The 115,343-nt window shown below is 59.2% G+C and carries 101 protein-coding genes and 1 tRNA gene (1 of these 102 running past the window's edge); 43 read left to right on the top strand and 59 right to left on the bottom strand.

The annotated features are described in order from the left end of the window. The 6 genes from H8K11_04265 to H8K11_04240 all read left to right on the top strand — a co-directional run. A protein-coding gene (locus H8K11_04265) for an MmgE/PrpD family protein (protein ID MCS6262949.1) crosses the window boundary here: on the top strand, window positions 1–981 show its 3' portion. It extends 426 nt beyond the left edge of the window; only the last 981 of its 1,407 coding nucleotides appear in the window; its start codon lies beyond the left edge, outside the window; the stop codon is at window positions 979–981. Next, window positions 974–1,915 carry an isocitrate lyase/phosphoenolpyruvate mutase family protein gene (locus tag H8K11_04260; GenBank protein ID MCS6262948.1) on the top strand — a complete coding sequence of 314 codons (942 nt, stop codon included), beginning with the start codon at window positions 974–976 and terminating at the stop codon, window positions 1,913–1,915. Before H8K11_04265 ends, H8K11_04260 begins: the two co-directional genes overlap by 8 nt. Beyond that, window positions 1,857–3,035 carry a citrate synthase gene (locus tag H8K11_04255; protein ID MCS6262947.1) on the top strand — a complete coding sequence of 393 codons (1,179 nt, stop codon included), beginning with the start codon at window positions 1,857–1,859 and terminating at the stop codon, window positions 3,033–3,035. The genes H8K11_04260 and H8K11_04255 overlap by 59 nt, the downstream gene beginning before the upstream one ends. Next, complete coding sequence (locus H8K11_04250) at window positions 3,010–4,731, top strand: acyl--CoA ligase (GenBank protein MCS6262946.1); 1,722 nt, start codon at window positions 3,010–3,012, stop codon at window positions 4,729–4,731. Before H8K11_04255 ends, H8K11_04250 begins: the two co-directional genes overlap by 26 nt. A 21-nt stretch (window positions 4,732–4,752) precedes the next feature. Beyond that, a complete protein-coding gene (locus tag H8K11_04245) occupies window positions 4,753–6,663 on the top strand; it encodes an acyl-CoA dehydrogenase family protein (GenBank protein ID MCS6262945.1) in 1,911 nt (636 codons plus the stop codon). Between the two features lie 116 nt (window positions 6,664–6,779). After that, window positions 6,780–6,950 carry a hypothetical protein gene (locus H8K11_04240; protein MCS6262944.1) on the top strand — a complete coding sequence of 57 codons (171 nt, stop codon included), beginning with the start codon at window positions 6,780–6,782 and terminating at the stop codon, window positions 6,948–6,950. Window positions 6,951–7,051: 101 nt separating this feature from the next. Here the strand turns inward: H8K11_04240 and H8K11_04235 are convergent, their stop codons facing one another. Further along, window positions 7,052–7,978 carry a mechanosensitive ion channel family protein gene (locus H8K11_04235; protein MCS6262943.1) on the bottom strand — a complete coding sequence of 309 codons (927 nt, stop codon included), beginning with the start codon at window positions 7,976–7,978 and terminating at the stop codon, window positions 7,052–7,054. Window positions 7,979–8,404: 426 nt separating this feature from the next. Here H8K11_04235 and H8K11_04230 point away from each other — a divergent pair. Further along, window positions 8,405–8,480 (top strand) — tRNA-Met (locus tag H8K11_04230). An 88-nt stretch (window positions 8,481–8,568) separates the two neighbouring features. Here H8K11_04230 and H8K11_04225 read toward each other — a convergent pair. The 7 genes from H8K11_04225 to lexA all read right to left on the bottom strand — a co-directional run bounded on the left by H8K11_04225 (window position 8,569) and on the right by lexA (window position 21,389). Further along, a complete protein-coding gene (locus H8K11_04225; GenBank protein ID MCS6262942.1) occupies window positions 8,569–13,287 on the bottom strand; it encodes a cadherin domain-containing protein in 4,719 nt (1,572 codons plus the stop codon). Between the two features lie 348 nt (window positions 13,288–13,635). Continuing rightward, window positions 13,636–15,774 (bottom strand): HlyD family efflux transporter periplasmic adaptor subunit, encoded by a 2,139-nt coding sequence (locus H8K11_04220; protein MCS6262941.1) that lies wholly within the window; start codon window positions 15,772–15,774, stop codon window positions 13,636–13,638. Between the two features lie 3 nt (window positions 15,775–15,777). Then, window positions 15,778–17,142 (bottom strand): HlyD family efflux transporter periplasmic adaptor subunit, encoded by a 1,365-nt coding sequence (locus H8K11_04215; protein ID MCS6262940.1) that lies wholly within the window; start codon window positions 17,140–17,142, stop codon window positions 15,778–15,780. 4 nt (window positions 17,143–17,146) lie between these two features. Then, the gene (locus H8K11_04210) at window positions 17,147–17,932 is read right to left on the bottom strand and encodes an efflux RND transporter periplasmic adaptor subunit (protein MCS6262939.1); all 786 of its coding nucleotides are present in this window, start codon (window positions 17,930–17,932) and stop codon (window positions 17,147–17,149) included. After that, window positions 17,910–19,445: a TolC family protein gene (locus H8K11_04205; GenBank protein ID MCS6262938.1), complete on the bottom strand. Its 1,536-nt coding sequence runs from the start codon at window positions 19,443–19,445 to the stop codon at window positions 17,910–17,912. The genes H8K11_04210 and H8K11_04205 overlap by 23 nt, the downstream gene beginning before the upstream one ends. Before the next feature lie 1,126 nt (window positions 19,446–20,571). Next, complete coding sequence (locus tag H8K11_04200; GenBank protein ID MCS6262937.1) at window positions 20,572–20,823, bottom strand: hypothetical protein; 252 nt, start codon at window positions 20,821–20,823, stop codon at window positions 20,572–20,574. 14 nt (window positions 20,824–20,837) lie between these two features. Next, window positions 20,838–21,389 carry a repressor LexA gene (gene lexA / locus H8K11_04195; protein ID MCS6262936.1) on the bottom strand — a complete coding sequence of 184 codons (552 nt, stop codon included), beginning with the start codon at window positions 21,387–21,389 and terminating at the stop codon, window positions 20,838–20,840. 512 nt (window positions 21,390–21,901) lie between these two features. On the opposite strand from lexA, the gene H8K11_04190 reads away from it, so the two are divergent. After that, on the top strand, window positions 21,902–22,621 hold the full coding sequence (locus H8K11_04190) for a hypothetical protein (protein ID MCS6262935.1): 720 nt from the start codon (window positions 21,902–21,904) through the stop codon (window positions 22,619–22,621). A gap of 10 nt (window positions 22,622–22,631) precedes the next feature. Then, window positions 22,632–23,381 (top strand): complement resistance protein TraT, encoded by a 750-nt coding sequence (locus tag H8K11_04185; GenBank protein ID MCS6262934.1) that lies wholly within the window; start codon window positions 22,632–22,634, stop codon window positions 23,379–23,381. A 220-nt stretch (window positions 23,382–23,601) separates the two neighbouring features. On the opposite strand, the gene H8K11_04180 is transcribed toward H8K11_04185, so the two are convergent. The 9 genes from H8K11_04180 to H8K11_04140 all read right to left on the bottom strand — a co-directional run bounded on the left by H8K11_04180 (window position 23,602) and on the right by H8K11_04140 (window position 31,420). Continuing rightward, window positions 23,602–24,696, bottom strand: a complete 1,095-nt coding sequence (locus H8K11_04180) for an ABC transporter ATP-binding protein (GenBank protein MCS6262933.1) — start codon at window positions 24,694–24,696, stop codon at window positions 23,602–23,604. After that, on the bottom strand, window positions 24,681–25,355 hold the full coding sequence (modB, locus tag H8K11_04175; protein MCS6262932.1) for a molybdate ABC transporter permease subunit: 675 nt from the start codon (window positions 25,353–25,355) through the stop codon (window positions 24,681–24,683). Before modB ends, H8K11_04180 begins: the two co-directional genes overlap by 16 nt. A 78-nt stretch (window positions 25,356–25,433) precedes the next feature. Then, window positions 25,434–25,637, bottom strand: coding sequence for a TOBE domain-containing protein (locus H8K11_04170; protein ID MCS6262931.1), 204 nt, complete (start codon window positions 25,635–25,637; stop codon window positions 25,434–25,436). Beyond that, the gene (locus tag H8K11_04165; GenBank protein ID MCS6262930.1) at window positions 25,634–26,032 is read right to left on the bottom strand and encodes a hypothetical protein; all 399 of its coding nucleotides are present in this window, start codon (window positions 26,030–26,032) and stop codon (window positions 25,634–25,636) included. Before H8K11_04165 ends, H8K11_04170 begins: the two co-directional genes overlap by 4 nt. Further along, window positions 26,010–26,768: a molybdate ABC transporter substrate-binding protein gene (modA, locus tag H8K11_04160; GenBank protein MCS6262929.1), complete on the bottom strand. Its 759-nt coding sequence runs from the start codon at window positions 26,766–26,768 to the stop codon at window positions 26,010–26,012. Before modA (H8K11_04160) ends, H8K11_04165 begins: the two co-directional genes overlap by 23 nt. 12 nt (window positions 26,769–26,780) lie before the next feature. Continuing rightward, on the bottom strand, window positions 26,781–28,511 hold the full coding sequence (locus H8K11_04155; protein MCS6262928.1) for a hypothetical protein: 1,731 nt from the start codon (window positions 28,509–28,511) through the stop codon (window positions 26,781–26,783). A 66-nt stretch (window positions 28,512–28,577) separates the two neighbouring features. Continuing rightward, window positions 28,578–29,219, bottom strand: coding sequence for a hypothetical protein (locus H8K11_04150; protein MCS6262927.1), 642 nt, complete (start codon window positions 29,217–29,219; stop codon window positions 28,578–28,580). A gap of 123 nt (window positions 29,220–29,342) precedes the next feature. Further along, the gene (modA, locus tag H8K11_04145) at window positions 29,343–30,173 is read right to left on the bottom strand and encodes a molybdate ABC transporter substrate-binding protein (protein MCS6262926.1); all 831 of its coding nucleotides are present in this window, start codon (window positions 30,171–30,173) and stop codon (window positions 29,343–29,345) included. Between the two features lie 47 nt (window positions 30,174–30,220). Continuing rightward, window positions 30,221–31,420, bottom strand: coding sequence for a helix-turn-helix domain-containing protein (locus tag H8K11_04140; protein MCS6262925.1), 1,200 nt, complete (start codon window positions 31,418–31,420; stop codon window positions 30,221–30,223). Window positions 31,421–31,644: 224 nt separating this feature from the next. Here H8K11_04140 and H8K11_04135 point away from each other — a divergent pair, with 224 nt between their 5' ends. From H8K11_04135 to H8K11_04100, 8 genes are all read left to right on the top strand, one after another. After that, window positions 31,645–33,285: a hypothetical protein gene (locus H8K11_04135; GenBank protein MCS6262924.1), complete on the top strand. Its 1,641-nt coding sequence runs from the start codon at window positions 31,645–31,647 to the stop codon at window positions 33,283–33,285. A 36-nt stretch (window positions 33,286–33,321) separates the two neighbouring features. After that, the gene (gene modA, locus H8K11_04130; GenBank protein ID MCS6262923.1) at window positions 33,322–34,146 is read left to right on the top strand and encodes a molybdate ABC transporter substrate-binding protein; all 825 of its coding nucleotides are present in this window, start codon (window positions 33,322–33,324) and stop codon (window positions 34,144–34,146) included. Continuing rightward, window positions 34,143–34,874 (top strand): hypothetical protein, encoded by a 732-nt coding sequence (locus H8K11_04125; protein ID MCS6262922.1) that lies wholly within the window; start codon window positions 34,143–34,145, stop codon window positions 34,872–34,874. The genes modA (H8K11_04130) and H8K11_04125 overlap by 4 nt, the downstream gene beginning before the upstream one ends. A 31-nt stretch (window positions 34,875–34,905) precedes the next feature. Further along, window positions 34,906–35,226: a DUF2325 domain-containing protein gene (locus H8K11_04120; protein MCS6262921.1), complete on the top strand. Its 321-nt coding sequence runs from the start codon at window positions 34,906–34,908 to the stop codon at window positions 35,224–35,226. Between the two features lie 24 nt (window positions 35,227–35,250). Beyond that, entirely contained in the window at window positions 35,251–36,276 is a 1,026-nt protein-coding gene (locus tag H8K11_04115) for a sulfate ABC transporter substrate-binding protein (protein MCS6262920.1), read from the top strand. Window positions 36,277–36,498: 222 nt separating this feature from the next. Further along, on the top strand, window positions 36,499–38,085 hold the full coding sequence (locus H8K11_04110; GenBank protein ID MCS6262919.1) for a HAMP domain-containing protein: 1,587 nt from the start codon (window positions 36,499–36,501) through the stop codon (window positions 38,083–38,085). A gap of 19 nt (window positions 38,086–38,104) precedes the next feature. Next, window positions 38,105–39,448: a sigma-54-dependent Fis family transcriptional regulator gene (locus H8K11_04105; protein MCS6262918.1), complete on the top strand. Its 1,344-nt coding sequence runs from the start codon at window positions 38,105–38,107 to the stop codon at window positions 39,446–39,448. Between the two features lie 14 nt (window positions 39,449–39,462). After that, entirely contained in the window at window positions 39,463–40,065 is a 603-nt protein-coding gene (locus H8K11_04100) for a pyridoxamine 5'-phosphate oxidase family protein (GenBank protein MCS6262917.1), read from the top strand. A gap of 38 nt (window positions 40,066–40,103) precedes the next feature. Here H8K11_04100 and H8K11_04095 read toward each other — a convergent pair whose 3' ends face one another. Then, a complete protein-coding gene (locus H8K11_04095) occupies window positions 40,104–42,503 on the bottom strand; it encodes an RNA-binding transcriptional accessory protein (GenBank protein MCS6262916.1) in 2,400 nt (799 codons plus the stop codon). 323 nt (window positions 42,504–42,826) lie between these two features. On the opposite strand from H8K11_04095, the gene H8K11_04090 reads away from it, so the two are divergent. The 4 genes from H8K11_04090 to H8K11_04075 all read left to right on the top strand — a co-directional run bounded on the left by H8K11_04090 (window position 42,827) and on the right by H8K11_04075 (window position 52,837). Beyond that, window positions 42,827–44,710 (top strand): potassium transporter Kup, encoded by a 1,884-nt coding sequence (locus H8K11_04090; GenBank protein ID MCS6262915.1) that lies wholly within the window; start codon window positions 42,827–42,829, stop codon window positions 44,708–44,710. A gap of 420 nt (window positions 44,711–45,130) precedes the next feature. Continuing rightward, a complete protein-coding gene (locus H8K11_04085) occupies window positions 45,131–47,116 on the top strand; it encodes a DUF4071 domain-containing protein (GenBank protein MCS6262914.1) in 1,986 nt (661 codons plus the stop codon). Between the two features lie 4 nt (window positions 47,117–47,120). Continuing rightward, the gene (locus H8K11_04080; protein MCS6262913.1) at window positions 47,121–51,581 is read left to right on the top strand and encodes a toll/interleukin-1 receptor domain-containing protein; all 4,461 of its coding nucleotides are present in this window, start codon (window positions 47,121–47,123) and stop codon (window positions 51,579–51,581) included. 116 nt (window positions 51,582–51,697) lie between these two features. Next, entirely contained in the window at window positions 51,698–52,837 is a 1,140-nt protein-coding gene (locus H8K11_04075) for a patatin-like phospholipase family protein (GenBank protein ID MCS6262912.1), read from the top strand. A gap of 69 nt (window positions 52,838–52,906) precedes the next feature. On the opposite strand, the gene trmL is transcribed toward H8K11_04075, so the two are convergent. The 3 genes from trmL to ychF form a co-directional block, all read right to left on the bottom strand. Continuing rightward, window positions 52,907–53,371: a tRNA (uridine(34)/cytosine(34)/5-carboxymethylaminomethyluridine(34)-2'-O)-methyltransferase TrmL gene (trmL, locus tag H8K11_04070; protein ID MCS6262911.1), complete on the bottom strand. Its 465-nt coding sequence runs from the start codon at window positions 53,369–53,371 to the stop codon at window positions 52,907–52,909. Window positions 53,372–53,499: 128 nt separating this feature from the next. After that, window positions 53,500–53,955, bottom strand: coding sequence for a bacterioferritin (locus H8K11_04065; GenBank protein ID MCS6262910.1), 456 nt, complete (start codon window positions 53,953–53,955; stop codon window positions 53,500–53,502). 58 nt (window positions 53,956–54,013) lie between these two features. Continuing rightward, complete coding sequence (ychF, locus tag H8K11_04060; protein MCS6262909.1) at window positions 54,014–55,105, bottom strand: redox-regulated ATPase YchF; 1,092 nt, start codon at window positions 55,103–55,105, stop codon at window positions 54,014–54,016. Window positions 55,106–55,361: 256 nt separating this feature from the next. Between ychF and H8K11_04055 the strand changes: the two genes are divergently transcribed. Continuing rightward, window positions 55,362–56,069, top strand: a complete 708-nt coding sequence (locus tag H8K11_04055) for a carbonic anhydrase (protein ID MCS6262908.1) — start codon at window positions 55,362–55,364, stop codon at window positions 56,067–56,069. Between the two features lie 73 nt (window positions 56,070–56,142). Here the strand turns inward: H8K11_04055 and H8K11_04050 are convergent, their stop codons facing one another. The 3 genes from H8K11_04050 to galE all read right to left on the bottom strand — a co-directional run bounded on the left by H8K11_04050 (window position 56,143) and on the right by galE (window position 60,180). Beyond that, window positions 56,143–57,216 (bottom strand): family 20 glycosylhydrolase, encoded by a 1,074-nt coding sequence (locus tag H8K11_04050; GenBank protein MCS6262907.1) that lies wholly within the window; start codon window positions 57,214–57,216, stop codon window positions 56,143–56,145. Window positions 57,217–57,847: 631 nt separating this feature from the next. Then, entirely contained in the window at window positions 57,848–59,053 is a 1,206-nt protein-coding gene (locus H8K11_04045; GenBank protein MCS6262906.1) for a hypothetical protein, read from the bottom strand. 107 nt (window positions 59,054–59,160) lie between these two features. Beyond that, entirely contained in the window at window positions 59,161–60,180 is a 1,020-nt protein-coding gene (galE, locus tag H8K11_04040; GenBank protein MCS6262905.1) for a UDP-glucose 4-epimerase GalE, read from the bottom strand. A gap of 198 nt (window positions 60,181–60,378) precedes the next feature. Here galE and H8K11_04035 point away from each other — a divergent pair, with 198 nt between their 5' ends. The 3 genes from H8K11_04035 (at window position 60,379) to H8K11_04025 (ending at window position 61,964) form a co-directional block, all read left to right on the top strand. Further along, window positions 60,379–61,239, top strand: coding sequence for a DnaJ domain-containing protein (locus tag H8K11_04035; GenBank protein MCS6262904.1), 861 nt, complete (start codon window positions 60,379–60,381; stop codon window positions 61,237–61,239). Between the two features lie 69 nt (window positions 61,240–61,308). Continuing rightward, window positions 61,309–61,551 (top strand): AbrB/MazE/SpoVT family DNA-binding domain-containing protein, encoded by a 243-nt coding sequence (locus H8K11_04030; GenBank protein ID MCS6262903.1) that lies wholly within the window; start codon window positions 61,309–61,311, stop codon window positions 61,549–61,551. Then, complete coding sequence (locus H8K11_04025; protein ID MCS6262902.1) at window positions 61,548–61,964, top strand: putative toxin-antitoxin system toxin component, PIN family; 417 nt, start codon at window positions 61,548–61,550, stop codon at window positions 61,962–61,964. Before H8K11_04030 ends, H8K11_04025 begins: the two co-directional genes overlap by 4 nt. A 113-nt stretch (window positions 61,965–62,077) precedes the next feature. On the opposite strand, the gene H8K11_04020 is transcribed toward H8K11_04025, so the two are convergent. Next, window positions 62,078–63,088, bottom strand: coding sequence for an RDD family protein (locus H8K11_04020; protein MCS6262901.1), 1,011 nt, complete (start codon window positions 63,086–63,088; stop codon window positions 62,078–62,080). A 226-nt stretch (window positions 63,089–63,314) separates the two neighbouring features. Between H8K11_04020 and H8K11_04015 the strand changes: the two genes are divergently transcribed. Both H8K11_04015 and H8K11_04010 read left to right on the top strand, forming a co-directional pair. Next, entirely contained in the window at window positions 63,315–64,877 is a 1,563-nt protein-coding gene (locus H8K11_04015; GenBank protein MCS6262900.1) for an AAA family ATPase, read from the top strand. Between the two features lie 302 nt (window positions 64,878–65,179). Next, window positions 65,180–66,928: a tetratricopeptide repeat protein gene (locus tag H8K11_04010; protein MCS6262899.1), complete on the top strand. Its 1,749-nt coding sequence runs from the start codon at window positions 65,180–65,182 to the stop codon at window positions 66,926–66,928. Window positions 66,929–67,010: 82 nt separating this feature from the next. Here the strand turns inward: H8K11_04010 and H8K11_04005 are convergent, their stop codons facing one another. The 7 genes from H8K11_04005 to H8K11_03975 all read right to left on the bottom strand — a co-directional run bounded on the left by H8K11_04005 (window position 67,011) and on the right by H8K11_03975 (window position 73,310). After that, complete coding sequence (locus tag H8K11_04005; GenBank protein ID MCS6262898.1) at window positions 67,011–67,964, bottom strand: hypothetical protein; 954 nt, start codon at window positions 67,962–67,964, stop codon at window positions 67,011–67,013. Between the two features lie 51 nt (window positions 67,965–68,015). Then, window positions 68,016–69,281 (bottom strand): 6-phosphofructokinase, encoded by a 1,266-nt coding sequence (locus H8K11_04000; GenBank protein ID MCS6262897.1) that lies wholly within the window; start codon window positions 69,279–69,281, stop codon window positions 68,016–68,018. A gap of 260 nt (window positions 69,282–69,541) precedes the next feature. Next, window positions 69,542–70,075, bottom strand: coding sequence for a peptidylprolyl isomerase (locus H8K11_03995; GenBank protein ID MCS6262896.1), 534 nt, complete (start codon window positions 70,073–70,075; stop codon window positions 69,542–69,544). A gap of 56 nt (window positions 70,076–70,131) precedes the next feature. Then, window positions 70,132–71,484 (bottom strand): DEAD/DEAH box helicase, encoded by a 1,353-nt coding sequence (locus H8K11_03990; GenBank protein MCS6262895.1) that lies wholly within the window; start codon window positions 71,482–71,484, stop codon window positions 70,132–70,134. Between the two features lie 148 nt (window positions 71,485–71,632). Further along, window positions 71,633–71,932: an RNA-binding protein gene (locus H8K11_03985; GenBank protein ID MCS6262894.1), complete on the bottom strand. Its 300-nt coding sequence runs from the start codon at window positions 71,930–71,932 to the stop codon at window positions 71,633–71,635. Between the two features lie 275 nt (window positions 71,933–72,207). Then, on the bottom strand, window positions 72,208–72,936 hold the full coding sequence (locus tag H8K11_03980; GenBank protein MCS6262893.1) for a hypothetical protein: 729 nt from the start codon (window positions 72,934–72,936) through the stop codon (window positions 72,208–72,210). 128 nt (window positions 72,937–73,064) lie between these two features. Further along, entirely contained in the window at window positions 73,065–73,310 is a 246-nt protein-coding gene (locus H8K11_03975) for a hypothetical protein (GenBank protein MCS6262892.1), read from the bottom strand. Between the two features lie 200 nt (window positions 73,311–73,510). On the opposite strand from H8K11_03975, the gene H8K11_03970 reads away from it, so the two are divergent. Both H8K11_03970 and H8K11_03965 read left to right on the top strand, forming a co-directional pair. Further along, the gene (locus H8K11_03970) at window positions 73,511–73,948 is read left to right on the top strand and encodes a DUF5069 domain-containing protein (protein ID MCS6262891.1); all 438 of its coding nucleotides are present in this window, start codon (window positions 73,511–73,513) and stop codon (window positions 73,946–73,948) included. Further along, on the top strand, window positions 73,900–75,540 hold the full coding sequence (locus tag H8K11_03965; protein MCS6262890.1) for a M28 family peptidase: 1,641 nt from the start codon (window positions 73,900–73,902) through the stop codon (window positions 75,538–75,540). The genes H8K11_03970 and H8K11_03965 overlap by 49 nt, the downstream gene beginning before the upstream one ends. A gap of 85 nt (window positions 75,541–75,625) precedes the next feature. Here the strand turns inward: H8K11_03965 and H8K11_03960 are convergent, their stop codons facing one another. The 6 genes from H8K11_03960 to H8K11_03935 form a co-directional block, all read right to left on the bottom strand. Beyond that, window positions 75,626–77,791 (bottom strand): amylo-alpha-1,6-glucosidase, encoded by a 2,166-nt coding sequence (locus tag H8K11_03960; GenBank protein ID MCS6262889.1) that lies wholly within the window; start codon window positions 77,789–77,791, stop codon window positions 75,626–75,628. A 151-nt stretch (window positions 77,792–77,942) separates the two neighbouring features. After that, entirely contained in the window at window positions 77,943–79,283 is a 1,341-nt protein-coding gene (locus H8K11_03955; GenBank protein ID MCS6262888.1) for an MFS transporter, read from the bottom strand. 55 nt (window positions 79,284–79,338) lie between these two features. Further along, entirely contained in the window at window positions 79,339–80,337 is a 999-nt protein-coding gene (locus H8K11_03950; protein ID MCS6262887.1) for a BON domain-containing protein, read from the bottom strand. A 238-nt stretch (window positions 80,338–80,575) separates the two neighbouring features. After that, window positions 80,576–81,856, bottom strand: a complete 1,281-nt coding sequence (locus H8K11_03945; protein MCS6262886.1) for an MFS transporter — start codon at window positions 81,854–81,856, stop codon at window positions 80,576–80,578. A 33-nt stretch (window positions 81,857–81,889) separates the two neighbouring features. Then, complete coding sequence (locus tag H8K11_03940) at window positions 81,890–82,963, bottom strand: glycosyltransferase family 4 protein (GenBank protein MCS6262885.1); 1,074 nt, start codon at window positions 82,961–82,963, stop codon at window positions 81,890–81,892. Between the two features lie 780 nt (window positions 82,964–83,743). After that, window positions 83,744–84,115 carry a hypothetical protein gene (locus H8K11_03935; protein ID MCS6262884.1) on the bottom strand — a complete coding sequence of 124 codons (372 nt, stop codon included), beginning with the start codon at window positions 84,113–84,115 and terminating at the stop codon, window positions 83,744–83,746. Window positions 84,116–84,220: 105 nt separating this feature from the next. On the opposite strand from H8K11_03935, the gene H8K11_03930 reads away from it, so the two are divergent. The 8 genes from H8K11_03930 (at window position 84,221) to H8K11_03895 (ending at window position 91,332) form a co-directional block, all read left to right on the top strand. Continuing rightward, the gene (locus H8K11_03930; protein ID MCS6262883.1) at window positions 84,221–85,771 is read left to right on the top strand and encodes a TolC family protein; all 1,551 of its coding nucleotides are present in this window, start codon (window positions 84,221–84,223) and stop codon (window positions 85,769–85,771) included. Window positions 85,772–85,778: 7 nt separating this feature from the next. Then, window positions 85,779–86,462, top strand: coding sequence for a hypothetical protein (locus tag H8K11_03925; GenBank protein ID MCS6262882.1), 684 nt, complete (start codon window positions 85,779–85,781; stop codon window positions 86,460–86,462). Window positions 86,463–86,552: 90 nt separating this feature from the next. Next, window positions 86,553–87,572: a ribonuclease Z gene (locus H8K11_03920; GenBank protein ID MCS6262881.1), complete on the top strand. Its 1,020-nt coding sequence runs from the start codon at window positions 86,553–86,555 to the stop codon at window positions 87,570–87,572. A gap of 12 nt (window positions 87,573–87,584) precedes the next feature. After that, the gene (locus H8K11_03915) at window positions 87,585–87,923 is read left to right on the top strand and encodes a DUF3147 domain-containing protein (GenBank protein ID MCS6262880.1); all 339 of its coding nucleotides are present in this window, start codon (window positions 87,585–87,587) and stop codon (window positions 87,921–87,923) included. Window positions 87,924–88,004: 81 nt separating this feature from the next. Continuing rightward, the gene (locus H8K11_03910; GenBank protein MCS6262879.1) at window positions 88,005–88,400 is read left to right on the top strand and encodes a nucleotidyltransferase domain-containing protein; all 396 of its coding nucleotides are present in this window, start codon (window positions 88,005–88,007) and stop codon (window positions 88,398–88,400) included. After that, window positions 88,393–88,806, top strand: a complete 414-nt coding sequence (locus tag H8K11_03905) for a DUF86 domain-containing protein (protein ID MCS6262878.1) — start codon at window positions 88,393–88,395, stop codon at window positions 88,804–88,806. Before H8K11_03910 ends, H8K11_03905 begins: the two co-directional genes overlap by 8 nt. 646 nt (window positions 88,807–89,452) lie before the next feature. Then, window positions 89,453–90,889: a tyrosinase family protein gene (locus H8K11_03900; GenBank protein MCS6262877.1), complete on the top strand. Its 1,437-nt coding sequence runs from the start codon at window positions 89,453–89,455 to the stop codon at window positions 90,887–90,889. 2 nt (window positions 90,890–90,891) lie between these two features. Further along, window positions 90,892–91,332 carry a hypothetical protein gene (locus tag H8K11_03895; protein MCS6262876.1) on the top strand — a complete coding sequence of 147 codons (441 nt, stop codon included), beginning with the start codon at window positions 90,892–90,894 and terminating at the stop codon, window positions 91,330–91,332. 338 nt (window positions 91,333–91,670) lie between these two features. Here H8K11_03895 and H8K11_03890 read toward each other — a convergent pair whose 3' ends face one another. Together H8K11_03890 and H8K11_03885 are read right to left on the bottom strand one after the other, a co-directional pair. Further along, window positions 91,671–91,997, bottom strand: coding sequence for a type II toxin-antitoxin system PemK/MazF family toxin (locus H8K11_03890; protein ID MCS6262875.1), 327 nt, complete (start codon window positions 91,995–91,997; stop codon window positions 91,671–91,673). Then, window positions 91,994–92,215 (bottom strand): antitoxin MazE family protein, encoded by a 222-nt coding sequence (locus tag H8K11_03885; protein ID MCS6262874.1) that lies wholly within the window; start codon window positions 92,213–92,215, stop codon window positions 91,994–91,996. The genes H8K11_03890 and H8K11_03885 overlap by 4 nt, the downstream gene beginning before the upstream one ends. A 175-nt stretch (window positions 92,216–92,390) precedes the next feature. Here H8K11_03885 and H8K11_03880 point away from each other — a divergent pair, with 175 nt between their 5' ends. Beyond that, a complete protein-coding gene (locus tag H8K11_03880) occupies window positions 92,391–92,804 on the top strand; it encodes a DUF86 domain-containing protein (GenBank protein ID MCS6262873.1) in 414 nt (137 codons plus the stop codon). A 24-nt stretch (window positions 92,805–92,828) separates the two neighbouring features. Here H8K11_03880 and H8K11_03875 read toward each other — a convergent pair whose 3' ends face one another. The 8 genes from H8K11_03875 to H8K11_03840 all read right to left on the bottom strand — a co-directional run bounded on the left by H8K11_03875 (window position 92,829) and on the right by H8K11_03840 (window position 100,163). Beyond that, window positions 92,829–94,121, bottom strand: a complete 1,293-nt coding sequence (locus H8K11_03875; GenBank protein ID MCS6262872.1) for a hypothetical protein — start codon at window positions 94,119–94,121, stop codon at window positions 92,829–92,831. Between the two features lie 155 nt (window positions 94,122–94,276). Further along, on the bottom strand, window positions 94,277–94,507 hold the full coding sequence (locus tag H8K11_03870; GenBank protein ID MCS6262871.1) for a hypothetical protein: 231 nt from the start codon (window positions 94,505–94,507) through the stop codon (window positions 94,277–94,279). 291 nt (window positions 94,508–94,798) lie between these two features. Further along, a complete protein-coding gene (locus H8K11_03865; protein MCS6262870.1) occupies window positions 94,799–95,299 on the bottom strand; it encodes a hypothetical protein in 501 nt (166 codons plus the stop codon). Between the two features lie 279 nt (window positions 95,300–95,578). Further along, window positions 95,579–96,529 carry a restriction endonuclease gene (locus H8K11_03860; protein MCS6262869.1) on the bottom strand — a complete coding sequence of 317 codons (951 nt, stop codon included), beginning with the start codon at window positions 96,527–96,529 and terminating at the stop codon, window positions 95,579–95,581. A 63-nt stretch (window positions 96,530–96,592) separates the two neighbouring features. Then, window positions 96,593–96,832 carry a hypothetical protein gene (locus tag H8K11_03855; protein ID MCS6262868.1) on the bottom strand — a complete coding sequence of 80 codons (240 nt, stop codon included), beginning with the start codon at window positions 96,830–96,832 and terminating at the stop codon, window positions 96,593–96,595. A gap of 21 nt (window positions 96,833–96,853) precedes the next feature. After that, window positions 96,854–97,720 (bottom strand): hypothetical protein, encoded by an 867-nt coding sequence (locus H8K11_03850; protein ID MCS6262867.1) that lies wholly within the window; start codon window positions 97,718–97,720, stop codon window positions 96,854–96,856. A 616-nt stretch (window positions 97,721–98,336) separates the two neighbouring features. Next, entirely contained in the window at window positions 98,337–99,332 is a 996-nt protein-coding gene (locus H8K11_03845; GenBank protein MCS6262866.1) for a WYL domain-containing protein, read from the bottom strand. Window positions 99,333–99,371: 39 nt separating this feature from the next. Beyond that, window positions 99,372–100,163 carry an arylamine N-acetyltransferase gene (locus tag H8K11_03840; GenBank protein MCS6262865.1) on the bottom strand — a complete coding sequence of 264 codons (792 nt, stop codon included), beginning with the start codon at window positions 100,161–100,163 and terminating at the stop codon, window positions 99,372–99,374. A gap of 109 nt (window positions 100,164–100,272) precedes the next feature. Between H8K11_03840 and uvrA the strand changes: the two genes are divergently transcribed. Then, window positions 100,273–103,092, top strand: a complete 2,820-nt coding sequence (gene uvrA / locus H8K11_03835; GenBank protein MCS6262864.1) for an excinuclease ABC subunit UvrA — start codon at window positions 100,273–100,275, stop codon at window positions 103,090–103,092. An 89-nt stretch (window positions 103,093–103,181) separates the two neighbouring features. On the opposite strand, the gene H8K11_03830 is transcribed toward uvrA, so the two are convergent. From H8K11_03830 to H8K11_03805, 6 genes are all read right to left on the bottom strand, one after another. After that, complete coding sequence (locus H8K11_03830; GenBank protein MCS6262863.1) at window positions 103,182–103,742, bottom strand: YqgE/AlgH family protein; 561 nt, start codon at window positions 103,740–103,742, stop codon at window positions 103,182–103,184. A gap of 64 nt (window positions 103,743–103,806) precedes the next feature. Next, entirely contained in the window at window positions 103,807–104,598 is a 792-nt protein-coding gene (locus tag H8K11_03825) for an acyltransferase (protein MCS6262862.1), read from the bottom strand. 84 nt (window positions 104,599–104,682) lie between these two features. Next, a complete protein-coding gene (locus H8K11_03820) occupies window positions 104,683–105,039 on the bottom strand; it encodes a metal-binding protein SmbP (GenBank protein MCS6262861.1) in 357 nt (118 codons plus the stop codon). Between the two features lie 80 nt (window positions 105,040–105,119). Continuing rightward, on the bottom strand, window positions 105,120–106,013 hold the full coding sequence (locus H8K11_03815) for a sulfurtransferase (GenBank protein MCS6262860.1): 894 nt from the start codon (window positions 106,011–106,013) through the stop codon (window positions 105,120–105,122). 30 nt (window positions 106,014–106,043) lie between these two features. Then, window positions 106,044–107,318 (bottom strand): hypothetical protein, encoded by a 1,275-nt coding sequence (locus H8K11_03810; GenBank protein ID MCS6262859.1) that lies wholly within the window; start codon window positions 107,316–107,318, stop codon window positions 106,044–106,046. After that, a complete protein-coding gene (locus H8K11_03805; GenBank protein ID MCS6262858.1) occupies window positions 107,315–108,259 on the bottom strand; it encodes a histone deacetylase in 945 nt (314 codons plus the stop codon). The genes H8K11_03810 and H8K11_03805 overlap by 4 nt, the downstream gene beginning before the upstream one ends. A 160-nt stretch (window positions 108,260–108,419) precedes the next feature. Here H8K11_03805 and H8K11_03800 point away from each other — a divergent pair, with 160 nt between their 5' ends. Beyond that, the gene (locus H8K11_03800; GenBank protein MCS6262857.1) at window positions 108,420–108,737 is read left to right on the top strand and encodes a tetratricopeptide repeat protein; all 318 of its coding nucleotides are present in this window, start codon (window positions 108,420–108,422) and stop codon (window positions 108,735–108,737) included. Between the two features lie 76 nt (window positions 108,738–108,813). Here H8K11_03800 and H8K11_03795 read toward each other — a convergent pair whose 3' ends face one another. Beyond that, complete coding sequence (locus H8K11_03795; GenBank protein ID MCS6262856.1) at window positions 108,814–109,143, bottom strand: hypothetical protein; 330 nt, start codon at window positions 109,141–109,143, stop codon at window positions 108,814–108,816. Between the two features lie 152 nt (window positions 109,144–109,295). Between H8K11_03795 and H8K11_03790 the strand changes: the two genes are divergently transcribed. Then, on the top strand, window positions 109,296–111,113 hold the full coding sequence (locus tag H8K11_03790) for a M3 family oligoendopeptidase (GenBank protein MCS6262855.1): 1,818 nt from the start codon (window positions 109,296–109,298) through the stop codon (window positions 111,111–111,113). A 270-nt stretch (window positions 111,114–111,383) separates the two neighbouring features. On the opposite strand, the gene H8K11_03785 is transcribed toward H8K11_03790, so the two are convergent. The 3 genes from H8K11_03785 to H8K11_03775 form a co-directional block, all read right to left on the bottom strand. Further along, the gene (locus H8K11_03785; protein MCS6262854.1) at window positions 111,384–111,629 is read right to left on the bottom strand and encodes a DUF2934 domain-containing protein; all 246 of its coding nucleotides are present in this window, start codon (window positions 111,627–111,629) and stop codon (window positions 111,384–111,386) included. 132 nt (window positions 111,630–111,761) lie between these two features. Beyond that, window positions 111,762–112,202, bottom strand: coding sequence for a response regulator (locus tag H8K11_03780; protein ID MCS6262853.1), 441 nt, complete (start codon window positions 112,200–112,202; stop codon window positions 111,762–111,764). A gap of 385 nt (window positions 112,203–112,587) precedes the next feature. Beyond that, window positions 112,588–112,851, bottom strand: a complete 264-nt coding sequence (locus H8K11_03775; protein MCS6262852.1) for a hypothetical protein — start codon at window positions 112,849–112,851, stop codon at window positions 112,588–112,590. A 399-nt stretch (window positions 112,852–113,250) separates the two neighbouring features. Here H8K11_03775 and H8K11_03770 point away from each other — a divergent pair, with 399 nt between their 5' ends. Both H8K11_03770 and H8K11_03765 read left to right on the top strand, forming a co-directional pair. Beyond that, window positions 113,251–113,676 (top strand): CBS domain-containing protein, encoded by a 426-nt coding sequence (locus H8K11_03770; protein ID MCS6262851.1) that lies wholly within the window; start codon window positions 113,251–113,253, stop codon window positions 113,674–113,676. Window positions 113,677–113,703: 27 nt separating this feature from the next. Next, window positions 113,704–114,066, top strand: coding sequence for a DUF488 family protein (locus H8K11_03765; GenBank protein MCS6262850.1), 363 nt, complete (start codon window positions 113,704–113,706; stop codon window positions 114,064–114,066). Window positions 114,067–114,393: 327 nt separating this feature from the next. Here H8K11_03765 and H8K11_03760 read toward each other — a convergent pair whose 3' ends face one another. Continuing rightward, on the bottom strand, window positions 114,394–115,053 hold the full coding sequence (locus tag H8K11_03760) for a CHASE3 domain-containing protein (GenBank protein ID MCS6262849.1): 660 nt from the start codon (window positions 115,051–115,053) through the stop codon (window positions 114,394–114,396). Window positions 115,054–115,343: the final 290 nt, after the last annotated feature.

The raw sequence follows: 115,343 nt of genomic DNA, 5'->3' as shown, positions 1-115,343 counted from the left end.
TTACGCTCCCGTGGATGGGACCATGTGACCTATGGATCGATCTCCTCCGCGCTCGGCGCAGCCAAAACACTGAAACTCACGGAGGCGCAGACCACGCAGGCCATCAACCTGGCCGCCGTGGCGAACGTGGCGCTCCGGCAAACCAGAGTCGGTGAAATGTCCATGTGGAAAGCCTGTGCGTTCTCGAATGCCGCACGCAACGGCCTGTTCGCGGCCATCCTGGCCCAACGAGGCATGACCGGCCCCGCCCCCATCTTTGAAGGCGAAAAGGGCTTCATGAAGCTGGTGTCCGGACCATTCGAGCTGTCGAGATTAGGCGGAGAGCGGGCTTCCGACGACAGGCCGGCCTCGTTCAAGATTCTCGATTCCTACATCAAACATTTCCCGGTGGAATACCACGCCCAGACTGCAGTCGAAGCGGCGCTGGCCCTGCGAGCGGAGGTGATCAAGGCGGAGGGGGCCGATGCAGTCCAGCGTCTGAGCGAGATTGAAATCGGCAGTTACGATGTCGCGATCGAAATCATCGGACGCGATCCGGAGAAATGGCACCCGACGACGCGCGAAACGGCCGATCACAGCTTCCCCTATTGCGTCGCGGTGGCGTTGCTGGATGGTCGCATGACCGTGCATTCATTCGACTCTGACCGGCTGCGAGATCCAGCGCTGCACGAGCTCATGAAAAAGGTGCGTGTCGTCCCGCAGCCGGAATTCGCGGGCCTCTATCCTGGATCCATGCCGACCCGCCTCACGCTGAGGACGACGACGGGAACAGTCTACATGAAGCAGGTGGACGTCCCCCTGGGCCATCCCGGCAATCCCATGTCGGACCAGGATGTGGAGGACAAACTACGCCGGCTCGCATCGAGACGAATCGGTCGTGCGCAGGTCGAGAAGCTCATCGGTTTCGTGTGGGCATTGGAACGAGAGAAAGACATCGCCACACTGATGCCTCTGTTGAGGGTGCCCCATCGTGATGCGTAACCACGCCACTCCGTCAAAAGCACAACGCCTGCGTGAGCTGCTGGCCGGCAGGACCGTGGCCATCCCCGGCGCCTGTAATGCCCTGACGGCCATGCAGATCGAGCACGCCGGATTCGAGATCGTGTATGTGTCGGGAGCCGCAATCTCGGCGGCCCATGGCATGCCCGATATCGGATTGATCAGCTTGACGGACATGACGAGGGAAGCGTCGGCCATTGCCCGGTCGGTGGCACTTCCCACCATCGTCGATGCGGACACCGGCTATGGGCCGCCTTCGGTTGTGCGGGAGGCCGTTCAGGAATTTGAGCGGGCCGGATTGGCCGGCATGCAGATCGAAGATCAGGAAGAGGCGAAAAAATGCGGCCATCTGTCGGGGAAGCGACTGATTCCAACGGCTGACATGGTTGCCAAAATCACCGCAGCCGTAGAGGCGAAATGCGATCGGGATTTCGTCCTTGTGGCGCGCACGGACGCACGGACGGTCGATGGGCTGCAGGCTGCCATTCAGCGAGGCGTTGCCTATGCCAACGCAGGCGCCGACGCGCTCTTCCCCGAGGCCCTGCTCTCCGCGGACGAATTCCACACCTTTGCGTTGGAAATGAATCGGGCAGGCGTCCACGTGCCCTTGATCGCCAACATGACGGAGTTCGGCAAGACACCTTACTTGAGCGTGGACGAATTCGAGACGTTGGGGTATCGCGGCGTGTTATTTCCCGTCAGCACGCTCCGGGTCGCAGCCCTTGCTGTTGAGAAGCTGCTGCGAGAACTCAGATTCTTCGGCTCTCAACGGGCTTGGCTCGACCACATGATGACGCGACAGGAGCTCTATAGTCTGCTTCGATACGAGCATGGGCAGGACCAGACAGGGAGGCCCTATGAACCAGGTGATACAAGAACAGCCGGGAACGAAAACCGCGGAGCGGCCCCTCTATAGCCCCGGACTTGAGGGGGTGATCGCGGGAGAATCGGCCCTCTGTCAGGTGGATGAAGGAGAGGCAGGACTTCGTTATCGAGGGTATGCCATCGGCGATCTGGCGGAATGGAGCCGCTTCGAAGAAGTCGCCTATTTGCTGTTGATCGGTCATCTCCCCAGCCGGAACGAACTGGATAGTTTTTCCACACGGCTGAGAGGCCATCGAGTCCTGCCTGAGCCGGTGCAACGTTTTGTAGACCGCCTGCAGCCGGGCCTGCACCCGATGGACGTACTGCGAACCGGCATTTCCCTGCTGGGACTCAGCGATCCCGACGCGCAGGATGGATCGCATGAGGCCAATCTCCGCAAATCCATGCGGCTGCTGAGCCAGATCCCGCTGCTGATCGCGCAGAGTTATCGAGTCATGGCCGGAACAGTCCCGCAGAGATCGGACGAGAGTCGAGATTTTGCGCAGCACCTGCTGCACCTGGTGGCAGGCCACAAGGACGGTGAAAGCAGCGCGGCCATGGCCCAAGCGCTGAACGTGTCGCTCATCCTGTACGCGGAGCATGAGTTTAACGCCTCCACATTTGCCGCTCGCGTCACCGCCTCGACCCTCACCGATCTGCATGGCGCGATCACGGCGGCCGTGGCCACCTTAAAAGGCCCGCTCCATGGAGGCGCCAACGAAGCGGTGGCGTCGATGCTCATCGAAATCGGCAGCCCTGAGCGAGCCGAGACCTGGGTGCGAGAGGCGCTCGCGCAGAAGCGGCGAGTCATGGGATTCGGGCATCGCGTGCTTCGGCAAGGCGACGCACGATCAGCCATCATCCAGCGCCACGCCGAACGGCTCAGCCACCTCTGCGGCGACCACAGCTGGTACGACATCGCCTCCACCCTCCACCGCATCATGCGGGAGGAAAAAGGACTCCATCCCAATCTCGATTTCTATACGGCCGTGGCCTACCTGTTGATGGGCATCCCGCGCGAATTGTCCACACCGTTGTTCGTCTGTTCCCGCATCACCGGCTGGTGCGCACATATAATGGAGCAGCAGGAACATAACCGGCTGATCAGACCACGAGCCCTCTACACAGGGCCGGCACCGAGGACCTATGAGCCTCTTGACCGACGTTCATGACCGGATCGAACAGGCCCGCGAGGCGCCGGGATGTGCCTCGGAACTCCACTGGACCTCGTTCGCCGAGTTCTTCCGATCGCGCCTGTACGACCCGCGACTCGTCACCAGGAATTTTCTGACCTATTGCGACGACGAGCGGAACCTGCGCCGAACCTACAGTTATGCGGAATTCGGCACGATCGTCGAACAGATGGCGGAGATGTTTCATGCGAAGTTCGGCCTGACCCGCGGCGACCGGATCGCCACCGTGCTGTTCAACCATGATCTGACGGCGCTGATCTACTTCGCAGCTTGGACGTTGGGAGTCGCCGTCGTGCCGATCAATGTCGAAGAAACCGCCGAGAAGAAGCGGTATATCCTCGAACATTCGGAGGCCTCGGTCGCCCTCTGCTGGCAGGATGTCTACGAGGAGCTCAAAGCGCTTCAGTCCATGCTGCCGGCCTTGCGCGAAGTGGTCGCCCTGGGGGACGGTGGCATCCTTGACGGGAAGGAGACCAGGGGAAAGAGCCGAAAAAACAGCCACGCCGTTGGAGCCCGCTTTACCCCGGCCACCTCCCGACTCGACGATCCTGCCTTGGTCATTTACACATCGGGGACAACCGGGCCGCCGAAAGGCGTGATCTTGACGGTTGCCAATCTTCTAATCGATGCGGATGCCATCGCCGACCGGCATGGGTTCGGTCTCACCGACCGTGTGATGTGCGTCCTGCCCATCCATCATGTCAACGGCATCGTCGTCACTCTGATGACTCCGTTTTATTGTAAGGGAAGCGTCGTGTTGAACCGGAAGTTCAAGACCGGCAGCTTCTGGCGACGGCTCCACGAAGAACAGGTGACCAGCGTCAGCGTCGTCCCCACATTACTTGAGTTTCTTCTGGATGCCGACGAAGACCTCGCCGCCTATCGCCTGGATCGCTTCGGTGGTGTGCTCTGCGGCGCAGGACCGCTGCTGAAGGACACGGCCCAGCGCTTCGAAGATCGTTTTGGATTCCCGATTCGCCATGGATACGGTCTGTCTGAAACAACCTGCTATTCCTGTTTTTTGCCGAACGACCTGACGCAAGCGCAACATCGCCATTGGCTCACGGATTTTGATTTCCCCTCGATCGGAACGGCTCTGCGTCACAACGAGATGGCCATTCTCGACGAGTCCGGGAAGGCGGTGGCTGAGCAGGCACGAGGGGAGATCTGCATCCGGGGACGCACAATCTGCGCCGGCTATTTCAAACGGGACGAGGCCAACGAAGCCGCCTTCCAATGGGGTTGGTTCCGTTCAGGCGACGAAGGCTTTTACATCGCCGACGACCGGGGACGCCCGTTCTTTTTCATTTCAGGCCGTTTGAAAGAACTCATCGTTCGCGGCGGCGTCAATATTTCCCCGTTGGAAATCGACGACGTGTTGAAGGGACACCCGGCCGTGCAGTTCGCCATGGCCCTCCCCTTCGAGAATCGCTACTACGGCGAGGAGATCGCCGCCTATATCGTGCCGAAAGACCCGGCATCGCCCCCGACGGAGGCCGACATCCTCTCCCATTGCCGCGGGCGCTTGCCGTTTTCTAAACAGCCGAAAGTGCTGGTGATGGGTACGGAGGTGCCCTACACCTCCACCGGGAAACCCAAGCGTTTGGAATTGAAATCCCGCTTGGCGGGCCCCCTGGCCCAATATCGTGACAGACAATTCAAAGAATCCGGTTGACCGGATCGGGTGAGGTACCAGATGAGCACCCTTTTTACAGGTTTCGAACGGATCGAAGAAGCCCGCGAGCGATTCACCGGAAAAAGTTTCCTGGCCGGTCTCTATGACGGCCGGCCGGACTTCAACCTCCTGCTGACACCTCCCGAACCGCCGGAAGAGAAGGCCGCCGGCGAGGCCTTCTGCAAACAGGTCGAACACTTTCTGCTCCACGAGGTCGACCCGGAGGAAATCGAACGCGAGGCCAAAATTCCCGAACGTGTCATCCAGGGACTGTTCAAGATCGGGGCCTTCGGTATGAAGATTCCCAAAGAATATGGCGGGCTGGGCTTGTCCTATACGAACTACGGCCGCGTCCTGACCCTGATCTCCGGATGGAGCAACATTCTGGCGCTGACGGTCGCGGTGCCGCAGTCCATCGGCATCGCTATGCCGATCCTCCTCTTCGGGAACGCAGACCAGAAGAACAAATATCTCCCGCTCGTCGCGAAGGAGGCCATTTCAGCCTTTGCCCTCACCGAACCGATGACCGGCTCGGATGCGGCCAACGTGCGAACCGAAGCGGTGCTGGATTCCTCCGGCACCCATTTCCTGGTCAACGGCGAAAAACTCTGGTGTACGAATGGGCCGATTGCCCGGTACCTCACGCTCGTCGCTCGCGTGCCGGCTCTTCGGGTGGAGTGCGAGGGAACGGTCGAATGGATTCCGGCTCCACAGGGGCAGCGGGCGGACGATCACGTCCACACGGCCTTTATTTTGGACATGGCGACACCAGGTGTGCTGGTGCGCCAACGCTGTCAGTTTGAAGGCTGTCGCGGGATTGAGAACGCCCATATCGCCTTGAAGAATGTGCGGGTGCCGATCGAACAGGTGATCGGCGACATCGGTAAGGGATTGAAGTATGCCCTGACGATTCTGAACGTGGGGCGGGGCATCAGCATTCCCGCCATCTGCCTGGGCATGGCCAAACAGGCCTGGCAGCCGACTCTGGATCGAGCCAATAGCAGGGTCACGTTTCAGAAGCCCTTGGCAGAACGACAAACGCAGCAGATCCGGATCGGGGAGATGGCGGGCCACCTGTTCGCCATGGAGGCGCTGGCGCTGCTCGTCTGGCGTCTGGCCGATCAACACCGCTACGACATTCGCATCGAAGCCGCAGTCGCCAAGATCTTCTGCTCGGAACATACGATCCGGTTCATCCGCGACGCGCAGACGATTTTCGGAGGGATGGGGTACGAAACCGCCGACTCCAAGCACGCCCGTGGTGAAGCTGCCTTCGGCATCGAACAACTCGTTCGCGATGCGGAGATGTATCGAATCGGCGAAGGCGCCACCGATATCTTGCGCCCCTTCGTAGTTCGCGAAGGTTTGAGCCCTCATCTGGATCACGCCAAACGCTTCTATGCGGATGGTCTTTCCATACTCGAACAAGCCCGGCAGGCGTTGAAGCTCATGCGCTTCTACCTGCCCTGGTACCTGCGACAATGGCGCAAAGGGCCGTTGCCGGATCGACGGGAACTCGCACACCTCCAAGTACGGCCCGCGGCTCTCTATGTGGAACGAACCAGCCGGCGGCTGGCGCGAGCAATTTTCTACGCCTTGCTACGATTCCAGGCCTCATTTAAGGACGAACAGCGCCTGCAGAATACAATCGAATCCGTCGGTGAAGATCTCCTTGCCATGCTCGCCACGGTGCTCTATGCCGAACGACAGACCAGGCTCGACGGACATACCAGCGTGTGGGAATTGGCCGAGGCGTTCTGTGCTGCGGCGAAACAGCGAATGGAACAACGGTTGAGAGAGTTCCGGCATCACCGGGACACCATTGTCGCGACCACCGGGCGGCAAGCCCTCAAAGGGTACTATCCGACGCTGTCGGAGGGGATCATTCGCCGGCGCTTGGAGGACTATCGTCGTAACCAGCACATGACATGAGCGAAGACCACGCATCGCCCGGTGAGTTCGAGGGACGTCACTCAGCAGCCGGCAGGCCGAATCGAGACAGAGTACGGTCGGTACGGCTTTCGTAGTATTCAGCCGTGAGGTGCTACATGATTACGATCATTGGTCTCGTCACAATTGTGACACTTATTTGGTTGTTGGCCTGGGCCATGGGATTAGAGAGTGACTCGGAACGGAGAAAACTAATCTCCGCCTCGTCTGCCGCGGCCCTCACTCACAGCGACATCGTACCTGAGCGGCAGACTCGTCGGGCGGCCTAACAGCGGCCGGTCACCGGTTTCCAGAACGACCATGGAGACGCCTGGTTCATGCTTCCGGTAAGAACGGCCACCGGACTCCAGCGGACTGTTTTCACATTCTGCTAAACCTTCTGAAGTCCCAGGCCTGCGACCACTTCAACCTTGAACGGAGCACTTGCCGCTCCCATGCACAGAGTCTGATGCGGGAACGGAATCTCGATACCCTGCGCGTCGAACGCCTTCTTGAGCCGTCGCCGGTATTCACGTCCGACCTTCCACTGTTCGAGCGGCTTCGTCTTGATACGCGCGCGAATCGTCACGGCACTATCGGCAAAATTCTCAACACCCACCACTTCGATCGGCTCGATCATCAGCGAGCCAAGTTCCTGGTCATGGCGCAATTCTTCACCGACCGCCTGCATCACCGCCACCACCCGATCGGTGTCCTCCCGGTACGCCACGCCCATGTCCAACACAAAGGCCGACCAGTCCTTGCTCATATTCGACAGGGTATTGATGCCGCCGTTGGGAAACACGTGGACCACGCCGGAAAAGTCCCGCAAGGAAATCGTTCTGAACGTGATGGTCTCAACCTGTCCACCGGTCCCATTGATCACCGCCACATCTCCCAACCGGATGTGATCCTCCAGAATGATGAAAAATCCACTGATCAAGTCCCGCACCAAATTTTGCGCGCCGAACCCCACCGCCAAGCCGAGAATCCCCGCGCCGGCCAGAATCGGCGCGATGTCCAATCCCACGACCTGCAACGATTCGATGATGACGACCGCCCAAATCGCTGTGAGTGCGATGGTCCTAAGGATCCCCGTGAGCGTCGCGGCGCGTTTTTGAGCCGTTCCGGACTGTTGATCCTTGGCGTCACTCGTGAGAAGCATCACCCGTTCCAGTTGTTGCAACCCCAAACGGGCAAATCGAATCGCGATATACCCAATCACGAACACCAGCCCGACCCGCAACACGGCGATGCCTACGGTTGTGGAAATACTCAGGAGCCAGGGAAGGGCAGTCTGCAGAGACACTCCGGTCAACATATCGATCTCCCTTGTGTGAAGACGTCCGGCGTTTCAACTTGCGAGGGTGAGGATATTACTCCCCGCCCCCACAGGCCAGAAGCTGCCGCAACAGCTTGGGCACCGATGGAATCGTGACGCCCGACATGAATGGCTACGTGGGCTCCGTCAGTCGTGGAGCACGCCTGCCAGTCTAGCGACATCACGCCCTTCCTGCCACTCTATCCATGGCCAACCTCATAGGATACGGATGAGACGGGAACGGCATGAGCCAATCATAACGAGGGCTGAATCCCCGGCTCCCCGGAGCTCACGGGATCCCGCCAACCGCCGGCGGAGGAGCTCGTCTGGTCGAGAAAGAATTTCGTGCATCAGTCGGTAGACACTTCAACTCTTCTTCGGCTATTATTGCGGTTCACTTTGACCGGTCACGCATCCTCCAGTGGCGGTGTAGCTCAGTTGGTAGAGCAGCGGACTCATAAGCCGCGGGTCACCCGTTCAATCCGGGTCACCGCCACCAAATTTCTTTCGCCCCGCAATCAGACAAAAGTGCCCCAGGGCCATGGCCCAATTCGCGATGGAGCGTTGAATCCGATGTGTGGGGTGCGTCAGGTTGAAGAGGCGGACGAGGGGTTGGTAGACGGGCCTTGCGACGGAGAAGACGTTGGCGTCAAGAGCCGTGGGTGAAGGTGTTGACCCAGGCCAGGCCCTTCTGTCGACAAGGTAGGAATGGTTGCGCAGCAACCGGCCAGGAGCCTTCCTTTGCGAACCGCCCACAGCACAAATCCCACAGAGAGAGTCGTCCCCGTCAACGCAGTCACCTGAGCCATCAACGACTGCGGCTCTCGGTCCACAGCGACCGCCTCCCGCAGCGACAAGATCATTTCATCCAATTTATTCAGTACCAATTCACTCGCCGAGGGCTGTGGCCCAGAATCGCCATCCCTGCCCGCCTCGATCGCATCCGTGGATGAGATCGGGGATGAATTCCGGGGCTCCCTGTCATCCGACTGAACAGATCGTGACGCGACTGGCGGCTCGTCCTCATGATGAACATCGCCTGAATGGGGCGCGACGCGCGGCGGCATGCTGCCGGCATAGGGGCTCATCGTCCCGGCGAGATCAGTCCCATTCATGGACACCGCATTCACCGGCTCCTGTTGCGTTGTGAAGGACCGTGGTTCGTCATGAGGCTGAGCGGATGTGCCCGCCTGGACCGAAGGCATCGGAATGAGAGAGGGAGGAAGCGCCGGGCCGGAGGGGCGCGCCTCCGCCCCATCCGTAACCCTCACCTGAATGGTTTGCATCGCCGTGCCGCCCTGGCTGTCGGTGACACGGACCTGCACGATATACACATTGTCGCCATTGGCGTCAGCGGCCGCTTCAAAATCAGGAGGGGCAACGAAACTCAGCGCACCGGTCGAGGCGTCGATCGTAAACTGCGCCTGATCCGTTCCGCCGCTGATGGAGTAGGTCAAGGCCTGCACAGGGAGATCCACATCGGCGCCGGTTACGACCGTAATGCCGGTCACATGTTCCGCAACATTGATCGAGGCGGTCGCCGTTCCTCCATTGCTGATGATGGTCGGCGCATCGTTCACTGGGGTGATCGTCAGCGTCATTGTGGTCGTGCCCACCGAACCTCCCGCCCCGTCGCTCACCGTAAACGTAAAGCGATCGCTCAACGTTTCCGATCCATCGTGACGATAGACCAGGCGGTTGGCCGCGAGATCAGCCTGCGTAAAAGTCGCCAGCGCCACCCCCGGCCTGGTCGTCAACTCCAGACGACCATGGGCAGGACCGGTCCCGACAGAGAATCTGATCTGGGCGGCAGAGTTGTCCACGTCCACCGCCGCAAGCTCTGCGCTCGTAATCGTGTCGGTGCCCCCTTCGGCCAAGCTGCTCCCGCTGTTGGCGGTGATTACCGGCCGATCATTGACGGCGGTGACATTGACCGTGAGCGTATTGGGCGTCGAGTCGTACAGATTGGTGCTGTCGCGCACCGAGAAGGTCACGCGGGCATAGCCGGTCCCGTTGGCGTCGGCCGCCGGGGTAAAGACCAGCTGGCCCGCCGCGAGGTCCGCCGTCGTGATCACCTGGCCCGCCGTCACCGCCGTGCCCGAGAGGGTCAGGGTCCCGGCCGTCGGCAGCGTGTCGATCCGCACCGCACTCAGCGCACCGCCGGCATCCACATCGCTGAACCCGAAATTCGCCGCCGTGAGGACGTGCGACGTATCTTCGGTGATCGTGACGGTCGCATTGGTCCCGGTGGGGGCCTCGTTCACGTTCGTCAGGTTGATCGTGAACGTCTCGTCGTAGGTCAGGCCGCCCCGATCGGTCACCCGGACGGTCACGGCATGGCTCGTCGCCGCTTCGTAGTTCAGCAAGGTACTGTTGGCGACCGTGAGGGCGCCGGTCGTCCGGTTGATTGCAAACCGCCCCCCCGCCGTATTGGTCAAGCTGTAACTCTTCGTGTCACCGGCGTCGGGGTCGCTCCCGGTCACCGTGCCCACCACGGTCCCATTGGCCGCGTGCTCCGCTACTGTGTTCGCCGACAGACTCAGGTCCGTCGGCCGATCATTGACGGCGGTGACATTGACCGTGAGCGTATTGGGCGTCGAGTCGTACAGATTGGTGCTGTCGCGCACCGAGAAGGTCACGCGGGCATAGCCGGTCCCGTTGGCGTCGGCCGCCGGGGTAAAGACCAGCTGGCCCGCCGCGAGGTCCGCCGTCGTGATCACCTGGCCCGCCGTCACCGCCGTGCCCGAGAGGGTCAGGGTCCCGGCCGTCGGCAGCGTGTCGATCCGCACCGCACTCAGCGCACCGCCGGCATCCACATCGCTGAACCCGAAATTCGCCGCCGTGAGGACGTGCGACGTATCTTCGGTGATCGTGACGGTCGCATTGGTCCCGGTGGGGGCCTCGTTCACGTTCGTCAGGTTGATCGTGAACGTCTCGTCGTAGGTCAGGCCGCCCCGATCGGTCACCCGGACGGTCACGGCATGGCTCGTCGCCGCTTCGTAGTTCAGCAAGGTACTGTTGGCGACCGTGAGGGCGCCGGTCGTCCGGTTGATTGCAAACCGCCCCCCCGCCGTATTGGTCAAGCTGTAGCTCTTCGTGTCACCGGCGTCAGGGTCGCTCCCGGTCACCGTGCCCACCACGGTCCCGTTGGCCGCGTGCTCCGCTACTGTGTTCGCCGACAGACTCAGGTCCGTCGGCCTCTCGTTCACAGCAGTCACGGTCACGCTGATGGCCTGAGAGTCCACGCCGCCGCTTCCGTCGGACACTTGGACGGTCACATCGTAGGTGTTGTTACCGCCGCTATCGGTCGGCGCCTCGTAGTTCGGGGCGGACACAAACGACAAGGCACCAGTGCTACTGTTGATCGCAAACTTGGCGGCATCGGCCCCTCCGACAATCGAGTAGGCCAGGGTTTGCCTCGTATCGGCATCGGAGGCAGTGACCCTGGTGACCGCCGTGGCATTCTCCGCAATATTGATGAGGGCTGTGGCCCCCCCGCCATTGCTGGTGATCCTGGGCGCCGCTTCATTGACATCCGTCACGTTGATGGTAAAGGTCTCGTCATGGGTGAGCCCGCCGCTGTCCGTCACTCGCACCGTCAGGTTGTGGCTGGTGGCGCTCTCGTAATTGAGGAGCGATCGGTTGGCGACGGTGATCTGGCCCGTGCTGCCGTTGATCGCAAAGCGGCCGCCGGCGTTGTCGGTCAGGGAGTACGTCCTGGTGTCGCCGGTATCCACATCGCTGCCGCTCACGGTGCCGACGACGGTGCCATTGGCCGCATTCTCCGCCACCGTGTTCGCCGACAAGGCCAGGTCTGTCGGTGCCTCATTGACGTTTGCCACTGTCACGGCGATGGCTTGGGTATCCGTGCCGCCCTGGCCGTCAGACACCTGCACCGTGACGTCGTACACGTTATTCCCGCCGCTGTCCGCCGGGGCTTCATAGCTGGGCGCCGAGACGAAACTCAGCTGGCCCGTGCTGTTGTTGATGGTGAATCGATCTGCGTCTGCTCCGCCGGCGATCGAATAGCCTAGGGTATGCCCTGCATCAACGTCGGAAGCCGTGACGGTCGTGACGACCGTGCTGTTCTCCCCGACCGTGACCGACGCCGTCGTTCCACCGCCGTTGCTGCTGATCGTCGGTGCACTGTTCGCGGCGCCGGTGTCATAGCTGACCTGCACGTTATCGACGTACAGGCAATCGCCCCCGCCCACCCCGGTGACGAGAAATTGGATCGTCGTACTCGCGGAGGCATAACCGGAAATGTCGAGCTTGACGGTGCCGCTTCCGGCATTCGACTTAGGGGAGAAGACGCCGTCGGTGAGCGTGGTATACGTCTTTCCGTCGGCTGACACGCGAATCTCGATTTGATCGGAGCCCGACAACGAGTTGGTGTAATCGAATGTGAGGACTGCGCCGCTCGTTCCTGACAGATCGACCTGCCGCGAAGCTTGGTTTCCCACGGAACCGGCGTCGATCCTCAGTTGTGATGAAGCGACATGCACATCCCCGCCGCTTGCCCCACCGCCGCCGGCATCGGTTTCGGACCAATCTGAGGCCCACTTCTGAGTCCCATCGTGATTGTCGTAAGAACTTGAGGAGAATTGGTCGCCGACAGTCTCGGTCGTCAGGATCCCCTTCCAGTCCATCTGCGCGGCATCGGTGATCGCAAGGTCGGTTTCGATCGATCCAACCTGGGTTTCGAATTTCCAATCGCCGCCCAAATCGATGTGGCCGGTTCTGTCGCTGCTCGCGGCCACGTCGGCTCCGGTCAGTTCAGCAAGCCGGGACACAGCCGCCTGGCCGAGATCCCCCTCGGCAAAATTACAGCCGTACACCAGAATGTCAGCCTGCTCCGACAGGGCCTGCTGAATCGTTGTGAACTCGTCCGCGTAACGCGTCGACATCGATTCGGCATTCAACGTGCCGGTGCCCAATTGCAATGTTCCAGCGTCGCCGTGCGAAATCAGATGAATGGCGTCGATGCCCGATCGCCCGGTCAACGACTCGGCGATCTGCTCGACCCCGTCTCGGGAGGCATCCAGCACAACGACCTCCACATTGGGCCCCATGCCCGCGAGCAGAGCTTCATAATCCGGCACCGTGGGGTCGACGAAAACCACTTCCGTCGAGGATTCGCCGGGACTATAGGAACCAATTGCGCTGAGTAGCTCCTGCGATTCCTGCTGCTCAGGAGTCGTACTCTCGCCAGTCCCCTCCGAGGAGACCGCCGCCTCGGCCTGATCTTGAGCCACCTGTTCGGATTGCACCTCGGCCGCGGTCGCCGCAGCCGCCGCGTCAAACATCAACCGTTGCTCGAGGGATAGGAGCGACTGTTTGAATGTGGACGGAGCGGCAGATTGCGACGCCGGTGGGGCTTCCGCCGGCTTAGGTCTCAGCCTCTTGAAGAGATTGAACATACTTGCGCCCTACAGCCTCAAGAACACACAGTTTCCCGCCTCTCTTTCGGTAGAAAGTCCGTCGGTCTGAAGAGTTGAGGAGAGGATACAAGGGGGGAGGTATGGAACGAGGGCGCCGGCAGCACGCAACGACCACCTACGGCCACGAATAACCAGCGTTCACCGGCCCCGGCCCGCGGGAGTGTCGTCTCAACGAAGGAGGTCGAACACAAGGCGCGAAATCGACGCCTCTGATCAGAAACCGCTTTCCCGGATCATCACCGCCACGATACGATCCCACACGCGCGCGGCCAGGCTCTGGGGCTTACCAATGACGTGGAGTAGCCCGGTCACAGCCTGGCCGGGATTGAAATCATCATCCAATACTTCAAGTTCAACGCGATAGACCGATTGCTCCGCCCACAACCGCCCCTGCGAATCTTTTCGTACGGGCACCGCGCCGCCATAGATGGACGCCAGATAGGGAACGGGAAAATCCCGTTCGTCCACGTCCCGAATTTCAGCGACCCGGGCGCGGGAAGCCTGGCGGGTCAGGTCGTGCGGAATAAAGCGCGCCTCCTGCCCGACCGCCAGACCCCCTAGATCGTCTACCGGCGCAAAGGCCACAACGATCGCTGTTCCGGGATTCACCACGTAGGCGACCGGCAGCTTCTCATTGATCCATCGGCCGGGATAGAGCGAATCGGCCTGATCAACCACCACGCCATCGATCGGCGCCCGCAGCACGAGACGTTGTTGCCTCTCAGTCACCCCGTCCAGTTCGGCCAGCTTGGACCGTAGCGATTCGGCCAGCACCGGAACCTGCACCCGATCCTCTGCATACCCGGCCTGACGCTGCAGCCGGAAATCCAACAGTTCGACCTGGGTCTGCACCAACCTGGCCTCCTTGGCTAATTTCGGGTTTTCGAGTACGAGCAAGGTGTCACCCGCTCGTACAGGCTGCCCTGCATGCACCGACACCGACGCAATCCGCCCCGGCGCCGGAGGATAGATGGTTGCATAGGACCCTGCCTGCAACACCCCTGGGATCGCGACACGACTGGACCATGGGAGACAGGCGAGCAACAGCATCGCGGCGACGACCGTCATCGTGACGGCAAACCGGCCCGTCGACGCATAGGCAGCACGGCGACTCCACCAGCTCGTCAGTTCCCGCCAGATCGGCAGACCGATAAAGAAGACGATTTCGACCAGAAACAGCAGGAGGCCGAGCACTTTAAAAAAATAGTGATAGACGGCCAGCGCAATCCCGGTGAAGAGGACGAGCCGGTACAGCCAGATACCCCAGGCATAGGCGATCAGGATCCGCCTGTTGGACTGCCCGACCGCTTCGGGCGGAGGCGCGCCTGGCGCAAACAACAGTTCACGAATCCGCCATTGCCCGAATGCGAAGGCCCGGTCCTGAAGATTCGGAATTCCCAGTCCATCGGCCAGAAGATAATAGCCGTCAAACCTCATGAATGGGTTGAGGTTGACCGCCAGGCTCATCACCCAGCTGGTCGTCGCCGCCACGAAGACGACGCTCCGGATGGCCCCATCCGGCAGGAATCCCCACAACAAGGTTGCGACCGCAGCGAGCCCCAGTTCGGCTACGACCCCGGCTCCGGCGATCCACAGACGTTTCCGCCTCGAACTCAGCCGATAGGCGTCGCTGATGTCCGAATAGAGCACCGGCATCATCACCATCAAGGCCACCCCGATCGTGGGTACCCGGCACCCGAATCGCGTTGCGGTATAGGCATGCCCCAATTCATGCACGACCTTGACGACACACAACACCACGCCGTACATCAGTGCCCCCTGCCACGTGAAAAAATGCAGGAAGGTCGACAAGAAGGTGTCCCATTGCTGTCCCACCAGGAACAAACCGGTCGCACCGATCATTCCGAACAGCCACGCCGCCATGGGCGTATAGAGCGGCGCCACCAAGGGCAACGTGGCGCGCAGAAAACGATGCGGATGTATCAGCGGAACTTTGACGAAGAGATAGTGATGCAACAGCCACTGCCACCAGGCCTGATGACGTGCCACCTCCTGCTCGACGTAGTCCTTGACCCGCCCGCTGGCCGATTGCTCCGTCAGACTGTTGGCGTACAAGAACCGCACTAAGTCTTCGACATCTTCCGCCCGGATCCGGGAGGTGGTGTCGCGCCGGACCACCGCGACGAGTTTTTCCACCGTGCCACAGGACCAGCGCTGGAGGAGCTGATAGACCTGCCACTCGATCTGGAAATATTTGTTGCGAACGGGATCGACGATCGTCCAGGTCGGCACCCCTTCCGGCGTGGGCGCGCCGCGGAGGAACTGCAGGTTCTTTCTCAGCGGCGGCAAGGTGCGTTCTTGGGGCGGGGACACTGAGGACAGGCCGGCCATCGGCTACACTCCGACCAGTTGACGCAAGGCCATGAGCGGACGGCGGAACAACAGGAATGCCAACAGGCCCTGTTCTCCATACACCTTCGCCGACCCTTGCCAGCCGATGCGGATGCGGGGATCGGCAAGCGCCAATTCAGCCGTGATCCGATACGCCAACGTATCTCCGGGCAACACCTCCGCATGGTAACTCGCGTGACTCACGGTCGCCCCGAAGGATTCCAGCGGGAGCGCGTCGAAGAGCGCTACGACATCGGCGCCTTCGCGTAGCAGGAGAGCGTCACTCACAGGGAGATCGATTCGCAACTCAATGCGACGCGGATCGGCAATATCCATGATCCGTTCGCCGACGGAGACCGGCTTCCCGACCCAGTCGGCTTTGTCGCTGTACAGCAGCAATCCTTCCTGCGGGGCACGGACTTCCACCTGCGCCAGCATCTCCTGGGCATAGGTCAGCTCTGTCTCCTTTAACGCCGCTTCGGCGGCTCTGAGCGGAGCCTCGGCTTTTCGGTGCGGATCGGCAAAGCCGCCTTGAATCGCCTGGGCATGTTCGGCCTGCGCCACCGCCAATTGCTTCTCCGCGACCCGGAACTGATTGCGGAGGTTCGTGTCTTCGTAGCGGAACAGCGGCCGATGTTGCGTGACCACCGTATTCGGCGGCACCAGGACCTCCGCAATCACTCCGTCCATCGGCGCGCTCACAATCGTCGGCTCCTTCGCCATCACTTTCATCGGCGCCACGGTCGACACGCGAACCGGCAAACACAGCGCCCCAACAACCGCTGCAGCCAGCAACCACACCGAGGGCGTTTTGATCCTCGCGGACCAGGTTCGATGGCGCGTCGCCACGGCCTTCCAGGCATAGGCGAAGCTCCCCGCAAGCCGGTGCATAATCGCCCGATCATTCTCCTCCCAGGGATAGTCCCGCTCGAGCCACCAGAAACCCAACACCGTTTCATCCGGGTGTTTCAGCGGACACCAGAGGACATGGCCCCTGACATGCTCGCGCCATCCCTCGCGGCAGGAGTCGGGGCACATTTCCTCCGTGACGGTCACCGGTTCATCCCCCGGGTGTGCGTGCCTCAGAGCCTGAGCCATCTCCTCCAACCAGCGAATCATCGGCGCATCGCGTTCCACCACGGCCACGCTGGACGCACAGATCACTCGGGAGACGCCCGCAGCTTCACCGGCATGACTCAGCAGATAGGCCTGTTCATAGGGAACCAGCCGACGGGTCTCATTGACGGAGATGAACTGCAGTTCCTGGACGGTCTTCGCGACACGGATCTGCGCCTCCAAATGGGTGAGGGTCGCCAGATGGACCAGCGTCGCGAGTTCCTGTGCGCTCGGTTGGGTGGATGTCGCCATAGGGTTACGGTTGTCCCGAGGCAAATTGCGCCGTGCCGCTCATCCCGGCGAGCACATCGGCCGGGAGGGCCCCGAAGCTGCCCACCACCTTGACCGTCTGGCTGGCGGGATCGACATTCGCCCCGATTTCCTTCACCTTCGCCGGATACTCCCGATGCGTCTCGTCGATGGTGAAGGTGAACGGTGACTTCCGCTTGAGCCAGGCTAAGGTCGAGGAGGGCAGCACCAACTCGATCTCCAGACTGGTGTCATCGAGGAGACTGAGCAGCTTGTCGTTGGGGAAGACGTTTTCATGCTCATTGACCATGACCGCCACGACGCGGCCGGAAAACGGCGCCGCGATATGGCAGCTCCGCACGTTGATCTCGGCCAGGCGAATGGCCGCGACGGCCTTCTTCGCCTCGGCTTCGGAAATTTCCAATTCAAGCGTGCTGACGGCATTGAGTTTGGTGAGTTCTTTGTTGTTCTGGAAGGTTTTATCCTTGGCCTCATGCTCGGCCAGCGCCCCTGCTAATTCCGCACGATACTTGTCGCAGTCGATTGCGACCAGCGTGGCACCCTTCTCGAACCGCTGCCCCTCCTTCACCGGGATCTGGCTGATCCGCCCCTGAATCTGGGAATAGAGCACGGCCTGCGTGCTGGCCTTCACAATGCCACGCAACGCGCCGTTGACACTCCGCATCAGCTGGACGGGCCGGTCGTCCTTCGGCCAGCCGACCTGCGGAAGGGCCACCGCCGTGCAGAAGATCGTCAGTGCGACAATCGAATTAATCGGCCAATGGGATCGCATGGGACTCCAGCCTCCTTCCTGACTCCGACACCGTGTCGACGGCAGGCACCCGCTGTTTCCTCAGTTCAACGGCAAGGGCGGCCACACTCTGCCCGTCGGTGCCGGTCGGCGCGGCATCTTCGCCCATCGACGCCATCAACGTGGCATAGGCCGACTCGACGCCGGACTGCGCGCTGTCCATGCGGACTTCAGCCAGGACGTCATTCACTCGCTCCCGAATGAAGGTCAGGTCGTTGGTACTCTTCGTGAGCCACAGGTTCTTGGTATGGTCGGTAATCGCCAATTGCGTCTCGTGGTAACTCCTGGCATTGAGATATTCCTGGCTCGCCTGGGCGAACTGCAGCGCGCCGACATGCACCTCGGTCAAGATCGTCATGGTCAGCGCGAGACTTTGGGCATCCAACACCTGGCGATGCGCCTCCACTGCCTTGAGTTTGGCCGGTACGCGAAACGCCGACAGGAGGTTCCAACTGAGCTGAGAGGCATACCCCAGCCAGTTTTGATAGAGGAAGAAGCTGTTGCTGCTGTAATACCCGCCGACACTCAGCTTCAAGTTGGGAAACATTTCCAGGAAGACGGCCCGCGCCTCCTTCGCATTGATCCGCTTTTGATAGTCGAGGGAGCGAAGCTCGGCGCGAAGCAACAACGCCTGTTCCTCCATCCGCCCGGTATCCAGATCGACCACCGGAACGGTGCTCGCCCGCTGAGGCACGACCAGGTCGTACTCGGTTCCCGGAGGCAGCCCCATCATTGAAGCCAGCTGAACTCGTGCCGTACTCAGCTCACGGTACAGGCGCTGCACCTCACGCTGAATGTTCAGCAGATCGCGGCGATAGTTGAGCGGGGTCAAGGGCGTCTGCAATTTCTTATCGACGATTTGCTGTGCGCGCTCCAACGCCTTGTTGACGGACTCATCCAGAAATTTCACCCGATAGAGCACCCGTTCCGCGCTGACCGCCCGCCAGTAGGCGCTCCGGACATCCTGGACGAGGCGTACCGCAATCCGCCGCCGCTCCTCCTCGGCAATCATGACGTTATCGGCTGCCTGCTGTGCGCGCACATAGGAGAGACCGAAATCCAGCACGTCCCAACTCAGCGCGAGATTGCCCGACACCACGTTCTTATCGGATGACGTAAAGGGCTCGAGGACGGGCCGACCATCAACGAGTGATTGCGCGCCGCCTCCGCTGTAGGAATTGCGTCCGTCAAATCCCGCGTTCGCCGACAGCTGCGGTAACAAGGTGTAATGCGCCACGTTCAGCTGCTGATGCGCCAACTGCGCCTGCATGGCCTTCACCTTGGCGTCCAGATTGAATTTTAAGGCACGCGCGATGGCTTCATAGAGATCGATCGGACCGGACAGCGGCTCCCGAAGCGTCGACACCATCTGAAGGTCATTGGTGGCGCGGGTCCGGACATCCTCGTCGGTCAACACATAGGGCTTGATCATGCACCCGGAGATCATCACCATTGCCCCCACCAATGCCAATACTTGCAGGGGTTCTTTTGCCATCGTCTTCATGATTCCGCAGACACCGTCATCACTTTCGCGCGCGCACGGATCCATCCCAGGCCACGACACACCCTTACTGCAGGAATATCGGTCGAATTCGATAAGAACTTGACGAAAGAGGATGAAGCGGGATGCCGATGGCGACCGCTCGATGGCGCACTGCCAGCCGCCCCTACTACCCCGCATTATTCATGACGGTTCGTCGCGAAAGTGCGGAGTCGCCCAGCGAGACAAGCGGCGAGCCCGCCCGCCGACAGGCCTGTCGCAGCTGCAAATCCGCGATTGCAGCAGACGCGCTCATGAATAATGCGGGCTAGGGCGAGCCAGACGAGACCGCCTCAACGACTCTATGGAACGGCTGTAGGGGGGGGGCAAATCGAGCGGAGCCAAGCCCAGCAAGACGTCAGCGTTCGTCGCCGGGGCAAGGTGCCCTCTGAGAACAAGAATGACGGTCGTGACCACGTCTCTCGCCGAAGGGGAATGGCTTATCTACCTAATCAGGCACGAAGGAGATCCAATGCTGGGGCAACCCTTGGAATAACCCGGTAGGAGAGGGATCAGCCGGTCAAGGTGGCCCTGCTGACAAAGCACTGTACAGGCTTGAAGCGGTAAGGGAACATCAGGCCGCCTACACCAACAGCCTGACGCCGCCAACCAACGATTCTGGAATGTTGCCTCGCGATTAATAGACCGGAGAGAACCATGCGATCATGTTCCCCATCCAATCCTCCAGACAGCGAGCACGACAGCCAGAGACCCCGAACGGTCTGATTGGCTCGACTCCAAGCCAGGAGTCGACTCGCCAACAACAGCGGCCGGGCCAGGGCACTGAAGCAGCTCGCAAGCCATTCACAGCAGAAACTCGCGACGCGTTCGGAAGGAAACAGGATATCGCCGCACGCAGTGGCGGGCCGGCCATTCAGCCAACAATCACCCGGGCCCCTCGTGCGTGGCCTTTCCGATTTACCCGCAACAACCAGCTTCGAATTGCCGGCGCTGGTAAGTCAGCACTAAACAACGGATGCACACCTCCCGCACCACCTTCGCCTTCTCATCGAACCATGGCGTTCGTCGTAACACCAGCTGCCCGCAATCAGCACAACATCCAGCCGTCACCGCATCAAGATCAGAAGAGACAGAGATCATGGCGTTCAATCCTCCTATTCTCTCGAATGGGATGCGAGGCAGACACAACCGGCTTCATTCCACCGAGAAGAGTGCGCAAGCGCGAGCCGCTGGACCATCCCTGGAAGGTCATCCCCTTGGTATGCTTCAGCTCTCGCTGTAATTCCCCGATACGTCCATTGAGCCGGACAATCATGCGCTCCAGTTCGTCCACACGTTCCACCATGGCTTGTTGCTGATGGGTCATCATCATTTTCCCTCCTTGAGTTACGCGTTCTCGCAATGACGAATCACACCGACGAGCACGCCTTCGATGGTAAATTCATCCTCTGGTGTGACGACAAGCGGTTTCATGGCAGCGTTGGCCGGATGGAGTTCAATGTTCCGGGCGCGCTTGAAATAGGTCTTGATGGTCGCTTCCCGGTTCACGAGCGCCACGACTGTCTGGCCGTTCTGAGCGGTCGCCTGCTTGCGAACGACGACCAGGTCGCCCGGGAGAATCCCATCCTCGATCATCGACTCCCCTTTCACACGGAGCGCAAAGGTGTCCCCCCGTCGCACCATGCCGGGAGGGACCTCGACCCATTCCGACTGGGTGACCGGCTCGATCGGAAGACCTGCGGCAACGACCCCCGCCATGGGAATCTGAGTCCTATTGGCCAGCTGCGTGATCGCTACCTGAACCGCGCCGCTGATCCGACGCATGCCGGATTCATAACGAGCCACCGACACCCGCGTCGTGCGCAACGCTGCAGCAAGCTCTTCCTGCGTAAGCCCCAACTGTTCACGGATCTGTCGAAACTCGCTTGATGTCATCATGTAACCGATGGTTACACATAAATTGATCCATTGTCAAGCACCTGCCTATCATCTTTCTTGACTATTCTGGCGGCCTCTTCCAGTGCGGTTTTTGCGATCCGAGCCTGTGCAATTTCCTCAGAAACGAAAACCTTCTGTGCATAAGTCAAGAGCCATATGGATGGTCAAAAAAAATAAAGCCACTATCCACAGCTCATTTTCAAAACACCTGGAGTCCTGGACGAATATGAATGCTAATACATACACATAAGAGAGCCACTACTAGATATTGTGGTCCTGGCAGTCATCATTCTCTATGCTCAATAAATAGGCAACCTGGTGCGAGGCATGAATTAGCGGGTCTATTCGCGGTCAACCGGGTGACTATCAACAGAGATATCCACAGAATTTGGGGAGAGATTTTTTTGACGGAATCTTCATTTTCTTGATTGAAACCTCTGATCCGTTCACCTAGAATCGCGCCGCGACTACCCCTCACTCCTACGTGTGGTGGCACGTCCTGGAAAGCTCAGATGACCGCAGGCTTCTTCCGCAGCTTGTTGGCAGGAATCCTCCTCTCCACCGGATGTGCAGCCAACGTCCGGGATACCGACTTACTGGCCAGTAACAGCCTCATGCTGCCGCCATCGACGGCGCGAACCGTCTTTCTCCAGAGTCGGAACGCGTCAGACAATCAAGCTGTGTCGCTCCACGATCTGAGAGCACGGCTGAATCTCAAAGGGTATGAGGTTGTTCAAGATCCCCAGGCGGCGGCGTATGTCGTGCTGACCAATATCGTCTATTGCAATCAAACCAAGGTCGAACTGCCGGTTGAAGACCTGGTCGCAGGCGGCTATGGCTCAGGAATCGGCAGCTCGATCATGTCGGGGCTCCATGGGCTGACGGGGATGGCCGGCATGGCAGGCCCGCAGGGCGCCCTCATAGGAGGCGCAGCAGGAATGGGCCTCGATGCAGCAGAAGGACTCGGGAATGCCGTAGGCAATATGTTCGGCGGACCGTCACGGCCCGATGCCAATGACAACATCAATTACGCCTGTGTGGCCGATCTCCAGATTACGGAGCTGGCAAGAACGGGCGGAACGCTGCCGGTTCCTCCACCGGGGACAACGCCTCCAGCCGGTGTCTACCAAACCAGGCTGGCGGCCAGCGTGTACCAGAAGAAGCTTGATGAGCAGGAAGCGACTCCATTGGTGCAGCAGCGATTGAGCGCGGCAGTGGCGGGCCACTTCTAAGCACCCCTCGATGACCAGGCGAGTCACCAGACACCTCTCTCCTTGTATCGCGAGCGGATGGCTTGTTGCGCTGCTGTTGCTCACCGGCTGCAGCAACATCTTGCGCTCCGGATTAGTCAACGACACCTCCATCCTCCTCCCACCCAGTACCGCACGTAGCATTTATGTGCAAATCCGCAATACCTCTGAGAATCAGCACGCGACCCCTGCAGATATCCCCGCGAGGCTGATGGCCAAGGGATACCAGGTCGTGAACGATCCCCTTGCTGCTGCCTACTGGCTGCAGACCCAGGTGGTGTACTGCCACAAAGCGGGAGAGGGGGTCAGACCGGAAATGGTCGCCAGGGCCGGATTCGGTGCGGGGATCGGGAGTGGAGGCACCCCGCTCGCCGGCGCTGGCGGGCTCGATATGGATGCCCTGGGCAGCATGTTCGGCGGACCAGGGAGTGGCGGGATGAATCTGCAAGCGATACGCGGAATGGCGATGGCAGGCGGCGCGGCGCCGGACCTCAATGCCATGATGCGGATGGCCATGAGCGGCAGGGGCGGTTATCCGGGGATGGCACCACCGGAACAGAACCACGACAGTCTGTACCTCTGCGTGGCAGACGTGTTGGTCACCGAACAGGGGAAAACCGATCAGCCGCGACTCTACAAAATGCGATCAGTGGCCCATGTCCTCCAAAAGAAGCTGAACATCGAAGAAGCGACGCCCATCGTGCGAGAGAAATTCGGTACCAGCATCACCGGTGCGTTTTAGTCTTCTTCGTTCGTCGGTCCTGAAGCGTCGCTCGTCTCTCGTCCGCAGAAAAGAGCGTATGGCATATCGCTTATAGCGTATGGCCAGGAATCGAGAGTGGGCGGCTCTACTCTCAGCTATAGGCCACGAGCCATACGTTCTGACCCCGATGAGATACGCTTCACATTTCACGCTTCACGGGTATCGAGAACGCCGCTGGCAGGACTTTTTCAACATCCTGCTAGTCGCTCTGCCTCGATACCAGATGGACCGAACCCGCCTTGATCGCGGCCACGACTGGCACGCCGGATGACAACCCGAATTCTTCGACCGTCGAACGAGTGACCATGGCGACGAGCGGAAATCCACAATCGATCGTCACTTGCGCCAATGCCCCAAGCACCGTGGCAGAGATGACGGTCCCGGCCAGGTGATTCCGCGCGCTGCTCGCAGTGGATTGCCCACGTTCCAGCACCACATCCTCCGACCGGATACACACGAACACATCGGGGCCTGCCGATTCACCTTCCACGGCGGTCAACCTGGTCCCGTTCACGCTCACCTGCACCATACCGTCCGAGGATCCAACCACCCGCCCCTTCACAACGGTTTCAATCCCCACGACACGCGCAACATCCGCGTTTTGAGGCCGGCTGAACACCTCGATCGGCGGGCCTACCTGCAGCACGTTCCCCGCACTGATGACAGCCATCACATCGCCGAGGGTGAGGGCTTCGGTCCAATCATGCGTGACGATGATCGACGGCAGCGCCAGCTGTTTCAGCAGACTCCGCAGTTCATCACGCAAATGCACCCGCGTCGGCGCATCCAATGCGGAAAGGGGTTCGTCCAACAACAGCAACAACGGTCGAGGCGCCACCGCGCGCGCAAGGGCCACCCGTTGTTGCTGTCCGCCGGACAGCTCTCGCGGTTTGGCATTCTCCAGTCCACGCAGCTGGAACAACTCCACCATCTCATCGACGCGCTTTTTGCGATCCTGGGCGGAGAGATGGTGGAGGCCATACCCGATGTTTCCCGCCACCGTGTAGGTCGGGAAGAGCGCATAGTCCTGCGCCATGTAGCCGATGTGACGATCTTGCGGCGCCACCCTGACCCCTGACGCGGTATCCAGCCACGTGCGCGACACAAATTGAATGGTGCCCTCTTCCGGCCATTCCAGCCCGGCCACCGATCGAAGGATCGTCGTTTTTCCCGAGCCTGACGGACCGAAGAGGATTAAGACAGTCGAAGCCTCGACCGGATAGGCAATGCGCGCCCGAATCGGAGGACGGCCGGGAAAGGTTTTGACGAGGTCGATGCTTATTTCTGCGGCCATGCTGCCCACACATTACGATTGACCGCATACACGAGGAGCAAGATGGCATAGGAGACGACTAAGAGAAAGAGCGCCGTCTTGGCAGCCCCGGCATAATTTAAGGCCTGCACCTCATCGTAGATATCGATGGACACAGTGCGCGTCTCACCCTCCAGGTTTCCTCCGACCATCAAGACGACTCCGAACTCTCCCATCGTATGGGCGAAACTCAGCACGGCACCGGTCAGCAATCCGGCTTTAGACAGAGGCACGATCAGTTTGAAGAACGTGCCGAGCTTCGACACGCCCAGCGTCCAGGAGGCTTCGATCAACCGCCGATCCACCTGCTCGAACGCCGCAGCGAACGGCTGCACGGCAAACGGGAGGCTATAGAGAATGGAGGCGAGCAGAAGCCCTTCGAAGGTAAAGGGCAGCGGATGCCCGATGAGCTCGTTGTAAAACCGTCCGAGCGGGCTGTGCGGCCCGATGGCGACGAGAATATAAAATCCCAGCACGGTCGGCGGCAGCACCAAGGGCAGTGCCACCACCGACTCCACGAGGAATTTCCAGCGCCGGCGCGAAAAGCTCACCCAATAGGCGATCGGGAGGCCGACGATCATGAGGACAAGCGCCGTGGAAGCAGCCAGCTTGAACGTCACCCAAATCGCAATCCAGTTCATGATCTCGTTCACGCCCGAACCTGTTGTACCGGGTCTACTCCTACCGGATGCTACCGCAGACGACTACTCGACAGAAAACTATTTTCCGACGATGACGTCGGTCGCCTTCACCGCAACCGTGACGGCATCGCCGACTTTGATCCCCATACTTTTCACAGAACCTTCGGTAATTGCCGACACCACTTCCAAGTTACCGACCTTCACCACCACTTCGGCCATTGCCTGGCCTTCGGTGATTCGAACGACCTGGCCTTGAAATTGATTTCTCGCGCTGAGCTTCATGGATGCCTCCTTTGTGGTTCCGGCTGAGACTGGTCAGCCGCGCTGTGTTCTCTCTCGCCCCCCTTACACTCGAATTGGATCCCCCATCGTCTGCCACGCTCTTCGTCTTCCGTGCCCTCGATCGTGCCCATCCCGGCACTGGTATAGCCTTTCACCTCGCCCTCGCGCAGCAGCCGAGAACCGGCTTTGCACTTGGCTTGTATCGCGTCGAGCGCTTGCCGTCGATAAGGCGATCCCATCGGCCCGCCACGGTCCTGCTTGAACATATAGGTCACCACCCCGCCATGGTCCGACTCCTGGCTCATCAGCACAGCCTCAGAACAACCGACGGAAGTCAGGAACGCCAACGCACAGGGGAGCATGGTCCAGCGGCTACTTCGGCAACGTAAATCCATATCGGGTCATCATCTCCTGGCCCTGCGGGCCTTGCATGAAGGCAAGAAACTGCCGGGCAACCTCTTGCTGTTTAGACTGTTTCAGAATCACCGCACCCTGCTCTAACGGTGGATGAAATTCCGCCGGAATTTCCCAGTAGCTGCCGGCGTTCTTCATCACGGGAGCCACCGCCAAGGAGAGGGCGATGATGCCCACATCGCAGGCGCCGGATTCAATAAACTGCGCCGCCTGCGAAATGTTTTCTCCCAGCACCAGGCGATCCTTCACGTCCATGTACACCTGCGCGTGCTCCATTGCGGCAACCGCCGCGCGTCCGTAGGGAGCATGCTTCGGATTGGCAATGGCAATTTTTCTGACCGTGGGCTCGCGCAATACCGCCAGGCCCTTGGCGATGTCGAGCGGAGCCCCCTTGGGCGCCCAGAGCACCACCCGCCCGACCGCATAGCGATACAACGAGCCCGGCACCGTCAGCCCCGCCTCCTCCAGCTTTTTGGGATAGCCGATGTCAGCGGAAAAGTACAGATCGAAAGGGGCGCCCTGCTGGAGCTGGGCGAAAAAGTTTCCCGACGACCCTAACGAGAGTTTCACATGGTGACCGGTCTGCTTCTCAAATTCGCCGATCACCTCTTTGATCGCAAAGCTCAAGTCCGACGCCGCAGCCACGGCAATCTCTTCTGCGCATACCGGACTCGTGGCGCAGAACAGGAGAAGAACAGCAGCAATAAGCCGTTTCATATTCGGTACTCCTTAGAAAAAGATCTGATACTGAACCCGGATGGCGTTTTCGATCAAGGTGCCGCCCACGGCGTCGAGCGGCACAGTCCCGGACCCTGGAGGCAGGGGAGCACTGCGGCCGATGGCATAGCCACCCGTACCGAACTGAGTATTGCTGTAGGTCACCATGATTTGATGATCGTAGGTCCCGTTCAAGAACCAATTGAGCGACACATCCGCCTGCTTGATCAAGTCATTGGCGGAGGCGGTGTCAGGATCCCAATAGGCATACCGTGCCGCAAGCTCTACGGTCCGCGGGATGAGATAGTACCCGCTTTGCACGTACCAACCCATGGCGTTGCCGAAATTATTCGGCGCGGTCGCCGTACAGGCGGCATTCATACAAGGCAAGCCTTTATCGTGCCGGATAACGTTCTTGAAGTAAAACTCTCCCTGCAGCGAGAAGCCGCGATACTTGAACACACCATCGGCAGCCCAGGTGGAATAATCGACGATGCCCAAGCCGAGCTGGCGGCCATTGCCGAAGGCTGCCAGTTGCCGCCGGATATTTAAGTTGGCCAGGTCCAACCCGACGAAGGCATTGTCGGAACTGGTATTGACCCCGGGATTGTAGGAGTAGCCGCCGCCGACGGCCACCTGCGGCGTTTCAGAATAGGCAAGATCACCTTCCCCATAACCGGGGCGGCCCAGGATGTTCCAGTTCAATCGGGCCACATACATGAGCCGGTCTACATCGATGCGCGTGTTCGCGTTCAAATTGCGTTGATTGACGGGACAGCCTGCCGGGGAGGGAAAGGGATTGCCGCCCGTCTGGCCGCCGGGACAACCGACGGTGGCCTCCTCTGATGTGAAGGAACCCAGGCGGTTGAAACTCGGCCCTGCGCCGTTGAACACGCCGAGATAGTAATTCACGGGAAACAATTCTTCGTCGTTCATGATCGTGATGCCGATATCCCGACGATCCAAGCCGCTCGCCGTGAAGGCATCCTGCACGAGCGCACGTTCGGCAAATTGCATCGAGGCCGTGGAATTGATCTGCGACCGATTGAAGTAGACCTTGTATTGGCCGAATTGCACGTTCGCCCACGGCAGACGGGTGTACGTAAAGTTGACGTCGAAGAGCGACAGGGATCCTGGCGACTGCGCGTTCTCGGCCGTCTCCGCCCGCATCTGGATGTAGTATTTAAAGTCCGGATCGAACAGATGGCCCATGAAATAGAACCGCAACCGTCTCACGTTGAACGATGACGTACTGTTCTCCGAACGATTGGCTCGATAATCGCCGAATACCCCCAGCAATTCAGGGAAATTCTTGGCTTCGCCGGGATTGCGCCAGGCGTCGTTGCGGAACCGCTGCGTAAATCGCAGTTGACTGCGAAAGCGGATTTTGAGGAAGAACGCATTATCGTTCATCGAGAGGTTGAATCCACGGTCGTACCAACCGCGAAAACTCGGCGACAGCAACTGGGTGCGTTCCTCCGAATCTTTCAGCACCTGGTCGTACTCCTCCTGGGTAATCATGCCGCTCTTAACGGATCGCTCGAGCAGGAGTTTGAGGGACGGGTCCATGCTTTCAACAAAGACATACTTGCCGTCTTTCTCTACCAGCTTGCCTGAATCTGCCGCCTCGCTCAGAGACCCAGAGCCCAACACAACCAGCAGCAGAGCCATCGCCTGAATGAGGATTCGCCCCGGAAGCCGCTGAGTCCACAATACGCGCACACCTCGCCTGTCTGTGCTCATAACCAACTCCATGATGTCATGTTGTGATCGATAGACGGATCGGCCAGTTCGAAGGCCGGCCGGTGCTCAGCGCGGTGGTGCCGTGCCGGCCTCCCCGGATTTCAAGAACTGCCGATACGCTACCGCCCTGGTCCGCTTGTCGTCGGTGTTCCAAAACCGTCCCGGCTCGAAGTAGAGGATGTAGTCCTTCGGTGTGGGCGGTGGGAGGGGATAGTTGGAGTCGTAATTGTCGGACTTCCGCACGGGGATTTGCGTGTGAAAATATTCGATCGTGACATAAAGATAGGGATCACGGACGGCCATCCATCCGGCAATCGTATCCCGGCCATACTCCGGGTTGAACCCGGGACTACGGAGCTCGAAATGCGCCCGCTCGTCCGGGCCGACTTGCTGAAGGCCCTGCTGAAGGTGTGGCGCCAGGGCCTGGAGTTCATCTTCTCGAAAGAGCGGTTTGGGCGGCAATTCCTCCGTGAACCAGCGCAACGGCAAGCGCTGCTGCTCACGGATCGAAAAGCCCCGCAACAAACTGGCTATCTCCCCGCTGCTCAATTGCACCGGGTGCGTATACGATGTGGGCTCGACTTCTCGTTGCACCCTCACCACCACCCGCTGATCTTCATGCACCGTACGCGTCGTATAGGGTAGCCTGGCACAGCCGCCCAGGGTCAGGCCGACTGACCACCCGGCGACGCAGGTCCAGAGGACCATGTGCCTCCACAGAGCCGGTCTCGTTATGCGTCCCATCTGCCTCTCCTCATGTATGCCGATAAACGGTGACGAACAGATACAATGATGCACTGACTCACATCGCTGAATGACAGGCGGGCTGGGCTATGGACGCCGACCAGCCGGCACGCCATACCCGGCCTCCCGCACGATGGCTTGCGCCTCCGCACTGTGCAGATATCCCAAAAACTCTTCACAGAGACTTCGATTGGGGCAGTACCGTTCCATGGCCATCGAATGCACGGTTTGGGGATATCCTTTTTCCAATTTCGCCACGACCCGAACCCGCTCCTGCGCCGTCACCGCCTCGTGCCCGAACAGAATACCTGCATCGGCCTGCCCGCTCAGCACATGGTCGAGGACGCCACGGGAATCAGTCGCCACGTCGAGACGCCTGTCGAAGGATGCTTCGAGACCCAGCGTGCGCAGCATGGCACCGGTCTGCGCCCCCAAGCGGGTGTGTGAGGGGTCGGCTACTGCGAGGCGACCGCTTCCTCGGCTCAAAGCCTCCAGCGATTCAGCCGCGTCGACCAATGACTCCGGCACGACCAAGACCAATTGCTCCACCGCATAGGATTGTTTCGTTCCCGGCAGCACATAGTATTTTTGCTCCAACCTGGTGAGCACCTCGTCTCCGCCCGGAGCCACAATATGGATGGGGCCGCTGCCGATGAAATACTGGCCGACCATACTATTTTCCATGCCCGCAATCGTTCGCCTCAAATCCAACCCGCTATCGACGTAGAGCTTCATGCGGACGTCAGGATGGGTCCGTTCAAATCCGGCCCCGAGTCGATCAATCACTCCCTTAACGCTGGGCGAACCGGCAATCACAAACGGTTCCTGTCCGGCCCGAGCAGAGCCGTCGCACAGGAGCAGACTCACCCACAGGAGAGTCATGAGCCTCAAAATGATCGCGCTGTTTCGAACTGTCATGTCACTCCACCCCATAGGCTCCAATTGCATTGCCGACAGGACGCGCCTCAATGCACGCGCAGATCATGCACCGTTCCTGTCTCCGTCATGTCGTAGCCGCCGAGGGCATCGATTTCTGCTCGAAAGGATCGACTCACCAGAATATTCAGAAAGGCCTCAATGCCCGGATGGTCTGCGAGATGCGCCTTGGGTACCACGAAGTCATAGCGGGCCCGTTGGAGGGGAAGAAACTCGAGCCCGAACAGATTGGCAGCCGCCCTCACTCCGACGGCCACATCCGCATGGCCTTCCGCAATGGTGCGCGCCACCTGAAAATGGGACCGCCCTATTCGGTCATACCCAAGGACTGTCCCCGGGGCAATGCCGGCGGAAGTCAGCTTTTGATCGAGCAGCAACCGCGCACCTGCCCCCGCCTCCCGGTTGATGAGACTGATATCAGTGCGAGCGAAGTCCTCGACTCCGCGAACCGATTTCGGATTGCCCGGGGCTACGAGCAGCCCTTCTTCCCAGACCGCAAACGTGACGACCAAATATTCGTTGCCCTTGAGATGCCGACGGAGATAAGGAAGGTTCGACTCTCCTGACTGCGCGTCCACGACGTGCACACCCGCCATGTGCACCTCGCCTCGCTTCAGTGCATCGATCGCGGCGGCACTTCCCAGTGTCCATCCCACCACCGTGCAATCTTCTTTTTGCCGTCGCAAGTAGTCGCCCGCCAGAAACACCGAAGGGTCGCATCCAGCCACGGCAATTTCCTGTTCGATGACGCGGCGGTTCCGGAGGAGCCGAACCTGCACTGTACGGGATGGGTGCTGGGAACGCGGCGAGCGGCGGGAGGCTGGCAACGGCAGAACAAGCCCGTCTGCCGGTACGGCGTAGTTCATCACCTCCCCTAGCTCGGCAACCGGTCGGACGATGAATCGCGCCCCCACTCGAGCCACCTTCACGCGCATGGCGTTGCGGGGAGCTTGCATCGGAGCCGAAGCAGTGAACCATTCGCCTTCGACGACCTCTTCTTGCGGAAGCAGTCGGAAGAGATCTTCCACTCGACAGCCGAGGGCCTGCGCAAGCCGGAGCGCGACTGCAGTGGTCGGAAGATATTGATTGGTTTCGATGGCATGCACGGCCTGCCGGGTAATACCGGCCTGGGCCGCAAGTTCGACACGGGAGAGACCTTTGGCCTGCCTGAGCTGGACCAGTAAATTTTCAACAAGCTGGGAATCGTCAGCAGGAATGTGTTTCGTCATAGCGGACCGGACAATGACACAATACATTACACATGTCAAGCATACTGTCATTTTACCAGAAGATGCGTTTCACTCAATTTTTACGAGTCAATTGTTGACAATCTTACATAACTTGATATATTTAATACCTCACCGGAATACAGAAGTTTAATAAAATGCATACGAATTAACATTTTGAAATATTTAAACGGTTTCGAATATCACCAAATCGGAGGTTAGATCAGATGAGAGCCTACACGTTTTTGGGGATTGTCTTGGTGGTCGGCAGCTTGATCGCTGGAACCATCACCTCCGTTCAAGCGGTCGAGGAAGGTCAGCTGGTTAAGAAGGATGGGAAGTGGGAGTACTATTCAGGCGAAGATCCAGGCCTCAAATACCTTTTCTTAAAAGGCATCATCACCCAGGAAGAATACGACAAGGGCCTCAAGGTCCTCGAAAAGCGTGACCAGATCGCGAAGCCGAATTACACCATCGACGTCAATAATGGATTGAACTTTCGCGTCGGTGACAAATTCTTCCTCAAGCTCCGACTGCTCACCCAGGTCCGCTACAGCCACAGTGCCTACAATGAAGGGTGGGGCACCGTCGGCGATTCGAGAAATCCCGAGATCCTCGGCGGCCAGGTGGAATATCGCGCGATCAGGAAGCAAAGCGACTCGAACCAGTTCAGCGTGCCGCGTGCCCGCCTCCAATTCCTGGGCTACGCCTTCGATCCTGACTTCCGCTACAACATCTCCTGGGCCTTCGATCAAACCACATGGAATCAGGAAGGCGGGAGCGGGAGGGCCGGGCTGCTCGATGCCTATATCTCCTCCTGGCATATCCCCTGGTTGACCATTCAGGCCGGTCAACAGCGCGTCTGGTTCAATCGCGCGACCATCAGCTCGATGGCCACTTCAACCTTCGCCGACAACTTGATCGTGCAAAACGCCTTTGCCGCCAACCAGCAGAATAGTCGCGATATCGGCGTCAGCATTTCGAGCGACGAGGACCAGTACAAATTCAACTACGCCTTCGGTATCTGGGGAGGAGTCGGCGCGAATCTCGCCAGAGAGGGAACATCCGTCAGTCAAAATGTGCTCCCCCAGACCGGAACACCCGGAGCGCCGGGGGCGGCGACGACCCGAACGTATAACTATGACACGCGCTTCATGACCGGTGAGATGATGTATACGGCCCGGTTGCTGTACAAGATCGCCGGCAATCCTGGATATGGCCAGGGAGACATCCTGAATTCGCGCAGCCTTCAATCGGCCATCGCCTTCGGCTACGCCTATAACCCGGCACAGAACTATCTCAGCTCGATCCGTTCCGACATTGTCGAGCGGGCCTACCGGCAGGCCGTCGTCAAGGCCTACAACGGCCGCTTGCTCGCCGGTGGAATCTGGGACTTCCAAACCTATGAAGTGGACTTCATCACCAAGTATCAAGGCTGGTCGTTCCAGGCCGAAGGTTACTACCGGCACCAGAGACTGCGTAATGCCAACAGCGGCACCAGCCCCTTCGACCTCAACACCATCCCATCAGCCCAATTCCTGGGCCCGGCCGTCAATCTCGGCCAGGCCTATGGCTGGTACGCCCAGGTGGGCAAATACATCATTCCACGAAAGCTCGAGGTGGCCGTACGATATGGATTCATGGATCCCTCGACGCAGCAGGTCGATGATCTGGTGAAGGAGTTCGGCGCTGCGATCAACTACAGTTTCGACGGTACCTATAACAACCGGCTCGTCGTCGATTACTCGAACATCACCCTGGGGAGCGGCGGTCGCGCCCCGGACCGGTTCCCGTTCGAAAGCCAGCCTGGATTCGGACGAGACCTCATCGAGAATCGAATCAATGTCCAATATCAGTTCTTTTTCTAGACAACCTGAATACGCGACAGTCACGGGAGGACGATCATGACACGACGAAACACATTCTTCGGCATCTGGCTCTTCTTCAGTATGCTGATCGGCATCACCGGAGTGGTGCCCTCGGCGCAGGCCCAGCCGGAGACATTGACCATTGCCGCCGCCAACAGCTTAAAAGACGCGCTCAGAAAAGTGCTGCCACGATTTGAGGCCAAGCACCCTGCAATCAACGTGCGGGTCATCTACGGCCCCTCACAAAGCCTCCGCAAGCAGATCGAAGAGGGCGCACCGGTCGACGTTTTCCTGCCGTCGCTTTTTGAAGAAATCGATCAGCTCGAAACAAAGGGACTGATCATACAAGGTACCAAACGCGCCTTCGCCGGCACCTCGCTGGTGCTGATCACCGGCTCCGCCCTCCCCGCGCCGGTGCGAACGATTCATGACCTGGAAACCGTGCCCGTCCGGCGCATTGCCATCGGCGATCCCAAGACCTCGTCGGTGGGAAAAGTGGCGGCACAATTTCTGAAGTACAGCAAGCTCGAACCCAAACTGAAGTCACAATACGTCTTCGGCGAGCACTCGCGCGCGGTCCTCGATCTCGTGGCCAAGGGCGAAGCCGAAGTCGGCGTGGTGTATCGCACCGATGCCGCCTCTAACGACAAGGTCCGTATCCTGGATACGGCCCCGGTCGAATCCCACACGCCGGTCCGCTACGGCGTCGCAGCCGTATGGACGGCGAAGAACGTCTCCGGCGCAGGCGACTTCATCGAGTTTTTGCTCGCGCCCCAGACCCAAGCCCTCTTTCAGGAATATGGATTTGATCGTGTCACGGGAGACGTCGGTCTCGTTCAGCGGCAGGAGGTGAAACCATGAACGGCATCCGGAACACAGCACAACAGACACATCCTTTGTCGAAACGGGTGATGCTCGCCCTCATCGGACTGGCATTGGTCACCGGTTGCGCCGGCAGACCGGTCACGCCGCCGAAGACTATCTATCAGTCGGGTCTGAGCGAGGTGCGAGTGGAACAGGACCCTGAGTCGACAGCCAACTCGCATCCCGCAGCACTAACGGCGACCGAGGTCGGGACTCTGCTTCGAGGAGTCCGTGCATGGGAACGACGAAACTTCGTGCATCGTTTGTTTGTCGGGGAAGCGGACCGCACCAGGGCATTCCGGAATGAGGAGATTGCCGTGTTGGCGCCGCCGCTCGCGAAGGCGCTGGCACAGGCCGGTCCCACCGAGCGGGTGTACTTCCACCTGAGCCATGCCACTGACCAGGGAGACGAGGAAACGACGACCGGCTGGATCTCCATCAGAGGGCCCGTTCTGCACCTCACCATCAGCGGGGTGCATGACCGGCACAGCCCCGGTCCGGATATCAGTAAATACGACCGGCAGTTGCCGAATATTCCGGAAGCCTCAGCCGCGCACGATGTGACGTTCGAGCCGGAGGAATTTCTGGTCAAGGTGAGTTCAGGCGTACGTCTCTTCTCCCCTGATCAGCGAGAAGAGCTGCAGATTCGATATCGAGAAGCCCTGTCGTCCATGCCGGTGCAACCCGGACTGGAACGCCGAAGCGAGAAAGTTTCGCAGCCCTAGTGCGATCTGCGTGAGCAAGAAAGGAGATCCCATGTCGATCCTGGTCGTCGGCGGTGATTCGGTCGGCGCCATCACAGAACGGGCCTACGCCGGCGGCCACGGATGCGTCGAACACTGGAGCGGACGCAAGACCAGGGATTTAACGAGGTCGATTCCCAAAGATACAGAGGCCGTGGTGCTGGTCCTGGATCGAGTGAACCATACGTTGGCGAGAAAGGTCCGGACCGAAGCGACACGCCGCGGCCTTCCCGTATTTTTCCAGAAACGGGGGCGTCAAGTCCGGGCGGCCGGTGAGCGGCCGCTCGACCTGATGCACTGGCTCGACAGGAAAGAGTGCGCAGCGGTTTTTTAACGAATCACAGGAGTGGCTATCACCATGCACGTCAAGACTCTCACCCGATTCACAATACTTCTCTCATTGTTTGCAATCCTGCCGGCGATCGCCGGCGCTGAACCCCGGGAGCTCCTCCTCGCAGCTTACAGCGTGCCGAAGGAGGCCTACGAAAAGCGAATCATTCCCGCCTTTGTCCGGCAGTGGAAGCAAAAGACAGGAGAGAGCATTCAGGTTCGAAGCTCATTCGCCGCATCCGGCGCACAAGCACGTGCCGTCGCCGGAGGGCTCGATGCGGATATCGCGGCGCTGTCGTTGGAGAGCGATCTGCAGCAGTTGGTGAAAGCCGGCCTCGTAACTCATGACTGGAAGCAAGGTCCCCACAAGGGCATTGTCACGACATCAATCGTCGCACTGGGTGTCCGCAAAGGAAACCCCAAGGCCATCCAAGGCTGGGAAGACCTCACCAAACCAGGCGTCGAAGTCCTCTATCCGAGCCCGAAAACATCTGGCGGGGCGATGTGGGATGTCATCGCGATCTACGGAGCCGGCCTTCACCACGGGAAACAACAGGGTCTCGCCGGCGCCGCGGTGGATCGGCATGCCGTCGATCTCGTCGAACGCGTGCAGCGACACGTCAAAGTCATGGACAAGAGCGGGCGCGAATCGGTGACGACGTTTGAGCGTGGTGTGGGGGATGTGATCGTAACCTATGAAAACGAATTACTTCCGCGGATCAAACAAGGCCGTCCTTACGAGTTGGTCTTTCCCGCTGAAACTGTCGTGGTCGAAAACCCCGTCGCGGTGATCGATCGAAACGCCGACCGGCACCATGTGCGGGATCTGGCCGATGCCTTCGTCTCGTTCCTCAACGGGGAGGAAGCCCAACAGGCCTTTGTGGAATTCGGCTTCCGGCCGACGAACGAGGCCGTCTCCAAGGCCTCTACATCTGTCTTCGTGCATCCGCCGCATGTATTTACGATCGCAGATCTGGGGGGATGGGACCGGGTCTTCGCCGCACTGTTCAGTCCGCAGGGAGCCTGGACGAAAGCCGTGGAGGAAACACGATAGCCTCGGATTGTCCACTTGTTCGGAACGCGTGGCGCGCACATGCACCTGTATCAAAGCGGGCCACGCCTCTTCCCGCCGGTCTCATACGCAAGTCATTCGAACAACGGCTCATTGGCGAACATAGAGGGAAGACGATGCCGCCCGTGACCGCCCATTCGACAGGAACCTTACTGGCACCACACCAGTCACTGTGATACCGTAGGCCCTCACCACGAGGCCTGCATGCGCTGGCTCCACGACCGCTCCATCGGACAAAAATTCTTCATCTCCTTTGGAGTCATCCTCAGTCTGCTGGCCTTGAGCCTCACAGCGCTGCTCGTGTACCTCAGTCGCATCAACAGCTATGTGGACCGCCACAAACGCATTACGGTCCCCGCCATCGTGACCGCGGCCACCATGCAACGTTCCGCCTATGAAATGAACCTCACGCTGCATCTGTTTCTGGAGCAGATCACGAAGGCCGATGCGGCCGACACCCTTGCCCGGCTCAGCCGCCACGCCGAACAGATCCGCAGTTCCCTCGACCTGTACCGTTCCACCCATGCGGCCCGCACCCATCCGATTCTCCTAGGCATGCTGATCCAGCATCAACGCATGGATCTCGCCGACCAGGAAGATCGCGCCATCGCCGAGGTCGATCGAATCCTGTTGGATCTGTCCGCCTTGTGGCAGACCGCGCTCGCCGGACCTCAGCGCGCCGGCGTGGCACCCTCACCGGTCGCCAAGACCGACGGCCTCATCGTGGAACTGATGAACAATCTCGACCAACTGGTCGCCGCGCATCGGGATATCGATGTAGAAATGAAAGTGGAAGGCGATCTGCTGCTCCAACAGGCGCGGCTGATTGCGTTAAGCCTGGTCGCCGTGCTCGGTCTGATGAGCACCGTCATCTATGTCTCCGTCAACCGGCAGATCGCCAAGCCGCTCCAACGTCTCTCCGTCACGGCCGACCGCGTCGCTCACCACGACCTGACTGCGCAATTCGAATCCTGGCCCGGCCGTGACGAAGTCGGCACCTTGGCCGCCTCCCTCTCATCCATGGTCACCAGCCTGCGCGAACAGACAGCCGCGACCGCCCGGAAGACCAAAGAGCTTGAAGCCTTTACCTATTCCGTCGCACACGACCTCAAAGGGCCGTTGCGGGAAATCGAGGGCTTCTCTTCCCTGCTGGAAAAACAATTTGCCGACGGCGGCGACGAGAAGACCCGGCACCAGATCGATGTGATCCGGCGCTCCGCGCTGCGCCTCACGCACATGATCGACGCCTTGCTCAAATATTCCCGGCTGGAGCAACAGAATCTCCCTCGTCAACGCTTCAATGTGTTGGAAATGATCACCACCCTCATCACCGACCGGTTCAGCGGACTCCAGGGTCCGAAGCCGAAAATCCAGGTCGCCCTACCGTTTGCCGATCTCTACGGTGAACCGGTGAGCATCCGTCAAGCGATCGCGAACCTCCTCGACAATGCAGCGAAGTTCTCCCGCCACGCTTCACCGCCGACCATCACCATCGGCGGCACCCGGATGGAACACCAACGCATCCTGTGGGTGCAGGATAACGGGATCGGCTTCGACCCGTCTCACTACGACAAGATCTTCGGACTCTTCGAGCGACTTCACAGCCCGCAGGAATACGAGGGCACGGGCGTGGGCCTCGCGATCGTGAAACTCGTCATGGACAAACATGACGGCCGGGTCTGGGTGGAATCCGCTCCCGGAGCGGGCAGCACATTCTATCTGGCCTTTCCGGAGCGCGCCGAATCCGTCGTGGACCGGCCCTCCCCTCCACCTCATCCTGCTTCAGCGTGACCTCATGACCATGGAACACATGCGCACCCTCATTGTCGACGACGAAGAATTTGTCCGTCTCGTCGTGGAACAGGCGCTCCGCGAGGAAGGCTGCGACACGCAGACAGCGGGCGGCGGGCAGGAAGGCCTCGATCGACTCCGTACGGCCTCATTCGACTGCGTCATCACCGATCTCCGCATGCCCGGTCTCGACGGCCGGGCAATCTTGCGCTGGGTGAAGGAGCATCAACCGGACGTTGATGTGCTCGTCCTGACCGGCCATGGCGACGTCAAAGACGCCGTGGCTGCGATGAAAGACGGCGCGTGGGATTTCCTCATCAAGGACACCCCGTTCGACGGCGCGGCCGTGAAGGCCGCTTTCGCAAGACTTCGCACGGTGCGGGAGCTTCGCCGCGAGAATCTGGCGGCGCGGCACGGCGGGTATCGACAGGACGCGATCGTCGAGGGGATCAGCCAGGCCTGGCGGACGGTGAAGACACAGATCGTGCAAGTGGCCCCGTCGCAGGCCCCGGTGCTGATTCAGGGGGAAACCGGTTCCGGGAAAGACGTGGTCGCGCGCCTGCTGCACGCGCACAGCCGGCGGGCCGAGCGGCCCTTCATCGCCGTCAATTGCGGAGCCGTGAGTCGAGAGTTGCTGGAGAGCGAGTTGTTCGGCTATGAGAAAGGCGCGTTTACCGGCGCCGCCCAGGCGAAACCCGGACTGATCGCCGCCGCCGACGGCGGCTCGTTGTTTCTGGACGAGATCGGCGAAATGCCGGGACCCATGCAGGTCAGCCTGCTGCGGTTTCTCGACCGGAAGGAATACCGCCCTGTCGGCAGTACGCGCACACTCCGGGCGGATGTCCGGATCATCTGCGCCACGAATCGGGACATCCAGGAACTCGTGCTGCAAGGCCGGTTTCGAGACGATCTCCTGTATCGTATCAACACGGTGACGCTGCATGTGCCGCCGTTGCGCGAACGACCGGAGGATCTTGCCGCGCTGGCCGATCATATTCTGCACCACCTTCGTATCCCGGGCACCGCAACGAGAACGCTCAGCCCGGAAGCCCTCGCACACCTGGCGACCTACCGCTGGCCGGGAAACGTGCGCGAACTTCGCAATGTGATCGAACGCATTGTCCTGATGAGTCCGAACTCCGGACCGATTACCTGCGAAGAAGTCCTGCAGGTGCTCCCTCGGGCGGCGTCCGCATCATCACCCGACGACCGGTCCCACCTGCCCCTCGATGAGATCGAACGCCTGCATATTCAACTGGTGCTGGAATCCAGCGGCGGCAACAAAACCAAAGCCGCCCAAACCCTCCGGATCGACTACAAAACGCTGTTGGCGAAACTGAAGAAGTACGACGGCGGGGGCTAAAAGGAGCATTCAATATGGACAGGCCGGGATCATCAGGCGAACAGCGTGCACAAGAGCGATTCGGCACCTCGGCTCGCGCAACAGCATTTTATGCCCACCAAACCCTGCCCCACCTCAATCAGCAGATGCAACAGTTCATCGCCCGGATGGAGATGGTCTTCATTGCCACCGCCGACGGGAAGGGTGCGTGTGATTGTTCCTTTCGAGCCGGCGAACCGGGATTCGTGCAGGTGCTCGACGAGAAGACCCTGGTCTACCCGGAATACCGGGGTAACGGGGTGCTGGCGAGTCTGGGGAACATTCTGGAGAATCCGCACATCGGGTTGATGTTTCCCGACTTCTATCAGAGCACGGTCGGGCTCCACGTCAATGGAACCGCGCGTGTGCTCAACCCGAGCGAAACGGAGAGCCTCTCCCAGCTTCCGGCACGCATCGCCGAAGCCGCTCACATCAAGGGCGGGCGCCACCCCAAGGCGTGGGTGCTCATCGGCGTGGAAGAAGCCTACATCCACTGTTCCAAGCATGTGCCGCTCCTCAAGCGACTGGATAAGCAGATTGCCTGGGGCAGCGACGACGAGCAGGCCAAAGGCGGGAATTTCTTCAAGGTCACTCCCTGAGCCACTCACCAGCGCGCCGGAAGCGAACAGCCCGCTCGCTACTTTTTCTCCTTGGCGCGGGCCAGGGCCAGTGCAAATGCCCCGATGGGCTGAGGCTCACGGGGTCCACCCCGCTGCTGATCGGCGGGGCGTCGGTCGCGCGTGTCACGCGGCCCTCCGGCACGGGGATCAGGCTGTGAGGCCGGCGTCGCGGCATCCTCCATGCGCATGGTCAGCGAAATCCGTTGTCGCGGCACATCGACGGCCAGCACCTTCACCTTCACGATCTGACCCGGTTTCACGACTTCGTGCGGATCTTTGACGAACTTGTTCGCCAGCGCAGACACATGCACGAGGCCGTCCTGATGCACGCCGATATCGACGAATGCGCCGAAGGCCGCGACATTGGTCACCACTCCTTCGAGCACCATCCCGGCTTGCAGATCGGCAAGCGACTCAACCCCGTCCCGGAAGGTGGCCGTCTTGAACTCCGGACGCGGATCACGGCCTGGTTTTTCCAGCTCCGTGAGGATATCGCGCACCGTCGGCAGACCGAAGGTCTCGTCGGTGAATTCCGCCGGCGAGAGTTCCTTCAACGCGGCCGGTTTGCCCATGACCTCGGCAATGCCTTTATTCAACCGCGCCAGCATGCGCTCGACCACCGGGTAGGCTTCCGGGTGGACGGCGGAACGATCCAACGGGTTGTCGCCGTCGTTGATCCGCAGGAACCCCGCCGCCTGCTCGAACGTCTTCTCGCCGAGGCGCGGTACCTTGAGGATCATGTGCCGGTTCTGGAACCGACCGTGGGTGTCACGGTACTCCACGAGGTTTTGCGCCAGCACGCGATTCAAGCCGGATACCCTCGCCAGCAACGGAGCCGACGCGGTATTCACGTCCACACCCACCGCATTCACGCAGTCTTCGACCGTCGCATCGAGCGATCGCGCCAGGGCACGCTGATTGACATCGTGTTGGTACTGGCCGACGCCGATTGATTTGGGATCGATCTTGACCAGTTCGGCCAACGGATCCTGCAACCGTCTGGCAATCGACACGGCGCCGCGTAGACTCACATCCAGCGCTGGAAACTCCGCGGCGGCAAAGGCCGAGGCCGAATAGACGGAGGCGCCGGCTTCACTTACCACAATCTTCGCCAGTTTCTGTTCCGGTTTCTGCTCCGCCACCAGCTTGACGACTTCGGCGGCAAATTTGTCGGTCTCCCGGCTTGCGGTACCATTGCCGATGGAAATCAATTCGACACCGTGCCGAAGCACCAACTGGGTGATCGTCGCCAAGGCCCCCTGCCAATCGTTACGCGGTTGATGCGGGTAGATCGTCGCCGTGTCCAGCAATTTCCCGGTCGCATCCACAACCGCCACTTTACAGCCGGTGCGGAGACCAGGATCGAGACCGAGCACGGCCTTCGGACCGGCGGGCGCCGCCAGCAGCAGCTCATGGAGATTACGACCGAAGATCTTGATTGCCTCCGCTTCGGCGGCTTCGCGCACCTGCAGCAACAGCTCGGTGCTCAGATGCAGATGCACTTTCACGCGCCAGGCCCAATAGCAGACATCGGTCAGCCATTTGTCGGCACGGCGCCCGCGATTCTCAATACCGAAGTGGGCGGCAATCATCGCCGCGCAGGGATGCGGCACGATGGCTTCGAGACTTTCCCCTAACCCGAGGTCGAGCTTCAACACACCCAACGTGCGGCCGCGAAACATCGCCAGGGCACGATGCGAGGGAATGGTACGGATGGTTTCCGAATAGGCGTAGTAATCGCGAAACTTTTCTTCTTCCGCCGTTTCCTTGCCGGGCATGACCGTGGAGGTCACAATGCCTTCGTTCCACAATTTTGTGCGTAGCGTCGCGAGCAGCTCAGCGGTTTCAGCGAATCGTTCGACCAGAATATCGCGGGCGCCCTCGAGCGCCGCCTTCGCGTCGGGTACGTTGACGGCTTCGACGCCTTCCGCTGCAGCTACCACCTTGACATACTTGGCGGCTTCCTGGTCCGGATCGAGCGTCGGGTCGGCGAAGAGCGCGTTCGCCAATGGCTCCAGTCCGGCCTCGCGCGCAATCTGCGCCTTGGTGCGACGTTTGGGTTTATAGGGCAGATAGATATCTTCCACGGCTTGTTTCGTCGCAGCCTGCTCGACCGCCCGGCGCAGCTCGTCGGTCAATTTCCCCTGCTCGTCGATCGACGCGAGAATCGTCTGCCGCCGCTCTTCCAATTCACGGAGATACAAGAGGCGCTCTTCCAGGGTGCGCAGGTGCGTGTCGTCCAAGTTGTTGGTAGCCTCTTTGCGATAACGCGCTATAAAGGGCACCGTCGCTCCACCGTCCAGCAACGTCACCGCGGCCGCAATCTGCGGGGCGGTCACTCCAAGTTCCTTGGCGATGAGATCGACGATGCGTTGCTGGGCTGCAGATGAAATGGTCGGTGTCGTTGGAGAAGTCATAGGTGCGTATTGGGCTTTCCGAAAGCGAGATCCGGCCGGAGGCGACCCTCCCGGTCTCAGCGGCTTTCTTGTGAGATGAATTCGAAGACTTGGCCGGCGCGACTCCTATGATCGTTCGCACGGGCCGACAGGGAATCTAGCAGAAGATTCGCGCAACTTCCAGGCCGGATGCGCGGCCACTCACCTCTCTTCACATGGGAGCAGATGCGGCGGTGTACGACACCCTGCGGAACCAACCGGCATCCCCTCATCCAACATGGTATAGTTCGACCCGTCGCAACACAGGACCATCGCGAATCGGGTCGGGCCCCCGTCACGTATCCATGCCGAAGCATCTCAACAACCAATCTTCTTCCGTCTCCCTCACCGTGGCCGCCATGGGAGTGGTCTATGGCGACATCGGAACCAGCCCGCTGTATGCCCTGCGCGAGTGTTTTCACGAATCGCATGGCCTGCCGGTCACTCCCGACAACGTGCTGGGGATTCTGTCCATGATCGTGTGGTCGCTCGTGCTCGTCGTCACCGTGAAATATCTGCTGTTCGTAATGAAAGCCGACAACGAGGGCGAAGGAGGCATGCTGGCGCTCCTGGCGCTCAGCCAGCAGTCCCGCCCGGTCGATCTCCGCAAAGGGCTCAACGTGGTCGTCACACTCGGCTTGATCGGCGTGGCGTTTCTCTATAGCGACGGCATCATTACACCGGCCATTTCGGTCCTTAGCGCGGTCGAAGGGCTCACGCTGACCACCGACGTGTTTACCCCCTACATCCTGCCTCTGACCGTCGCGCTGGTCGCCTTGTTGTTCATGATCCAACGCCGGGGCTCCGGAACGATCGGGAGCATCTTCGGCCCCATCATGCTGCTCTGGTTTGTCACGATGGCCCTGCTCGGGCTCCACAGTTTGATCCAAACCCCGGAGGTTCTGCGTGCCGCCAATCCGTTGTATGCGATCCAGTTTTTGATTCGGCATGCAGGAGTCGGCATCCTGGTGCTGGGCAGTGTGTTTCTGGTCCTCACGGGTGCCGAAGCGCTGTATGCCGACATGGGTCACTTCGGACGCCGACCGATCCAACTCGGCTGGTTTGTGGTGGCCTTGCCCGCCCTTCTGCTCCAATACTTCGGCCAGGGTGCGCTCCTCATGCGGACCCCGGCGGCTCTGGCCAATCCCTTTTACTTCCTGGCCCCCGACTGGATGCTGTACCCCTTGATCGCGCTGGCGACCATGGCCACCGTCATCGCATCCCAAGCCATGCTGTCCGGGGCCTTCTCGTTGACCTTGCAAGCCGTTCAATTGGGCTATCTGCCGCCGTTGCGGATCACCCACACGTCCGCCGAGCAACATGGCCAAATCTACTTTGGCCTGTTGAATTGGTTCATGTTCATCGGCACCGTCGGTCTGATCCTTACCTTCGGATCGTCCAGTAATCTGGCCGCAGCCTATGGCATCGCCGTCTCGGGTTCCATGATCATCACGACCCTCCTGATGTACCGCGTGGTCCAGGCCCATTGGCAATGGAGCCCGCTACCGGCAGCCATGGCGGTCGGGGGCTTCCTGCTCATCGATCTCGCCTTCTTTCTCGCGAATGCCCAAAAAATTCCCCATGGCGGATGGTTCCCGCTGCTGCTCGGCGCGGCCGTGTTCACCGTCATGAGTACCTGGGCGCGAGGACGCGCGATCGTGGCAGACCACTTGCGCGAGCAGTTTCCTCCATTGCGTCAATTCGCCCGGGACGTCTTGTCGCAGGTGCAATGCAGAACCGCCGGGCGCGCCGTATTTTTATCTCAACATCCCGACATCACCCCGCCCGCCTTGCTGCAAAATGTCCGGCACAACAAATCTCTGCACGAGCAAGTCTATATCCTCACAGTCCGCACAGAGCCTGTGCCCTACGTTCCATCCGGAGGCCCGCTGGAAATCACCACCATCCAGGAGAACCTGTTTCAAGTTGTCGCCAGATGCGGATTCATGGAAACGCCGGACATTCCACGTGTACTCACCTACCTCGCAGCCCGCGGCCATACCCTCCCTGTCGAGGAGACCACGTTCTTCCTGAGCAGACTGACCTTTTTGGCGACGCCGAAACCGGGGATGGCAATCTGGCGGGAAAAAATATTTGTCTTCCTCTCACGAAATACCCAGAGAGCCAGTTCCTATTTCCACCTACCGGCGGAACAGGTGGTTGAAATCGGACTGGTGCTGGAGATTTGATCGCAACAGGCGCGCTCATGGCACAGGTCTGCGCTCGGTCAATGCATTGGACAAGTAATCCGTTGTATCTCTTTTGATAACAGCACCGTGCTTTTCGGATACTCCACTCCTTCATGCTCTCCTTCCTCGCAAATACATGCATTTCGCATCACCGCACAAAATAAGCAAAGACCGCTCACCGCGTTTCCCGGTATAGCATTTGCTGCTGAATTGATGAGGTGGAGCCTTGGCTGCGGCTTACGATCCGCGCTTTTCGACTTCGACATGGTGGAATCGAAGCACAGCACCTTGGCTGGCTCATCGCAATGTTCAGCGGGTTACAAACGGAGTATGATGCGCTCCTAGCTGCTCCATAGTACGCAGGCTTTCGTATGTGACACTCGAATCAGCCTGGTATTGCGCTCACCATCGGAGACCCGCATGAAGCCACATGCCTTTGTCGCCATGCCGTTCGGCGTGAAGCCAGACAGCCAAGGCCACGAGATTGATTTTAATCGTGTCTATGCTGAGCTGATCAAGCCGGCACTGGAAGCCGCTGGCTTGGACGTGTTTCGTGCGGATGAAGAGGTACAGGCCGGCGACATCCGCACCGACATGTTCCAGGAACTCCTCATCGCCGACCTCGTCGTGGCGGACCTCACGCTGGACAACCCCAACGTCTGGTACGAGCTGGGCGTGCGCCATGCGCTGCGCGCCCGTGGCGTCGTCCTGATCTGCGGCGGACGAGTGACGACCGCCTTCGACCTCTATACCGATCGCAAGCTCCGCTACAGCATCAAGGACCGTGGGCCGGATCCTGCGACAGTCGAAGCGGACAAGAAGAACCTTGCCGATATGGTCAAAGCGACGATGGAGTCATGGCACGGACGTAAGGTAAGCCCGGTCTATCAACTCATGCCCAACCTTCAGGAACCGGACTGGAAGTTGCTCCGCATCGGCAACGTGCAAGAATTCTGGCAGCAGCACCAAGCATGGGAAGACCGCATCGCCTTGGCGCGAAAAGCGGGGCACATCGGTGATGTCCTGGTCCTTGCAGACGAGGCGCCGATCGCGGCGTTTCGAGCCGAGGCCTGGATCAAGGCCGGCGAGGCCCTGCGCAAGGCCGAACGCTTCGGCTTTGCCTTGGAACAGCTCGAACGAGGCCTGGCGGTCGAGCCGCACAATCTCAAGGGCCTTCGTGAGCAGGGCATCTGCTTGCAGCGGCTCGCCTTGGCCGGTCGCCAAGGCCACTCGTCGGACCGCGCGCGGGCGCACTACCGAAAAATCTTGGAGCTGTATCCGCAAGACCCCGAAACCTGGGCCTTGCTCGGTCGAGTCGATAAGGATGCCTGGATCGCCGCCTGGCGCCGCTCCGGCAACAGCCCGGAGCAGATGCAAGACGAAGCGGCCTACGAAGATGCCCTGCTACGCGCCGCCATCGACAGCTACGCCACCGCCTATCGCCGCAACCCCGGTCACTACTACTCCGGCATCAACGCGCTCACCTTGATGCACCTCCATCGCCACCTCATCATCAAAGATCCGCGCTACGACGGCGAAATGGACACCATGGCCGGGGCCGTCCGATTTGCGGCTGAGGCCGAGCCGGATGAACAGCAGCGATTCTGGTCGAACATGACCCTGGGCGATCTAGAGGTGCTGGTCGGTACGCCGGAGGCGGCGCAGGCCGCTTACAAGGAAGCCCTGGCGAAAAATGACAAGGACTGGTTTGCGCTCAACTCCGGTCGCGCCCAGCTCCAGTTGCTCAAGGATCTGGGTTTCCGGCCGAAGAACGTCGAGGCCGGCATCGCGACCTTCGACCGCGCGTTGCAGAAACTTCAGAAGCCCCAAGACTGGCAACCGCGACAGGTGATCCTCTTCAGCGGCCACATGATCGACGCGCCGGACCGCCCTACCAAGCGGTTCCCCGCCGAGAAGGAGGCGATCGCGGCACAGAACATCGCCGCGGCGTTGGATCAATTGGGCGCCGGACCGGATGATCTCGCACTCGCCCAAGGCGCCAGCGGCGGCGACCTCCTGTTTCTCGAAGCCTGCCGGCAACGAAACGTGCGGCTGCAACTCTTGCTGCCGCTCCCGGAGCCGGAATTCATCCAGCGCTCGATCCTCCCCTCTGTCGACGGCCCCAAGTGGCGTGATCGTTTCTATGCGCTCAAGTCCGACCTGAAGGACGATCCGCGCATCATGCCCGATGAACTCGGCCCGCTACCCAAAGGTGTGAGCCCGTTTGAACGCTGCAATCGGTGGCTGCTCTATACTGCTTTGTCCTACGGCATCGACAAAGTGCGCTTCCTCTGCCTCTGGGACGGCGGCGGAGGCGACGGACCGGGCGGCACGGCCCACATGTACAACGAGGTGAAGCGCAGGACAGGACAGGTGAGGTGGATGGATATTCGATCGATGTGGTGAACATATGTCGCGCATTTTCCTCAGCCATTCCAGCGCCGATGAATTCGAAGCGGTTGCCATCAAGCAATGGCTGATGGACAACGGTTGGGATGACGTCTTTCTCGATATCGATCCCCTGCGCGGGCTGGCGGCAGGCGAGCGTTGGCAGGAAGCCTTGCGCCGCGCCGCCGATCGCTGCGAGGCCGTGTTGTTCGTCGTCTCCCCCGCCTGGGCGAAATCGAAATGGTGCCTGACCGAGTTCCTGCTCGCCAAAAGCTTGCATAAACTCATCTTTGGCATTGTGCTCAAGGACGTCCCAATCGGCGAATTGCCGACCGAGATGACGGCCGAGTGGCAACTCTCTCATCTGACCGGCCAGGGAACGACCGAAACAATTCAATTCACGCATCGGGGCAAACCTGCGGGAATAGCGTTTCTGGCCGACGGGCTCACGCGACTCAGATCCGGACTGCAAGGTGCCGGATTGAAGGCTGACTTCTTCCCCTGGCCACCGAAAGCCGATGAAGCACGCTCTCCATACCGTGGCCTTGAGCCGCTTGATGCGGAAGACGCCGCCGTGTTTTTGGGACGTGATACGGAAATCCTGCAGGGGCTCGACAGGCTTCGCGGCATGCGCGCCGCCGGTGACCAAGGACTCTTCGTCATCCTTGGCGCCTCGGGGGCGGGCAAATCTTCCTTCCTTCGCGCCGGTCTGCTCCCACGGCTGGCCCGCGATGATCGGCACTTCTTCCCGTTGGAAGCCATCCGTCCCGAGCGTAACCCACTGAACGGCGAACGCGGGCTGGCCAGTTCGCTTTCCAAAGCCAATCGCCGACTACAGATTACGCCGGTCAACCCGGGCGAGCTCAAGTCGGCGCTCAATGAAGGACCTGAACGCTTCTCGGCGCTGCTGCGTAACATCCGGAATGCCGTGCAAGCCAGGATCATTGACTTGCCGGATGATGCACCACCTCCAACGATCATTTTGCCGGTTGATCAAGCGGAAGAATTGTTCAGCGCAGATGCCACCGAGGAGACTCACGGATTGCTTGACCTGATCGGCACCGTCCTGCGCAATGCGCTCACGAATCAGTCGGAACGGCACATGCCGATCATCGTCGTCTTTACGATTCGCTCGGACCGTTACGAACGCCTGCAAACCGCCCCTGAGCTCGTCGGTCTGAAGACGGTGCTCTTCGACGCACTCCGGCCCATGCCCCCCGCGCAGTTCAAGGAGGTCATTACCGGCCCGGCGACCCGTGCGCTGGTGAATGGGAAGCAACTGCACGTGCAGCCGGAGCTGGTGAGTCAGTTGCTGAAGGATTGCGCGCAAGGCGGCGACGCCTTGCCGCTGCTCGGCCTCACCATGGCTCGCCTCTATCGAGTCTACGGCACCGATGGCGATCTCCAACTCAAAGAATATCTCGACATGGGCGGGATGGCCGACGTCATCACAACCGAGGCCGAATCCGTTCTCTCGATCGATCCTCATACAAGAAGCGATCAACTGACGTTGCTGCACGCCGCATTCATTCCTTCGCTCGCGACCATCAATACAGAGAACGAGCAACCGATGCGCCGAGTCGCGCGGATGCCCGACCTGCCGAAGGACAGCCGTCCGCTGATTCACGCGCTGATCGACAAACGTCTGTTGCTGAGCGATTTACGCGATGGCGAGCAAATTGTAGAAGTGGCTCATGAGAGCCTGCTGCGTCAATGGAAGGTGCTCGCTGATTGGCTGGACAATGAGCGCGATGATCTGAAAGAGGCCGACCGGCTGGAGCAAGACGCCAAAGCCTGGGTACGGAACGGGAAAAAGGTGGATTGGCTGAGGGAAGGCGAGCGCCTCGACATCGGAGAAGCCCTGGCCGCCAAACCGACCTACCAAAGACGACTTGAGACAGTCCGTGAGTTTCTGCTCGCGGCCCGCCAAAGGGAGGAGCAGCGCCGGGCGGGAGCAGAGCGCCAACGCCAAGCAGAACTCGTGGCGGCACAAGACAAGCAGGCCGCCGCCGAAGCCCTGGCCGCCGAACAACAGCGGGCCACCCAACGCGCACGGGCCGACGCGGCCAGGCTGAAAAAGTTTGGCCAGGTGATCGGTGTCCTCCTCTTTTTCGCCGTGATAGCAGTGGTCGGTTTCTATTTTTCCAACCGAGATGCCGTGGCCGCCAAACAAGATGCCGTTCGTGCTCGCACTAAGGCTCAGGCCAACGAGAAAGATGCCCAAATGGCTCAACACCGTGCGGAAGACTTGCTCGGTTTTCTGCTCGGTGAACAGTTCCTCGAAAAAATCCGGGATGTAGGTCGTAGCTCAATGCTTGAACAAGTGGAGCGCAAGGTGCGGTCGTACGCAAATGATCCAGATCCAAAGATGGCGTTGATGCGAGGCCTAGCCCTGCGCAATGCCGGCGACCTAGAGCGAATGCGCGGCAACACTAAGGAATCTCTTGTTTTTTTTGGACAGGCTCTAGAAGCGATCGAGGGCAGTCCTGAAACTCCTGATCGCGATCGAGAGACCGCGCGAACTCGTGAGCGAATAGGAGAAGTCTTGGTAGAACAAGGGCATGTTTCTCAGGCACTGGAGCGCTACACAACTGCAGTAAAGGATTGGCGTCAGGTGGTCGCCAGCGCTGAGGTTGAAGTGAGTGATTGCACCAGCCTTGCCGACAGTCTGGTGTCGTCCGGGGAACTGAACAGGCGCATGGGCCAGGCGACACTTGCAAGCAGGGATTTAGATCGAGCTCTCACTATTATCACGACTGTGCCGTTTGGACACTGCAGATCGATGGCAAGCGCGGCTGAGTCATATCCGGACGCGAAAGCGCTGGAGGTCCTTAGTCGTGTCATGCTGTTACGAGCGAACATCCTGAACTTCAAGGAGGACTACGAAGGGGCTGTGCGACTGGCGAGCGAGGCGAAAATGCTGAAGCCGGGGTCAACTTCAGCCACGATACAAAAAGCCTCCGCACTCGCGCTGTTGGCCAACAGTAAGGGCGATACGCCTCAGCACGCTTTGCAAGATTACCGTCTAGTTCTGGCCGAGTTCGACGAGCTGCGACGTCGAGATCCGACCAATCGGTTATGGGAACGAGAACAGGCCGCAGTCCAACTCCTGATCGCTGAAGGAATCGTGGCCTGCCGTCAGAACAAAGTCAAAAACTGCAAACCAATGCCTTTACTAGGAGAAGCTGAAATCACAAGCTTACAGGCAACGATCACGCTCCGCGAGTTAACAAAGAGCAACCCCAGCAACGTGTCATGGCAACGAGATCTCGGTTGGGCCCAGCAAGTTCGTGCAAAGGTACTCGCAGCGGAAACTCGCTCAGCCGAGAGCCTGGAAGTACTCCGGGAATCCGAACGTTCCTATAACGCAACTATTCTTGACCGTTCAGATGCGGACTTGGTGTGGTCGCTTGGCTCTACGCTATTGAGCCAAGCCTGGGCGCTAGCGGACCTTAAGAACTGGCCAGAGGCCAAAGCCACTCTACAAAGAGTGGTCACTCTATTTGAACAGTTTGAGAAAGAAAGAGGGGCCCAAGGAGATAATCTGATCATCTTGGGGTATTTGTGGAATGCCAGAACCGAGGAAGTCAAATTCCTCCAAAAAGCGGGAGATAAGAAAGGGGCCGATTTGGCTGAGCAGAAGCGAAAGCGATTGGAAGAACAATACAACAACCTCCATCGCGCGCTCTCTGAACACAACGAGCAAGAAACCACGAAACTCAATGATTCGTATATCGCCAGTGTGAACCAAGGTGCCAAACTGTTTAAGGCGGAGAACTACGCCGCCGCCCTCCACGAGTTCAACGCAGCGGAAGCAGCCATGCGAGAATACATAGGCCTCAAGCCCACCGCTTTCAAAGGATACGACAACCTGCGCAACATCAATGATTGGATTCAACTGACGCAAGAGAAACTTGGTAATCTCAAGGACGCGGCCGCCGCCCGGAATGTAACGGCTGACATGGCATCGCTCTCCACGCTGCTCTATCCTGAGCATGATGCGCAGCCGGTGGACGACAATCTCCGCTTGGCGAGACGCAGAGTCGGCCAATCCTATTACAACAGCAAGCGTTTTGAAGAGGCATTAACCTCTGTGCAGCAGGAAATTGCTGCCGCAGAGACGATTGTGAAAAAAGATCCTCAAAATGCGCAGCATCTGTCCGATCTTAGCAACGCTCATTTTGGGCAGGGCATGGTTCGGAGAGACGGCGACAAAGCCGGATGGGAAGAAGCAATTCGCATAGGCATTGCCTACATGGAGAAGGCCGCCGATGTCGATAAGAAACACCCTCAGTATCTGAACGAATTGGGCATGTATCGAAAATACCTCGCCGATGAATTCGAAGCTGACAGTTTGAACGAAAAGGCCTTGGTGGAGTATCGCCTCGCATTGAAGGCCTATAAAGAAGCAGTTCGTCGTTCCCCTCGTGATGAGACCGCGCTGAAGGGCATTGAAGACCTTGCGAAACTCGAAATTCGGTGAAGAGCCACCCTGTTTGCCGATGAGGGGTGTGGATGACCCTAAGTGAATGAAAAAAACCAATGACCGGCATTCACCAACCACTCTATAAGAAGCGCTGAGACTTCCCCGGAGGCGACATGACCTCAAAATTGGAAGCAAAGCTGACATCCTCCGGCCCCAAGAAAATCCTTGCTCTCGACGGCGGTGGGATTCGCGGCATGATCACTGTCGAGGTGCTGGCTGCAATTGAGGACCTGCTACGCCGGAAGCTTGGCCGCGGTGACGACTTTCGGCTGGCTGACTACTTTGATTTTGTCGCCGGCACCAGTACGGGCGCCATCATCGCGGCCTGTATCTCCGTCGGCATGTCGGTATCTGAGATCCGCACGTTCTACCTCGACAACGGCAAGGAGATGTTTGAGAAAGCATCCCTCATCAAACGCTTTCGCCACAAGTATGGGGATGAGAAACTTACCGAGAAGTTGCAAGGGGTCTTTAGGAAAGACACCACGCTGGGAAGCGACAACCTAAGAACAGTACTGATGATGGTCATGCGGAATGCCACGACCGACTCACCCTGGCCGATTTCGAATAACCCCTTTGCGAAGTACAACCAACGGCGACGCGACGACGGCAGCCTGCGCGATAACTGCAATCTCGATGTTCCTCTGTGGCAACTGATCCGAGCGAGCACGGCTGCCCCGGTCTATTTTCCACCGGAGGTGGTGAAAGTCGGTAGCCAGGAATTCGTCTTTGTCGATGGCGGCATTACCATGTACAACAATCCGGCCTTCCAGGCGTTTCTGATGGCGACGATTGCCCCGTATAAGATGGAGTGGCCGGTAGGCGAAGACCGGCTGCTCGTTGTGTCGATCGGTACCGGTACTAGCCCGCAGGCCAATGCTGACCTGGAACCGGGCGAGATGAACGTGATGTACAACGCGACCTCCATCCCCTCTGCCTTGATGAGTGCGGCGCTGAACGAGCAAGACTTACTCTGCCGGGTATTTGGTCGTTGCCTCGCAGGCGAGGAGCTGGATCGCGAAGTGGGAGACTTGAAGAATGCGAAGGGTCCAGTGGGGCCCGACAAATTGTTCACCTACGTGAGGTACAACGCAGAGCTGACTCTCGAAGGATTGAAGAAGTTAGGCCTTTCGGGGATCAAGCCGGAACACGTGCAGCAGCTTGATTCCGTGCAGCACATCAGCGAGTTACAGCAGGTGGGGCAAGCAATCGCCAAGAGCGTGACACTCGAACACTTCGCGCGATTTGTGTGATCTTGAAATCCTCTCTGGCCAAGTATCGGCCATGAGCCACAAGCCGTAGGCTATGTGCTCTTCGCTTCGTTACAGGCACTTTCCAAATTCGACCTGCCGCCAGGCTTCATAGAGCACCACCGCGACCGAGTTGGAGAGGTTGAGGCTGCGGCTTCCCGGCACCATCGGTACGCGCAGGCACTGCTGTTCAGGGACGCTGCCAAGAATCTCCGCCGGCAATCCACGGCTTTCCGGGCCAAAGACAAACGCATCGCCTTCGATGTAACGAACCAGATCGTACCGCTGTCTGCCCTTCGTGGATACGGCGAAAATTCGGCGCCCTTCCATGCGTGCTAGGCACTCGGCCCACCCCTCGTGCACCGTGATCGAGGCGAATTCGTGATAATCCAGTCCGGCTCGCAGCAACTGTTTGTCTTCCAGCGTAAAGCCCAACGGCTTGACCAGATGCAACGAGGCACCGGTGTTGGCGCAGAGACGGATGATGTTCCCCGTGTTCGGAGGAATTTCCGGCTGGTACAGAATCACGTTAAACATGAAGGCAGGGTCATGGGTGACGGTGAGTGGCCGGCTTCAATGCGCAGCAGCAATCGGCGTAGTGGATCATGACGAAAACCTGGTCCGGAACTCCGGACCAGGCCTGTGCCGTCAGGCAGCGTGAATAGTTAGGACTTGAAGGCCTGCACATCGCCCGACTTGCGGAGCATCTTATTCACTTCGTCCAGATGCAGTTCTTCCCCGACGATCATCTCACGGGCATACTCTTCCAACAACACGGACTTGCCCTCACTCAGTTTCAGCAATTCGTAATATGAGGCAACGGCGGCTTTCTCGTGCTCCAGACTCTCCCGCAGAATATCCCCCACATCATGCTTCTCCGTTTCGAGCAGGGTACCGATCTTCAACGAAGGATGGCCGCCCAATAGAGTCACCAGCTCACCGGCTTTGTGGGCATGGGCCAGACTCTCATCCGCATTGCCCTTCAGCCAGGACACAATCGGGATACGGTTGTACCCGTAGACCATCAGCGCGTAGTGCGTGTACCGAACTACGCCGGCCAACTCATGTTCCATAATTCTGTTGAGAATCGCTACGGCTCGCTGTGTGTCTTGTTCGTTCATCAGAGATCTCCGATCAGGCGACAAACCGCCGCCCTGTAACAGGGTACCTGAGTGGCCGCTAGACGTTGAAACGGAAGTGCATCACGTCGCCGTCCTGCACCACGTACTCCTTCCCTTCCAGTCGCATCTTCCCTTTTTCCTTCGCCCCCGCTTCGCCTTTGCAGGCGATGAAGTCGTTGTAGCCGATCACCTCGGCGCGAATGAAGCCTTTCTCGAAGTCGCCGTGAATCACGCCGGCGGCCTGGGGTGCGGTATCGCCGATGTGAATCGTCCAGGCGCGAACTTCTTTCACGCCGGCGGTAAAGTAGGTTTGCAATCCCAGCAGCTGATAGGCCGCGCGAATCAGACGATTCAGGCCCGGCTCCTTCATCCCGATATCGACGAGGAATTCCTGTTTTTCCTCATCGGAGAGCACCGCAATTTCAGATTCCAGGGCCGCGCAAATCGCCACCACCGGCGCCCCTTCCTGCGCAGCATATTCTTCCACCCGCGTCAGCAGCGGATTATCGGCAAATCCCTTTTCAGCCACGTTGGCCACATACATCACAGGTTTCATCGTCAGCAGGCACAAGGGCTTCAACAAGGCGCGCTGCGCCGGGTCGAGTTTCAGGGTGCGGGCCGGCTTGCCTTCGTTCAAACAGGCGGCCACCTGCACCAGCAATTCCCCCAGTTTCGCGGCGTCTTTGTCGCCGGAACGAACGAGCTTCACGTTCCGCTCCTGCGCCTTCTCCACCGTCGTGAGGTCGGCGAGCGCGAGTTCCGTCACGATGGTCGCAATGTCGGAAATCGGATCGACCTTCCCTGCCACGTGGACAACGTTGTCATCTTCAAAACAGCGCACGACGTTCACAATTCCGTCGGTCTCGCGAATATTGGCCAAAAACTGGTTCCCCAGGCCTTCACCTTTCGACGCGCCGGCCACCAGACCCGCGATATCCACGAATTCGGTCGTCGCATACTGCATCCGCTGCGGCTTGACGATATCGGCCAGCGCCTGCATCCGTGCATCCGGCACTTCCACGATGCCGATATTCGGTTCGATGGTGCAGAACGGATAGTTCTCCGCTGCGATCCCCGACTTGGTCAGCGCATTGAACAGGGTGGATTTGCCCACGTTCGGCAACCCGACGATTCCACATTTCACGCTCATGACGATCCCTTCCTAGTCATCACACTGTTAGTTCGGCCCCGCCGGTTCCAACGCCCTCACGACCGGAGGGGGTGAGCACCGCGGAGGCGCATTCTACGTGTTCCAGGCCGGTCCGGTCCACTCCCGCTTCTCATTCCGGCGAGGCCGGCCTAGGCCTCGACCTTAAGTTTGAGTCCCCAACCGCCGAAAGGTAACCGAGGCAAACCCGCGCCCGGATCGAACGGTGGGCGCTCCCCATTCACTCGGAGAATGCTTCATGACTCGCTCCATCGCCCTCTCCGCCAGCCTGAGCCTGAACCTGCTCCTCCTCGGCATCGCGCTGGTCGGCTGGGTGGCCCCCAACGTTCCCACCGCCTTCAATCCTCACGTGACTGTGCCGACGATTGCCGCATCAGCACGCATTCATCCCCTGGCAGCAGTGATCGGATCCGTCACCGTCGGCGAACTGATCTTCATCGCGCCGGGCGCCTCGGTCCGGGCCGATGAAGGACAGAACATTTATCTGGGGGATCACAGTAACGTGCAGGACGGGGTCGTCATCCATGGGTTGGAGACGTTCGAAGGAGACCATGAGTTGCCGGAGAATGAAGTGCAGGTCGGGGGGAAAAGCTACTCGGTTTATATCGGGAAACGCGTCTCTTTGGCGCATCAGTCGCAAATACACGGGCCGGCCAGGATCGGAGACGATACGTTTGTGGGTATGCAGGCCCTGGTGTTTCGCACCGAACTCGGCGACCGCGTGGTGGTCGAACCGGGTGCGAAGCTGATCGGGGTCAAAGTCGCGTCAGGCCGGTATGTCCCGGCGCTCACCCTCGTGACCACGCAAGAACAAGCCGACGCCCTCCCTCTCATCACTCCAGCCTACCCCTATCGTAATCTCAATGAGGGAGTCGTAACCGTGAATGTGCAGTTGGCCAAGGCAGGGCAGCCGAAACAGATCAGCCTCCAGTCTGACTTGCCATGACACAGCGGAACCGGAAGGCGTTCTCCTCTCGCCGGGCCCTGACGATCCCATTCAAGCGCAAGCGCTTCCGCCGTTATGGGGACATCCAGCCATGTCCCTCCGGCGAGGCAGCCGAAGCAGGTCTCGGCGGCACCGCCGCATCGGGATTGCGGAACAACAAACCGGACGAGTGAATGATCCAGTCGACCAAGTCCCGGTCGTTCCGTTGCACGTGGAACCAAGTCGTCGCCATCAAACCATAGGCGTGCCGGGACAATGCATAGCGGCTGAAATTGCGCATGGTCTCCTCCCGTTTCCAGGTGGCGCCGATGACGCGAAACCCTTCGCTCTGCATCACGGCCATCGAGGGAAAACTCCCCTGCTCGTCGCCGTAGTGCCAGTCACACATTACGATATCCCGTGGAAGCCGATTGCGAAGAACTTTCCCATACCCGGCCGCCATCCCATGCAGATGCTTGGACGAGGCGCCGGGGAACTCCCCCGGATCGAGCAGCATGTCGGCCCACATCCAGGTCTCCACTCCCTTTTGAGTCAGGTAACCGTGAATGCGTTCGACATCCCGGGCAAAGAGATCCGCCGGGACCATGACCTCACCGAACTTCAGCCATTTCGCCACCTGGCCCACCGTCCATCCGAATGCTTCGTCGTGGCCGATATGGATCGCCCGGGGATGCAGGGCGTCGATGAGTTCGTCGAGCAGCTGAAACACAGCCTGATAGACCCCTTCCTTGCGCGGATCGTAGGACACGGCATTGAACATCAAACCGGGATAATGCTTCTGAAAGAACTGCTCCTGATGTGTCAGGAGTTTGACCTCGGGAATCACGTCCAATCCATGCGCACGCGCATAGGCGGCCCAGGAGAGAAACTCGGCTTTGGTCCACGCGCCCTTCACGGGTTTCCACGGGGCATGATCGAGCCGCACGCCATCGGTGAGCACCACCTGCATCGCTGTGAAACCGGCCGCCTGAGCCTGCTTCACATACTCGCGCGCACGCTCGAGCGGGACTGTCCCGGTCAGGACGAAGTGCATGATCCGCATCGGCTCCCGACTTGAGCCCGATGACGGTGCTGTCGCCGCATTCCCCGGCAGAACGGCCAGAAGCGCAAGCACTGCCCCGCACAGCGCAGACACAAAACGGGACATTTTTCCTCCTCAATTGAGCAGCAGATCCGTCTTGGCCAGCCCGGGCGGCGCCCCGTCATACGTCGAAGTTTCACTTCGAGGTTGAGGGTCCGGACCTGCCCATGGTGACACAGCCGCAATGCATGTTGCGTAGGAGCGGTGCCATGCGGACCTGATCCCGCAAGACACAGACCGGTCAACGTCGCGCGATGCCGTCCGGATAATACGTTGAGCCAGGCAGGGGCGACAGGGCTTCGTCCACACCGCGCGTGGCCGGTACATGACGATCCCGCAACGCACTCTCACAAAAATCAGGGGGGAAACCTACACGCAGACTTCACGGAGGTCAAGAAAAGCTCTCTGGAATATGCGCAAAAATACTGCGGCTGCCCCATACGTAGAACAAACCACTACGCATATGCAATTTTGCACTACGTATGCATGCCAGTACATCCTACTTATTGATCGATTCGCGCCGACCAGGCCGCCCCAAACCGGTCAGACAGGAAGATTCGTTGCAGTAGGATGGGACGCTTGGGATGGACAGAGCGGGCGTGGTGCGACAAGCGGGAGCGATGGGTCAAGCGGAAGCAATGAGACGCTGGGCCAGTCGATTACGGTACGATACTCAATCACTCGTTTCACTCCATCCCTATTTGGGGGCCGTCAATTCATCCTGCGCCACGTGGCCCGTCATCGACTTCTCCTGAATATTGTGCTGAATCTCCAAGGCGATCACGCGCGCCAGCTGGTCTGCCGAGAGTGAGCCCATAGGCAACCCCTGCGTATACGGGTAAAACGGGTCGTCTGTCGCGGCCGTTCGGTAGGTATTCACCAAAATTGCGGCCGGTTGAACGCGTTGCTCGTGCGCTCCTACTATGACCGCCTTCTCCTCGGGGAGTACCCTGGTCCGAGTGGCCCAATCCCGTTGATCGATTTTTACGAACGCGACATTCCACACCTTCCCATTCAGCAGGCTTCTGACTGCCTTCGGCGTACGTTCCCAGAAAAACGGTTCCCGGACGATGTGCAGCAAGGCCTCACGAATACGAATCTCGTAGAGCTTGGTCGTCGAATCCGGATGAGTCGGCGCGACCAGTGCAGTGCTGCCGACTTCATAGTAAGACTGGCCGGCGAGGCTTCTCTGATCATCCAGCGTTCGCAAGTAGGTGTCGAACAGTTGCTGGAGGATACGTACCCGCTCCTCCCCCGGCAAGGCGGCAATGTCCTGGTCCGGGCGGATCGGCGCCGCCTTCAACATTCGTTCACCTGATACCGTTTTAGGTTTCGGCGCGGTGTCCGCCTTGCTGGCCACCCATTGAAATTCTCTCGCGAGCACCGGAGCCAGCCTATTCGGGTGATGCAGATAGCCCTGCTCCTTCAGCATGGAGGCGCTGACCAGCAGGATGACTCGCCCTGGCTCTTTGGTTCGGGTGACCAGGAACGGAAAGGCTTTGCCTTCGTCGTTCACCACGGTCGTCTCAATTACGACCCTGGCCAGCGCCTCTTTCTTCAAGCTTTCATCCACACGCGGATAATCGGCCCGATGCTGCAAGAGGACGGCCAACGCCTCTCTCACCGTTTCTACCGCGGCGCTCCTGTCTGCCTGAGTCAACCCGATCCCTTCTTCAGAATCGCTTCCTTGTGCCAAGAAAATCTGAAAGGAGGCGCCCGGAATCGAGTACCCCGCTCCCGCCGTGACAGGACTATCGCCATCGGTGTGACTGCTATGTCCTTGATGATTTGCCTGCGTCACCGGCACGAAGAACAGCGCGCCAGCGAGAGTCCCCACACCGATTGCCCATGACGCAAACCGGGACAGGATGATGAGGTGGCCCGATCCGATGAAACGGGCCATCTGACGCAGTATTCTCACGCCCCGAACAGAGGACGCTGTTTCGCTCTGTGGGTCGATCGCTTTCATCCGAAGATCATCCACTTCACCGGGCAGAGACCGTTGGGCACTCAGCCCGCATACCCTTTTGGATTCGTGCGTTGCCAACGCCAGGCATCGGCACACATCTCATTCAATCCGCGAGCGGCCCGCCACCCTAAGGAGTGCAAGGCGTACTTGGGATCGGCATAACAGGACGCCACGTCGCCGGGCCTACGGGGAGCGACTTTGTAAGGAACCGGCTTTCCACTTGCGGCTTCAAACGCCCGCACGATCTCCAACACGCTGTATCCGTTCCCCGTCCCGAGATTCACCGTCAAACATTCTCCCGGGCGTTCCAGCCGATCGAGCGTTTCCAGCGCCTTGAGGTGGCCCAGTGCCAGGTCCACCACATGAATATAATCTCGCACTCCGGTGCCGTCCGGCGTCGAATAATCGTTACCCCACACGTTCAAACATTCCCGCCGGCCCACCGCCACCTGCGCCACGAACGGCAGGAGATTGTTCGGCGTCCCCTGAGGATCCTCTCCGATCAGTCCGCTGGCATGCGCCCCGACAGGATTAAAATAGCGGAGAATGCAGATTCGCCAGGAGGCATCACTCTGCTGGAGATCGCGCAGGATCTCCTCAACCATGAGCTTCGTTCTGCCGTAGGGATTCGTAGCCGACAACGGATGGTCCTCCGTAAGCGGGAGCCGTTGCGGATCGCCGTAGACTGTGGCAGAGGAGCTGAACACCAGCCGCTGCACACCGCACTCCCGCATGGCTTCCAAGAGTCGCAATGACCCGACGACATTGTTGTCATAGTAGGCCATGGGCTGCTGCACCGACTCCCCCACCGCCTTCAGACCGGCAAAATGAATGACTGCCGTCGCCCCGGTTTCACGCAAGGCCGCTACCAGGGCCGCGCGATCCCGGCAATCGCCGCGTATCACGCGAAGAGATTTTCCGGTAATCCGCTCCACACGAGCCAACGCTTCAGGATGGCTGTTGGAAAAATTGTCAAAAACCGTGACCGCACAGCCGGCGTTGAGCAGTTCCACACAGGTGTGTGAACCGATATAGCCGGCACCGCCGGTAACCAGAATCATGAGCATCGCCTCCGATGGAATGTACAGCAGGAATAACCTGGCCCTGACCTACGATACACCGCGGACAAGTTTCCCACAATGACGAACCCGCATTGCGCGCGCTGAATTCATTCACCGACTCATGCCGGCCTCGATCATCCGGGCTAGCACTCCCCTGTCGCACTCCGCTACACTTCATCACATTGATTAGGACACCATATGCGGGACGAACGGACCACGAATTACTACGCCATCCTGGAACTCTCTCCCGGCGCATCAGACGCGGAGATCAAGCGAGCCTGGCATGAACATATGCAGGTCTGGCATCCCGATCGCTTCGTGCATTCGCCGACCCTGCATCGGAAAGCCGAGGCCCGCACGCAGCTGATCAACCAGGCCTATCAGACCCTCAGCGACCCGGCAGCCCGTGCCCGGTACGACGCCGGCAGACAACATCCCTCATCGCCAACACCACCTCCACGCCCCTCACCGGCACCCCGCCCGCAAGCCGCTCCGCGACCGCGCCAGGAACTGCGCGGGCCGCAAACGATGCTGAACGTCACCCGGTTCAGTCATCCCAAAATCATGGTGCCGGCCATCCATATGCTGGTCGACAGCCGCGAACAGCAGCCCTACGAATTCAAGGGACTCGTGCGCATCGCCGGAACGATCACACAGACGCTGCCGGCCGGTGACTATGCGATTGCGGAAGCCCCGGCTATTTTCTGCGTAGAACGCCGTCGCGTAGAGGAGTTCGACACCATCTTCTCCAACCCGTCCGACAATCGCCCGCGCTTTCTCCGTGAGCTCGAACCTCTCCGCGCTTTTCCCCATCGCTTTCTGCTGATCGAAGGGACCATCCAGTACAACCGCGGCGGAGGGCGGCTCGGCCAGTATCACCGAAACGGCCTCGTGGACTTTCTGGATTCCCTGACGGCCAGATTCGGACTGCAGATCATCTATTCAGAGAGTCGCGACGAAGCTGAAGAACGGGTTGCGAACCTGGCGGCCCTGCACTATGCCTATCACCTCGCCGAACAGCAGGGACTCGGTCGCTGCCTCACGGAGAATGACGTCTAGGAGGAAGAAGAGCCTCCTTGCCAGGATACCAGGATGTAAGATATCCTTACTTTGTAGTGAGGGTCCCCCATGTTGACAAAGAAAACATCGAAGAATCAGGTGACATTGCCCAAGAAGGCGTTGCAGGAGATTCCTGAAACCGACTATTTTGATGTCACGGCCAAGGGCGGAGTCCTGATACTGAAGCCGGTAACCATGGCAGAACCGGGCTCGCGCCTCACAGCGGTTCGCCAGAAAATCAAAGAGCTCGGGATTGAGATGAAAGACGTGGATCGCGCCATTGCCTGGGCGAGAGGACGTCGCCGCCGGTGATCCGAGCCGTTCTCGACACGAATGTCGTCGTCTCGGCATTGTTATTCTCTGGGCCCCCATCACGACTTATTTCTGCCTGGCAATCCGGCCGGCTTCGCCCTGTCGTATCCGCTCCTATCCTCGACGAATATATCCGCGTCCTCGCCTATCCAAAATTCATGCTGACGAATACCGAAATACGAGGGCTACTGGAAGAAGAGCTGATCCCCTTCATTGAAACGGTGACTGCGGTCCCAACGAACATTCCCGACTTACGCGACCCGGACGATGCCAAGTTCATTGCCTGCGCGGTGGCGGTCGGCGTCCGATGGCTCGTGAGCGGCGACGACGATCTCCTCAACCTTCATCACGTCGAATCGGTCGACATCCTCTCCGTCACTGCCTGCCTTCAACAACTTAAACGGAGATCCTGATTGGACTGGTAGCCGGAGTGAAGAACCGATGGAATATAGCTTGTTGCTCGGAAGAAGCGCCGATCCTCGAAGTTCCTATCCCACTCGACACCATCGTCATTAGCCATCGACGATTATACTTGCGGCGCGGCACTCGTTGGCTCGTCGATCCTAAGTCGCTTCAACCATTCCCCAGGAGAATGCACGAACGCCTTTGTTGTTCGTACATGTGAGATCATGATGTCGTAGCCATAGGAAATCACTATCGACACCTGCCCAACATCACGAACGCCGGACAAAGACTTGAACATCGCCATGGCAATTTGATCCGCAACTATCTCGAAATTTTCTGGTTTTACCCACATGGACACGCCGATAACAATCCTTGAAGTAGCGGTCTGCCCAATCGTTGATGCGCTGGCCTTGGTTGTGCCCCCCTGCACGGAAACATCGGCATCCGGCACTGCAGACTGAACCACCCGTCGTACCTCAACCAACTGTTTCATGAACTCAGGCTGCTCAGAAGTGTAAGGCATCAACACTACTCCAAGCACTGCAAGACAAAGCCCTCCAGCAATTGCAAAATGGGGATTCCAAATCTCTTCATGAATCTCTGAAGTATTCTCCGCATTCCTCACAAATGTTCCGACCGCTAAGTCGTGAATGGATTGTCTTGTTCGTCGATTACAGCAGTAGAGATACACGCCTGCCACACTGACACCAAAAATCAAGATACTGAGCGCAATGCCCCAAAGTTGCTCATGTTCCCCCGCAGGCACGGGCATTCCATTGAGCGCTACTGGCAACAATAAGATCGTCGCACGGAAAGCTGACCGCGGTAGGCTAATCAGCGCGCCCTTAGCATCTGTGACTTGGATCTTCAGGAGACGTTTGCCGAGAGTCTGCCCCTGTCCAATTTGGCTGTTCAACGTGCCGAAATACACCAATGCAATGGCACCTCCAATGAATCGACCCGTTCGTCCGAGTGCCGCCAACTGATCGAACCACAGGAAACCAAGACAAGCTCCAATCGCTCCAAGCAGGAGTGCGTCCGCTACAGAGGCTCCAATCCGCCGCCAGAATGTAGCGATCTGAGGTGCCAGCACTTCTTCGTTGTCGCAGGGATTTGCCAGAGCTGATGTCATGCCAATTCTCTTCTAAAGAATTTTTTTTGTCAGGCGATTGTTGCCTCACTGGAATCACCTGTCAATTTGATCCGCACATTACGAATACACACTCACCAGTTTCTTTCCCACTACTTATCATCAGCTATCGGCCATCAGCTCCTGTCCCTGCTCTCGTGCTCCCGTCCCCGTCACAATCGCCCCTTTGCTTGGTGGGGTGAAACCCTCGTGCTAGCATTTCACTCCTATGTCACTCTCGACGAGCGTGCACGATCTCCGCACACTGATTCGCTCCTGCCACCCCCTGATCGTCATCGAGACGGTGGAAGAAGAGCGGGTGCTGGCGTTGCTTCAATCCGTGGCGGCGCAGGAACGCATGCCGCTGTTCGAATGGTCGATTACCAGGGGCCTCACCAGGCAGGACGAGGGGCAGAGCATCAATAAGATGACGGCCACCCCTCTGGCGGTCCTTCAACACCTCAACGGACTGACCGTAGAAGCCCTGTTCTGGCTCAAAGATCTTGCGCCACACCTGCAGGATGCCGCCGTGGCCCGCCAGCTGCGGGAAGTGAGTCATCACTTCGGCCGATCTCGTACGACCTGTGTGCTCACCGGCCATCCCATCGTCCTTCCGTCCGACATTGAACAGATTGCGGTCCGGCTCGACCTGCAGCTGCCGGATCGCGCTGAACTGCAGTCCATGCTCCACAGTGTGCTGCAGTCACTCGGTACGAGAACGTCGCCACGCCGCCCCGGCTCCACCACCGTGGTGCAGAGCATGCTTCACTCGCTCGCCGACTCCAAACCGACGCAGGCAACCCCCTCGACACAGGAATCCGACGCCATCCTCCGTGCCCTGCAGGGATTGACGTTGCATCAAGCCCGGCAGGTCATTACGCAATGCCTCGTCGAAGACGGCAGACTGTCTGCTGCCGACGTACAGACCATCCTGAAACGCAAGGTCCAGGCGATCAAGGACGGCGGGTTGTTGGAATATTATCCCCTCGAAGACAACCGGTTCGAATTGGGCGGATTCGTGAATCTGAAATCCTGGCTGGAACGGGCGAAGGTAGGATTCACGGCAGAAGCCAAGGCGCTCAACCTGACGCCGCCGCGCGGCATCATGCTGGTGGGGGTGCCGGGCTGCGGCAAGTCACTCGCGGCAAAAGCCATTGCGCGCGAGTGGCAGCTCCCATTGCTCAAACTCGATGCGGGGCGGCTTTTCGACAAATTCGTCGGCGAATCGGAGAAGAATTTCAGGAAGGCGATCGAGTTGGCCGAATCCCTCTCGCCGATTGTGCTCTGGATCGATGAAATAGAGAAGGCCATGGTGGCCGGCGGCGGGAGCGGAGATGCCGACGCCGGATTGAGCCGCCGGCTCTTCGGCGCCTTTCTCACCTGGCTGCAGGAAAAGAAGCAGGAGGTGTTCGTCGTCGCCACGGCAAACAACCTTGCGTCCCTCCCGCCGGAACTGCTACGCAAAGGACGGTTCGACGAAATCTTCTTCGTGGACTTGCCGGACGACCACGAACGGACCGCCATCTGGAAGATCCACCTTGCGCTCCGCAAACAGGACAGCGCGGGATTCGACCTCGAGAAAGTCGTCAGTGCCAGTGACGGGTTCAGCGGCTCGGAAATCGAGCAGGCGGTGGTCGCCGCACTCTACCGGGCCTTACATTACAAAACCCCGCTGACGACCGAGCTCTTGATTCAAGAATTATCCGGCACCGTGCCGCTCTCGGTCACTCGCCACGAAGACATCGACAAGCTTCGCACCATGGCTCACGGCCGCTTCGTCAACGTGCGGTAAGCGGATTCGATTCCGCTCCATCGAGCCAACCGCTTCGGGGACCCCATTCACCGGCTGACCGGGACTCCCCCGACCGGATGGGCCTCACTCCACGCCCTCAGCCGGATCGGTCGAGCACCTCGCAGAGCCGGGCCATCGTACAGTAAGATGATCCGTGACGCCTGGAACCGCTGAGGGCGACGAATCCTTCTCCCTCAGGATGCCTCTAATCGAATACAGCAGGCCTGGGGGGTATCTTGCTGCGCCCCGTGTTGCGCCTGACCAGGGAAGGGACTTGTGTACCTCAACCAGAGACTTACCTCATGATGATCCATACATGTTCGCCCGTTCGCACGCCGCAGCCGTTCATCCCACTGACCTATTGTCTCATTGGATTTCTCCTCCTGCCCGTCACGCTGACACACGCCTCCGGGGCCATGGCGAACGACCAGGGGCCCCACTCGGAAAGCCAGGTCGCCCAACGCGCGAAAGCCGCGTGGGAGCAGGGGACGACAGACCTGGCTCTCGGCATTCTGGACCAAGGCATTCATGAGAACCCGCAAGCGTTCGCGCTGCACCAACTCCGTGGCGACATGCTGGCCACCTCACGTCACACCGAAGCGGCCCTTCAGTCCTATGAAACCGTCCTGGCGAGTATTCCCAAAGCTTTGGACGTGCGTTGGGCGAAGTGGAGTGTGCTGGTGCGGTCCGGGCAGGTGGAAGAAGCGGTCACTGAATTGCAGCGCATTGCCGCCATCGATCCTCAAAACCCCTTGATCCATTTGCGACTGGCGCGTGAGCTCCGGAAACTCGACCGGCTGGAGGAGTCCCTGAAGTCCTATCAGCAGGCGGTGGCGCTGGGACCCGACATGCTCAACTGGCGATTGGCCATGGCACGCGCGCGCTTTGATGTTTTGGATTACGAAGGCGCGGATCGCGAGGTGCAATCTGTGTTGCAACAGGTCTCTCCCGGTTCCCCGCTGGAGCTGTCCGCCAAGAATCTACTGACCGTGTTTTACGGATCGACGGAGCGAGGCCGCCGCTTTACACCCATGATGAGCCCGGACGCAAACCCGAAACAACTCAAAGACTGGTCGATGATTCGTCACGACGCCTACGCGCTCTTCGAGGCCGGGCGCTATCAGGAAGCCGAACCCATGTATCGGCAACTCCTGCTTCTCAATCCGATGGACCCCCTCGCCAAGCAGCACCTCGGACTGATCTTCATGAACCTGGGCCGGTGCAAAGAGGCGATCAGCATCATCCCGAAAATGGAGGGCCTCGATCCCCTCGATGAAGACTATGCGGCGACCGTCTATCGCCTGGGTCAATGCCTGGTGGATCTGGGAAAATGGGAAGACGCGTACATTCAATTCAAGATCCTCTACGACACGACCGTGGCATTTGAACAGTCGACGAGGGAGGTCGAACTTCCGATCGGAACCAGACTGCTGGATAAAAATAAGCTGCTGCGATGGTTGGACAAGATCCGTCCGCATGTCCCCGAACTGGCCAAGGAAATCGAAACGGAGGACGCCGCCCCGGGCACACCGGCGGCACCGGTCGTGCCCCCGGAAGCAGAACTCGCCGCGAAGGCCATGGAGAACCTGAAGCCGCAGAACACTCTGGATACGGCGGCCTCCCTGGTCGGGCGGGATGCCGATTTTGCCTGGTTTCGATTCGTCATCCCCGCCAAGAAAGTTATGCGGGACGATTCGCCTACCGGCGCCCACGACTTCATTCCCCTGGACCCCGGGATCAGCTTTCCCGCTACTCAGCCGGACATTTACCTGGTGTTCGGATTGGTGACGGCGTCGTACGATGAAATTCCACTCGCAGCGCGCTGTTTCAAAGAGCGCGCGGAACTGACCGGCGCGCAGCCCGCGGTGGCACAGGATCAGCTCATCATGTCCACCAACGACCAATCCGGCTACTTCGTCCTGTCCCGTCCCTCCACCGGCTGGACGACGGGACTTTACCGATGCGGGTTATTCGCAGGGGAGCAAACCTCGGCTTACACCCAGGTAGATGAAGTGCGATTCCGTATCGTTGAATCGACGAAGCCGTCGTAACGGAGTCTGCGCGGGCTAGAGCACATCGCCGATCGCGTATGACGGGTAACGGGAACGCACAACCCACACCGAACAAGAAGCCTTACAGAAGGCAATGTGTGACGAGGTACCGTCCGGTGAAGGTTTCATCGGGCTGCAGTCGCTTCAACCCCCACTCGGGATGATTGAAGGCATCGGTTGCGCAGGTCATCGGCTCAATCGCCAGCGCGTGGCGCGGCGCATCAACGATCGCATCGCCGGTGTAGGCTACGATCGCGGAAAACGAACGATCCATCACTACCTCGATCCTGCGGCCACTCCCCTGGTGCTGCAGTGTGGCCGTCGCCATCCCATCCGTATCACGCTCCAACCCGACATAGCAGTGATTGAAGCGGAGCTTGCCGACCCGGCGACCCTCGCGAAAATCCCACTTGGTACCCTTCACATCCAGAACCTTGCCGGTCGGCGCGAGCCGGTCATTGAACTCAAGGTACCCGGAAGCAGGGATCCGGACGTCCGCTTCATCCACCAGCGCAGTCCCGACCGTGAAATAGGGATGAAAACCCACGCCAACCGGCGCAGCTTCACGCCCTACATTGTGTACGACGAACGAGCAGGCCAATCCCTGCCTGTCTAACCGATACACAACACGAACGGCGAGCGAGAACGGATAGCCTCTGGAGGCATAGTTGGCAGCTTCCAGCTGGACCTCAAACGCGACGCTCTCCGAATCGGCCTGCTGCGTGCTCCACGGCAGGGTCCGGACAAATCCATGGATCGCGTTCGGACCTTCTTTGTCGTTCCGTTCAAGCTGCAACGGCTGCCCATCAAAGGAGTAGCGCCCCTCCGCCACGCGCCCGGGAAAGGGAATGAGGACATCTCCCTGTCCGCCTTTTTTGTGCGCGCCGCCTGCATAGCCCCAGACAATGTCGGTTTCGCTGCCGTCGCTTTCACGCAGGTAGTACCGGCGTAACGCCGCCCCCCAGGGTGAGACCAGCGCACGCTGATTCCCGCAGGCGAGCGCAATTTCTGTATCCGGTGTCGTTTCATTCGTCATGATGCCCTACGTCACAGCCGATGGGGCGAGATCGAATCCCTCGCCCCTTTCTCACAGATCCTTGCCCATCAGATATTCAAACCGCTTCCGGAAGTCATCTACGGCCAGACCGGCCGTGGTGGCCAAACGGACGAGCCCCTGAGGCTGATTGAAATCATCCGGAGCCAATCGAATCATGTACCGCCTTGCAATGACGTACGACTCAGATTCCACATCCACCATACGCACCCTGGTACGGCCGGTCGCCGGGTCCAGAATGTCGCCGAACGGAATGGGAATGAAGCGGCCGTTTTGAATCGACACCATGGCGGCATTCCCGCCATCCAGGAGAAACTGGGCCGCGCAATAACCGAGATCGCGGGTATATTCCATATCGAACGAAATGGGATCGGCGCAGCGAAGCTCATACCCGATGTTCTTCTCGACGATGGTGGTCTTAATGCCGAAAGAACGCAGTTCCTTCTCCACCGCCCGCTTGAGCACGAAGCCGAAGTTGATCTCCGCCAGCCGCACATGTCCGTGCTGGTCCCGCTCCACATCCTGCAGCCCCTCGAGATCTTGTTGAGCGAGGCTTTCCACGAGGCCTTCAGCCAGGACCGCCACGCCGTCTGATCGTCCGGCATTGAGCCGCTTAATAAACGCGCCGACCAGGACATCGACCAGCGTTTTCAGACGAAGAGGTTTCTGTCGAAACTCCTCAGGAATCACCGTCAACGTGGCACCGGCCGCCTTCCCGATCCCGAGTGCCAGATGCCCGGCCTTGCGCCCCATCGTCACCACGAAATACCAGCGTGAAGTCGTCTCCGCATCCACCATCAAACTCTTCACGAGTTCAACGCCGATGTGACGCGCCGTCTGGAATCCGAACGTCGGAATGCCGTGCGGCAGGTCCAGATCGTTATCGATGGTCTTCGGCACATGCACGACCTGGAGGCGACCGGCGGCCCGCTGTTCCAACTTCAGCGCGGAGAACGCGGTATCGTCACCTCCGATCGTGATCAATCGAGTCACGCCGAGTGCGTTCAGACTCGTCAGGCAGGCATCAAGATGCTCGATTTTCTGAGTGGGGTTCGCGCGCGCCGTGCCGAGGCAGGAGCCGCCGCTGAAGTGAATCCGGCTGATATCTTCGATCGACAGGCGCTTCACCTTGCTGGTCTGGCCATCCATGATCCATTTGAAGCCGTCTTGAATGCCGATCACGTCGCACCCGCCAAGGATGCTTCGAATCGTCGCGGCCCCGATGACACTATTAATGCCGGGTGCCGGACCACCACCCACCAGAATCGCCACCACCGGTCGTTGCTTAATGGTTCCCATCTGCGCTGGATCTCCTCTAAGCCGTGGAAGGGTTGCCTTGCCCCTACTCAATCGCTCGTCAGCTCACACCATTCTGAAACGTCTCGTGCCAGGACCCTACACGGAGACGGAGAACGCGTCAAGAACCGGGACACGCCCCGACTGAGCGACAGAACAATCGATGGGGTTTGAGAGCCGGCGACGAGGATTCAAGCACAGAGCGGCGGGAGCACAGCCGGCTTCAAGCCGGCTGCCCCGCCGCTCTGGTGAAGAGAGAACGTTTAGGGGGTCTTACTTGCAGGGGCGTCCGCGGCATCGCCCTTTTCGACCTTGAGGACATTCACATCGAAGGTGAGCGTCTTTCCAGCCAATGGATGGTTGAGATCGATCAACACCTTCTTGTCATTCACTTCGAGGACCTTCACCAGCCGGTTATCCGACGCCTGCAAAATGTCTCCGACCTTGACGTCCTTGGGAAGCTTCTCTTTGTCCACGCTCTGGCGTAGCTTGTTGTTGTAGGGACCGTAGGCGTCCTGCGCCGCCACCTCGATGCGCCGTTTCTGTCCGGCCTTCATGCCATCGAGAGCCTTTTCCAGGCCTGGGACGATTTCATGCGCCCCCTGCACAAAGACAATCGGCTCCTGCCCGACATTCGAATCGGCGACGGACTTGTCTGGAAGCGTCAGAATGTACTCCAACGACACTTTCACCCCGTCGGCAATGGCAAGATCGCTTTGGGCATGGGCTACTTCGCCAAGGAATTGACCACCGACGGCCAGGAGCATGCCCAGCAACAGACTCCGTCCAACTTTCATCGACACATCCTCCTAATCATGCCGGTCCGGCAATCCCTGCCGAGCCATGCGGTTCTTCAACTGTTGCCCCGGCGCGGCGCGGCGGGACGATCCGCACGCCAACCTCGACGGCCCTGCCCGCCTCTCGCATCCTGAGGCATGGAGTTTTGGCGATCTCCGGCACGGCGCGGTCGGGCATCACGCCCCCGCCCATCATGCCTGGCCTGGCCGTTCGACTCAGGCTCATGCGCAGGAGGCGGCAATACCGCCAGTGCAGGCAGCGTCAGGCGCTTCGTTTGGATTCGCAAACGGCGCACCATCGCCAGGTATTCATGCTCTTCTTGCGGAGAAAGAATCAAGAGCGTCGCGCCGGATCGTTCCGCCCGACCCGTTCGGCCGGTGCGATGCACATACGACGTCGGGTTCCCGGGCAGCTCGTAGTGAATGACCTGCGAGACGGACGGCACATCCAAGCCGCGAGCGGCGACATCGGTCGCAACCAGTGTGCGCAACCGACCCGACCGGAACGCCGTGAGGGTTCGTTCCCGCTGGGCCTGCGAATGATTTCCGGTGATGGCCCCGACCGAGGCCGGCTCGCCGCCCAGACGGGCAGCTAATCGCTTCACCTTGTACTTCTGATCGCAAAACACCATCGACTGATCGCCGGACTCCGGAGATTGGAGCAGCGTGTGAATCAACTGCACTCGGGAAGATTCACTCGGCACCACGTAGTACGCGTGCGTGATCGTGGTGGGCGTATTCACCCCGGGATCCACCGCAGTCCGAGCGGGATTCTTCAACATCGATTCCGCTAGAGTCAAAATCTCCGGCGAAAAGGTCGCAGAAAACAGCATGGTCTGCCGTTGGCTGGGAAGCAATTGCAGAATACGCTGAATGTCGCGCAGGAATCCGCGGTCCAGCATTTGATCCGCTTCATCCATGACCACATATTCGATGCCGCGCAAGTCCAGATGGCGGGTCCCCGCCACGTCCAACAAACGCCCCGGCGTTCCAATCACGATCATCGGCGGTTGGCGCAATGCACGGTAGTGCCGTTCGATGGGGACACCGCCGTACACAGCCAGCGACGTGACTGACGGCGGCGCATACTTGCGCAATTCCATTTCAATTTGAAGGGCCAGCTCACGGGTCGGCGCGAGCACGAGTGCCCGCGGCGATCTGGCGGATCCGGCATGCGACGCGGGGGCATGACCGGCAGGCTTCCAGCCTTCCTTGACGGCCCGTTCGATCAAGGGAATGAGAAAGGCCAGCGTTTTCCCGCTGCCGGTCTTGGCCTGGGCCAGTAGATCGCGCCCCTCTAGCGCGAGCGGAATCGCCGCGCTCTGAATGGGAGTCGGCGCGGTAAACCCAGCCTGTTGTAAACGGTCAGCGAGAAACGATGTAAGAGACAATTCGGCAAACGACACCATGCAACGACACTCCTAAATCTCTATCTTGGGAAAACAGGGGCAGATAAGCTGATGGCCCTGCAGACCAGAGAGAGGACAACACGGTAAGAAAAACGCAGGGGCTACCCTGTCGGCAGCCCCTGAATAGGTATAGCGAAACGAGCGCAGCTTAGTGCCGGCCCCCGCCCATTCCACGTCCTCCGCCACCACCGGAGCGGGGCTCCTGCGGGCGGGCTTCATTCACAGTCAACGTGCGGCCCCCGAACTGTGTCCCGTTCAACGCGTTGATCGCCGCCTGCGCCTCGGAATCTCCCGACATTTCGACGAAGCCGAAACCCCGTGACTGGCCGGTGAACTTGTCCGTAATGATGCGCGCCGACGTCACCGCCCCGTGCACCGCAAACAGGTCACTCAGCTGTTGCTCGGTGGTTGAATATGGCAAGCCGCCAACGTAGATCTTCGAACCCATTGGGTTCCTCCTTTGAGAATAAAATGGTGTTGTCTGGGACTCGAGAAAGAAACGAGGAAGGAATGGGGCGAAGATGCAAACACAGCGGCAATCTTAGCTCTGGCTTCCGAAATTCCCGGGAAGAACCCAAAACAACATCGAATGCGAGCCCTGTAATTCTACTTCTACTTCACCGCCAAGGCCCTTCGCAATGAAGCACCTTCACTGTATCCTACCGAAATAGGAAAGGCAAGCGTGAAATCGTCTCCGGTCGAACCGGACCACCGGCACCAGGCCTAGTAGGCAGCCGGAGCCGACAAGGGACGGCTGGAATACAGTGGCGAGGCATTGAAATTATCGAATCGCGCAGACGCCTGCCCTCTCACCAAAATCCCCACCTGTCCGACGCCAAGTGTTTGATCCTCAACAGAAAGCGCCAGGCTCCCGTCGAAGAAGGTTTCCACGAAATCTTTGCTGATGATGGTGTTCCGTTGAACCCGAAGCGTATGCCACTCAACCGGCTTCGACTTAATCGCCGCCCGGCCCAAAATCGACTCTTTGCCTTCGATCACCCGCACCACCTCTATAGACTTCTGGGAGATATCCACGACCGTCGCATAATAATTCTTCGGGTCTTTCAGGCCGAATACCACTCCGATCTGCCCGGACGCGGCCTCGGCTCCCTGGCGAATCCGGACGACCAGCTCAGGATATTCATACTGAAATCCTTGCGCGACCAACAACTCGACACAGGCGGGACAAGAAGACGCCCCCAGCACCACATTGGGCGAGGAAGGCGCCGCCGATTGCGGCTCCACTTTCCACTCCCCGCCTGGTTGATCGCCCGAAGCCACGGCGAGAAATCCCTTTGGAACCCCTCCCGCCTGATCCGTATCGAACGTCCAGTTGTTGAAGAGCTGGGGACTCGCCTGTTGCCGCAAATGCTCCGCCTTTTCCGTAGACGTTTCCTTCGGCACCGCCAACACCGATTCCACCCCGCTCACCGACATCATGGTCAGCACCATGACACCGACATATCTCCTGATAGTCCTGAAATGCGCCACAGGAAGCGACTCACTATCACGTGGGGTCTGTATCTGCCTTATCAGCTCGTTTCCATATTGCACGGGAGCACTCCTCCTTCGAGCGGATCTTATGATTTCGACTGGGTCTGCTTGATCCGGATGATGTCCTGCTGAAATCGATCGCGTTCAGCCAGGATCTTTTTTCGTCGCCAGCCGCGCAACGTCCACCACTTTATCTTATCCATGAAGGTCACCACGGGGGGAGGCACGCTCCCGACAGGCCCGTGCTGAAATTCATAGCCTTGATGTGTGCCTTGATTCTCGCGAAACCGTCCGTACTGATGGTCGTACAGACCTTTGCCCTGCTCTGCCATAGGTCCTACCCTTCGCCTCGCTCGTCGATCTGTGCCCGGCGCCCTGCAGCGTATCAGCTCCTGAAAGAAAGGGGTCCGACGCTCACCTGATGGCCGATAGTACATTGAGCCCTCGGCTCTCTGCAATGGGATCGACCGGGTATGCTATAGTGCTGCCCGTTCGCAAGACACCGCTCGTACCCCAGGTGATGAGGCACCGGATGGACCTATCCCATCAGCCGCCGCGACGATGGAGCGATACCCTGGCAGGCATGATCTGGCTGCCCCGGTTGATCGACAAGGTGCGCGCGTTTCAGGCCGACACGCTTGGAACCTATGCTTATCCTTCCGCACTGGACCAATCCTTCATGCGACACCTCCGGTTCACGCCCGCCCATATCGAGCCGCTGGTTCGTGAGATGACCTCTGATGAGGCGATTGCCGCAGGCATTCGTCAGCACATTCCGCTCAGCGATGAGGAAATCCGGACACGCTGCGCAGCATTTCAAGAAAAATATTGGTGGGCATTCGCAGTTCTGGATCGAGACGATGGCTATGTCCGCGGCCTGGGGTATCCGATTCCGCGTTTTCTGCAGCCACCGCTCTGGCGATGGTATCAACGCTGGTCGGCACAAAAGGCCTCTGCCGCGTCTATCTGATGTTCTGCGATCGCTCCATACCATTGGCGCCTTGCCGGCGGGAGACCAGGGCCACTGAATCGTCATACATTGCTCGACTTCCGTTTCACCTGCTGTTCATCCTGTGCATGACCCTGGCTGCCGGCCGGGGTCTCGCCGCAGAGACGGACTCCTCGTCCACAGCGCTCACACGGGCATTGAGCCTGATTTCCAGTGAGCGCATGCTGGCGGATATTCGCACGTTGAGCGGACCGGCATTCAACGGACGCCAGACCGGAACACCTGACGACCTCGCTTCCGCGGAGTTTGTGCAACAGCGATTCCTGGAGCTACAACAGCATCGCTCACCGGGGGCCGAATCTCCCGGCGCGCCCGCTCGAAGTCCCATACACACCCAGATTCAGTCCGCTTCCGTCCACACAACGAAGATCGACGATGATTCACTGCTCCAGATCGGAGGGATTGCTGAGCGTCAACCTGCCGTGGTCGGCACCGACTATCTCCCGATCCTCGATTCCCCTTCAGTAGAGTTGGAGGCCTCGATTGTGTTCGTCGGATACGGGATCTCCGATCCGGCCGGCGGACTCGATGACTATGCCGGGATCGATGTCCGGAACAAAGTGGTGCTGTTTCTCCGGGGAAAACCTGAACGGTATGCCAAGCAGGTGTCCCACACCGACAAAGCGCACATGGCCCACGCGCACGGCGCCATCGGCTACCTGACTGCCACAGGGCCGATCCTCAACGCGTACGAAACCCGTCGTGGCGTCACAGGCCGTCCGAGTGCCTTCTACGGGCTTACGGACCCTCAACGGACGATTCCCGGCGCATGGATCAGCACCGCCCTCGCCTCAGCCATCCTTGGTGCAGAGCAGCCCGGCGAGGACAACCGGTTGCGGGGCTTGCAGCAGCAACTCAATGACACCATGACCCCGCAATCCATGACCATCGACATCTCGATTCGAATGCGGTGGCACAGTACGCAAGAAAACGGCACGCTTCAGAACGTCATTGCGCTCCTTCCCGGACAGGATGCCGCGCATCAGCACGACGCCATCCTGATCGGAGCCCACCGCGATCATTTTGGAAAACAAAGCGGGTTACTCTTCGCCGGAGCCGATGACAACGCATCGGGCACCGCCGTGATCCTGGAAGTCGCCCGGGTGCTGACCTCAATGCCCGTCGGTCCGAAGCGCTCGGTTCTATTCGTATCGTTCAGCGGAGAAGAGCAGGGTTTGCTGGGATCGAAACTGTACGTGAGTCAACCCATGATGCCGCTGACCGCTACCGCGGCCATGATCAATGTGGATCATGCGGCAGTCGGAAACGGACGGCTGACGATCGGGGTGACCGGTTTAGAAAAACCTGCGGCGCAGCAGGTTGGGGAACGAGCCGGACTTGCGGACCGTCTCGATCTGTTCGGTTTTTTCCCGGGGGGAGACCATGTGCCGTTTAAGGAAGCGGGCGTTCCCACCGTAACCGTGGTGAGCGGCGGAATTCATCCGCACTTCCATCAGTCGACCGACACGGCGGATACCGCCAATGCGGATATTCTCTCAGCGGCCGCGCGCTACGTACTCGCCATAGCCTGGCAACTTGCCGACGCGCCCTAACACTGTGTCGGCCGGTCGTGCTGCACCCAACCGGATGTTGTCGAGCCGGCGCTCACACCGCGGCTGACCGTTTAAGCAGGCGCCGCTACTTCACCGAGACCACTTCGACCTTGCCGGCACGACGGATCACCGTAATGCCCACATCCAGATCATGGCGCCGCAAGAGAAGATCTACCGAGGCGGTGCCCACCTTCAGATTCTTGATCTGCATCTTGTCGATGAACTCCGGGAGGATCGGATGGTTGAATACCACCTTCTGCTCCGACGCGATAATCGATAAGCCCAAACAGGCCTGGAGCACCATGAAGGCCGACCCCGCAGCCCATGCTTGAGGGTTGCAGGCGACCGGATACCGCGTCAGGCCCTGGCCCGGTCTGCGTACGAATCCGCAGAAAAGTTCCGGCAAGCGGTGAAAGTCGAGCACGAGACTGACCTCGAACATGCCGGTCATGATTTTTTCCACACCGGACTTGAGGCCGTACCGGGCAAGACCGACCGCAATCATGGCGTTGTCGTGCGGCCAGATCGATCCGTTATGGTAGGACATCGGATTATACCGGCGCTCCGAATCGGCAAGAGTCCGCACACCCCATCCGCTGAACAGCTCATCCGACATGAGCGTCTCCGCCACACGCCTGGCATGCTCATCGCTTGCAATCCCCGTATAGAGACAGTGGCCGGCGTTGGATGTCTTCACCTGACAGGGCCGTTTGTGGCCATCCAGGGCAAGCGCATAGGTTGACGATTCCTCGCACCAGAATGCCTCTTCGAAACGTTCCTTGAGCGACCGCGCCTGCCGACGAAGCTGACTGGCACGATCGATATAGCCCAGCGCATCTGCCAGCTTCGACGCCTGCACTTTGGCGTCGTACACATACCCTTGCACTTCACACAGGGCGATCGGTCCTTCAGCCAGCGAACCGTCCTCATGCGAAATCGAATCATGGGAATCTTTCCAGCCCTGATTGTCCAGACCGGTGGGTGATTTCCGTACATACTCCACAAACCCGTCGCGGTCGGGATCACCGAAGGTATCCATCCAGGTCAACGCCGCTTCGAGGTTGGCCCAGATCGACTGGATAAACGCCAGATCGGCCGTCCGTTCGTAATAGGCGCCGGCCAGCATCACAAACAGCGGCGTGGAATCGACACTGCCGTAGTAGAGACCGAAGGGAATCTCGTTCAGCGCCGCCATCTCACCTTTGCGGGTCTCGTGGAGGATCTTCCCCGGCTCGGCATCCTGAGCGGGGTTCACCTCTTTGGCCTGCGTCGATGCCAGATAGGCCAGGACGCCGCGGGCCAATTCCGGCCTGATCCACAGACATTCGAGCGCCGTGATAACCCCGTCCCGTCCGAATGGCGTGCTGAACCAAGGCACCCCGGCATAGGGGTAGGGACCCTCATTCGTGTCGGTAACCATCATGCGAACATCCAACACCGAGCGATTCCACCATTCATTGAATTGGGCGTTGGAGGTCTGAATGGTGCAATCTTCGGTCTGCTCCGCACCGAAGGCCAGCCCCGCTTCGGCCATTGCGGCATCGTACGCCAACAGCGGCCGATGGCTGTCCCCCACATCGCAGGCCACCATCACCGCCACTGCCGTTTCCCCCTTCGGGTCGAGCTCGATATCGAAGGTGGCTTGTGAGGCCGTGATCTCCAGCGGCTCCGGAGCAAACTGAATCCGCGCCTCCCGGGTTACCTCATCGAGGCCTTCGTACCTCAACACCAGCAGATCCTTCCGCAACACGTTCGGCAGCATCCGCCCCTTCCGCTCACGCTTTTTCCCACGTACCTCGAAGATATCCGCAAAGTCGGCCTCAAACCGGATCGACAACGTCATCTTCACGGGGGACAGACTGTAGTTGGACAGTCGGAAGCGTTCGTAACTCACCCCGTTCCAGAGGAAGCGCGACCGGAAGACGTGTACACTCCCGCGCGGAATTGCGATGCGGCCGTCCCGATACAAGTCCGGATTCGTCAGATCCACGGCCAGCAAGGCATTGTCCTCCTTGACCGTTGAGCTGAGCAGCATCGGCCGGTCATTATTGAGAAACACTTCCTGGCGCGACAAAAACCGAGTCCCCTGGTGAAAGACGCCCTGAGTTCCACGGCCCACCGGCTGGATGTCCCCATACCGATCGTAGACGCCGAACGTTTCTCCGTGCTTGAGCACGCGCGTGCGATCGTCCGCCATCGATGAACTGGCCAGGATATAGAACTGATCATTGACACTGATAATTTCTTCCACGTCTTCCTCCCCTGCTCCCGGAATCACCGACGCGACGAGTCCGGAGCGACCTCACGACGCGCTCGTCCCGTTTTTTCGCCGACTCACGCTGCTCGTCGTCCGACTCCCCTTCCGGAGAGGGCCGGTCCGCTCGACCATCCGTTGAATGCTATTAATGACTCGTAGGCTGCGTGACCATGACCACAGACTGCGGCTCCTCCGCAGATGGAACGGTCGCCTCAGCCCAATGGGTCTGTACCCAGCGCGCCACCCGCATCGAGACCAGCGCCGACAGGAATAGCCCCACACCGATCCCGAACACACTGGGACGCTCGCCGAATTCCTGCGTCACCCAGCCGAAAATCGTCATGCCGGCAATCGCGGAGGTCATCGCACCCAGGTTGTAAATCGCCAGCACCCGTCCCAGGAGCGAGGCCGGGGCAATTTCCTGCAATACGCCCCAGGCCACCGGTGTGAGCGTCCCGGCCCCCATTCCGATGATGACCATGAGTGCCGCCGCGATCAAGCGATTCGACGTTACAATTAAACCGAGCAGCGCAAGACCGCTGATAAAGCTGGAGAGCGCCATCAACTGAATCCGTTTGGGCAGGGACCAGGCCGACAACGACACGAGGCCCAGTGACACCAGCAACAACCCGATGCCGAATGCCGACCAGAGGTACCCGACCTCGATAGGCCCGAGGTCCAGCAACTTCTTACCGAACACCGGAAAGAGCGTGCTGAAGGCGCTCGTGGCGAAGGTATACATGGAGGCCGCTCCGATGAGCATCAAAATGACCCGTTGACGATGGAGCACATAGTGGAAGCCATCGAGTACATCGCTGAAGGTTCCCGCCAGGGAGCCGCCGCCGGCCGGCTGGGATTCGGCCCGGGGAAAACGAATGAACGCAAAACAAGCGGCGGAAATGACATAGCTGACCGCATTCACACAGAGGACTTCCTGAGAACTCATGGTCGCGATCCCGACGCCGCTCAGCGCCGGCCCGACGATGATCCCGATGCTGGTCGTCGTCTGCAACAGGGCATTGGCGGCGGTGAATTCGTGGCGGGAGACCAGCGACGGAATAGCGGCGGTCAATGCCGGCCCAAACACCGCGGAGGCGACCGCATGGACGAACACCATGAGATACAGCCGCTCGATACTGAACGAGTCGACCGGCAACAAACAAGGCAGCACGCCCAGCACCAGCGCGCGAATCAGGTCGCTGCTGATCAGCAAGAGTTTCTTGGGAACACGATCGACGACGACACCGATGAAAGGACCGAACAGAATGGGCGGCAGGGTCTGCAACAGCCCGATCATGGTGGTCTTGAGAGGAGAGCCTGTAATGGAGTAGACGAACCAGAGCAACGCGAGCTTCGACACACCATCGCCGACTTGCGAGACCATCTGGCCCCACCAGACGAGCGTGAAGTCGCGCGTCAGCAGATGCGGCGACCACTTCACGTTGGGGCGTCCCGTTCCTCCTCCGTTCACGTGCCGTGGTTCCATAGTGTCAGCAGACTGCGTGTCGGACCTCCTGTCCCCCTGTCGTCACGACCCGTTCCTATTCTCCGGCCACCAAACGCACGGCATCGGTATTCACGGCGCGTACGCCCGGAACCTGTCGGGCGGCTTGCGCCGCTTCGAGGACGATGATCTGAAACCGCGTCGCCCCGTTCAGGGTGACGATGCCGTCCTCAGTTTTCACATCGAACTTGACCGATTGCAAGGTTTTGCTCTTCTCGAACCGTTCTTTCACCAACTGCGTGATGATTTTGTCGCGTTCCGCGAAGAGCCCATGGGCCGCATCCTGTTCAACTTTGAGTCGATTCTCGACGGCGTGCACGCCGTCGAGACACCGCACGATGTCCGTCGCCACGCGCCTATCCGATTCCTGCGACACCTTTCCGAGCAGGACGAGATCCTTGTCTTTGGCATCGACCTCGATGTCATAGGGAAACAGGTGCGGATCCGCCATGAGCGCCAGCTTCGCGGTCACCATGGACGAACGTATCGGCTTCTTACCTTCCGGCTCCGGCGCCTTGGGGCGTTCTCCTGCGCCGGGCTCCCCCGGCGGTGCCTGTGTCTCTGCCGCCGGTTTCACCTCTGTCGCATGAGGCACCGTTGGACAGGGATGTTCAGCCGCCGCGTCAGGCTCTTTTGCTTTAGACTCCGGCTCCTTGGGTTTCGCCTCCGCCTCTTTGACCTTGTGTTCGGATTCCTTAGCCTTCGCCGCCGGCTCCTTCACTTTCGGCTCCGGCTCCTTGGCCTTGGTCTCCGCTTCCTTTACCTTCGGCTCCGGCTCCTTGGGTTTCGCCTCCGCCTCTTTGGGCTTTTCAGGAGGCTTGGTATCTGTTTCCTTGGGTTTCGAGTCAGGCTCCTTCGCTTTCGGTTCCGGCTCCTTCGGCTTGGCATCGGGATCCTTCGGTCGTTGCACCGGCGGGGTTTCGGACTTTCCCTCAGGCGTCGATTCCGCCACAGCAGTCCCATTCACATACCCCACCCCCGACGCCGCTAGCAGCGCCAGGATACCTGTCACGTAGACGGTTCGAATCACCCGCATAGGCGTGTGCCCCTCATGTATTGAATAAAACCGAGACTGCGAAGCCGATCCCCGAGAGCTCGTCATCACCATCGTCTCGGAAAACGAAACATCCCCGGAAGCAAAGACATACGCGACGGAAGAGCAGAAAGCAACACCGGCAATGCCCCGCTATACAGTCAACACAAGGGCAAGAGAAAACCGGCAAGCACCGGTTGGATGACTTGCAGGCCGACAACAAACGGATGTGAAGGGAGTATTACGCAACAGCCGGACTCACCACGTGGCCACGGCGGCTTACCTGCACCGTGACCATCGCAGTGAGCAAGAGGAGCAATCCGATCCCGATAAGGCTGACGGCCGGTCCCAACGCGTCGGCGGCCCATCCGAACCCGGCCATCCCGACCATGGCGGAGGCCATCCCGCCGACGCTGAACGTGGTGAACACACGTCCCAGCAAATGTTCCGGGGTGACTTCCTGGAGCATCGCCCATACGACCGGATAGAAAAGAGACGTACTTCCGCCGATGATGACGATCAGCAAGAACGTGCTGAACAGCACTGGAGTTTGAATCAATCCCAAGGCACAGACCGCAATACCGCCGATAGCCAACGAACGACCGATCTTGCCGATGCGATCCTGGAAGGTCCCCTGGGGCGTCCGCGCCAGCCAAATGGAGGCTGCCAGCATTCCGATACCTAAAGCCGACCACAACCAGCCCAGTTCCATGGGACCGACTTGTAACAGCTCCTTCGCTACTACCGGGAGGAGGAATACGAAGGCGCTGATCGCGAGGTTGTAGAGCACGGCGGTAATCATCAACGCGAATACCACCCGATGCTGGAGGAACACGAAGCGGAATCCGACCATCATGTCCTGCATGACGGGGGTCGCCAACACATCGAGCCCCTTCACCGTCCGGCTATCCCGCACGCGAATCGGCAGGAGGAAGAGCGCGGACACCAGAAAGGTCGCAGCATCCACATAGAGCACATTCTGAGCGCCGATCAACGCGATGCCCAATCCACTCATGGCCGGCCCCAGCAACACACCGATGTTGGTGGTGCTCTGAAGGAACGCATTCGCGGTCGTCAATTGCGACCGCTGAACGATCAGCGGGACCGCAGACGACAGCGCGGGTCCGAACACCGTTGAGACGATGGAAATGAGGAAGACCAACACATACAACCGCTCGAGCGTCAGCATGTCGAACGTATAGAAGAGCGGTATCAGGAGCACCATCAATGTGCGTAACAGATCGACGACGATCATCACAGTCTTCTTGGGAAGGTAATCGAGGTAGACGCCGATCAGAGGACCGAAGACCAAGGGGGGAATCGTTTGCAACAACCCGATGGCGGTCATCTTGAGCGCCGACCCGGTCATTTCATAGACGAACCAGAGGAGCGCCACCTTGTTCAAACCGTCGCCGATCTGAGAGACGACCTGGCCGGCCCAGAGACAGCCGAAATCACGGGTTCCCAATAGCCGCCACCCGTTCACATTCGACTCAGGGGTAGATTGCAACTCAGCTGCCATGCTTGTCCTTCCGCGAAATTGATGTCGCGCTGACTAGAGGTTCGAAGCGTGCTGCTGCCCGGATTTCCCAGGGAGCGCAGCGGCATCAGTGATTAACTGCTGGTAGATCTTCACGTAGTCGTTCGTCATCCGCTGGGCGGTGAATCGCTCATCGAACACCTGCCGGCATCGGTTACGATCGATCGTGCTGAGCTTGTCGACCTGGCTCACCATTTCATCGAGATTTTCGCTGATGAAGCCGGTGACACCGTGGCCGATAATTTCCGGGATGGATCCCCGCCGGTAGGCGAGAACCGGCGTGCCGCAGGCAAGACTTTCAATCAACACGAGGCCGAAGGGCTCCGGCCAGTCGTACGGGCAGATCAGGCCGATGGCATTCCCGATAAAATCACTCTTCTCCGCATCGGTGATCTCTCCCACAAACTCGATCAAGGGATGGTCGAGGAGGGGCTCGACGACGCGCTCGAAATAGGCCCGGTCGGCCGGGTCGACTTTGGCTGCCATCTTCATGGGGATCCCGACCCGCTTGGCCAGTTCGATCGCTTGATCCGGACACTTTTCCGGCGAGACCCGTCCCAGAAACGCCAAGTACTTGCCCGGTTCAGGATGGAATTTATAGAGATCGTGCGGCAGGCCATGATAGACGGTGTTTTGCCAATTGCACCAGGGCAGCGGCCGACGCTGCGAATCAGAAATGGACACCAGCGGCAGCTCCGCAAAGTCACGGAAGACCGGCACGAGTTCGGGCAAATCGAGCCGGCCATGGAGCGTCGTGACGACGGGCACACGACATCGGCGAGAGAGAGAAAATGCCAGAAAGTCGAGATGGGAGTGGATCAGGTCGAACTGATCGGCGGACGCGAAGACCTGCTCCATCATCTGAATGAGCGGCGCTTCGCGATTGAAGATCCCGGTGTTCAAACGCAAGGCCTGCTGGCAGGGCGCCTCCAATTTTGCCTTTGTCACTGAATCACCGCTGGCGAACAATGTCACCTGATGCCCCTGACGGACAAGTTCTTCCGTCAGGTAGGAGACGATGCGTTCCGTGCCTCCGTACAACTTCGGAGGGACGCTCTCCCACAGCGGCGATACCTGGGCAATCCTCATAAGGACAATCTCCTTTAGTCTTGAACGGGTCAGCGGCCGGTGCCGGAAACGGCGTCGAATATTACACCACGCCCGCCACCATCTGCCGCATTCTTTCTGTTCTGCCTATCCGATTCAATTGACATCTTTGACACGGGCTGATTGTTTTTGTCGTCTTGATGCCGATGGAGTGAATGCTCGCGATGACCGGAGGGCAAAGCAAGCGTTGTACCGCCACGTGCCCCAGGAGTGAGGCTCACGCAAACCAACATTCAAAACGATTATTAATCAATAACTTAGCATAACCCGTGCAACATTTCACCTGGACATCGATGGATTTGTGGGCTGTGGATTCTGTTGATAATTCAGCTCCCGACCCGAATCGGCTGTGACAGGCTTGCGTCGACCAACCAAACCGCCACAGAGATTTCCCGTCTCGCGCTCAGAAAATGTCCTCCGTCCGGTTCCCTCCCCTTCGACGAAACCTCGCGCACGCAGCCATTACGACAGACTCGTAGCGCTTCAAATAAGAAGACCTTCGTTCAGGGAAATATTGCGTATCGGCGAGACCATACTTCGCAGGGTCCATCCACCGACGCGGGCCGGGGTGATCCAACATGCTGCTCAGCCCGGACTATTCATGAGTGCCGTCGCGAGGCATCCGGAACGGAAGCCCGCCAAGGCTGCTCGCATGTAAGGCCGACGCAGGCGTACTTGCTGTTTGATGAGGAGGCCGAACGAGAATAACCTCACCGCGCGACAGGATCGGACGCCGGAGCAGGTAGTCATGACTAGTCTTGGTCAGGGAATGATGTCGTCGAGCAGACCCGACTGAACGGGAGAAAGCGGCCCCGCCTCGCGCGGGACGGGAGGAAAGACCACGGGCGACCCAGCTTGATTCGCACCCTGAATCAGCCCCACCGAGAGTTGCGGACCGAGTGTCATCAGGGCGCCGCTCCAGGCCTGCCCGGTCGCCGGATTGCGGAAGTTATACGATTCGAAGTTATTCCCGAAGTTATATATGTACCCTTGCGTCCCCTGGTTATCGATATAGAGGTTTCCCGGCCCCACCAGACCGAACAGCGGCGCGACCCCTCCTCCCAAACCTCGCACGCTCGAGACGGATTGCGCCGCTGCCGGGGAAGTCAGCAGCAGTATCGTCAGACCAGCCACCGACACGCTCCTCAGCATGGACACCGACTTCTGTTTATGGTACCACGCCAGCATCATTTTGAATTCAGTATGGCTCAACGCAGACCTCGCATCAAGGAGTTTGTTATGACGAATGCAATCCTCCGGGGGTGCCTTTTCATCGGGAGCGCAGCGGCGCTCCTCCTCTGGACGGCGCCCGATTCCTTCGGCCTGGAAGTGAACAAGCCGGTCCCGACGGAACGTCGGGAGGCCATGTCGCTCGCCGACGCCGTCCTGAAGGCCTTGCAGAACAATCTCGATATCAGCATCGGTCGCCAAACGAGAGAGAGTCGCCTGGCCGACATCGTGATCGAGCAGGCGAAGTTCGATCCGACCGTCAGTTTGAACGGGCAATACAACCGTCAGGTCTCACCGCTCAACCGGCCGATCCTGGGATTCACCGGGGCCAACCTGCAGGAGATCACCAAATTCGACCAGAACTCCCACTCGCTCACCGCCGACATCACACAGAATCTCCCGACCGGCGCCAACTACGATTTGAACTACAGTCCCCAACGCAGCTACGTGAGCGGCCCCAACACCTTCCTCTTCAACCCGGCCTGGACCGGCGGACTCGCCTTGACGGTCACCCAGCCGTTGTTGAAGAACTTCGGAACCGACATCAACAAGACGTTCATCTCGATCGCGCAGAACAATGCCACGGTCGAACAACATGTCTTTCTCGACCGTGTGCTCACCGTCATCGCCAGCGTCGAACAGACGTTTTGGGAGATGGTGTTCGCGAATGAGAATCTCAAAGTCGCGCAAGCGGCGCTTAAGGCGGCGGAAGAACTGCTGGCCAGCAACCGCGCCAAGGCCAAGGCCGGGGTCATGTCGATCGTCGACGTGCTACAAGCCGAAGCCGCCGTCGCCTCGCGGGTCGAGCAAATCCTCGTCGCGGAAAAATCGATTCGCGATCAAGAGGACCAGTTGCGCCGCCTCTTGAACCCCGCCGAGGAGGAACTCCGGCAGGACTTGCGCCTGATCCCGACCGATCCGCCTGTCACCTCTCTGGAGGCCATCAGCTTGCAAGAAGCCATCGATATCGCCATGGAGCGCCGGCCCGAGGTGTTACAGGCCGGAAAGAATGTGGAGAGCAGCGATCTGAATGTGAAGTTCGCCAAGAACCAGCTCCTCCCGACCCTGTCAGTACAGGGCACGATGGGACTGTCGGGGCTCGGCGCAGACTACGGCGACGCCACGCGGCGGAACTTGGGTGGTGACTTTTACAATTATGGTGCCGGCCTTGTCCTCAGTTACCCCATCGGAAACCGGTCGGCCTACAGCACCTACAACAAACGGCAATTGGAATCCCGTAACGCCCAGTCGTCGCTGCAGAGCGTCCGTCAGCAGGTGATCGTCGGCGTCCGGGAAGCGGTCCGTCGCGTCCACACCGATTTCAAGCGCATCGAAACCACCCGGTCGGCCCGTATCATGGCCGAAAAACAATTACAGGCCGAACAGGAGCGGTTGAAGGTCGGCCTCAGCACGACACGCTTCGTACTCGACTTTCAGCGCGATCTGGCCACCGCCCAAGGCAACGAGCTTCGGGCGGTCCTGGATTACAACAAGTCCCTGTCGAACCTGGCCCGCAACAAAGCCACCACCCTTGAGCGATACAGTCTGCGGCTCGACTAACCTGTCCATGATCAAGCCTGACGACGCGTCCTCGACTCATGCGACTCAGGCCGGCGAACGGGGAGCAGCCCTCGTGCTGCTCCCCCTGACCGCCACCATCCTGTTTTACAGCTCACCGACCACACTCCAACAACACAGCCTCGTTCAGTTTCTCCCCCAGGCCTGTGCCTATGCCGCCTTCATCGCCTGGAGCACGATCAATGGATCCGTCACCCGTCGAGTCGGGCTTGTTCGCCGGCTCGTCCCGCAAGGACTCCGTTGGGGCCTGCTCACAGGCCTGACACTCGGCCTGACCAATGTGCTGGTCATCCTCTACCTCGTTCCCATTCTTGGAGGAGACTACCGATTTCTCGCCGATACCCCGCACGCCCACATTCCCCTGCCGATCATGGTGCCCTGGTTCATCCTGTTCATCGCCACGATGGTCGAGCTGAACTTTCGCGGTTTTCTCCTGGGACGGCTCCTCGCCCTGGGGCTCCCGCCTCCGATCGCCGTGCCGGTGAGTGCCCTGCTGTTTGCCTTCGATCCCTTTCTGGTGGCAACCTTTCAACACCTGCATTGGATTGCCGTCTGGGACGGCTTGGTCTGGGGTGTCTTATGGGTCATGCTCAAAAACCTCTACGCGCCGATCGTGGCGCACGCCGTCGAAGTCATCGTCTTGTATAGTGTCATGCGAGCGATATTGACCTAATACTGCCCTTACCGGGCGGCCGGAATAACCTAAAGTAACCGTTGCACTCACAATGTATTCACCACTCCTGACATAGCAATACGGCACTCCATGAACCCTTCCTTCTCAGGCCATCTCGTCAACGATGTCTTCGGCGATCCCGGCCTGTTCGTGGAAGTGCGTTGGTCCAAACGTGCCCTCCTCTTCGACCTCGGCCACAACGATGCGCTCGGGCCCACCCGCCTCCTGCGCACCGGCGACATCTTCATTTCGCACACGCACATGGACCACTTTATCGGCTTCGATGCGCTGCTTCGGGTCGCCCTCGGGCGCGGCAAGACTCTGCAGCTCTACGGGCCGCCCGGCCTCATCGCCAATGTTCAAGGAAAACTTCATGGCTACACCTGGAACCTCGTGGATGGGTATCCGCTCACTATCACCGTGCAGGAATTCCACGAGCAGACAATCCGGCGCGCCACCTTCCTCGCAACCGATGGATTCCAGCGCCACGACGCTCCGGAGGGAGCCCCCATCAATCGGCAAGCCGGCCATCGCTTTTCCGTGCTCGCCGATCCCATGTTCACCGTCGAGGCGGTGGCACTCAATCACCGCATTCCTTCCCTGGCCTACTCGCTACAAGAACAGTTTCATGTGAACGTCAACAAGGAGCGGCTGCACGAAGCCGGGCTACCAGTCGGCTATTGGCTGAAGGAAGTGAAGCAGTATCTCTGGCAGGACAAGCCGGACGACTTTCGATTTCAGGCCACGCTCTACCATGAACACCACAAGGAGGAGAGGGAATTTGTCCTGGGCGAGGTCCGCGAGCGATTCATCACCATCAGCCGCGGCCAGAAACTCGCCTACGTGGTGGACGCGCGATACGACGAAGAAAATGAAGCCAAGATCGTGGAGCTTGCGCAAGGCGCCGACATCTTTTACTGTGAGGCCCCCTACCTGGATCAGGATGCGGACAAGGCGAGGGATCGCTACCACCTCACCGCGCGCCAGGCCGGAGTCATGGCGAAGAAAGCCGGTGTGCGTGAGCTGGTCGTGTTCCACTTCTCCCCGCGCTACACGGGATTGGGCCACCGGATCGAGGCGGAAGCGCAACAGGCATTTCGAGGCAGCTGAAGGAGGCTACGGATGGGCGACTGGGCGAAGTACGGATTGTACTTCTTGTTGGGCGGAACGATCGTCAGTATCTCGACCTATCTCGGCTCGCAAGGCCGGTCGTTTCTCGCCGCCTTCGCCAGCACCTTTCCCGCGATGACCGGCGCGACGTTCATCCTCATCTATCTCAACGGCGGCAGCGAACACCTCGTGACCTACGCGAAGAACCTGCTCTGGTTCGTGCCGCCCTGGCTCGTCTATGTCGGCTGCATGATCTACGGCGTGGAGCGCGTCGGCTTCTGGCTCTCCATGGCCGGCTCCATGGTCCTCTACATGTGCTGCGTGGGGCTGGTAAAGCTGCTGGCGCGGTAGGCTCCGACACGTAAAGCGCGCCTTTTCGACATTTCATCCCTCCTGCCGTATACTGCGGCAGCCTATCGCAAGGCAGCCGAAATGGACATTCAACCGATCACGCGATTTCTGTCGGAGCAGATCCCCGATCTCCTGGCCATCTACCAATTTGGCTCACAGGCCCAGGGCACCGCGCGACCTGACAGCGACATCGACCTCGCGGTGCTGGCCATCACGCAGCTAACCGGTGAACGGCTCTTTCACTTGGCGCAGGAACTCGCCATACAGATTGGACGAAACGTGGACCTCCTCGATCTGCGGGGAACGACGACGGTCATGCGCGCACAGATTATAAGCACCGGCCGCTGCCTTGAAAGCCGTGACGAGCAGGCCCGCGCCGAATTCGAGATGTATGCCTACTCTGACTATGCGAGGCTCAACGAGGAACGGCGGGATCTACTGAAGGACATCAAAGAACGCGGGCTAATCTATGGCTGATGACGTGGTACTGAACAAGGCGGCACGTATCGAACGATGCCTGGCCCGCATCAGCGAAGAGTATGGCGGCATGCGTGAACACCTCTACGAGAATCAAACGAAACAGGATGCCATCGTCCTCAATCTTCAACGCGCATGCGAAACCGCGATCGATCTCGCCATGTATGTCGTGCGACGAAATGGGTTGGGGCTGCCGCAGGAAAGCAGGGATGCGTTCGCCTTGCTAGAGAAAGCTCAACTTCTTCCTGCCGAGTTAGCCGGCCGACTCCAGCGAATGGTCGGCTTCCGCAACGTCGCCGTGCATGAATACACGCGCCTCAACCTCGATATCGTTCACACGATTATCACCAAACATCTGGACGACTTCCGCCGGTTCTCCTCAACCATCGTCAAAGCTTGTGCATAGAGGGGGAACCGTACCGAACAAGCCGTCATCACCAACCACACCAATTTAACGCCCCAATCTCAGCTCACGATCCCTCTGTCAACGTATTCCACCTACTCAGAGGTGGAACCCCGGCAATCAATACATTCAGCGATCCAGCATGGAGATTCAGCCTACCCTCTTTCCTTCGAGGTCGAATCTGCCATAAGTCGGACTTGTCTCACCTGAAGTTTCAGAACCTTTCACTCCATTGCCCAAAAGTTGTAGCGCAGACGGTAGTCCACCAGTTGAGGCCAGAACGATAATTTCTGAATGGACCAGATCCATTAACCCCAGATGCCAGGGCTAGGAGAGAGAACGCAGCGCTGCTTTTCCTTTATTGAGATCGCTGGAAGAATGAGAGTTCGCAAAAATCGCATTGGTCAGGAAAAGTTCCACCGCAGCTGTATCCATTCGGACGACACCGTATCCCATTGGATACGAACACCTACGTGATTGACAGGGAATCCTTCGACGCCAGGCCGAGAATCCGCGCATCTCTCGCAATCGGAGGCCGCATCTGCTCATGGCATGGATATTGATCACTCGTTGCCCCATCCAACCATGGCGTCGCGCTCGGGACGGCGCGGAGCTTTCCTAGCCGAAGCCACACACAAGGAGGTAGGTCATGTCGAATCTGGACGACCGCATGTGGGCGACCATGCCGTCGCGGAGGTCATTTCTTCAGCGGATGGGATTGGGTGTCGGGGCGCTAGGCGCGGGCCTGTTCGGCGGCCTGGCGTTGCCGGAATCAGTGCTGGCCGTGTGCGAACCTCCAGGCAATCCCGGGACACCGAAACCATGGCGCAAGGACTGTCGAATGATCCTCCCGCGCCGCCCCGCCAGCACCCTGAGTGCGGCGGAGATCACACAACTCAAGGATGCCTATAAGGCCATGCGCGCGCTCGACAGCAGCGCCCCCAACGACCCGCGCGGTTTCCTGCGGCAGGCCAACGTCCATTGCTGGTACTGCGGCGTCGGCACTCAGGTCCATTTCACCTGGCAATTCTTCGCCTGGCACCGCGCCTATCTCTACTTCCACGAGCGCATGCTCGGGAAACTGATCGGAGACATGAATTTCCGTCTCCCCTACTGGGACTGGGACACCCCGAGTCACCGCAAGCTCCCCGGCGCCTACACCGATCCGAACGACAACAGCAATCCGCTGTGGAACGGCACCAGGAGCATGGACCCGACGGAGGAAATCCCGGAAGAAGATGTCGGGGAAGACGTCATGGAGGCTGCCCTCACGGCGGACACCTTCACGGAGTTCGGCGGTACGGCGAGCGGCAGCGGCATTCCGGAGGGGACACCCCACGGTGCGGTCCACGTCGACGTCGGCGGCGACATGGGCTTCTTCGATTCAGCCGGGAAAGATCCCGTCTTCTACGCGCATCATGCCAACGTGGACAAGATGTGGTCGGACTGGAACAAGGCCTCGTCCATCCACACGAACCCGACGGCAACGGCCTTCTTGAACCTGACATGGAATTTCTACGATGAAAACAAAGTGTGGCGGTCGATCAAGGCGTCACAGGTCCTGAACCACGACACCCAATTGCGTTATACCTATGGGCCGTCGAAGTTCTTGGAGCAGCTCCCCTGCCTCCTCGATTGGTTCCCCATCAAGACCGATTGGCGGGTCAGCCAGACCCTGAAGTTTGCCGGACAGACGCGTGCTAAGATGATGAAAGTCGTCGAACAGGGAGGCCGCGCGAGACTGCACCTGAACGACCTCGCCGTTCCCACGGAAAAGAGCGCTGTGTATCGACTCTATGCGACTCCCGAAGCGGCGAAAACCGATGAAGGACCCGGCAGCAAGGGCTATCTCGGTACCGTGCCGGTGGTGTTGAACGATCGAGAGCGTCGGCATGTGTCGAAGAACGCACGAAACATCGTCGTCAGACTCTCCACCGCCAAACTCGAAGCCCTGAGCGGTAGCGTCGGTCCGGTACGCCTGGCCCTGGTCGAGCGCGGAACTAAACCTGAGGCCCGAAAAGTGATCCCGGTACGGGCGAAGGACGTCTTGCTGTCCGTCGCAGAGGTGGAACGCGAGGAACGGTGACCATGGGACTCATCTCCTGGCTCGCGAGCGTCATGATCCTGGCTGCACTGGCGGTTCATGCGGAGGAAGGACCGCACCGGTTCTCCGTCGACTTACCGACCGGGTGGCAACAGGCCTCCCACGTCAGATTGGTGCTGGAGGGCATGACGGTCGCAGGGGGACAACCGTTCAAACTGCGAGCGGCTGCGATCATCGAAGGATCGGAGCCTGTCATATTGGGCTCGGCGGGCATCGTGGGGGACCGGTCGGTGGGATCGGCTCCGCGACGCCTGCCGACCCTGCTGATCGATGTAACTCGCCCCCTCAGCTCGTTAGCCGACCGCCTGATCGCGCAACCGGCCATCACGATCCGCATCGAAGCGGTCGATGGGCGCAATGTGCCGGTGGGAGGGCTCGACTGGTCAGTGCAATCAATCCGGCTGGAAAGAGGCGGGCAGAACTAGCAGAACTGTCGCCGCACAGGCTCAGGGCAGGATGATCACCTTCCCGGCATAACCCCGCCGCTTGGGTGAGAAAATCATTCCTGGCACCATTTCTTCAGGCGGAGAAGGCAAGAAGTTGGCGCTGACGGCATGCATGTGGAAACTGCTCACGATTCTAAATGTCATGGTGCAACGTCGAACCTGGTAGCGTGATTCAGTCAGTCAGCCTACTTGATCTTCAAGAAGTTCGCTGACCCCAGACAGTGTGAAGAGTCCGCAGGCGGTGGAATCGTCCTGTCTGAAAGCACACCAAGCAGCGAGGCCTTCAAGACCGGCAACCACCAGTTGGGAAGCGAAGGTTAGACGATCCCGAGAAATACGGCCAGGGAGCGATCGACGCGGGCCATCGCTTCATGATCGAGCGAGCCGATCCGGGCACCAATTGCGTCATGCGGAACGGTCACGATCTTATCGATCATAATCTGCGAGGGCTGCTTCAGGCCATTTTTAGGCGAAGGCTCAACGGCAAGGCGAAACAGCGGCGCATCAAGAAATTCGGTCGTCAGGAGGCAGATCGTCACGCTCCCAAGCGCAGAGAAGAGATTGGATTGCAGGACAAGGGCAGGCCGCGGTTTTCCGCTATAGTGGCCCTTGGCAGCGACCGCAACAAGATCGCCGCGCTTCATCCATTGTCCCAATCAGCGATCTCTGAGATGAAGTCAAGAACAGGCCTTTCCTGCGCGGACCGTGCCGCAAGGCGCGCCTGCCTACGACATTCAGTTGCAAACCCGGCAGCACGGGTGTCCGGAACCCATATCTGCACCGGCCGCAAACCCTTTCGGCGCAACCGGCTTCGGTAACGGCTCTGCTTTTCTTTCGGGGTCAGGTGTGTCTCGGAGGACATAGGATTTTCTCTTTCCACTGTTTACTGGTCTCAAATTACCACATGTTCTCGTAACATGTTACCAAATTCTTCGGCAAGGGGTGGTGGTTGGAAATGTACGCCTACTCAGATTATGCCTGCCTGAACGACGAACGGCGGGAGATGCTCAGAGACATCAAAACGCACGGGCTGATCTATAGCTGACGACGTGGTGCTGAACAAGGCCGCGAGCATCGAACGGTGCCTGCACCGCATCACCGAGGAATTTACGGGAGACCGGCAAAACCTGGCCGCGAATCAAACCAAACAAGACGCCATCGTCCTCAACCTGCAGCGAGCCTGCGAGACCGCAATCGATCTCGCCATGTATGTGATCAGCCAGCGACGACTCGGTCTTCCCCAAGAAAGTCGCGGCGCATTTGCGCTGTTACAGACAGCCGGCATCCTTCCGGCCGAGCTGGCGGCCCGCATGCAGCATATGGTCGGCTTCCGCAACGTGGCCCTGCGCGAATACACCCGCCTCAATCTCGACATCGTCCTCACAATCATCACGAAACATCTGGATGACTTCCGTGCCTTCTCCTCGACGATCGTGAAGGCTTGTCGGTAGACCGGGCCGGGCATTCCCTAAACATCAGCCGCAGAGCCCGAGCAACTCGGTTGCCGACAATGCATCGTCGAATCGAGCCTCCCCAACGACCAAGCCGTGATGGCCGAGCCACTCGGGAAACCGTAGTCCCTCAGGCAAAAGCAGAAACGCCAGCCGTTCCAACGCATGAGGAGACAATCTGCAAAGATTCCGCACGAACTCCACGCTCAGATCGGATGAATAGATAGGCCACACGGCCCGTTGGACATGTAGCAGAAATTGGTTGAACCGGTCGTGATACTCGTGGAGGTCAAGAGGACTCACATAGACAGCCTGTTGCAGTCCTTCCTGAGCAAGCAGCACCACGTCCCAAGGACGTTCAACCAGAACAACCGATGAAGGAACTGCCTGCCCATTGGTCGCGGAATAGACCAGTCGATTGGATCGATGAGGTGCGAGCAGTTGGTATCCATATGGAAAAACATGTGATGACCAGGTGAGAGTTGCCTCAGGACTAAGCGACTGCTCAAAAAAGCCGCAACAGTTGCCGTCGCGATCGCGCACCGGCAGGAGAAGAGTACTATCGAACTCGCCGGCCTTGAATCGATCTCCCAAGCAAGACATCCATCCATCGATACCGGCCTGCTCTAGTTCGTCAGGCGTGAACCCTAGGGCACGCAACCGACCCAAGAGTTGCTCGCTCAGCGCATACGACATCAATCCAAGGAGGAACTTTTCTGTCATTGCAGCCGCGACGCCCTCCTGACTCAACCAGCTGCGAGCCGATGCTCCTTCCCGGCTGCAAATCAGCGACTCATGAGCAAAGCGGGCGATCGCCTCGATGATGCAATGGAATCGTTTCAGCCTCGGTCGCTTCCCCTGCAACTCACCCGAAGCCATGAGCATCCCCACGGAACACACCGACTCCGACAAATTGAGCCCCTCCATGCGCGCATAGAAATCCAAGACATGGCCGCCGGCAAGGCACTCGGTGCAGAAATAAGAATCGTCACGCCCATCGACCAGAAGCGAATCAGCACCATGCCGGCAAAACGGACAGCGGCCGGTAAGACGGCTGACGTCATCAGAAGTCGGCTTAAGCGGAATGTAGCGTCCGATCAGCTCGACAGCATCGAGATCGTCCAGCAAATTTTCCCACTGTTCGGTAGTCGTAACACCAAACGCCTGGGCAGGAACTTCCAAGTAAGTATCACCAGGCCTTGCCCAGTGGCCGGTGCTGGAAGCGGCATTGACGCGGAGCCATTGTTCGGCGACAGCCTGGCCGGGAGATGGGAAGAGAGAGCCGCCTCCAACCGTCGCCAAGATTTTGAAGAACATCCTCCTCGTGAACATAACTTTCCCTCCTGCGATTGCAGTGAACGATCTTTGATTCCGAATAAGGGAAAGCTTACGACGAGGGCGTGACAGAGAAGGTCACAGGAGGACGGGGAGAACTCTATATTTTATCTGACGCAGTCCGTTCGACGAACGAATCACTCACCGGCCTTGCTTACCGGGCCATCCCACAGTTCTTCCAATTGCCGGCATCGTTCAAAACGCTCCATTGCTGGAATCATTTCCATCAATTCTTCCGGCGTGAGATCGACAAACTCGTTCGGATCAGACCCATCGTCCATGGAAATCCGCTTCTTCATATCGTCGATGAAACTCTCGTCAATGACAAATTGCTTGCCTCGCCAGTTGGTATACATATAGCTGCTCATCGAAATGCCTCCTATCAACGTGTTGTGCACTCGTGAGAATCGATCGTCTCGGAAGGCGAGCCCCCGGGCCACGCGCATCGAGGACCGTCCCCGTTTTGTTGTAGCGGATAGAGATTCAGAATGATCGAGGAAAGCCTACCACGGGGATGTGACAGAAAAGGTCACAGCGCAGCAAGGATTCTCACTGTACGGTTGCATTTGGTCCCCTTCAAGGCCTTCATCCATCAGCATCCCATGGCCGAGATCTGAGTCGTGGTGCAGGTGGCACAGACCTTTCAGAAACTCAGGGATTCATTCACGGTCACGTATTGTGGGCTGAAGGAGTTGGTTACGACTGTAACCGCTGTATGACAACCAAAGAAAAAACTCCCGGTACCTTTTCTGGTCTCTGGAACCCTCTATGTGCGCATGAAAATCCAAGGCATGACCGCCGGCGAGGCAGTCGGTGCAGAAATAAGAATCGTCACGCCCATCGACCAGGAGCGAATCAGCTCCCTGTCGGCAGAACGGACAAAGCCCCCGGCTATCTCGAGATTCATCACCGGCAGTCCTGATCGAAGTGTAGTGCCCGATCAGCTCGACAGCATCGAGATCGTCCAGAAAATTTCCCCACGATTCGATCGCCGGCACATCGAACGCCTGTTCAGGGAGCGTGGCTGGAGTATCTCGCGGTCGTACAGAGTTGGCAAAGGACAGAGCCACACCAATATCACTTAATCGCGCAATCCCGCTTTCGCCGACAGAGGGTAATAGCGAACCGGCCCCCATTGCCGACAACGTTTCGAATAGCATGCGCCTGGTAAGGATGGCTCCCCTCCTTCGGTTGAAATGAACGAGGGGAGCGTACTATGGGACCGTGACAAGGAAGTCGCGGCTATACAGAACAATCCTGCGACACCATTACTGTCAGGCACGCGGTGCACTCGACTCGGAGAGCCCAATATTGGATAGACTCCAAATTCAAACCCCAGAGACAGAGATTTCAGATCGGCATTAAATAAAACCAACTTAGGATTGATTGCTCAATGAATCAGAAACCATTGTCCCAAACATCCACAACAGCTGGCGGCCTTACCGTAAAGCACCTAACCCAACCATCATAACCCACTCAACTAAATCTTTTTGCGTCATAACGATAATGTTATGTTTGTCCGCTAGTTTTCTGGCTTCATCAGTAATAGTGGGAGCTGTGGTAATAAAACAGCCTCGAACAAATGAGGGGTCTGATTGCATCCGATCGATTATCTGTTTTACACCATACTCATCGGATATCCCTTCATGCTGTTTCGCTTGGTAAGCCACTTTAACGACCGACTCTTGATTCCACCCAATGCTCAAATTGTAGGACGCGACAACGTCGACATCTCCAGGCAGTCTGGACTGTTTTGGTTGGATATCGGCCCGTGCGCCACCTGCCATTGCAAGCCGCTTTACTATGTCCTCCAATCCATAATTATTAATGGCCGTTTGCAACGCCTTCGCCACTGGCTCATATGAGCTCTCGATGACAGTCTGAGTAAAATTGATAGGCTTCTCTCGCTTTAAGGCTTCTTCAATATCTGAAATCAAATCAGTGGCGTCTACGCAAGTTTGCCTGGCTTTAAGACGCATCTGAAGTGCATTGCTTGCGAAGGTGCGAGATACTGGGACTTTGGTCAGCCATTTCACCCTGCGCCGCCATGCAAAATCATCATCACATCCTGCGGCATCATAGAAAGGGTCTCCTTTAACCTCAGCAACATAAAATCCTTCGTCAGAAGGCACTATGACGTAGTCTTCCACTTTCATGCCATAAATAAACCTCCAAAGACTTCCCGCGGCATTCCCCAAAGCTCTTTCTCCAACGCTGTACTCCTCAGGATAAGCAGCTCTGACAATCTCCTTAAATTTTTGCCAATCTTTTTCCTTATCCAGATGCTCGGCCCTGCACCAGCCCAAACCTAAGATGTCGTTCTTCAAGGAACTGATAAGCCTATGGCCAAGCCTAAAAGCAAATGCCTTCCTCCCAGAATCATTACCCATAAGGTGCCTCCATAATTAACCATTGCACGACTTCGAACTCTCTCAGTGCTGACTATACAGCTCTCACGGCCGCACGCCGCAACGTAGTAGCACTTGCCTGCGTATTTTGTCCACGTCGTTTAAGCGCATCAGAACATCATCGATATTGTTGGCTTGCTCAAACTCCTGCTGCGCCTCGTCGAACTCCTTGCGGCAACTGATCTGTTCCTGAATGACTTGCGCCAGGGACTTGTTCAGGGTGACTTGCATGAGTGAATCAGCGGGAATCACGAACTGCAAAATGAGCGGCAACAGCCATTCCATAACGAGCCTCCTTCTCGGGCGTCATGCCCCCAGCCACTGATGAAACGGGATCGCCTGACTCATAGCTTCGCCCACCGCTTGGCTGCCGCCAGACTGCAGCAGTTTCATGAGCCCGCCCTTGGACGGCAGGGACATGACGCTGAGTTGCCGCGCCTCACGTTCCAGTCTTTCAACGAAGCGAAACGCTGTCACCGATCTGTAGCCTTTGGGATCATGGGAACACAGGAAGCCTTGGCCGAACGACAGCAGCGTCCGTAGCCGAACGGGATCTGTCGCGCTGTCGAACAGGTACACAACATTTTCGATGCCGGCATTGTGCAACGCGACGACCTCCCATGGCGTCTCCGCAATCAACAACCTCTGGTGGCGGTTGAAATCCTCCGGCCAGGCGGGATGGGGAAAGATCAGCCTGCGTAGCCGCCGCTCCGAAACGGATAATGTGTCCTGCGCCCATCCCGCCTGCAGAGAGTTGTGTTGCGGCAGAAGCTTCTTCTTCATGAATCCCCAGCTGCGCCCAGCCGAGTCGCAGATCGGGATGAGCAGGTTGCCGCCACCATATCGATCGATCAACTTCTGCTCGCCCTCTTCGTTCACATGAACCGTTTGCAGGAGTTTGGGGATGACATACCCGACACCGACTAAATGACGGCTCAAGAGATCGTCCGGCTCGGGCGGCGCATAGCCGAGCCGAAACCGCTTAATCGTGGACTGCGTCAGCCCCTGTTCAGCCAAACATTGTCTGGCCATCGCCCCTTCCGGTCTTGCACAGAGCAGTTCATGGTAGAAGCGCGCCGCTTCCTCCAACATCCTGTGCGCGTGTTCACTCTCAAGGCGACGCCCCTTAAGCACCCCCGCTTTCAACAGTGCATCAAGACGTACCGCCGCCACCTCATGCGGCATTCCTTCAGCCCTCGCATAGCACTCAATCGCAGACCCCTCGGCCTCGCACCACATACAGCGAAAAGACTCCGGCCCGACGCGAAAACCTGCCTCGCCGCAGAATGGGCAGTGGGAGCTGCCCCGGATCAGATTGACCTCGGCTGAACCGGGCATGTTGGCCGCCGAAGCCACGTACGCAACGACCTCCACACAGTCCAAGTCATCCTTGAGGTTCTCAAACCATTCCCTCTCCAGGAGCGAACTTTGGCACCGTGAGACGAAACGATCCGAGGACGGGTTTCCGCCCTGCCGCGACTCCATTGCTACACGATGGGTGGACCGGTCAAACCGTGGCACGAACGCGCCCAGCCCAAATGTCGCGGCGAACTTGAAGAGATTCCGTCTCGTCAGCATAACAGTCCTCTCAGAAAATTGACGAGAGGACGCTACCATGCACGCGTGACAGAGAATGTCACACTCCCATTGCTTATACTTTCCAATGCAAGGGCGTGGTCGGGCCGTCCTTCACTGCGCGCATCGGACGAGCACAGTTTCATCGTGCGCGTTCTGCGAGCAAGAAGGACGGCCTGACTGCGCCCCGTCCGCCTTCTTTTCTTAGATGGTCTTAGCGATAGCGCTCTAAGGCACGAGCCAGGTGAGACGTGACAGCTTCAACAAGAGCTTGAGGTTCCAGGACTCTCGCCGCCGGCCCCCACGAGAGAACCCAAGAGGTAAGTTCATCCATTCCGCCCACAGTAAGGGTGGCGATCACGGAGCCGTCTTCCTGAATCTCGTTCTGCTGACTCGGGTGCCAGCGGCGCTCCTTCACCAGATAGGCGACATCCGGAGCGAACTGGATGCGGACGGTTTGAACCGGCTCCTCGACCAAGCCAAAGAGGTTGTCATAGACCTGTTCCACTTGAAATTCTTCGGGTAGACTGAACCGCTCTTCAAGAACTTCAGCCGAGACTATCCGCTCCACCGCGAATATGCGCAAGGCCTCAGCCCGGTGCGAATAGCCGACCAGATACAAGCCAAACTGGTACAGCAACAGCAGATAGGGATCGACACGATGTTCCGCCGGCTCCTCGTATTCCGGCCTGCGATGCTGGAGGACGACGGTGCACTGCAGGAGTAACGCTTTCTGGAGTTGCTTGAGCAGAACCTTCTGTCCCGCATAGTCGCGCACCGGTCCGGAACGAGGCAGAAACACCTGATTGATGCGCGCCAGGTGATTGAATACCTTGTGAGGCAACCCGCCCTCGACTTTCTTGATGAGACTGTCCAGATCCTCGACAAACGGTGTGCCCGTCAAATAGTCGAGATGGCGCTTGGCAAAATGCAGCGCCATGAGTTCATAGGGAGATACCGTAATCGGCGGGAGCCCCTTATAGCCAGGCGGCAGACACCAGGTCTTTTCGCCCTCCCCGTCCGATTGCTCCAGCGGATGCCCTTGTTCTTGGATTTGCCCCAGATCGCGATAGACCTGCCGCTTCGTCACATCGAAGGCTTCGGTCAGATCCTTCACCGTCATTGATCGGCTGGCCAGTGCGCGCAGCATGCGAGCAATCCGGTCGGCCTGACTATAGGCTTTGGCACGTCGCCCTCTTTGTGCTGCCATCTTCCCCCTTTCTTCGCCTCTCACTACCTCAGCGAACGGCTAGTCGCCGCCCAACCCAAAGAACCTCAAGTGATCGTTAATGGTCACTCCGAAGTGCTCCTGGAGCAGCTTTTTGCATTCTCCCTCACTCGCCACATGAAGTTCCTGCGTGCCGCCATACCCCCGAACTTTGAGCAGTTTACCAGTGAATATCTTCCGCCCCTCTTGGGTAGGCATCGTGCACATCCAGCGCTGAACGAAGGGCGAATCAGGTGCGTGCGAGTGGTAATAGTTGGCAAACTGGTAGTCCACCGGCAGCCAGGGGTCGAGTGCGAAGGAATAGAGATTCGTCCAGGCCTCCTCGATGTGACATTGCAGCACATGCTCTCCCCGCTCGTCGGTCGTGAGCCGAAATTGATCCGGCCCTTGTCGATGTTCCAGGCCAATCACAAAGGGCAACGGCTCGCGCAATCCCTGCCCTCCAAATCCCACATCCACAATCCATCGCTCCCCATCCAAATGAACGAGCAACGACTGATGACTCCGCGGCCTCACCCCCTCCGTCCCATACAACACCCGGGCAGCCAGTCGCGTGACGACAAAACCAAGCTCCTCCAATAGGAGCGCAAACAATCCGTTCAACTCGAAGCAATACCCACCCCGGCGGCCGAGCACGATCTTTTGAAACAGATCGGAGGGATCCAACGAAATCGGGCGACCGAGGTGGATGTCCAGATTTTCGAACGGCACGGTCAGGACATGGGAGAGATGTAAGCCACGCAACGTTTCCATCGACGGAACCAACGAGCCTTGATATCCGATACGCGCGAGATAGGCCGATCGATCAACCATAGAGTCCTCCAACGAGAGGGCCATTATACGAATCTGCCCGGGCTGATCACACAGGTCTCAGCGCCGACGCCGGCAGGTGACATTGCAGACGACTGCGGCGCTTGCTACGATGATCGGTCTTTCTCCGGAAGGAACCGTTGCCGTGGCACACCGTAGTCCGCCAGATCGCACGACCAACGACTTGATCGTCGAAGGCGCGCGCCAGAACAATCTCAAGAACATCTCGCTGCGGATCCCTCACAACCGGGTCACAGCCATCACCGGGCTGTCCGGATCCGGCAAATCGTCCCTGGCCTTCGACACACTCTTCGCCGAGGGACAGTGGCGCTACGTGGAATCGCTCTCGACCTACGCGCGGATGTTTCTCGACAAGGTGAACCGGCCCGACGTCGATCGGATCACCAACATCCGCCCCGCGATCGCGATCGAACAGAAAAATCCGATCCGCACCGCCCGTTCGACCGTCGGTACCGCCACCGAACTCGCCGACCTGCTGCGGCTCCTCTTCGCCAAAATCGGCAAGCCCGTCTGCCCGGATTGCAAGCAGGAGGCGCGGGGTTACCATCCGGGCTCGGTCGCCGAGGAACTGCTGGCACGATTCCCCGACGCGCGCGCCATGGTGCTCTTTCCCCTCAAGGATCTCGGCCCGGGCCACGACCGCTCTCTGCTCGACTCACTCCTGAAGCGAGGATTCACCCGGCTGCGATGCGGTGAGGAAATTCTGGATCTTCACGAGCAGGCCGTGCTCCCGGTGACCCGCGAATCGGGCATCCAGGTCGTGCTGGATCGACTCGTCCTCAGACCGGACAACCGGCACCGGTTGATCGAGGCCATCGAAGTGGCGTTCCAGGAAGCAGAAGGCACCTGTCAGGTATTGGTCATCGGGCAGGGGCTCAGGACCTACAGCACCCACTTTCGCTGCCAGGGGTGCGGGCGGACCTTCGAACCACTACGCCCGCTGCTGTTCTCCTTCAACCACCCGCTCGGAGCCTGCCCGGAGTGCAAAGGGTTCGGCAATATCCTGCAATACGACAAGGATCTGGTCATCCCCGACCGCAGCAAATCGCTCGCCAACGGCGTCATCGAGCCCTGGAGCAAGCCGGGCTCGGACTGGTGGCAGAAGCAAATATTGCTGGCGATGAAAAAACAGGGCGTGGATTTGACGGCCCCGTTTCAAGAGCTTCCCGAAGAGGTGCAACAGCTGATCTGGGAAGGGAGCGATCAGGTGGAAGGAGTCCGGCAGTACTTCGACTATCTGGAAACCAAACGCTACAAACTCCATGTGCGGGTCCTGCTCAGCCGCTACCGCAGTCCGGCCAGCTGCCCGACCTGCCACGGCAGCCGACTCAAACCGTCCGCCCGTTTCGTCAAATTGGCAGGGCAGGACATCGTGGAGATCGGTGAACTCACCATTGAAGCCGCCGCCGCCTGGTTCGAGCGCCTGGCCCTGCCCGCCTTCGACGCGGAAATCGCCAAGGATATCCTTCGCCAACTGCATGCGAAGCTGAACTTTCTACTCCGCGTAGGATTGAGCTACCTCACGCTGTCGCGGCAGACCAAAACCCTCTCCGGCGGAGAAGCGCAACGGATCGCGTTGGCCAACCAGCTCGGCTCCCGCCTTGTGGGCACACTCTACGTATTGGATGAGCCGACGATCGGCCTGCATGCCCGTGACACGGATACCCTGGCCGGGATCCTTCGCGATCTCGCCAATCATGGCAACACCGTGGTCGTGGTCGAGCACGATCCGTCGATGATTCAGGCCGCCGATCACATTGTCGAAATGGGACCCGGTTCAGGCGAGCAGGGCGGACACATCGTCTGTTCGGCGCCGCGCGACCAATTCCTCGCCGATCCGGCCTCGCTCACCGCCCGGTACCTGCGCGGGGAGAACCGCATTCCCCTGCCGAAGATGCGGCGCTCGGGCAACGGCAAGTTCCTGAGCATCGCCGGTGCGGCCGAACACAATCTCAAGAATCTCGTGGTCCGCATTCCGCTCCACATGCTGGTCTGCGTCACCGGCGTCTCGGGATCGGGCAAAAGCACCCTCATAGAAAAAACACTGTACCGCGCCGCCGCCCGCGCCTTTCGCATCGATTCGCTCCCGATGGGAAAGTTCCAGGCCATCAAGGGACTCGAACATGTGAAAGGCGTGCGGCTCATCGACCAACAACCGATCGGCCGGACGCCGCGCTCCAACCCCATTACCTACCTGAAGGCATTCGATGAGATTCGCACCCTGTTCGCCTCCGAGCGGGAGGCCCTGCGCCGGGGCCTGACACCCGGGCACTTCTCCTTCAATTCCGCCGACGGACGCTGCGAACGCTGCGAAGGGAACGGGTACGAAAAGCTGGAGATGTATTTCTTCGAAGACATCTACGCCACCTGCGAACAGTGCGACGGCAAGCGCTTCAAGCCGGAGGTGCTGAGCATCCGGTACCGGGGCAAGACAATCCACGATGTGCTGAACCTCACCGTGACAGAAGCGCAGGCCTTCTTCTCGGGCTCACCGAAGTTGACCGAAAAACTTTACCTGCTGTCGTCGATCGGATTGGGCTATCTGCGGCTGGGCCAAGCGGCCACCACGCTTTCAGGTGGAGAAGCACAACGGCTGAAGATCGCCGCCGAATTGAAAGATCCCTCGGCGCACAACCTGCTCTATATCCTCGATGAGCCGACCACCGGCCTGCACCTGGACGACATCAAGAAACTGCTGACGGTCCTGCACAAACTCGTGGATGCCGGGAATACCCTCATCATCGTCGAACACAACCTCGATGTCATCAAGACGGCCGACTGGGTGATCGATCTCGGACCGGAAGGCGGCGAGGCCGGGGGACAGATCGTGGCCGAAGGACGCCCCGAACAGGTCGCGAAAGTCGCGCAGTCGCACACGGGACGGTTCCTGGCGAAAATACTGCGGTGGTAATGGCTTATAGCTGATAGCGTATGGAAGGATCGACCGGAGAGTCCGCCTCCGAACCATAGGCTAGATGCGATTCGCCATGCGCTCGTTTTCTAGTTGCTGGTGGGATCGAACGGCATGTCCGCGTAATGGCGGGAGGTGTCGTCCAGCGACAGGAAGATATCCGACCAGATGCGGGTCGGCTCTTTTTCAAACACAATCGAGGGATCGGCGGGAAGCGTAATCCAGGAACCAACCTGCATTTCCGACTCCAGCTGTCCGGGCCCCCAGCCCGAATACCCCAGGTACGCTCGAAACGATTCCTTCCCCGGCTGCTCCATCAGAATCCGCTCCATGATCTCCAGGTCGCCGCCGAGACAGACACCATCGAATACCTGGTGCGAATTCTCGGGAGTCTGATTGATGCGGTAGAGCATCATCACCTGATTGGTTTGCACGGGGCCACCGGAATACAACACATGCGGTTGGCCTTCCAGGATCGGCACCTGCGGAAGCGCCTCAGAGATGGACATGGCGGTCGGACGGTTGACGATCACACCCAGCGCCCCTTCCGGCCCATGCTCACACAGGAGTACCACCGTCTGTCGGAAGTTGGGATCGTTCAATGCCGGCGCGGCCACGAGGAGAATGCCTTTACCGAGTGGAATTGACATGGTTCATCCTACCGTGCGTTCGTAAGTGACGCAAGTTGAGTCATCAAAAGGATACGACGCGGGATTAGTCGGCATAGAAGGCTGGGCGCCGATCGCGCAGGAGATCGTTGTAATCGTTGAGCGCCTTGATCCTGGCCTCGGCGGGGTCGATCTCAACGAGAGTCAGGTCCTCGCTGTCGCGCGGCGCACGATGCAGAATCCGGCCACGGGGACTCACCACTTCGCTCAGTCCGATGAACGTCAACCGGTCTTTTCCCCCGCGGGCCTCACTGCCGATCCGATTCGCCGTCACGCTGAAGACTCGATTCTCCAAGCAGCGGGTCACCATGGAGTCCGGACAATTCGGCAACACCAGGTTCGACGGATGCGCGATGATATCCGCGCCCTGCAATGCCAACGTGCGAGCAGATTCCGGATAATACCAGTCGAAGCAGATCATGACGCCGACGTTAGCAAGGCCGATGTCCCACACGTGAAACCCGCTGTCACCCGGGGTGAACCAGAGCGTTTCCTCAAAAAAGAGATGGGTTTTCCGATAGCAGCCAATGAACCCCTGAGGTCCGACCATGACCGCCGAATTGAAACAGCGCCCGCCGTCCCTCTCCGGTAGCCCGGCGACGATAGTCATCCCCCGACGCGCGGCAATGTCAGCGAGCCGTTTCGTCGTCGCCCCGTCCGGCAGCGGCTCCGCCAGCCGGAAGACTTCTTCCTGCGACACGAACTGATAGCCTGACGCACACAATTCAGGCAACACCAGAAGGTCGGCCTCCACCCGCTCGAGTCGAGCCGTGATGAGGTCGAGATTGTGCGCGACCTCGCCGAAGACCGGATCAAATTGGAGATACCCGACCCGCATGATGTCGCCTTTCTACTCAAAGAAAAACGGGCAGGGACGGCCCTGCCCGTTTCATCTTACACGCCGTCGACGCGCAAGAACCGATTACATACCTTCCGACAAATGTGGAAGGGCGTTCTCAACGGCTTTGGTCGCCACATCGGCGTGGCCGGCCTTGCCGTGCTCGATCCCGTCCTTGAGCCCCTTGATGGCTTCAGTGACATGCGGGTTTTTGGTTTCGGCCACCGCACCCTCGGCATGCTTGAGCGCCGCTTCGGCATGCTTCACCAAGGCGTCCGCATGGCCCTGCTTCCCATGCGCCACGGCTTCTTTGGCATGCTCCACCGCTTCGGCCTGATGCTTATTTCCTGCCGCGAAAGCTACACCGGCAACCATCGGCGCCCCGACGAGCGCCATCATCACACCGGCTACCACGACTCCCCGCCATTTCGCAGTCTGCATGAACAGCCTCCTCTGTAAGTATGTGCACCGCATGATTCCAATGTTACTGTATTTCAGCATAAAGAGGGGCCTGCATCCTGTCAAGACGGACGCATGCCGGTCGGCACCTGCGACTCCGACAGGCCGAGCAGTTTCTGCAACGCGACCAGATCCTTTTCCACCGGGCAGGCAAAATCCCGGCTCCACTCCCACCAGGAGCCCGGATAATTACGCAACCGCTGATAACCGGCCAGTCGCAAGATGAAATAGAGCCACGCCGAGCGCACGCCGCCGGTGCAGTAGCAAATCGTTTCGTGCGCCGGGTTCAGCCCCTTGAGATCCAACTGCGCGTTGATGGCGGCCAGATCCTTGACCGTCGCATCGGCATTCAAAAAGCCGCTCCACGCCACATGGACAGCGCCGGGAATATGGCCGGGCCTCGGAATGCCGGAGATTTCCTTTCCGAGATACTCTTCCAGGCTCCGCGCATCCACGATCGTGGTCGTCGGGTTCGGCTTCCGCGCGATCCCCTTTAACTCATTCTTCATAATGATCGCCGACTCGACCGGCGAGACGACGAAGTTGCCCGGCGCGCAGCGGACCGCGCCATGCTCGAACGGCCGGCGTTCATGAATCCATTTCACCCACCCGCCGTCCAGCACCTTGAGGTTTTTGTGGCCTAAGTATTCCAGCATCCAGAACATGCGTCCTTCGTCGCCCCAGTTGTCGAAGGGGTTCGAATAGATCACCACTTCACTGTCCTGATTGATGCCGAGCGCCTGCACGCGTTTCTCGATGCGTTTCAGATCGGGATCCAGTAACCCCTTGGCGACGGCATCGGGGTCGCTGTATTCATGCCAGGTGGAATGCACGGCACCGGGGATATGACCTCCGAACTCATAGGCGGCCCGGCCTCGCACGTCGAGAATGACGAGGCCCGGTTGCCCTAAGCGTTTCTGAAGCGTTTCACAGTCGATGAGTAATGGATGTTGCATGGGTTATCCTCGATCTCGGTGGGTGATGACTTACCCTTTGGATACGGTCGGACTCGCACAGGCCATCGGCGGCGGCTCCGGCAAGGGATCGACCAACGCGGCCGCCAGCGTTTCATTCAGCGGCACTTCCCGCTCATAGACCGTGAAGGCGTAGGGATCGTCCGCCATCAGGCCGTACTTGGTCTTCAACATCTCATGCTGCCCGTCGGTCAGGATGTGGTACCGAACCCGGGTCTTCAACGTCAACCCCTTGGACGCCTCCGGCATCCGGTAGGCAAATTGATAGTCCCGGCTGGCCAAGGGGAGCAAGCGGTTATCGTACAACTCTACGATGGCCGGTTGCCACATAATCCAGCGGCCCATCGTGTGGGATTTCTCGGCCAGCACCTGCCGGTTTGGGTCTTGAACCGTGAATTCCACCGTAAAGTGCCGGTCTGGATCGCCGGTCGGAATTTTGTGCCCCGCCCCGGCATTCATCAGGGAGAGGGTCACAGTGACCTGCTCACCCGGTTTGGGAGCCGGAGGATCGGCCTTCACCTGAATGGCCACGGCCCGCTTCACCATGTCGGGATCATGCCCTCCGCGCCAGAGATGCCGCCGCCCGCGCCTGATCGGCCCGTTTTCGGCGACCGGCCGGTCGACCTCCGGCATATGGCAACTTTGGCAGATAAAGCCCCGCTCCTGCATGAAATACTTACCTTCATACTCGGCGTAGGTCCCGCAGGGGCCCACATTGTAAAACTGCGCCGGACCGGAGACTACGTTGTGGCAACGCGAACAGAACTGGGCGTTACGGAAACTGGGGTCGAACTTCGTGGGATGCGGCGCAGCGGAATCGTCGAAGGGTCCGAGGATCACTCCGTCGCGTACATGGCAGGCGGCACAGGTAATCGATTCGTTCCGCAGGTCGGCGTCAAAATGGGGATTCGGTTCCTGCGCAGCCTTCTCGACCCGTCCCCGCGGGATGTCCTTCACCAGCGTCGGCTGCTGATTCTCTAACGGCGTATGGCAATTCAAACAGACCCAGATGTTCTTGTCCTTCTTCCAGTACGCTTGAAAGAAGGGGTCTTCGTAGGCGTGGGCGTGGATGCTGGTTTTCCACTCGTCATAAATTTCCCGGTGGCATTGACCACAGGACTCGGCCTTCAAGCTGGTCAGACCTTCCGGGACCTTCTGAAACGGAATGGCATGGGCATATTCAGGCCGGAGCCCGAAAATGACGACCGGTTTCACCTCGGTGTAATAGAGGTAGATGGCCCCGGCGAGACCGGCGACGCCCAGCAGAATTTTCACCCACCGGTTCATGCCGCCACCAGCGCCTGAATATGTCGCTCGACCGATGCGGCCAACGCCGTGAGGTTGTACCCGCCTTCGAGCGACGACAGCAGGCGTCCTTGGCAATGTTGCCTGGCGATCCCGGCTACAATCGTCGTCAGATCGGCATACCCTTCTTCAGTCAACCCCATACTCGCGAGCGGATCGTCCCGGTGGGCGTCAAAACCGGCGGAGATGATGACAAACTCCGGCTTGAAGGCATCGGCAGCCGGCACCAGAACCTTCTGAAACACCGCCCGGTATTCGTCGTCGCCTTCCCCCGCCTCCATCGGCACATTGATCGTGAGCCCTTCCCCGGCTCCGCGGCCGCACTCGCTGGCGCGCCCAGTGCCAGGGTAGTGCGGATACTGGTGCGTACTGAAAAACAACACCGACGGATCCGATTCGAAACTGTGCTGCGTCCCGTTCCCGTGGTGAACGTCCCAATCGACGATCAGGACCCGTTGCACGCCATACCGTTTCTGCGCATACCGCGCCGCGATCGCCACATTGTTGAACAGGCAGAAACCCATCGCCCGATCGGCTTCCGCATGATGCCCCGGCGGACGGACCGCACAGAAAGCATGCTGGACCCGGCCGGCCATAATCGCATCCACCCCGGCCAGGGCTCCACCGGCCGCGAGATAGGTGGCGCCGAGCGATCCGGGTGACATGGAGGTATCGGCGTCGAGCGAGACCCGGCCATGCGTCGGCGCCTGCCGATTGAGCATCGCGACATACTCCGGCCGATGCACCAGCGTGACCCACTCGTCTTCGGCTGTGCGCGGGTCGATCCTGGTGAGTGTGGCGAGCGTACCGCTCTGTTCGAGCCGCTGCATAATCGCACGCAGCCGGTTGGGCGACTCCGGATGTCCGGCGCCCATGTCGTGTTCCAGGTAACGTGGATCGTAAATGAGCCCGGTTGTTCCCATGAGAAACGTCCGTGAAACGTAACACGTGAAGCGTCGTTCGTATCTCGTATTTCGACACGAGCAGTTTCCTCACCCTATCATGCAGGAAAGAGCGTAGACAATGAGCGGAAACGCGTGCTACGGTTTCGCTTCACCGTGCCGATTGACCCTGGAGAAGCCCATGCCGAATCCGAGAATCGAACCGCTGAAACGAGTGCTGGCCCTCGAACCCGACGATGACGTCGCCTGGTTCGGACTCGGTAAAGCCTATATGGAAGATGCCAATTTTGAAGAGGCTGCCAAGGCCTTGAGGCAGTGCATCACGGTCAAGCCCACTTACTCCGCCGCATACTATGCGCTGGCGCAATCGCTCCAGAAACTGAATCGGGTCGAAGAATGCCGGCAGGTGTCGGATCAGGGTATCGACGTGTCTACCAAGAACGGCGATGCGATGGTGACCAAAAATCTGGAAGCGCTGAAGAGCACACTCCCCGCCTGACCGACCGCTCCCCAGCCCCATTCAATTGACCGGAGTGTGCGGAGTCGGTGGCGCGTGGCTCCTGACACGTGGACCTCTACGCCGTTGCCGCGCCGGGCTCATCGTCATCCCCGGCATTCTCCTGCGCCTCGCGCCGCCGGGCCACCGTCGTCGCCACTTCATCCAGCCACCGGCCGGCGCCATCGAGCACTTCGCGCACCAGCGGCTCCGGATGACCGGTGCGTTTCATCGTCCAGAGACAGAGATAGCCCATCAGGTCCTCTCGCTCAAAACGGCAAGTTGACTGCGTGGATAGCTGCGCTAGTTCAGACAGGCCGGTCCGGAGAATCTCCGCCACCGTGTCCCGTCCGTACGATGTGGCGGCTGTCACATATTGAATCGCGCGGTTGATTTCTTGTTCGGTCATATCTTCACCTTGCGGCGGATTGTAACATTCGAGCCGGACCTGTCAACGGGGCCTCTGTCTCCGGAGACGCGTGCCTTCGAAGAATCTCCACGCCGTTGGCCTCCGACGATGGTATGATTCCTTCTATCATTTACTTTCTAGGAGCCTCGACTATGGCCGTTTCGCGCAAGACTGCCCCTGCTACGTCGTCACGCCGTTCATCCGCCTCCCGTGAGTTTGCCGATCATTGGGAACTCTCCGACCTCGTCACCGATCCGGTGAAACAGTTCGACCGTTATCTGAAAGACCTGAGCGCGAAAGTCTCCCGTTTCGAATCGGCGCGCGCAGAACTGTCTGCCACCATGCCTGAACAGGCCTTCCTGAATCTCCTCACCCTCTCGGAACAGATCGCGAGGGATTCGGGTCGGCTTGGAGCCTACGCCTACTTGTGGTTTTCCGAAGACACGAAACAGCTCCAGGCCCGGTCGTTCAAGACTAAAGTGGAAGAGCAGCTCACCGCCCTTCAGAACCATCTGCTGTTCTTCGATTTGTGGTGGCAGAGTGTGGATCAGCGGAATGCGGAGCGCCTCATGGCGAACAGCGGCGACTTCCGGTACCACCTGGAGACCATCCGCCGCTTCAAGCCGCATACGCTCTCGGAACCGGAAGAGAAGATCATCAACATCAAGAACATCACCGGGCAAAGCGCCGTCCACCAGCTCTACGATGTCGTCACGAACGGCTTCACCTTCACGATGCGCATCGGCGGGAAAAAGAAAACGATGAATCGCGAAGCCCTGACGGCCTACCTCCGTAGCCCGAAAGCCGCCGTCCGAGAAGCCGCCTATCGGGAGATGTATCGCGTCTATGAGTCTCAGCAGGATCTCCTGGGGGAAATCTATAAAACCCTGGTGAACGACTGGAAAGCGGAAAATCTTCAGCTGCGGCACTTCAAGACGCCGCTGGAGTCGCGCAATCTCAGCAACGACATTCCGGATCGCGCCGTGGATGCGCTCCTCTCCGTCTGCATGAAGAATGCGCCGATCTTCCAACGGTATTTCAAATTGAAGGCGCGACTTTGCAAGATCAAAACCATGAACCGCTACCACATCTATGCGCCACACCGGGCCGAACAAAAGACCTACCGCTACGCGGATGCGGTCCGGATGGTGCTGGACGCCTACTACGGCTTTTCGCCGCGCCTCGCCGAATTGGCGCAACGCGTCTTCGCCGATCGCCACATCGATGCCCGCACGAAGCCGGGGAAAATGGGCGGCGCCTATTGTTACAGTGTGACCCCCAACCTGACACCCTACGTCATGTTGAATTTCACCGGTGAAGCGCGGGACATCGCCACCATGGCGCATGAGTTAGGCCATGCCGTCCACGCCATGATGGCCGAGCAGCACAATGTCTTCACCTTCCACTCCACGTTACCGCTGGCGGAAACGGCCTCGGTCTTCGGCGAGCGGATTCTCTCCGATGCCCTGATGGCCACCGAAACCAATCGATCCGTCAAACAGAGCCTACTCGTCAACCAACTGGACGACATCTATGCGACGGTCATGCGACAAGCCTATTTTGTCGCCTTCGAGCGAACCGCCCACGACATGGTGGCCCAGGGCGCAACGACAACCGATCTGGCACAGACCTACATGACGTTGTTGCGGCAGCAGTTCGGAAAGTCCCTGCGGGTGCCGCAGGAATTCCAATGGGAATGGCTCACAATCCCGCACCTCTACGCCAGCCCGTTTTATTGTTATGCGTATAGTTTCGGGAACCTGCTCGTGCTGGCCCTCTATCGCATGTATCAGGAACAAGGCAGCGGGTTCGTCCCGAAATATCTGGAGTTGCTCGCGGCAGGCGGGTCGAAGGCGCCGCAAGCCATCCTTGCGGAAGTGGGAGTCGATATGAACTCCCCTGCCTTCTGGCAATCCGGATTCGATGCGATTTCAGGAATGGTCGATCAGTTGGAACAGACGATGAACTAAGCGGACGGCGCCGCCCTTGATTTCAGGGGCGGCGCAAACGATCCAAGCTTTGTCGGCTGATTATTCGCGCATCTAGCCTGCCTTATTCATGACGGTTCGTCGCGAAAGTGCGGAGTCGCACAGCGAGACGGGCACGCGGAGCCGGGGATGCAGGAAGGCATCCTTGAACAGGATGTCGATCGACCGAGCGGCGAGCCCGCCCGCCGACAGGCTGGTCGCAGCTGCGAATCCGCGATTGCAGCAGAAGCGCTCATGAATAATGCGGGCTAGTCAGATCCGCTCTGAGGACTTATCCATCACCACCGGGTGTCCCAGGATTTCCCGCTCTGCTTCCAGCCAGTCATGCAGGTGGTAACCATCCAAACAACCCCGTTGTTCATACAGTTCATGCGCCCGTGCCGCAATCCGTACCTGGATATCCTGGACCGTCCCGGGAACATTGGTTTCTTTCGCCACTGACGTCGTCCGTTTCGCCGGACGCGAGGCGGCCTTCTTCGGCGCCGTCTTTTTCTTCATGCATTCTCCATCTACACTTGTATCCAGCCATCACACCCATCGCTCACCCAACTTCTGGCGAGAGCCGTTGGTACGATACCATATTCAGTCGGTTCTGATCAGACGGCAGAAGGTTCCCCTCAATGCCCGCCGCTAGGAGGGCGATACTGAGAGGGGGGTATTCGTCCCCTCACGCAGGGTCGAACTCGGGGAGCAGCAACTACAGGCCGCCTCGACGGCAGCCTGTAGCGTCTGTAGTAGCCCCTGCGAATCGAAGGGTTTCGGCACGAGAGCACAGGCGCCTTGCATTTTCAGGATCACGGGCAAATCCGTATGCTCGGCGGACAGGAGCACGGTCGGAGTCTGAGGCCACATCAGGCGACTCAGCAGCAGGAACTGCTCCCCATCCAGGCGGGGCATGCGGTAATCCGCGACCACCGCATCGAAACGCCGCTTCTTCATTTCGGCCAGAGCTTCCATGCCATCTTCCGCTCCATGTACGGTATAGCCGGCTGCTTCGAGCACCAGGGTCAGCAGATGCCGCACACTCTCTTCGTCCTCCGCAACCAGCACACGTTTTCCGTACCCCTCCATGGCACCTCCTTCTTCCGGCGATGGCCGCGCTGGACTACTCCCAATCCGTCAGGAACGGCCGAGGACAATCTCCTCGACACAGCTCATGCAGTTAGTCTCGTTCCGGCCTCCATAACGTGTGAATCCATACACCTCTTCGTCGCGGACCAGGACGAACGCTTCGATGAAGTTGCTCGGGAAGGCGTCGCGCCAGTCGGATCAACGAGTCCTCCAAGTTGCCGCAATTGAGGCAGCGCGTCACCGACACCCACGTATGCGACACTCCTTCGCTGGGATTGAATGGATTTTCGGCTACCATCAGGCCCTGACATCGACTGCAGGACATCCTGTGCCTCCTTCGATCACTTGCGCCCGCCGCGCGGTCCTATCCATCGCACCATCGCCATCACGCCCTGGCAGGCCCGTCGGACATCAGGGACGGGCATTCTCTCCCCTGCTGCCAGACCACTTCGTAATCTGCAGCGAGCGGTAACAAGTCCACATGTCGTTGCCCGCGGAGCCTGCTCAACGCCGCAAACAATGCCTGCCAGGTGTACAATGGAAAAGATTCGGCCAGGGTGAGAAAGGTCAGCCGCCGGTGGTGCTGCAGCAAACCAAGAATCTGCTCGTCGATGGCGCCATCGCCCCGAGAAACAACCTGAGGGTCCATTACGCACCTCCACTGTGAACAAAGCGGACGACTCGATTTACCCGTGCTCCAGCCCATCACATGAGACCATGCAATATGCGATCCTGTTGGAAGCACCCATGCAGCGAACGAAATCCCTCATTCAGTACTGTTACGGCATGCTGACTCCGCAACCAGTTGTTCTTTATCGGGACATTCCGCACTGTCCGCCCCGTGCGGAATCGCTCGCACCCGCAGGATCATCGCTTGTAACGGCGCAGGAATTCAGGGAATCGCAACCCATCCAGACAGGCACTTCGCTTGCTGAGTTGATGCACAAGGGACGATCAGCAGTTCGTAGGAACAGCGCGGACCACAGGTCATCGGCCTGCGACACGTTTCGCCCCCTCGATGGCTGTTGCCGCATCGGAAGGAGACATCATGAGTCGCGCAGGAATTCCAGCTGAAGGTTTCAAAACCGTCGGACAAATCGTTGGAACCAATACGATACAATTCCATACCGCACAGGACGGCATGGCGATCACCATCGAGATGCTTTCCGCGCATGTGTCCGGCGGACCGGTGTTGGATGAACAGGGCCGCTATGTGGGATTCATCAGCGAATTTGATATCCTCAAGGCCCTTGAGGCAGGAAAGGACTTGAATAGTCTGACGGCGACAGAACTGATGGCCGGACATCCCATTGCCGTCCGTAAATCGACACCGATACCGGACGCGATCAAGCTCATGGCAGACAACCACTTGCTGAACCTCCCTGTCGAGGAGAACGGAGAGGTGACCTATTCGGTGACCAGGCACGACCTGCTCCGTGCATCAATCGGTCTTGCCGTAGGCATCGAAGAGTAGCTGCGCGCGGCTTGTTGCGATGCAATCATGATTCGAATCAAACGGGTCTACGACACACCAAGCGCGCACGATGGGATTCGGATTCTGGTCGACCGGATATGGCCGCGGGGATGTACGAAAGAACAGGCGCGTCTCGATGCCTGGCGAAAGGAACTGGCTCCCAGCACGGCACTCCGCACATGGTTCCGTCATGACCCGGCAAAGTGGATGGAATTTCGGGCACGTTACCGCAAGGAACTGAGCCGACCGGAACAGAACCGCGCGATCGAAGATCTCGCCCGGCTCGCCCAAGCGCAGACCGTCACACTGCTCTATGGGGCATCAGACAAGGAACATAATCAGGCCGTGGTCCTGAAGGAATGCATCGACAGTGCGAAGAATCGCGTTTAGCTCGCCAACCCCCAGGTGCTCCAGAGAGCGACCGCGGCAATCGCCAACATCACCCAGGCCAACTCCCGATCTCCGACTTTCTTGATCATCCGTACCATGGGCTGACTCCTTGTTTCGTACCCGTTCACTGTGATGAACGTATTCAAAGCAAGGCACATGCCATTGCTCATGAACGGAATTCCAATGGTTTTCAGTGTTCCACGGCCTCAAATCGAGCGAATTCGCACGCTACGCACAGTGCGAATCGACACATGGAGAGCATATGGGGCGTAGATCGCGACAGGCGCCTGAATCGATGGAATGGACCGCTCACCGGCCCGGATAGACTCACAGAAGAGGTCGAGGGTTCGGCGCCAAGACTGTCCTATTCGGAAGAAGCACCGCTCTCGTCAGGAAGACACACACCATGACGCCCAGACTTTCCACCAACAACAACTGCCAGCGCGCACCTTGCAGCCACGAGTCATAGGTCATGGGTTCACTCGGCAGTTCGCGCTCAATGCGTACCTCAAAATCTCCGATGGCTTTTTCGATGGTCAGGAACAGCGCCCGCCCACTCCCTCCCCGCACATATGAGCGCACGAGGTCCTGCTGTTCCGCTCCGATGACCGCGAGCAATCTCTGCTTGCTCTCCACGAATTCATCGAGACGCGCCGACAGCACGCCCACTCCGGCCTGCAAACCCGGAGTGCCGGCGGTCAAATCAGTCAATTGAGCCAGTCCTGTTTTCAGCCGATTTTCCGCCAGCCGGATCGGTTCGAGAAACGACTGCTGCTCCGTGAGCACATAGCCGCGAAAGTTCGTTTCCACCTCCAAGACCAACCGTTGCAAGTGCGCCACGTTGCCCAGAATTTTGGAACGGTGGAGCTGCCGCTCCTGCTGAACCCGCCATTGCTCGAAGAGAAACAGATGGCCGAAGAACACCGCGGCCAACGCCGCTAGGGCCACGGCAAGCACGCCTATGAATCGTCCTCTGAAATTCATCACGTTCTGTCACGCATTCCTGACCTCATACAATCAGCGGGCCGAAACATGATGACGCCCCCTCGGCCTTCGCCCACTCTGCCCGGCATGATCGGTACGTAACCGACGCGGGCAGTCCCCGTGAAGAATCGTTCCCTCACGAAGACTCCCCGCCGGCCTTCTTCTCGCAGGATCCGCGGCACAGGCCCACGCGCAAGGCCATTGCTGTATCCGCGTACGACCTTGCGCGGCCCTCGGCCTTACAGCCAGTTCACGCGCTCGGCCGGCCGAATATAGATCGGCTCTTCGACCTG

Origin of the sequence: Nitrospira sp., assembly GCA_024998565.1 — a bacterium.
Lineage (GTDB): Bacteria > Nitrospirota > Nitrospiria > Nitrospirales > Nitrospiraceae > Nitrospira_A.
Note: the sequence above shows the minus strand (reverse complement) of the source record. Positions and strands in the feature narration are given on the sequence as shown.

Bases quoted from the DNA above. Each gene is read 5' to 3' on its own strand.
- H8K11_04260 (MCS6262948.1), top strand. From the start codon at position 974: ATGCGTAACCACGCCACTCCGTCAAAAGCACAACGCCTGCGTGAGCTG.
- H8K11_04255 (MCS6262947.1), top strand. From the start codon at position 1,857: ATGAACCAGGTGATACAAGAACAGCCGGGAACGAAAACCGCGGAGCGG.
- H8K11_04250 (MCS6262946.1), top strand. From the start codon at position 3,010: ATGAGCCTCTTGACCGACGTTCATGACCGGATCGAACAGGCCCGCGAG.
- H8K11_04245 (MCS6262945.1), top strand. From the start codon at position 4,753: ATGAGCACCCTTTTTACAGGTTTCGAACGGATCGAAGAAGCCCGCGAG.
- H8K11_04240 (MCS6262944.1), top strand. From the start codon at position 6,780: ATGATTACGATCATTGGTCTCGTCACAATTGTGACACTTATTTGGTTG.
- H8K11_04225 (MCS6262942.1), bottom strand. From the start codon at position 13,287: ATGTTTGACGCGGCGGCTGCGGCGACCGCGGCCGAGGTGCAATCCGAA.
- H8K11_04220 (MCS6262941.1), bottom strand. From the start codon at position 15,774: ATGGCCGGCCTGTCCTCAGTGTCCCCGCCCCAAGAACGCACCTTGCCG.
- H8K11_04215 (MCS6262940.1), bottom strand. From the start codon at position 17,142: ATGGCGACATCCACCCAACCGAGCGCACAGGAACTCGCGACGCTGGTC.
- H8K11_04210 (MCS6262939.1), bottom strand. From the start codon at position 17,932: ATGCGATCCCATTGGCCGATTAATTCGATTGTCGCACTGACGATCTTC.
- H8K11_04205 (MCS6262938.1), bottom strand. From the start codon at position 19,445: ATGGCAAAAGAACCCCTGCAAGTATTGGCATTGGTGGGGGCAATGGTG.
- H8K11_04200 (MCS6262937.1), bottom strand. From the start codon at position 20,823: ATGATGATGACCCATCAGCAACAAGCCATGGTGGAACGTGTGGACGAA.
- lexA (MCS6262936.1), bottom strand. From the start codon at position 21,389: ATGATGACATCAAGCGAGTTTCGACAGATCCGTGAACAGTTGGGGCTT.
- H8K11_04190 (MCS6262935.1), top strand. From the start codon at position 21,902: ATGACCGCAGGCTTCTTCCGCAGCTTGTTGGCAGGAATCCTCCTCTCC.
- H8K11_04185 (MCS6262934.1), top strand. From the start codon at position 22,632: ATGACCAGGCGAGTCACCAGACACCTCTCTCCTTGTATCGCGAGCGGA.
- H8K11_04180 (MCS6262933.1), bottom strand. From the start codon at position 24,696: ATGGCCGCAGAAATAAGCATCGACCTCGTCAAAACCTTTCCCGGCCGT.
- modB (MCS6262932.1), bottom strand. From the start codon at position 25,355: ATGAACTGGATTGCGATTTGGGTGACGTTCAAGCTGGCTGCTTCCACG.
- H8K11_04170 (MCS6262931.1), bottom strand. From the start codon at position 25,637: ATGAAGCTCAGCGCGAGAAATCAATTTCAAGGCCAGGTCGTTCGAATC.
- H8K11_04165 (MCS6262930.1), bottom strand. From the start codon at position 26,032: ATGGATTTACGTTGCCGAAGTAGCCGCTGGACCATGCTCCCCTGTGCG.
- modA (MCS6262929.1), bottom strand. From the start codon at position 26,768: ATGAAACGGCTTATTGCTGCTGTTCTTCTCCTGTTCTGCGCCACGAGT.
- H8K11_04155 (MCS6262928.1), bottom strand. From the start codon at position 28,511: ATGAGCACAGACAGGCGAGGTGTGCGCGTATTGTGGACTCAGCGGCTT.
- H8K11_04150 (MCS6262927.1), bottom strand. From the start codon at position 29,219: ATGGTCCTCTGGACCTGCGTCGCCGGGTGGTCAGTCGGCCTGACCCTG.
- modA (MCS6262926.1), bottom strand. From the start codon at position 30,173: ATGACAGTTCGAAACAGCGCGATCATTTTGAGGCTCATGACTCTCCTG.
- H8K11_04140 (MCS6262925.1), bottom strand. From the start codon at position 31,420: ATGACGAAACACATTCCTGCTGACGATTCCCAGCTTGTTGAAAATTTA.
- H8K11_04135 (MCS6262924.1), top strand. From the start codon at position 31,645: ATGAGAGCCTACACGTTTTTGGGGATTGTCTTGGTGGTCGGCAGCTTG.
- modA (MCS6262923.1), top strand. From the start codon at position 33,322: ATGACACGACGAAACACATTCTTCGGCATCTGGCTCTTCTTCAGTATG.
- H8K11_04125 (MCS6262922.1), top strand. From the start codon at position 34,143: ATGAACGGCATCCGGAACACAGCACAACAGACACATCCTTTGTCGAAA.
- H8K11_04120 (MCS6262921.1), top strand. From the start codon at position 34,906: ATGTCGATCCTGGTCGTCGGCGGTGATTCGGTCGGCGCCATCACAGAA.
- H8K11_04115 (MCS6262920.1), top strand. From the start codon at position 35,251: ATGCACGTCAAGACTCTCACCCGATTCACAATACTTCTCTCATTGTTT.
- H8K11_04110 (MCS6262919.1), top strand. From the start codon at position 36,499: ATGCGCTGGCTCCACGACCGCTCCATCGGACAAAAATTCTTCATCTCC.
- H8K11_04105 (MCS6262918.1), top strand. From the start codon at position 38,105: ATGCGCACCCTCATTGTCGACGACGAAGAATTTGTCCGTCTCGTCGTG.
- H8K11_04100 (MCS6262917.1), top strand. From the start codon at position 39,463: ATGGACAGGCCGGGATCATCAGGCGAACAGCGTGCACAAGAGCGATTC.
- H8K11_04095 (MCS6262916.1), bottom strand. From the start codon at position 42,503: ATGACTTCTCCAACGACACCGACCATTTCATCTGCAGCCCAGCAACGC.
- H8K11_04090 (MCS6262915.1), top strand. From the start codon at position 42,827: ATGCCGAAGCATCTCAACAACCAATCTTCTTCCGTCTCCCTCACCGTG.
- H8K11_04085 (MCS6262914.1), top strand. From the start codon at position 45,131: ATGAAGCCACATGCCTTTGTCGCCATGCCGTTCGGCGTGAAGCCAGAC.
- H8K11_04080 (MCS6262913.1), top strand. From the start codon at position 47,121: ATGTCGCGCATTTTCCTCAGCCATTCCAGCGCCGATGAATTCGAAGCG.
- H8K11_04075 (MCS6262912.1), top strand. From the start codon at position 51,698: ATGACCTCAAAATTGGAAGCAAAGCTGACATCCTCCGGCCCCAAGAAA.
- trmL (MCS6262911.1), bottom strand. From the start codon at position 53,371: ATGTTTAACGTGATTCTGTACCAGCCGGAAATTCCTCCGAACACGGGG.
- H8K11_04065 (MCS6262910.1), bottom strand. From the start codon at position 53,955: ATGAACGAACAAGACACACAGCGAGCCGTAGCGATTCTCAACAGAATT.
- ychF (MCS6262909.1), bottom strand. From the start codon at position 55,105: ATGAGCGTGAAATGTGGAATCGTCGGGTTGCCGAACGTGGGCAAATCC.
- H8K11_04055 (MCS6262908.1), top strand. From the start codon at position 55,362: ATGACTCGCTCCATCGCCCTCTCCGCCAGCCTGAGCCTGAACCTGCTC.
- H8K11_04050 (MCS6262907.1), bottom strand. From the start codon at position 57,216: ATGTCCCGTTTTGTGTCTGCGCTGTGCGGGGCAGTGCTTGCGCTTCTG.
- H8K11_04045 (MCS6262906.1), bottom strand. From the start codon at position 59,053: ATGGCCCGTTTCATCGGATCGGGCCACCTCATCATCCTGTCCCGGTTT.
- galE (MCS6262905.1), bottom strand. From the start codon at position 60,180: ATGATTCTGGTTACCGGCGGTGCCGGCTATATCGGTTCACACACCTGT.
- H8K11_04035 (MCS6262904.1), top strand. From the start codon at position 60,379: ATGCGGGACGAACGGACCACGAATTACTACGCCATCCTGGAACTCTCT.
- H8K11_04030 (MCS6262903.1), top strand. From the start codon at position 61,309: ATGTTGACAAAGAAAACATCGAAGAATCAGGTGACATTGCCCAAGAAG.
- H8K11_04020 (MCS6262901.1), bottom strand. From the start codon at position 63,088: ATGACATCAGCTCTGGCAAATCCCTGCGACAACGAAGAAGTGCTGGCA.
- H8K11_04015 (MCS6262900.1), top strand. From the start codon at position 63,315: ATGTCACTCTCGACGAGCGTGCACGATCTCCGCACACTGATTCGCTCC.
- H8K11_04010 (MCS6262899.1), top strand. From the start codon at position 65,180: ATGATGATCCATACATGTTCGCCCGTTCGCACGCCGCAGCCGTTCATC.
- H8K11_04005 (MCS6262898.1), bottom strand. From the start codon at position 67,964: ATGACGAATGAAACGACACCGGATACAGAAATTGCGCTCGCCTGCGGG.
- H8K11_04000 (MCS6262897.1), bottom strand. From the start codon at position 69,281: ATGGGAACCATTAAGCAACGACCGGTGGTGGCGATTCTGGTGGGTGGT.
- H8K11_03995 (MCS6262896.1), bottom strand. From the start codon at position 70,075: ATGAAAGTTGGACGGAGTCTGTTGCTGGGCATGCTCCTGGCCGTCGGT.
- H8K11_03990 (MCS6262895.1), bottom strand. From the start codon at position 71,484: ATGGTGTCGTTTGCCGAATTGTCTCTTACATCGTTTCTCGCTGACCGT.
- H8K11_03985 (MCS6262894.1), bottom strand. From the start codon at position 71,932: ATGGGTTCGAAGATCTACGTTGGCGGCTTGCCATATTCAACCACCGAG.
- H8K11_03980 (MCS6262893.1), bottom strand. From the start codon at position 72,936: ATGGTGCTGACCATGATGTCGGTGAGCGGGGTGGAATCGGTGTTGGCG.
- H8K11_03975 (MCS6262892.1), bottom strand. From the start codon at position 73,310: ATGGCAGAGCAGGGCAAAGGTCTGTACGACCATCAGTACGGACGGTTT.
- H8K11_03970 (MCS6262891.1), top strand. From the start codon at position 73,511: ATGGACCTATCCCATCAGCCGCCGCGACGATGGAGCGATACCCTGGCA.
- H8K11_03965 (MCS6262890.1), top strand. From the start codon at position 73,900: ATGGTATCAACGCTGGTCGGCACAAAAGGCCTCTGCCGCGTCTATCTG.
- H8K11_03955 (MCS6262888.1), bottom strand. From the start codon at position 79,283: ATGGAACCACGGCACGTGAACGGAGGAGGAACGGGACGCCCCAACGTG.
- H8K11_03950 (MCS6262887.1), bottom strand. From the start codon at position 80,337: ATGCGGGTGATTCGAACCGTCTACGTGACAGGTATCCTGGCGCTGCTA.
- H8K11_03945 (MCS6262886.1), bottom strand. From the start codon at position 81,856: ATGGCAGCTGAGTTGCAATCTACCCCTGAGTCGAATGTGAACGGGTGG.
- H8K11_03940 (MCS6262885.1), bottom strand. From the start codon at position 82,963: ATGAGGATTGCCCAGGTATCGCCGCTGTGGGAGAGCGTCCCTCCGAAG.
- H8K11_03930 (MCS6262883.1), top strand. From the start codon at position 84,221: ATGACGAATGCAATCCTCCGGGGGTGCCTTTTCATCGGGAGCGCAGCG.
- H8K11_03925 (MCS6262882.1), top strand. From the start codon at position 85,779: ATGATCAAGCCTGACGACGCGTCCTCGACTCATGCGACTCAGGCCGGC.
- H8K11_03920 (MCS6262881.1), top strand. From the start codon at position 86,553: ATGAACCCTTCCTTCTCAGGCCATCTCGTCAACGATGTCTTCGGCGAT.
- H8K11_03915 (MCS6262880.1), top strand. From the start codon at position 87,585: ATGGGCGACTGGGCGAAGTACGGATTGTACTTCTTGTTGGGCGGAACG.
- H8K11_03910 (MCS6262879.1), top strand. From the start codon at position 88,005: ATGGACATTCAACCGATCACGCGATTTCTGTCGGAGCAGATCCCCGAT.
- H8K11_03905 (MCS6262878.1), top strand. From the start codon at position 88,393: ATGGCTGATGACGTGGTACTGAACAAGGCGGCACGTATCGAACGATGC.
- H8K11_03900 (MCS6262877.1), top strand. From the start codon at position 89,453: ATGTCGAATCTGGACGACCGCATGTGGGCGACCATGCCGTCGCGGAGG.
- H8K11_03895 (MCS6262876.1), top strand. From the start codon at position 90,892: ATGGGACTCATCTCCTGGCTCGCGAGCGTCATGATCCTGGCTGCACTG.
- H8K11_03890 (MCS6262875.1), bottom strand. From the start codon at position 91,997: ATGAAGCGCGGCGATCTTGTTGCGGTCGCTGCCAAGGGCCACTATAGC.
- H8K11_03885 (MCS6262874.1), bottom strand. From the start codon at position 92,215: ATGTCCTCCGAGACACACCTGACCCCGAAAGAAAAGCAGAGCCGTTAC.
- H8K11_03875 (MCS6262872.1), bottom strand. From the start codon at position 94,121: ATGTTCTTCAAAATCTTGGCGACGGTTGGAGGCGGCTCTCTCTTCCCA.
- H8K11_03870 (MCS6262871.1), bottom strand. From the start codon at position 94,507: ATGAGCAGCTATATGTATACCAACTGGCGAGGCAAGCAATTTGTCATT.
- H8K11_03865 (MCS6262870.1), bottom strand. From the start codon at position 95,299: ATGCTATTCGAAACGTTGTCGGCAATGGGGGCCGGTTCGCTATTACCC.
- H8K11_03860 (MCS6262869.1), bottom strand. From the start codon at position 96,529: ATGGGTAATGATTCTGGGAGGAAGGCATTTGCTTTTAGGCTTGGCCAT.
- H8K11_03855 (MCS6262868.1), bottom strand. From the start codon at position 96,832: ATGGAATGGCTGTTGCCGCTCATTTTGCAGTTCGTGATTCCCGCTGAT.
- H8K11_03845 (MCS6262866.1), bottom strand. From the start codon at position 99,332: ATGGCAGCACAAAGAGGGCGACGTGCCAAAGCCTATAGTCAGGCCGAC.
- H8K11_03840 (MCS6262865.1), bottom strand. From the start codon at position 100,163: ATGGTTGATCGATCGGCCTATCTCGCGCGTATCGGATATCAAGGCTCG.
- uvrA (MCS6262864.1), top strand. From the start codon at position 100,273: ATGATCGGTCTTTCTCCGGAAGGAACCGTTGCCGTGGCACACCGTAGT.
- H8K11_03830 (MCS6262863.1), bottom strand. From the start codon at position 103,742: ATGTCAATTCCACTCGGTAAAGGCATTCTCCTCGTGGCCGCGCCGGCA.
- H8K11_03825 (MCS6262862.1), bottom strand. From the start codon at position 104,598: ATGCGGGTCGGGTATCTCCAATTTGATCCGGTCTTCGGCGAGGTCGCG.
- H8K11_03820 (MCS6262861.1), bottom strand. From the start codon at position 105,039: ATGCAGACTGCGAAATGGCGGGGAGTCGTGGTAGCCGGTGTGATGATG.
- H8K11_03815 (MCS6262860.1), bottom strand. From the start codon at position 106,013: ATGCAACATCCATTACTCATCGACTGTGAAACGCTTCAGAAACGCTTA.
- H8K11_03810 (MCS6262859.1), bottom strand. From the start codon at position 107,318: ATGAACCGGTGGGTGAAAATTCTGCTGGGCGTCGCCGGTCTCGCCGGG.
- H8K11_03805 (MCS6262858.1), bottom strand. From the start codon at position 108,259: ATGGGAACAACCGGGCTCATTTACGATCCACGTTACCTGGAACACGAC.
- H8K11_03800 (MCS6262857.1), top strand. From the start codon at position 108,420: ATGCCGAATCCGAGAATCGAACCGCTGAAACGAGTGCTGGCCCTCGAA.
- H8K11_03795 (MCS6262856.1), bottom strand. From the start codon at position 109,143: ATGACCGAACAAGAAATCAACCGCGCGATTCAATATGTGACAGCCGCC.
- H8K11_03790 (MCS6262855.1), top strand. From the start codon at position 109,296: ATGGCCGTTTCGCGCAAGACTGCCCCTGCTACGTCGTCACGCCGTTCA.
- H8K11_03785 (MCS6262854.1), bottom strand. From the start codon at position 111,629: ATGAAGAAAAAGACGGCGCCGAAGAAGGCCGCCTCGCGTCCGGCGAAA.
- H8K11_03780 (MCS6262853.1), bottom strand. From the start codon at position 112,202: ATGGAGGGGTACGGAAAACGTGTGCTGGTTGCGGAGGACGAAGAGAGT.
- H8K11_03775 (MCS6262852.1), bottom strand. From the start codon at position 112,851: ATGGACCCTCAGGTTGTTTCTCGGGGCGATGGCGCCATCGACGAGCAG.
- H8K11_03770 (MCS6262851.1), top strand. From the start codon at position 113,251: ATGAGTCGCGCAGGAATTCCAGCTGAAGGTTTCAAAACCGTCGGACAA.
- H8K11_03765 (MCS6262850.1), top strand. From the start codon at position 113,704: ATGATTCGAATCAAACGGGTCTACGACACACCAAGCGCGCACGATGGG.